General features: G+C 74.3%; 102 protein-coding genes and 1 riboswitch (1 of these 103 cut by a window edge). Of the genes, 64 read left to right on the forward strand and 38 right to left on the reverse strand.

The annotated features are described in order from the left end of the window. Positions 1-38 precede the first annotated feature (38 nt). Both ACIBPC_RS05285 and ACIBPC_RS05290 read right to left on the reverse strand, forming a co-directional pair. Positions 39-1562, reverse strand: coding sequence for a leucyl aminopeptidase (locus ACIBPC_RS05285; RefSeq protein WP_398841417.1), 1524 nt, complete (start codon positions 1560-1562; stop codon positions 39-41). Between the two features lie 108 nt (positions 1563-1670). Then, positions 1671-2516 carry an adenosylcobinamide-GDP ribazoletransferase gene (locus ACIBPC_RS05290; RefSeq protein WP_362963426.1) on the reverse strand — a complete coding sequence of 282 codons (846 nt, stop codon included), beginning with the start codon at positions 2514-2516 and terminating at the stop codon, positions 1671-1673. Between the two features lie 33 nt (positions 2517-2549). On the opposite strand from ACIBPC_RS05290, the gene ACIBPC_RS05295 reads away from it, so the two are divergent. Then, positions 2550-3332, forward strand: a complete 783-nt coding sequence (locus tag ACIBPC_RS05295) for a hypothetical protein (RefSeq protein WP_398841419.1) — start codon at positions 2550-2552, stop codon at positions 3330-3332. Between the two features lie 1351 nt (positions 3333-4683). Continuing rightward, positions 4684-5679, forward strand: a complete 996-nt coding sequence (locus ACIBPC_RS05300) for a hypothetical protein (protein WP_398841777.1) — start codon at positions 4684-4686, stop codon at positions 5677-5679. Between the two features lie 542 nt (positions 5680-6221). Here the strand turns inward: ACIBPC_RS05300 and ACIBPC_RS05305 are convergent. Together ACIBPC_RS05305 and ACIBPC_RS05310 are read right to left on the reverse strand one after the other, a co-directional pair. Continuing rightward, positions 6222-7346, reverse strand: a complete 1125-nt coding sequence (locus ACIBPC_RS05305) for a nicotinate-nucleotide--dimethylbenzimidazole phosphoribosyltransferase (protein WP_398841420.1) — start codon at positions 7344-7346, stop codon at positions 6222-6224. A 60-nt stretch (positions 7347-7406) separates the two neighbouring features. Further along, positions 7407-8588: a bifunctional adenosylcobinamide kinase/adenosylcobinamide-phosphate guanylyltransferase gene (locus ACIBPC_RS05310; RefSeq protein WP_398841421.1), complete on the reverse strand. Its 1182-nt coding sequence runs from the start codon at positions 8586-8588 to the stop codon at positions 7407-7409. A 147-nt stretch (positions 8589-8735) separates the two neighbouring features. Between ACIBPC_RS05310 and ACIBPC_RS05315 the strand changes: the two genes are divergently transcribed. Continuing rightward, positions 8736-8948: a hypothetical protein gene (locus ACIBPC_RS05315; protein ID WP_362963418.1), complete on the forward strand. Its 213-nt coding sequence runs from the start codon at positions 8736-8738 to the stop codon at positions 8946-8948. A gap of 28 nt (positions 8949-8976) precedes the next feature. Here the strand turns inward: ACIBPC_RS05315 and ACIBPC_RS05320 are convergent, their stop codons facing one another. After that, positions 8977-10098: a S1C family serine protease gene (locus ACIBPC_RS05320; protein WP_398841422.1), complete on the reverse strand. Its 1122-nt coding sequence runs from the start codon at positions 10096-10098 to the stop codon at positions 8977-8979. A gap of 129 nt (positions 10099-10227) precedes the next feature. Beyond that, positions 10228-10824: a DUF3043 domain-containing protein gene (locus tag ACIBPC_RS05325; RefSeq protein WP_362963414.1), complete on the reverse strand. Its 597-nt coding sequence runs from the start codon at positions 10822-10824 to the stop codon at positions 10228-10230. 279 nt (positions 10825-11103) lie between these two features. Between ACIBPC_RS05325 and ACIBPC_RS05330 the strand changes: the two genes are divergently transcribed. The 4 genes from ACIBPC_RS05330 (at position 11104) to ACIBPC_RS05345 (ending at position 14312) form a co-directional block, all read left to right on the forward strand. Next, positions 11104-11898, forward strand: coding sequence for a PspA/IM30 family protein (locus ACIBPC_RS05330; RefSeq protein ID WP_362963412.1), 795 nt, complete (start codon positions 11104-11106; stop codon positions 11896-11898). Positions 11899-11975: 77 nt separating this feature from the next. Next, entirely contained in the window at positions 11976-12254 is a 279-nt protein-coding gene (locus ACIBPC_RS05335; RefSeq protein WP_362963410.1) for a hypothetical protein, read from the forward strand. A 10-nt stretch (positions 12255-12264) separates the two neighbouring features. After that, complete coding sequence (locus tag ACIBPC_RS05340) at positions 12265-13644, forward strand: sensor histidine kinase (RefSeq protein WP_398841424.1); 1380 nt, start codon at positions 12265-12267, stop codon at positions 13642-13644. Further along, on the forward strand, positions 13641-14312 hold the full coding sequence (locus tag ACIBPC_RS05345) for a response regulator (RefSeq protein ID WP_398841426.1): 672 nt from the start codon (positions 13641-13643) through the stop codon (positions 14310-14312). Before ACIBPC_RS05340 ends, ACIBPC_RS05345 begins: the two co-directional genes overlap by 4 nt. Positions 14313-14333: 21 nt before the next feature. Here the strand turns inward: ACIBPC_RS05345 and ACIBPC_RS05350 are convergent, their stop codons facing one another. From ACIBPC_RS05350 to nadA, 3 genes are all read right to left on the reverse strand, one after another. Continuing rightward, the gene (locus ACIBPC_RS05350) at positions 14334-15320 is read right to left on the reverse strand and encodes an alpha/beta fold hydrolase (protein ID WP_398841427.1); all 987 of its coding nucleotides are present in this window, start codon (positions 15318-15320) and stop codon (positions 14334-14336) included. Positions 15321-15413: 93 nt separating this feature from the next. Beyond that, positions 15414-16271 carry a GNAT family N-acetyltransferase gene (locus tag ACIBPC_RS05355; protein ID WP_398841428.1) on the reverse strand — a complete coding sequence of 286 codons (858 nt, stop codon included), beginning with the start codon at positions 16269-16271 and terminating at the stop codon, positions 15414-15416. Positions 16272-16327: 56 nt separating this feature from the next. Then, positions 16328-17518 carry a quinolinate synthase NadA gene (gene nadA, locus ACIBPC_RS05360; protein WP_362963400.1) on the reverse strand — a complete coding sequence of 397 codons (1191 nt, stop codon included), beginning with the start codon at positions 17516-17518 and terminating at the stop codon, positions 16328-16330. A 287-nt stretch (positions 17519-17805) separates the two neighbouring features. Here nadA and ACIBPC_RS05365 point away from each other — a divergent pair, with 287 nt between their 5' ends. Further along, positions 17806-18159 carry an iron-sulfur cluster assembly accessory protein gene (locus ACIBPC_RS05365; protein ID WP_362963398.1) on the forward strand — a complete coding sequence of 118 codons (354 nt, stop codon included), beginning with the start codon at positions 17806-17808 and terminating at the stop codon, positions 18157-18159. 94 nt (positions 18160-18253) lie between these two features. Here ACIBPC_RS05365 and ACIBPC_RS05370 read toward each other — a convergent pair whose 3' ends face one another. Then, entirely contained in the window at positions 18254-19843 is a 1590-nt protein-coding gene (locus ACIBPC_RS05370; protein ID WP_398841430.1) for a hypothetical protein, read from the reverse strand. A 129-nt stretch (positions 19844-19972) separates the two neighbouring features. Here ACIBPC_RS05370 and ACIBPC_RS05375 point away from each other — a divergent pair, with 129 nt between their 5' ends. Beyond that, complete coding sequence (locus ACIBPC_RS05375; RefSeq protein WP_362963394.1) at positions 19973-20950, forward strand: carbohydrate kinase family protein; 978 nt, start codon at positions 19973-19975, stop codon at positions 20948-20950. A gap of 20 nt (positions 20951-20970) precedes the next feature. Here ACIBPC_RS05375 and ACIBPC_RS05380 read toward each other — a convergent pair whose 3' ends face one another. Continuing rightward, positions 20971-22374: a cysteine desulfurase/sulfurtransferase TusA family protein gene (locus tag ACIBPC_RS05380; RefSeq protein ID WP_398841432.1), complete on the reverse strand. Its 1404-nt coding sequence runs from the start codon at positions 22372-22374 to the stop codon at positions 20971-20973. A 383-nt stretch (positions 22375-22757) separates the two neighbouring features. Between ACIBPC_RS05380 and coxB the strand changes: the two genes are divergently transcribed. The 4 genes from coxB to ACIBPC_RS05400 all read left to right on the forward strand — a co-directional run bounded on the left by coxB (position 22758) and on the right by ACIBPC_RS05400 (position 27315). After that, positions 22758-23726, forward strand: coding sequence for a cytochrome c oxidase subunit II (gene coxB / locus ACIBPC_RS05385; protein ID WP_398841433.1), 969 nt, complete (start codon positions 22758-22760; stop codon positions 23724-23726). Further along, positions 23723-25450 (forward strand): cytochrome c oxidase subunit I, encoded by a 1728-nt coding sequence (gene ctaD, locus ACIBPC_RS05390; RefSeq protein ID WP_398841435.1) that lies wholly within the window; start codon positions 23723-23725, stop codon positions 25448-25450. Before coxB ends, ctaD begins: the two co-directional genes overlap by 4 nt. Next, on the forward strand, positions 25447-25845 hold the full coding sequence (locus ACIBPC_RS05395; RefSeq protein ID WP_398841437.1) for a cytochrome c oxidase subunit 4: 399 nt from the start codon (positions 25447-25449) through the stop codon (positions 25843-25845). The genes ctaD and ACIBPC_RS05395 overlap by 4 nt, the downstream gene beginning before the upstream one ends. Positions 25846-26001: 156 nt before the next feature. Continuing rightward, on the forward strand, positions 26002-27315 hold the full coding sequence (locus tag ACIBPC_RS05400; protein WP_398841439.1) for an Ig-like domain-containing protein: 1314 nt from the start codon (positions 26002-26004) through the stop codon (positions 27313-27315). A gap of 133 nt (positions 27316-27448) precedes the next feature. Here the strand turns inward: ACIBPC_RS05400 and ACIBPC_RS05405 are convergent, their stop codons facing one another. Continuing rightward, on the reverse strand, positions 27449-27853 hold the full coding sequence (locus tag ACIBPC_RS05405) for a hypothetical protein (RefSeq protein WP_362963365.1): 405 nt from the start codon (positions 27851-27853) through the stop codon (positions 27449-27451). Positions 27854-27953: 100 nt separating this feature from the next. On the opposite strand from ACIBPC_RS05405, the gene ACIBPC_RS05410 reads away from it, so the two are divergent. The 5 genes from ACIBPC_RS05410 (at position 27954) to trpD (ending at position 33409) form a co-directional block, all read left to right on the forward strand. After that, positions 27954-28574: a heme-copper oxidase subunit III gene (locus tag ACIBPC_RS05410; protein WP_362963383.1), complete on the forward strand. Its 621-nt coding sequence runs from the start codon at positions 27954-27956 to the stop codon at positions 28572-28574. A gap of 84 nt (positions 28575-28658) precedes the next feature. Next, complete coding sequence (locus ACIBPC_RS05415) at positions 28659-29468, forward strand: cytochrome c (RefSeq protein WP_362963363.1); 810 nt, start codon at positions 28659-28661, stop codon at positions 29466-29468. Then, positions 29465-30532 (forward strand): Rieske 2Fe-2S domain-containing protein, encoded by a 1068-nt coding sequence (locus tag ACIBPC_RS05420; RefSeq protein WP_398841440.1) that lies wholly within the window; start codon positions 29465-29467, stop codon positions 30530-30532. Before ACIBPC_RS05415 ends, ACIBPC_RS05420 begins: the two co-directional genes overlap by 4 nt. Beyond that, complete coding sequence (locus ACIBPC_RS05425) at positions 30529-32184, forward strand: cytochrome bc complex cytochrome b subunit (protein ID WP_398841442.1); 1656 nt, start codon at positions 30529-30531, stop codon at positions 32182-32184. Before ACIBPC_RS05420 ends, ACIBPC_RS05425 begins: the two co-directional genes overlap by 4 nt. Positions 32185-32344: 160 nt before the next feature. Further along, positions 32345-33409 carry an anthranilate phosphoribosyltransferase gene (gene trpD, locus ACIBPC_RS05430; protein ID WP_398841444.1) on the forward strand — a complete coding sequence of 355 codons (1065 nt, stop codon included), beginning with the start codon at positions 32345-32347 and terminating at the stop codon, positions 33407-33409. Between the two features lie 265 nt (positions 33410-33674). On the opposite strand, the gene ACIBPC_RS05435 is transcribed toward trpD, so the two are convergent. Beyond that, positions 33675-33956, reverse strand: a complete 282-nt coding sequence (locus ACIBPC_RS05435) for an Lrp/AsnC family transcriptional regulator (RefSeq protein WP_398841446.1) — start codon at positions 33954-33956, stop codon at positions 33675-33677. A 199-nt stretch (positions 33957-34155) separates the two neighbouring features. Between ACIBPC_RS05435 and ACIBPC_RS05440 the strand changes: the two genes are divergently transcribed. The 3 genes from ACIBPC_RS05440 to ACIBPC_RS05450 all read left to right on the forward strand — a co-directional run bounded on the left by ACIBPC_RS05440 (position 34156) and on the right by ACIBPC_RS05450 (position 38481). Further along, on the forward strand, positions 34156-35553 hold the full coding sequence (locus ACIBPC_RS05440) for an NYN domain-containing protein (RefSeq protein WP_398841448.1): 1398 nt from the start codon (positions 34156-34158) through the stop codon (positions 35551-35553). Between the two features lie 523 nt (positions 35554-36076). Continuing rightward, positions 36077-37126: an NlpC/P60 family protein gene (locus tag ACIBPC_RS05445; RefSeq protein ID WP_362963351.1), complete on the forward strand. Its 1050-nt coding sequence runs from the start codon at positions 36077-36079 to the stop codon at positions 37124-37126. A 293-nt stretch (positions 37127-37419) separates the two neighbouring features. Further along, positions 37420-38481 carry an NlpC/P60 family protein gene (locus ACIBPC_RS05450; protein ID WP_398841450.1) on the forward strand — a complete coding sequence of 354 codons (1062 nt, stop codon included), beginning with the start codon at positions 37420-37422 and terminating at the stop codon, positions 38479-38481. Positions 38482-39140: 659 nt separating this feature from the next. Here ACIBPC_RS05450 and ACIBPC_RS05455 read toward each other — a convergent pair. After that, positions 39141-40451 (reverse strand): nucleotidyl transferase AbiEii/AbiGii toxin family protein, encoded by a 1311-nt coding sequence (locus ACIBPC_RS05455; RefSeq protein WP_398841452.1) that lies wholly within the window; start codon positions 40449-40451, stop codon positions 39141-39143. After that, complete coding sequence (locus ACIBPC_RS05460; protein ID WP_398841454.1) at positions 40448-41128, reverse strand: hypothetical protein; 681 nt, start codon at positions 41126-41128, stop codon at positions 40448-40450. Before ACIBPC_RS05460 ends, ACIBPC_RS05455 begins: the two co-directional genes overlap by 4 nt. Positions 41129-41213: 85 nt before the next feature. On the opposite strand from ACIBPC_RS05460, the gene ACIBPC_RS05465 reads away from it, so the two are divergent. The 6 genes from ACIBPC_RS05465 to ACIBPC_RS05490 all read left to right on the forward strand — a co-directional run bounded on the left by ACIBPC_RS05465 (position 41214) and on the right by ACIBPC_RS05490 (position 46505). Continuing rightward, positions 41214-42377: a glycosyltransferase family 4 protein gene (locus tag ACIBPC_RS05465; protein WP_362963343.1), complete on the forward strand. Its 1164-nt coding sequence runs from the start codon at positions 41214-41216 to the stop codon at positions 42375-42377. A gap of 69 nt (positions 42378-42446) precedes the next feature. After that, positions 42447-42896, forward strand: coding sequence for an SRPBCC family protein (locus tag ACIBPC_RS05470; protein ID WP_362963341.1), 450 nt, complete (start codon positions 42447-42449; stop codon positions 42894-42896). Further along, positions 42893-44110, forward strand: a complete 1218-nt coding sequence (locus tag ACIBPC_RS05475; RefSeq protein ID WP_398841457.1) for an ArsA-related P-loop ATPase — start codon at positions 42893-42895, stop codon at positions 44108-44110. The genes ACIBPC_RS05470 and ACIBPC_RS05475 overlap by 4 nt, the downstream gene beginning before the upstream one ends. Positions 44111-44173: 63 nt before the next feature. Further along, positions 44174-44749, forward strand: coding sequence for a DUF5304 family protein (locus ACIBPC_RS05480; RefSeq protein WP_398841459.1), 576 nt, complete (start codon positions 44174-44176; stop codon positions 44747-44749). Positions 44750-44845: 96 nt separating this feature from the next. Beyond that, a complete protein-coding gene (locus ACIBPC_RS05485; protein WP_362963335.1) occupies positions 44846-45787 on the forward strand; it encodes an ROK family glucokinase in 942 nt (313 codons plus the stop codon). Positions 45788-45803: 16 nt separating this feature from the next. Continuing rightward, positions 45804-46505, forward strand: a complete 702-nt coding sequence (locus ACIBPC_RS05490) for an endonuclease/exonuclease/phosphatase family protein (RefSeq protein ID WP_362963333.1) — start codon at positions 45804-45806, stop codon at positions 46503-46505. A gap of 19 nt (positions 46506-46524) precedes the next feature. Here ACIBPC_RS05490 and ACIBPC_RS05495 read toward each other — a convergent pair whose 3' ends face one another. Beyond that, positions 46525-47007, reverse strand: coding sequence for a hypothetical protein (locus ACIBPC_RS05495; protein ID WP_362963331.1), 483 nt, complete (start codon positions 47005-47007; stop codon positions 46525-46527). After that, the gene (locus ACIBPC_RS05500) at positions 46994-47785 is read right to left on the reverse strand and encodes an alpha/beta fold hydrolase (RefSeq protein ID WP_362963329.1); all 792 of its coding nucleotides are present in this window, start codon (positions 47783-47785) and stop codon (positions 46994-46996) included. The genes ACIBPC_RS05495 and ACIBPC_RS05500 overlap by 14 nt, the downstream gene beginning before the upstream one ends. A gap of 106 nt (positions 47786-47891) precedes the next feature. Here ACIBPC_RS05500 and ACIBPC_RS05505 point away from each other — a divergent pair, with 106 nt between their 5' ends. Then, positions 47892-48743 (forward strand): lysophospholipid acyltransferase family protein, encoded by an 852-nt coding sequence (locus tag ACIBPC_RS05505; RefSeq protein WP_362963327.1) that lies wholly within the window; start codon positions 47892-47894, stop codon positions 48741-48743. Positions 48744-49472: 729 nt separating this feature from the next. Here ACIBPC_RS05505 and ACIBPC_RS05510 read toward each other — a convergent pair. Then, a complete protein-coding gene (locus ACIBPC_RS05510) occupies positions 49473-51440 on the reverse strand; it encodes an anthranilate synthase family protein (protein ID WP_362963325.1) in 1968 nt (655 codons plus the stop codon). Positions 51441-51686: 246 nt separating this feature from the next. Between ACIBPC_RS05510 and ACIBPC_RS05515 the strand changes: the two genes are divergently transcribed. Continuing rightward, positions 51687-53042 (forward strand): class II 3-deoxy-7-phosphoheptulonate synthase, encoded by a 1356-nt coding sequence (locus ACIBPC_RS05515; RefSeq protein WP_398841463.1) that lies wholly within the window; start codon positions 51687-51689, stop codon positions 53040-53042. 135 nt (positions 53043-53177) lie between these two features. Continuing rightward, positions 53178-53432, forward strand: coding sequence for a bacterioferritin-associated ferredoxin (locus ACIBPC_RS05520; protein WP_398841465.1), 255 nt, complete (start codon positions 53178-53180; stop codon positions 53430-53432). Positions 53433-53436: 4 nt separating this feature from the next. Here ACIBPC_RS05520 and bfr read toward each other — a convergent pair whose 3' ends face one another. Then, the gene (gene bfr / locus ACIBPC_RS05525) at positions 53437-53991 is read right to left on the reverse strand and encodes a bacterioferritin (protein ID WP_362963319.1); all 555 of its coding nucleotides are present in this window, start codon (positions 53989-53991) and stop codon (positions 53437-53439) included. A gap of 163 nt (positions 53992-54154) precedes the next feature. On the opposite strand from bfr, the gene ACIBPC_RS05530 reads away from it, so the two are divergent. Continuing rightward, positions 54155-54793, forward strand: a complete 639-nt coding sequence (locus tag ACIBPC_RS05530; protein WP_362963317.1) for a sulfite oxidase-like oxidoreductase — start codon at positions 54155-54157, stop codon at positions 54791-54793. Here ACIBPC_RS05530 and ACIBPC_RS05535 read toward each other — a convergent pair. The 7 genes from ACIBPC_RS05535 to thiO all read right to left on the reverse strand — a co-directional run bounded on the left by ACIBPC_RS05535 (position 54757) and on the right by thiO (position 62576). Beyond that, positions 54757-55707 carry a deoxyribonuclease IV gene (locus ACIBPC_RS05535; RefSeq protein WP_398841779.1) on the reverse strand — a complete coding sequence of 317 codons (951 nt, stop codon included), beginning with the start codon at positions 55705-55707 and terminating at the stop codon, positions 54757-54759. The two genes, ACIBPC_RS05530 and ACIBPC_RS05535, sit on opposite strands and share 37 nt — an antisense overlap. 138 nt (positions 55708-55845) lie before the next feature. After that, positions 55846-56700, reverse strand: a complete 855-nt coding sequence (locus tag ACIBPC_RS05540; protein WP_398841468.1) for a transglycosylase SLT domain-containing protein — start codon at positions 56698-56700, stop codon at positions 55846-55848. Positions 56701-57138: 438 nt separating this feature from the next. After that, the gene (gene pknB / locus ACIBPC_RS05545) at positions 57139-59034 is read right to left on the reverse strand and encodes a Stk1 family PASTA domain-containing Ser/Thr kinase (protein WP_398841470.1); all 1896 of its coding nucleotides are present in this window, start codon (positions 59032-59034) and stop codon (positions 57139-57141) included. A gap of 94 nt (positions 59035-59128) precedes the next feature. Further along, a complete protein-coding gene (locus ACIBPC_RS05550; protein WP_398841472.1) occupies positions 59129-60268 on the reverse strand; it encodes a hypothetical protein in 1140 nt (379 codons plus the stop codon). Between the two features lie 73 nt (positions 60269-60341). Beyond that, a complete protein-coding gene (locus ACIBPC_RS05555; RefSeq protein ID WP_398841474.1) occupies positions 60342-61178 on the reverse strand; it encodes a thiazole synthase in 837 nt (278 codons plus the stop codon). A gap of 4 nt (positions 61179-61182) precedes the next feature. Then, positions 61183-61410 (reverse strand): sulfur carrier protein ThiS, encoded by a 228-nt coding sequence (thiS, locus tag ACIBPC_RS05560; protein WP_362963307.1) that lies wholly within the window; start codon positions 61408-61410, stop codon positions 61183-61185. Continuing rightward, the gene (gene thiO, locus ACIBPC_RS05565; protein WP_398841476.1) at positions 61407-62576 is read right to left on the reverse strand and encodes a glycine oxidase ThiO; all 1170 of its coding nucleotides are present in this window, start codon (positions 62574-62576) and stop codon (positions 61407-61409) included. The genes thiS and thiO overlap by 4 nt, the downstream gene beginning before the upstream one ends. Then, positions 62567-62678, reverse strand: a riboswitch (TPP riboswitch). (Overlaps the previous gene by 10 nt.) Positions 62679-62910: 232 nt before the next feature. On the opposite strand from thiO, the gene ACIBPC_RS05570 reads away from it, so the two are divergent. The 3 genes from ACIBPC_RS05570 to ACIBPC_RS05580 all read left to right on the forward strand — a co-directional run bounded on the left by ACIBPC_RS05570 (position 62911) and on the right by ACIBPC_RS05580 (position 65973). Then, positions 62911-63816, forward strand: coding sequence for a DUF1996 domain-containing protein (locus ACIBPC_RS05570; RefSeq protein ID WP_398841478.1), 906 nt, complete (start codon positions 62911-62913; stop codon positions 63814-63816). Between the two features lie 44 nt (positions 63817-63860). Then, complete coding sequence (locus tag ACIBPC_RS05575) at positions 63861-64478, forward strand: DUF305 domain-containing protein (RefSeq protein WP_398841480.1); 618 nt, start codon at positions 63861-63863, stop codon at positions 64476-64478. 160 nt (positions 64479-64638) lie between these two features. After that, positions 64639-65973, forward strand: a complete 1335-nt coding sequence (locus ACIBPC_RS05580) for a family 16 glycosylhydrolase (RefSeq protein ID WP_398841482.1) — start codon at positions 64639-64641, stop codon at positions 65971-65973. A gap of 82 nt (positions 65974-66055) precedes the next feature. On the opposite strand, the gene ACIBPC_RS05585 is transcribed toward ACIBPC_RS05580, so the two are convergent. Continuing rightward, a complete protein-coding gene (locus tag ACIBPC_RS05585; RefSeq protein WP_398841484.1) occupies positions 66056-67153 on the reverse strand; it encodes a LacI family DNA-binding transcriptional regulator in 1098 nt (365 codons plus the stop codon). A gap of 59 nt (positions 67154-67212) precedes the next feature. Here ACIBPC_RS05585 and ACIBPC_RS05590 point away from each other — a divergent pair, with 59 nt between their 5' ends. The 5 genes from ACIBPC_RS05590 (at position 67213) to ACIBPC_RS05610 (ending at position 71701) form a co-directional block, all read left to right on the forward strand. Beyond that, positions 67213-68424 carry an NAD(P)/FAD-dependent oxidoreductase gene (locus ACIBPC_RS05590; RefSeq protein ID WP_398841486.1) on the forward strand — a complete coding sequence of 404 codons (1212 nt, stop codon included), beginning with the start codon at positions 67213-67215 and terminating at the stop codon, positions 68422-68424. Positions 68425-68506: 82 nt separating this feature from the next. Next, positions 68507-68872, forward strand: coding sequence for an Rv2175c family DNA-binding protein (locus tag ACIBPC_RS05595; RefSeq protein WP_362963294.1), 366 nt, complete (start codon positions 68507-68509; stop codon positions 68870-68872). A 91-nt stretch (positions 68873-68963) separates the two neighbouring features. Then, the gene (thiE, locus tag ACIBPC_RS05600; RefSeq protein WP_398841487.1) at positions 68964-69596 is read left to right on the forward strand and encodes a thiamine phosphate synthase; all 633 of its coding nucleotides are present in this window, start codon (positions 68964-68966) and stop codon (positions 69594-69596) included. A gap of 132 nt (positions 69597-69728) precedes the next feature. Next, positions 69729-70655, forward strand: a complete 927-nt coding sequence (metF, locus tag ACIBPC_RS05605; protein WP_362963290.1) for a methylenetetrahydrofolate reductase [NAD(P)H] — start codon at positions 69729-69731, stop codon at positions 70653-70655. A gap of 23 nt (positions 70656-70678) precedes the next feature. After that, the gene (locus ACIBPC_RS05610) at positions 70679-71701 is read left to right on the forward strand and encodes a hypothetical protein (RefSeq protein WP_398841488.1); all 1023 of its coding nucleotides are present in this window, start codon (positions 70679-70681) and stop codon (positions 71699-71701) included. Between the two features lie 16 nt (positions 71702-71717). Here the strand turns inward: ACIBPC_RS05610 and ACIBPC_RS05615 are convergent, their stop codons facing one another. Both ACIBPC_RS05615 and ACIBPC_RS05620 read right to left on the reverse strand, forming a co-directional pair. Next, positions 71718-73154: a phytoene desaturase family protein gene (locus ACIBPC_RS05615; RefSeq protein ID WP_398841490.1), complete on the reverse strand. Its 1437-nt coding sequence runs from the start codon at positions 73152-73154 to the stop codon at positions 71718-71720. Positions 73155-73365: 211 nt separating this feature from the next. Further along, positions 73366-73977, reverse strand: a complete 612-nt coding sequence (locus ACIBPC_RS05620) for a TetR/AcrR family transcriptional regulator (RefSeq protein ID WP_362963283.1) — start codon at positions 73975-73977, stop codon at positions 73366-73368. A 129-nt stretch (positions 73978-74106) separates the two neighbouring features. On the opposite strand from ACIBPC_RS05620, the gene ACIBPC_RS05625 reads away from it, so the two are divergent. The 3 genes from ACIBPC_RS05625 to ACIBPC_RS05635 all read left to right on the forward strand — a co-directional run bounded on the left by ACIBPC_RS05625 (position 74107) and on the right by ACIBPC_RS05635 (position 76145). Next, positions 74107-74652 (forward strand): SAV_6107 family HEPN domain-containing protein, encoded by a 546-nt coding sequence (locus ACIBPC_RS05625; protein WP_398841491.1) that lies wholly within the window; start codon positions 74107-74109, stop codon positions 74650-74652. 67 nt (positions 74653-74719) lie between these two features. Next, positions 74720-75535: a methyltransferase gene (locus ACIBPC_RS05630; protein ID WP_398841493.1), complete on the forward strand. Its 816-nt coding sequence runs from the start codon at positions 74720-74722 to the stop codon at positions 75533-75535. A 208-nt stretch (positions 75536-75743) separates the two neighbouring features. After that, complete coding sequence (locus ACIBPC_RS05635; protein WP_398841494.1) at positions 75744-76145, forward strand: DUF3040 domain-containing protein; 402 nt, start codon at positions 75744-75746, stop codon at positions 76143-76145. A 1040-nt stretch (positions 76146-77185) separates the two neighbouring features. Here ACIBPC_RS05635 and ACIBPC_RS05640 read toward each other — a convergent pair. The 4 genes from ACIBPC_RS05640 to ACIBPC_RS05655 form a co-directional block, all read right to left on the reverse strand. Further along, positions 77186-79579 (reverse strand): DUF3488 and DUF4129 domain-containing transglutaminase family protein, encoded by a 2394-nt coding sequence (locus ACIBPC_RS05640; protein ID WP_398841496.1) that lies wholly within the window; start codon positions 79577-79579, stop codon positions 77186-77188. A gap of 16 nt (positions 79580-79595) precedes the next feature. After that, positions 79596-80897, reverse strand: a complete 1302-nt coding sequence (locus ACIBPC_RS05645; RefSeq protein ID WP_398841497.1) for a DUF58 domain-containing protein — start codon at positions 80895-80897, stop codon at positions 79596-79598. Further along, positions 80897-81892, reverse strand: coding sequence for a MoxR family ATPase (locus ACIBPC_RS05650; RefSeq protein WP_362963269.1), 996 nt, complete (start codon positions 81890-81892; stop codon positions 80897-80899). The genes ACIBPC_RS05645 and ACIBPC_RS05650 overlap by 1 nt, the downstream gene beginning before the upstream one ends. Positions 81893-82028: 136 nt before the next feature. Then, on the reverse strand, positions 82029-82544 hold the full coding sequence (locus ACIBPC_RS05655) for a carbonic anhydrase (RefSeq protein WP_362963267.1): 516 nt from the start codon (positions 82542-82544) through the stop codon (positions 82029-82031). A 275-nt stretch (positions 82545-82819) separates the two neighbouring features. Between ACIBPC_RS05655 and rsmH the strand changes: the two genes are divergently transcribed. The 16 genes from rsmH to ACIBPC_RS05735 all read left to right on the forward strand — a co-directional run bounded on the left by rsmH (position 82820) and on the right by ACIBPC_RS05735 (position 101059). After that, positions 82820-83794, forward strand: coding sequence for a 16S rRNA (cytosine(1402)-N(4))-methyltransferase RsmH (rsmH, locus tag ACIBPC_RS05660; RefSeq protein ID WP_398841499.1), 975 nt, complete (start codon positions 82820-82822; stop codon positions 83792-83794). 1 nt (position 83795) lies between these two features. After that, positions 83796-84497 carry a septum formation initiator family protein gene (locus ACIBPC_RS05665; RefSeq protein WP_398841500.1) on the forward strand — a complete coding sequence of 234 codons (702 nt, stop codon included), beginning with the start codon at positions 83796-83798 and terminating at the stop codon, positions 84495-84497. Continuing rightward, positions 84494-86365, forward strand: coding sequence for a penicillin-binding protein 2 (locus ACIBPC_RS05670; RefSeq protein ID WP_362963260.1), 1872 nt, complete (start codon positions 84494-84496; stop codon positions 86363-86365). The genes ACIBPC_RS05665 and ACIBPC_RS05670 overlap by 4 nt, the downstream gene beginning before the upstream one ends. A gap of 74 nt (positions 86366-86439) precedes the next feature. Then, entirely contained in the window at positions 86440-88161 is a 1722-nt protein-coding gene (locus ACIBPC_RS05675) for a UDP-N-acetylmuramoyl-L-alanyl-D-glutamate--2,6-diaminopimelate ligase (RefSeq protein ID WP_398841501.1), read from the forward strand. Next, on the forward strand, positions 88158-89594 hold the full coding sequence (gene murF / locus ACIBPC_RS05680; protein WP_398841505.1) for a UDP-N-acetylmuramoyl-tripeptide--D-alanyl-D-alanine ligase: 1437 nt from the start codon (positions 88158-88160) through the stop codon (positions 89592-89594). Before ACIBPC_RS05675 ends, murF begins: the two co-directional genes overlap by 4 nt. Further along, the gene (gene mraY / locus ACIBPC_RS05685) at positions 89591-90655 is read left to right on the forward strand and encodes a phospho-N-acetylmuramoyl-pentapeptide-transferase (protein ID WP_362963253.1); all 1065 of its coding nucleotides are present in this window, start codon (positions 89591-89593) and stop codon (positions 90653-90655) included. The genes murF and mraY overlap by 4 nt, the downstream gene beginning before the upstream one ends. Beyond that, entirely contained in the window at positions 90652-92091 is a 1440-nt protein-coding gene (gene murD / locus ACIBPC_RS05690) for a UDP-N-acetylmuramoyl-L-alanine--D-glutamate ligase (RefSeq protein ID WP_398841507.1), read from the forward strand. Before mraY ends, murD begins: the two co-directional genes overlap by 4 nt. Positions 92092-92139: 48 nt before the next feature. Continuing rightward, positions 92140-93486, forward strand: a complete 1347-nt coding sequence (gene ftsW / locus ACIBPC_RS05695) for a putative lipid II flippase FtsW (RefSeq protein WP_362963249.1) — start codon at positions 92140-92142, stop codon at positions 93484-93486. 7 nt (positions 93487-93493) lie between these two features. Beyond that, positions 93494-94585, forward strand: coding sequence for an undecaprenyldiphospho-muramoylpentapeptide beta-N-acetylglucosaminyltransferase (gene murG, locus ACIBPC_RS05700; RefSeq protein WP_362963247.1), 1092 nt, complete (start codon positions 93494-93496; stop codon positions 94583-94585). Between the two features lie 84 nt (positions 94586-94669). Then, entirely contained in the window at positions 94670-95470 is an 801-nt protein-coding gene (locus tag ACIBPC_RS05705) for a cell division protein FtsQ/DivIB (RefSeq protein WP_398841508.1), read from the forward strand. A 306-nt stretch (positions 95471-95776) separates the two neighbouring features. Next, positions 95777-97012 (forward strand): cell division protein FtsZ, encoded by a 1236-nt coding sequence (gene ftsZ, locus ACIBPC_RS05710; protein ID WP_362963243.1) that lies wholly within the window; start codon positions 95777-95779, stop codon positions 97010-97012. 86 nt (positions 97013-97098) lie between these two features. Next, positions 97099-97833, forward strand: a complete 735-nt coding sequence (gene pgeF / locus ACIBPC_RS05715; protein ID WP_398841510.1) for a peptidoglycan editing factor PgeF — start codon at positions 97099-97101, stop codon at positions 97831-97833. A gap of 47 nt (positions 97834-97880) precedes the next feature. Beyond that, entirely contained in the window at positions 97881-98588 is a 708-nt protein-coding gene (locus ACIBPC_RS05720) for a YggS family pyridoxal phosphate-dependent enzyme (RefSeq protein ID WP_398841780.1), read from the forward strand. A gap of 123 nt (positions 98589-98711) precedes the next feature. Then, the gene (locus ACIBPC_RS05725) at positions 98712-99335 is read left to right on the forward strand and encodes a cell division protein SepF (RefSeq protein WP_362963239.1); all 624 of its coding nucleotides are present in this window, start codon (positions 98712-98714) and stop codon (positions 99333-99335) included. A gap of 71 nt (positions 99336-99406) precedes the next feature. After that, on the forward strand, positions 99407-99691 hold the full coding sequence (locus tag ACIBPC_RS05730) for a YggT family protein (RefSeq protein WP_362963237.1): 285 nt from the start codon (positions 99407-99409) through the stop codon (positions 99689-99691). Between the two features lie 48 nt (positions 99692-99739). Beyond that, complete coding sequence (locus ACIBPC_RS05735; RefSeq protein WP_398841513.1) at positions 99740-101059, forward strand: DivIVA domain-containing protein; 1320 nt, start codon at positions 99740-99742, stop codon at positions 101057-101059. A gap of 136 nt (positions 101060-101195) precedes the next feature. On the opposite strand, the gene ileS is transcribed toward ACIBPC_RS05735, so the two are convergent. Continuing rightward, positions 101196-104342, reverse strand: a complete 3147-nt coding sequence (ileS, locus tag ACIBPC_RS05740) for an isoleucine--tRNA ligase (protein ID WP_398841515.1) — start codon at positions 104340-104342, stop codon at positions 101196-101198. A 497-nt stretch (positions 104343-104839) separates the two neighbouring features. On the opposite strand from ileS, the gene ACIBPC_RS05745 reads away from it, so the two are divergent. The 4 genes from ACIBPC_RS05745 to ACIBPC_RS05760 are packed head-to-tail and all read left to right on the forward strand — an operon-like array spanning position 104840 to position 108543. Further along, positions 104840-105295, forward strand: a complete 456-nt coding sequence (locus ACIBPC_RS05745; protein WP_398841517.1) for a TraR/DksA family transcriptional regulator — start codon at positions 104840-104842, stop codon at positions 105293-105295. 42 nt (positions 105296-105337) lie between these two features. After that, on the forward strand, positions 105338-105970 hold the full coding sequence (gene lspA / locus ACIBPC_RS05750; protein ID WP_362963229.1) for a signal peptidase II: 633 nt from the start codon (positions 105338-105340) through the stop codon (positions 105968-105970). A gap of 25 nt (positions 105971-105995) precedes the next feature. Continuing rightward, entirely contained in the window at positions 105996-106946 is a 951-nt protein-coding gene (locus tag ACIBPC_RS05755; protein ID WP_362963227.1) for an RluA family pseudouridine synthase, read from the forward strand. A 4-nt stretch (positions 106947-106950) separates the two neighbouring features. Then, a complete protein-coding gene (locus ACIBPC_RS05760; protein WP_362963225.1) occupies positions 106951-108543 on the forward strand; it encodes a Na+/H+ antiporter in 1593 nt (530 codons plus the stop codon). A gap of 9 nt (positions 108544-108552) precedes the next feature. Here the strand turns inward: ACIBPC_RS05760 and ACIBPC_RS05765 are convergent, their stop codons facing one another. Next, the gene (locus ACIBPC_RS05765) at positions 108553-109119 is read right to left on the reverse strand and encodes a nitroreductase family protein (protein ID WP_398841519.1); all 567 of its coding nucleotides are present in this window, start codon (positions 109117-109119) and stop codon (positions 108553-108555) included. Positions 109120-109167: 48 nt separating this feature from the next. After that, positions 109168-110298: a mechanosensitive ion channel domain-containing protein gene (locus tag ACIBPC_RS05770; RefSeq protein ID WP_362963221.1), complete on the reverse strand. Its 1131-nt coding sequence runs from the start codon at positions 110296-110298 to the stop codon at positions 109168-109170. Between the two features lie 113 nt (positions 110299-110411). Between ACIBPC_RS05770 and ACIBPC_RS05775 the strand changes: the two genes are divergently transcribed. Continuing rightward, complete coding sequence (locus ACIBPC_RS05775; protein ID WP_398841521.1) at positions 110412-110987, forward strand: dienelactone hydrolase family protein; 576 nt, start codon at positions 110412-110414, stop codon at positions 110985-110987. Between the two features lie 31 nt (positions 110988-111018). Here ACIBPC_RS05775 and ACIBPC_RS05780 read toward each other — a convergent pair whose 3' ends face one another. Both ACIBPC_RS05780 and ACIBPC_RS05785 read right to left on the reverse strand, forming a co-directional pair. Further along, complete coding sequence (locus ACIBPC_RS05780; RefSeq protein WP_398841522.1) at positions 111019-111681, reverse strand: response regulator; 663 nt, start codon at positions 111679-111681, stop codon at positions 111019-111021. Next, positions 111678-112919 (reverse strand): sensor histidine kinase, encoded by a 1242-nt coding sequence (locus ACIBPC_RS05785; RefSeq protein WP_398841523.1) that lies wholly within the window; start codon positions 112917-112919, stop codon positions 111678-111680. Before ACIBPC_RS05785 ends, ACIBPC_RS05780 begins: the two co-directional genes overlap by 4 nt. 133 nt (positions 112920-113052) lie before the next feature. On the opposite strand from ACIBPC_RS05785, the gene ACIBPC_RS05790 reads away from it, so the two are divergent. Beyond that, positions 113053-113737 carry the 5' portion of an ABC transporter ATP-binding protein gene (locus ACIBPC_RS05790; RefSeq protein ID WP_398841524.1) on the forward strand. 224 nt of this gene lie beyond the right edge of the window, so only the first 685 of its 909 coding nucleotides appear in the window; it begins with the start codon at positions 113053-113055; its stop codon lies beyond the right edge, outside the window.

Below are 113737 nucleotides of genomic sequence, written 5' to 3' on the forward strand. Positions count from 1 at the left end.
CCCGGTACCGGGGTACCGGGGGCGGCGTCCCGCGGCGGTCAGCCGCTCAGCTCGCCGTTCGCCGCGCGCTCGGCCAGCCGGACGAGGGTGCGCACCGACACGCCCGTGCCGCCCTTCGCGGTGTAGCCGAACGGGCCGCCGTCGTTGAAGGCGGGCCCCGCGATGTCCAGGTGCGCCCAGCGGACGCCCTCCGCCACGAACTCGTTCAGGAACACCCCGGCCGTCAGCCCGCCGCCCATCCGCTCGCCCACGTTCTTCAGATCGGCGAGCGGCGACTTCAGGCTCTCGCCCAGCTCGGCGGGCAGCGGCATCGGCCAGGACTGCTCACCCGCCTGCTCCGCCGTCTCGTGCAGCAGCGTGCGGAACGCGTCGTCGTTCGCCATCACGCCGAAGATCCGCTTGCCGAGCGCCAGCACCATCGCGCCGGTCAGCGTCGCCACGTCCACCACGGCGTCGGGGGACTCCTCGCAGGCGCGCGCCAGGGCGTCGGCCAGGACGAGGCGGCCCTCCGCGTCGGTGTTGAGGACCTCGACGGTGGTGCCGTCGTACGTGGTCAGGACGTCGCCGGGGCGCAGCGAGGAGCCCGACGGCATGTTCTCGGCGAGCGCGAGCCAGCCCGTCACGTTCACCGGCAGGCCGAGGCGCGCGGCGGCGATCACGGCGGAGAAGACGGCGGCGGCGCCGCTCATGTCGCACTTCATCGTCTCGTTCGCGCCGACCGGCTTCAGGGACAGGCCGCCCGAGTCGTAGGTGATGCCCTTGCCGACCAGGGCGAGCGTCGCGGCGGCGGCCGGGCTCGTCCAGGCGACGCGCACCAGCCGGGGCGGCGACGCCGAGCCCATGCCGACGCCGAGGATGCCGCCGTAGCCCCCGGCGGTCAGCTCCTCCTCGTCGAGCACCTCCACCTCGACGCCGTACTCGGGCGCGGCGGTCGCGACGAGGTCGGCGAAGTCGGCGGGGGTCAGCGCGTTGGCGGGGGTGTTGATCAGGTCGCGCGTGCGGGCGACCTCCTCGGCGACGACGAGGGCGCGCTCGGCCGCCGCCGCGTGGGCCGCGTCCGCCGCGCCCGGGTCGAGGACGGTGATCCGGGCGAGCGGCGGGGTGCCCTCGTGGCCGCGGCCGCGGAAGGCGGTGAAGGTGTACGTGCCCAGCAGCGCGCCCTCGGTGACGGCCGCCACCGCCGCGTCGTCGGCCAGGGGCAGCGCCAGGACGGCGTGCTCCGAGCCCGCCAGGGCGCGGGTGGCGGCACCGGCGGCGCGGCGCAGGGTCTCGGGCGCGTACCCGGTCCCGTCCGCCGGGGCCTCGCCGAGGCCGACGGCGACCACGAGGGGCGCGGGCAGCCCCTCGGGGGTGGGCAGCTTGGTGATCTCCTCCGTGTCGCCCTTGGCGCCCACGGTGGCGAGCGCCGCCGCCAGGCCGCCGCCGAACGCCTCGTCCACGGCCGCGGCCGCCGCGGGCCCCGGCGCGGGGACCGGGCCGGACTCACCCCGGGCGATGCCGACGACCACCGCGTCCGCGGGGACGGAGGTGGCGGAGAGGTTGCTGAGGGTCAGTTCAGTCACGTGAGGTGGTTCCGTTTCCTTCGGGGCGTCGTCGTCGGCGCGGTCACCGCCCGGCCGCCGGGCGGGCGCGTCGGGCAGAAGACTACGCCGGACGGGCCAGGACCCGGCTCAGGGCGCGGTCACGGTCCAGACCAGCAGCGCGGCCGTTCCCGCCGTCTCGGCGCACGCCCCGAGCACGTCGCCCGTCAACCCGCCGAAGCGGCGCGCGCAGTGACGGAGCAGCAGCTCCGCCGCCGCCAGCGCGACCAGGACGGACAGCAGCCCGCCCAGCGCGCCCACCGCCGGCCGGTCCCAGGCGAGGGCACCGGCGACGGCCGACGCGAACGCCACCGCGCCCGCGACGGCGAGCGCCGCCCCGGTCGGCACGGTCCGCGCGACCGTCGCGCCCATCCCGTCAGGCCGCGCGGCGGGCGGCGCGTCCGCCCGGCAGGCCCAGGTCAGCGCGGCGCGCGAGACGACCGCCGCGCACACGACGGCGGTGAGCGCGCGCGGCCGCCCGTGCCCGTACAGCTCGGCGACCGCCGCCACTTGGGCCAGCACCGTCAGCAGGAGGACCAGCACGCCGAACGGGCCGATGTCGGAACGTTTCATCACCCGCAGCGCCTCGGCGGCGGGGCGGCGGCTGCCGAGCCCGTCCGCCGTGTCGGCCAGCCCGTCGAGGTGCAGGCCGCGGCTGAGCGCCGCCCCCAGCGCCACGGCGAGGACGGCCGTCAGCAGCGCACCGGCCTCCAGTTCGAGGAGCAGCCAGGACAGCAGGCAGACGACGAGGCCGGTGACGAGACCGGCGAGCGGCGCGCACAGCATCCCGCCGCGCGCGGTCGGCCGGTCCCAGCGCTCCGGCGGCCGTACGGGCAGCACGGTGAGCGTCCCGAAGGCGAAGCGGAGGGCGCTGCGTGCGTCCGTCCTGGTGGCCGGGGGAGGCCCGGCGGGGGGCGGGGGCGGCGTGGCGTTCATCGCACCGGAGGGTAGCGGCACAGGCTGAAGGCCATGGACGGGGTAGTGGACTGGTGGCAGCGCAACATCGTGGACGCGGGGAAGCTCCCGCTGCTCCTCGCCCTGGTCGCGTTCGTCGTGACCTTCCTGGTGACGCGCTGTGTGACGCGTCTGATCCGCGCGGGCAAGGGGCCGTTCCACGACCTGTCGGCGGGCGGGAAGCACCTGCACCACGTGGTGCCCGGTGTGATCCTCATGTGCGTCGGCGGCTTCGGGGGCGTCGCGGCGTCCGGCCGGGGGTGGGTCGCGGCGGTGACGGCGATCGTCTTCGGGATCGGGGCGGGCCTGGTGATGGACGAGTTCGCGCTGATCCTCTACATGCAGGACGTGTACTGGACCGAGCAGGGCCAGAAGAGCGTCGAGGCGTTCGTGCTGACGGGGGCCCTGTGCACGGTCCTGCTGTGCGGCTTCCTGCCGTTCGGCGTGGCCGGGGCGGGCCCTGAGACGTGGCTCGACCGGCGGAGCCTGATCGTGACGCTGCTGGTCAACTTCCTGCTGGCGCTGATCGCGCTGCTGAAGGGGAAGTACAGGACCACCGTCTTCGGCATCCTCGTCCCGCTGGTGGCGCTGGTCGGCGCGGTGCGGCTCGCGCGGCCCGACTCGTTCTGGGCGCGGCGCGTCTACCCGCACTTCCCGCGTACGGCGGAGCGGGCGCGCCGCCGGGCGGAGAAGCACTCGCGCCGCTGGGGACGCCTCGAACAGCGCGTGGACGACCTGCTCGCCGGCACCCCGACCCCGCAGGGCGGCGGCAAGGGGGACGGGGCCGGGGACGGGTAGCGCGGCGTCTTCCGGGGGCGGTGGCGGCCGTTGTCAGTGGCGCACGGCATGATGCGGAGCGCGTGACGGCTCGTCCAGCAGGGGTTTCCGGGCCGTCCTCGGCCCGGAGAAGGTGAGTGCTGTGCGCAGGCCCGTCGCAGGCGAGGTGCAGGTCCACGACCGTCGGATCTATGTCGTGAGCGGTCCGGACGCCGCGAGACCGGACCTGCGCGAGGCGTTCGCGGGCCAGGACGCGGGTCTGTGCGGGGTCGCGGTCCCAGGAGCCGTCCTCCTGTACACCGGCCGGTACTCGGGCGACGTCCCCCTCGTCGTGGAGGTCCACGACGAGGCCCCCGGACTCGACGAGGACTGGGAGGACGTGGTGGAGGCCTCCTTCCGCCCCGCGTCCGACCGCACGCGCCTGGTCCGCTGGGACGGCGGGGAGGCGTGGGACCTGGGGCTGATACGGACCGACTACCGGGTCAGATGGTGCGCCCGGGGGATGGACGACGCGGTGGAGCTGCCCGCCGGAACCGCCGGAAAGCTCCCGGTGGACGGCTACCTCCTCCAGTTCTGGCCCGCCCCGCCCGCCCCGGCCCGCGTGGTCCGCCAGACGTCGGACACCGCCGACGACATGCACGGCTACGCGCGCGCGACGCCGCGCACGCCCGCGCAGCAGGCCGAGGCCGCGCGCCGGACCCGCGAACTGTTCGCACGGGCGGCCGAGGAGCGTGCCGCACGGGCGGCCGAGGCGCGGCGACTGCACTACGAGGAGTGGGAGTGGGGCGGACGGCTGCCGAGCGATCGGCTGCGCGACGCCTCCGGGAGCAACGTCCTCGGTCTGCTCCGCTTCGACAGCGAGCTGGTGCACGCCCTCGATGTCGCGGGGCCCGGGGTCCAGCGCGCCGTGGCACTGCTGGCCGCGCGGCGGGCCTGCGAGACAGCGGGCCTGACCGGCCTGCCCTGGGTCGCCCACGCGCTCGCCGAACTGGCCGAGGGACGCCCGCTGCCGCCGCCGTTCGACGACACCGCCCGCATGTGGGCGACCCTGCGCTCCGACCCCCATGTGCCGGACACGTCGGTGCGCGGGGCGACCCAGCCGGAGCGGCCGCCGTACGTCCCGCCCCCGTCTGCGGACACCGGACGCACGTACGTCGAGGTCGTCCACATGGCCGTCCCGGCGCACACCCCGGGACTGATATCGCAGCCGCACTTCGCCCTTCCCGCCGTCCTCGCCGCCGCCGACCCCGCCCCGCTCGTCGCGGCGATCGACGCGGTGTGGCACGCGCTGAACACCTTCGGCGAGCACTATCCGCGGTTCCTCGGCGAGATCAGGTCGGTGTGCGCCGAACGGGCGGGGAGCATCGCCGCCCTGCTCCGCGTCCGCACCACGCCGCCGCGCCCGGCCGACGTGACCGCGATCGTCCCGCGGCTGGCACCGCTGGCACGCACCGCGACCCGGCTGCACCCCCGCCCCGGAAAGCCGTCACCCCACGACAGCTCCGTCGGCGGCTCCCTGCTGTGGCCGGCGGACGAGCCGTGGCCGCACTGCGCCGGCCCGCACAAGTGGGACGGGGTGAACGACCCCGTCACGCCGGAGGGCGAACGGCAGTGGCGGCTCCACCGGGCGGCGGCCGGCGAGAAGGCCGACGCGCCGTGGCCCGAGGGCCCGGTCCCCCTGCTGCCCGTGGCCCAGCTGTACGTTCGCGACGTCCCCCTCCTGCGCCCGCCGGGGCAGGCCGCGGCCGATGTACTCCAGGTGCTGTGGTGCCCCTTCGACCACCCGGCGGAGCCCAGGACCGCGCTGTTCTGGCGGTCCGCAGCCGAGGTCGCCGACGTCCTCGACGCGCCGCCGGAACCGCCCGTGATCCAGTTCTCCGGCTATCTGCCGGAGCCGTGCCTGCTGGCGCCCGAGGAGGTCACCGAGTACCCCCACCTCATGGAGCTGGACCGGGAGTTGCAGAGGCAGCTGGAGGACCGCAAGAGGTGGCAGGCGGCCGGTGTCGTACCGGACAGCTCCGAGGCGCCCTACGAGAAGGACTTCTACCGCGAGTCCTACCGCGGCGGGCTGTCCCTCGCCCCCGGCTGGAAGGCCGGTGGCTGGACCCGCTGGGGCCTCACCGATCCCATGCCCCGTTTCTGCTCCACGTGCGGCACCGGGATGGACCCGCTGCTGACCATCTCCTCGTCGGAAGGGGACGCCGACGAGGAGAGCTGGATTCCCGCCGAGGAGCGTGCCCGCGCCCTGACCGCCATCGGCTCCGAGCTCACGAACCCGACCATGCTCAGCCTCGCCAGGGGCTACGACCTGCAGCTGTACGCCTGCCCGGCATCCCCGGACCATCCGCACCTCCAGCTGGTCCAGTGAGCGGCCCCGCCGTAACCGGCGGGACCGTCGCCGGTGGACGATGCCGCTGCCGCCACGGACACGGCGGCCTCGCACGGGCCCGCTGACCCACTGCCCGCCCGGTGCCGCGCCGACCGGGGCCGCCCGATCGCCCCGGTTCCGGGGGCGGGGCCTGCCGGAAGCCGCGACGTGTGCGGCGTGCCCCCGGTGGACGGCCGCCCTGCCGTGCCGGGCCGGGGCGAAGGTCCGCTGGGCGGCGCCGGTCGCTCGCTGCCGGGTTGCCGGTGGCCGGGGGCCATGTGCCCGATGAGTCGGCCCACGAGGGGTGGTCGCTCCGACGGACCCCGGGCCGGACGGTCGCCCGGCGCCGGTCGCTCTCGGCTGCGGACGCGGCCGCGATGCACCGGGTCATGACCCGCACGGGGACGCGGCACGCTGCAACCGCGCTCGCGCCCCCCGGGAGTGCCGCTGCGGCGTCTGCGTTCCAGTGGGCCGTGCGGCGGGAGTGGTGGTGCCCTGGCCGGGGCGTGTGCCGCTCCGGGCCGCCTCGCGGGGAGCGGGGGTCAGGTCGCGTCGGAGATGACGGCCGGTTCCGGTTCGTCGCCGGGCCCTGACGCCGCCGTGTCGGGCGCGGGCTCGGGCCGTTCGGGCAGTTCGGCGGCCAGCGCCGCCGCGGCCCGTACGAGCGGCAGCGCCAGCAGCGCCCCGGTCGCCTCGCCGACCGTCACGCCGTGGTCGAGCAGCGGGTCCATCGCCATCCGGTCCAGCGCCTTCGCCTGCCCCGGCTCGCCGCTCGCCTGGCCGGACAGCCACCAGTCCGGCGCGCGGAACGCGACCCGCTGCCCGACCAGCGCGCAGGCGGTCGCCACCACGCCGTCCAGCACCACCGGCGTGCGCCGCACCGCGCACTGGAGCAGGAAGCCCGTCATCGCCGTCAGGTCGGCGCCGCCGACCGCCGCGAGCAGCTGGAGCTGGTCGCCGAGCACCGGCCTCGCCCGCCGCAGCCCGTCCCTGATCGCCGCGCACTTGCGCATCCACGCCAGGTCGTCGATCGGCACGCCGCCCCGGCCGGTCACCACCGACGCGTCGGTGCCGCACAGCGCGCCGATCAGCACGGCGGCCGCCGTCGTCCCGCCGACCGACAGGTCGCCGAGGACCAGCAGGTCCGTGCCCGCGTCCGCCTCCTCGTCGGCGATCGCCATCCCGGCGCGGAAGGCCCGTTCCGCCTCCTCGGCGGTGAGGGCGTCCTCGACGTCGAGACGGCCGGAGCCGCGCCGCACCCGGTGGGCGGTCACCTCGGCGGGCAGCTCGTCCGGCGGACAGTCGAGCGCCATGTCGACCACGCGCACCGGCACCTCGGCCTGCCGCGCGAGGACGGCCCCGGGGCTCGTGCCGTCGAGCAGCGCGCGCACCAGCGCCACCGCCTCGCCGGGACGCCGCGCCGAGACACCGAGCGAGGCGACACCGTGGTCCCCGGCGAAGACGACGGCCTTCGGCCGCTCCACCGGCGTCACCGGCACCCGTCCCTGCGCGGCGGCCAGCCAGGCGCCGACCTGGTCAAGACGCCCGAGCGTCCCCGGCGCGAGGCCGGTACGGGCCCGCCGCTCCTCGGCCGACCTGCGGAGGCGTGCGCTCGGCCGCTCGATGAGGTCGCCGAAGTCGTCCAGATTGAGACCGCCGTCACTCATGCGCACGAGACTACCGCCCGCGCACAGGCCGGAACGCGCTGCCCGCCGCACCCCGCCCGGTCAGCCGCGCAGCGGCAGGACGGTGCCCGCGACGGCCAGCAGCACGTGCTCGCACTCGGCGGCCACCGCCGCGTTCAGCCTGCCCAGTTCGTCGCGGAACAGGCGCCCGGCGCGCGTCGCCGGGACGACGCCCGAGCCCACCTCGTTGCTGACCAGGACGACCGTCCTGCGCGTCGCGCGCACGGCGGCGGCGAGCGCGGACGTGCGCTCCGCCAGCCCGCGCGGCGGCCCGTCCCAGGCGCCCGCCGCGTCCATGGCGTCCGTCAGCCACAGCGCCAGGCAGTCGATCAGCAGCGGCGGCCCGTCGGCGTCCGCGAGCAACGGCACGAGGTCGCAGGTCTCGGCGGTCGTCCAGGACGCCGGGCGGCGCTCCCGGTGGGCGGCGACCCGGGCCGTCCACTCCGGGTCGTCCGCGCGCCGCCCGCCCGTCGCCACATAGGTGACGCCGGGGAACGCGGCCAGCCGCCGCTCCGCCTCCGCCGACTTCCCCGACCGCGCCCCGCCGAGCACCAGCGTGCGGCGCGGCAGGTCCGGCACGTGCCGGAAGTCGCCGACCGTCACCGTCGTGCCGTCGGGGACGGCGCGCGTGCCCGCCGCCGCGAGCCGCCGGTGCAGCTCGGCGCCGGGCGGCACGCCGTGGCCGATGTGCACGGCGACCAGGTCCGTCGTCAGCGCGGTGGCACCGGCGGCCCGCAGCCCGGCCAGCGCGTCGGGGCGGCCCGTCACGTCGAGGAGGCACAGGTCGTACGGCGGCCCGTCGCCGTTCCCCGCGGGCGCCGCGCCGGGCGGCAGGTACAGCAGCCGCCCGCCGTCCGGGCCGGTGACGGCGTACCCGGTGCCCGGCACGTCCACCGCCACCGCGCGCACCCGGTGGCCGGTGAGCAGGGCCAGCTCCCGCCCGTCCGGCAGCCGCACCGGCGGGGGGAGCCCCGGCGGCGGCTCGGGGAGCGGGCCGCTGTGCGGGTGGGACAGCAGCACCTGCCGTACGCCGCCGAGCGACGTCCCGGCGCGCGCGGCGGACAGGGCGGTGCCCGGCGTGAGGTCGAGCAGCAGCACGCCGTCGATCAGCAGCGCGGTCGCGGTGCGCGCCTCAGGGCCGAGGGCGCGGGCGCAGGCGGCGCAGGGGCAGCCGGGGGACGGCAGGCCGGCGGGCGCGCCGGTGCCGAGCAGGGTGACCTCCATGGCGTCGATCCTCTCCGGCCGCCCCCGGGGGCCCGCGCGGGGCGTGCCTCCTGGCCGGGGGCGCGGGCGCGCGCGGTGGTGCGCCACGGGGCGTGCCGTGATTTAGTCTGCGGGCAGGTAGTCGCGGCAGGGGAGCAGGAGGCGGACATGGCGTGGGAGTGGCGCTTCGAGCGGGCGGACGGCACCGCGGTCGAACCCCCGCAGGACCCCGGCGACTTCGGCACCCAGGGTGACGCCGAGTCGTGGATCGGCGAGAGCTGGCCCGAGCTGATCGAGGCCGGGGTGGACCAGGTGACGCTGCTCGACGAGGGCAACAGGATCTACGGTCCGATGGACCTGCACGGCGCCGCCGACGAGTGATCCCGCGCCCGGCGGCCGGGACGGCACGTCATGCCTCGCCGAGGGTGACGCGGCCGTCGCGCCGGTCGCCGTCCCGCACATAGGTCAGCTTCACCCGGTCGTCCGGCCGCTGGGCGGCGAGCGCCTCGGCGAGCGACACGACGTCGGTGACGTCCTCCCCGCCGACCCGGACGATCACGTCGCCGGGCCGCAGCCCGGCCCGGTCGGCGGGGCCGTCGTCCGTCACGTCCACGATGGCGGCGCCCGCGGGCTCGAAGCCGTCACCCAGGACGGTGCGGACGGTCACGCCGAGCGCGGCGCGGCCCGAGTCCACCACCCGCCCGTGCTCGATCATCTGGTCGGCGAGGAACGTGACGGTGGACGCCGGGATGGCGAAGCCGATGCCGGGGGCCTGCCCGCCGCTGAGCCCCGGGTCGCGTGCGGCGAGGGTCGGGATGCCGATGACCTGTCCGGAGAGGTTGACGAGCGCGCCGCCGCTGTTCCCCGGGTTGATGGCCGCCGAGGTCTGCACCATGTTGCCCAGCGTCGCCTGGCCCTCGCCCTCGCTGACGGAGCGGCCGACCGCCGAGACGATGCCCTGCGTCACGCTGGACGACAGCCCCAGCGGATTGCCCATCGCCAGCACGATCTGGCCCACCCGCACCTTCCGCGAGTCGCCGAACGTCGCGGGCCGCAGCCGGTCCGGCTTCTCGGTCAGCTCGATGACGGCGAGGTCCTGCTGCGGGTAGGCCGTGACGAGCCGGGCGGGGACCGGCTGCTGCCGGGTGGCGAGCAGGACCTCGAACTCCTCGCCCTCGCCGACGACATGCGCGTTCGTCACGATGTGGCCGTCGTCGTCGTACACCACACCCGAGCCGAGGCCGTCCTCGGTGGTGATCTGCACGACCGACGGCAGCACCTCGCCGACCACGTCCTCGTACGCGTTCTGCAGCTCGCCCGAACGGGTCGGCTCGGGCGGTTCCGCCGCGGCCTGCCCGGCGCCGGTCCCCTCGGGGGCGGCGGTGCCGGCGATGCAGCCGGACGCCCCGGCGAGCAGCGCCGCCGCGCACAGGACGGCGGCTCCCAGCCGGGCCGGGGACGCCGGGGTCAGCGCCGACGACACCGACGACGCCGACGACAACGAGGTCTGCCAAGTCTGCGACTGCGACATAAGCCGCATTCTGTCCGCTGGGGCGCCGCGCGCCGGGTAGTGGCGCGCCGGGCCCCGCCGCCGCGGGAACGACCCGCACGGGTGACGCCGCCCCGCCCGCCGTCGTGGACGGCGCCGGGGCGTGGCGCGTCAGCGGCGCGGTGCCTCGCCGCGCTTGATCTGCGGGCGCGGCAGCCGCATGCGCCGCATCTGCATCGAGCGCATCAGCGCGTACGGCCCCGAGCCGCGGGTGGTCTCGCCCGGGAACCGCGTCCGCAGCTCCTTCTTGAGCCGGCGCGTCAGGAGGATCGAGTCCAGGACGATCGCCACGATCACGACGAGCCACAGCAGCAGCGCGATGTTCCTGGCCTGGAGCGACGGCAGCATGCTCAGGACGAGGATCAGCACCGCGATCGGCAGGAAGTACTCGGCGATGTGCCACTTCGTGTCCACGAAGTCGCGGGTGAAGCGCCGCACCGGGCCCCGGTCGCGGACCGGGAGGTGCCGCTCGTCGCCCGAGAGCAGCGCCTCGCGCTGCTTCGTCATCGCGACGCGCCGCTGCTCCCGCGCGCGCTTGGCGGCCTCCTTGCGGTTCGCCGGCGTCTTGGCGGTGGCGCGGCGCAGCGCCTCGGCCTCGCTGCGCTTGGGCGTGGGCCGCCCCTTGGGCGCCTGCGGGTTGCGCAGCTGCTCGTCCTCGGAGGAGGCGGGGGCGCTGGTGGAATCTTCTTTCGAACGGCTTCGGAACACACCCCCAGCCTACGGGCTGCCGCCGGACTCCCTCCGGGCGAGACGGGCACGAATCCGCAACACCCGTCCCCCGCGACCCCGTCCCCCCATGCGGCCGGGGTCCCGGGTACTCCCCAGGCGGGAGACGCCGGCGCCCCTGATCGTCCTGTGGGAGGAAGCGGTCCGGCGCCGGGCCGTGCGCTAATGGACGGGTGCCCCGTAGGGTAGTAGGGGATCACAGGATGGGTCACAGGTTCGAGCCCGGTATGAAGGGGGCGCGCGAAGTCCATGAGCGGTGTCATGAAGCGGATGGGAATGATCTTCCGCGCGAAGGCCAACAAGGCCCTGGACCGGGCCGAGGACCCGCGCGAGACCCTCGACTACTCGTACCAGAAGCAGCTGGAGCTGCTCCAGAAGGTGCGGCGCGGGGTCGCCGACGTGGCCACGTCGCGCAAGCGCCTGGAACTCCAGATCAACCAGCTGAACAACCAGTCGGACAAGCTCGGCGAGCAGGGCAAGAAGGCGCTCGCCCTCGGCCGTGAGGACCTCGCGCGCGAGGCGCTGACCCGGCGTTCCGGCCTCCAGCAGCAGATCTCCGACCTGCAGCAGCAGCACGAGACGCTCCAGACGGAGGAGAACAAGCTCACCCTCGCGGCCCAGCGGCTCCAGGCGAAGGTGGACGCGTTCCGCACCCGCAAGGAGACGATCAAGGCCACCTACACCGCCGCGCAGGCCCAGACCCGCATCGGTGAGGCGTTCTCCGGCATCTCCGAGGAGATGGGCGACGTCGGCATGGCCATCCAGCGGGCCGAGGACAAGACGGCCGAGCTGCAGGCGCGCTCCGGCGCCATCGACGAGCTGCTGGCCTCCGGCGCGCTGGACGACCCGACCGGCACCACCAAGGACGACCTGACCGCGGAGCTGGACCGGATCGCGGGGAACTCGGACGTAGAGTTCGAGCTGGAGCGCATGAAGGCCGAACTGGCCGGCGGCAGCTCGTCCGGGCGGCAGGCCATCGAGGGCGGCGGCGCGGCGGGCACGCAGCAGCAGGGCCAGGGCGCCCAGCAGGAGTCCCCGAAGTTCGACAAGCAGTGACGTCCCGCACGCGGTGACGCCGGACGGCGGCGCCAGGCGATGACGGAACCAACGACGCCCGGGAGTGGTGGAGCGACATGATCGTACGGATCATGGGGGAGGGGCAGGTGCGGCTCGACGACAGCCACCTGCCCGTACTGAACAAGCTCGACGACGAGCTGCTCGCCGAGGTGGAGAGCGGCGACGCCGAGGCCTTCAGGGGCACGCTCGACGCGCTCCTCGGGGCCGTCCGTGAGCTGGGCACCCCGCTCCCCGACGACTCGCTGGAGCCGTCCGAGCTGATCCTGCCCGCCGCCGAGGCGTCGATCGACGAGGTGCGCGCCATGCTCACCGACGACGGACTCATCCCGGACTGACCCGGCCGCCGTGAATCCCGAGCAAGGCATCCGCGTCGGCCAGTGGGTACGCCGTCACCCGCTGGCGACCGACGCGATCTTCGCGGCCTTCGTGCTCGTCGGGATTCTGTGCGCCGCCGTGACGGTCTACGGGCATCCGGCGGGCACCGGTTTCGGCAAGCGGCACCTGGCCGGGCACACCGTCCTCATCTCGGTCGCCGCCTGCGCCGTGCTGGTGGCGCGCCGCCGCTACCCGATCTGCGTCCTGGCCACGGTCAGCGGCCTCGTCATCACGGAACTGGTCCTCGGCAGCGTCACCTACGAGCCCGAGCAGCGCAGCTCCTCACTGGTGATCGCCGTCGTCATCGCGCTGTTCACCGTCGCCCTGCGCACGGACCGCAACACCACGCGCCGCGCCGCCGTCACCACCGTCGCCGTCCTGACGCCGGTCGCCATGGTCTTCGGCACGCGGCCCTGGTACTCGTCCGACAACCTCGGCGTCTTCGCCTGGACCGCGCTCGCCGCCGTCACCGGCGAGGCCGCCCGCAGCCGCCGCGCCATGTTCGAGGCGATCAGGGAACGGGCCGAGCGCGCCGAGCGCACCCGCGAGGAGGAGGCGCGCCGCCGCGTCGCCGAGGAGCGCATGCGGATCGCCCGCGAGCTGCACGACGTCGTCGCGCACCACATCGCGCTCGTCAACGTCCAGGCGGGCGTCGCCTCGCACGTGATGGACTCCCGCCCCGACCAGGCCAAGGAGGCGCTCGCCCACATCAGGGACGCCAGCCGCCGCGCCCTGGGCGAGCTGCAGAGCACCGTCGGCCTGCTGCGGCAGCAGGACGAGCCGATCGCCCCGACCGAGCCGGCGCGCGGCCTCGCGGGCCTCGACGACCTGGTGGACGGCTTCCGCAAAGCGGGCATGACCGTGTCGGTGCACGCACCCGCCGCCGCCGGGCCGCTCCCCTCGGCCGTGGACCTGACGGCCTACCGCGTCGTCCAGGAGGCGCTGACCAACGTGCACAAGCACGCGGGCCCGGCGGCCAGCGCGTGGGTGCGCATCGTCCGCACCGGCGTCCCGGCCAGCCCCGAGCTGACCGTCACCGTGGACGACGACGGGCCGCGCCCGGCCCCCGCCCAGCAGCGGGGCGCCTCCCGCGCGTACGGCAGCGGGCACGGCCTCACCGGCATGCGCGAACGTGCCGCCGCCCTGAGCGGCACCTGCGAGGCCGCGCCGCGCGACGACCACGGCTTCCGCGTCCGCGTGACGCTGCCGCTGGTCGCGCCGCGCCCGGCCGGGGCGGACGTGGCCGCCGCAGAAGACGCCCACCCCGACGGGCGGCAGGGCAGGACGGCGAAGTCGTGCGGGTCCGTGACGGCGCACGCCGGTTCGCACCGCTCGCGGCGGTCCGCGTGATCCGTGTCGTACTCGCGGACGACCAGGCGCTGCTGCGCAGCGCGTTCCGCGTGCTGGTGGACTCCGACCCGGGGATGACCGTCACGGGTGAGGCGGCCGAGGGCGCCGAGGCGCTGCGGGTCATCCGCGAGGCGGGCGCCGACGTCGTCCTGATGGACATCCGCATGCCCGGCATGGACGGCCTCGCCGCCACCCGCGCCATCGGCGAGGACCCGGCGCTCGCCGGGGTGAAGGTCGTCATCCTCACCACCTTCGAGTCGGACGACTACGTGGTGGAGGCCCTGCGCGCGGGCGCCTCCGGCTTCCTCGGCAAGGGCGCCGAGCCCGCCGACCTGCTGCACGCCATCCGGCTGGCGGCGGCGGGCGAGTCGCTGCTCTCCCCGGCCGCCACGCGCGGCCTGATCGCCCGCTTCCTCTCCTCGGACGGGACGGCCGAGGACGCGCTCGACCCCTCGGTCCTCGACGTCCTCACGGCGCGGGAGCGCGAGGTCCTCGTGGAGGTGGCCGGGGGCCTGTCGAACGACGAGATAGCCCAGCGGTTCAGCGTCAGCCCGCTCACCGTCAAGACGCACATCAACCGGCTGCTGACCAAGCTGTCCGCCCGCGACCGCGCCCAGCTCGTCGTGACGGCGTACGAGACCGGCCTCGTCCGCCCGCGCGGCGGCTGACCCCGCCCGTTCCGTTCCCGCTCAGGCGGCGGGCAGGGCGGCCAGCCAGGACGTCAGCAGGCGGCCGACCTCGCCGGGGCGCTCCTGCTGGACCCAGTGGCCGCAGCCCTCCAGCAGGTGCGAGGACACGAGGCCCGGCAGCGTCACGGGGAAGGCGTCGATCGCGTCCGCGAGCCACATCGTCGACGCGTCGCGGGTGCCGCCGATGAACAGGGACGGCTGCGTGATCGGCGCGCCGTCCCAGGGGGCGAGGTCCTCCCAGTCGCGGTCCATGTTCCGGTAGCGCGCCAGCGCCCCGCGCAGGCCGGTGCGCTCGAACTCCCCGGCGTAGACGTCGAGATCGTCCTCGCTCAGCCACGCGGGCAGCCGTCCGGCCGGGAACCGGTCGCGCAGCGTCCCGCCCGGGGACACGAAGTGCGGGTCGGGGGCGTCGGCGGCGGGCATCGAGTCGGCGGAGAGCGCCGCGTAGAAGCCGGCGAGCCAGCCGCGCACGTCCGGCTCGATCTCGGCCTCGGCGCGGCCCGGCTCCTGGAAGTACGACACGTAGAACTCGTCGCCGCCGTTCCCGGCCATCGCGGCGAACGCCTCGCTCGGGCGCGGCCCGCCGCGCGGCGCGTACGGCACGCTCAGCATGCCGACCGCCCGGAACACGTCGGGCCGCAGGAGGGCGGCGTGGGCGGCGATGCCCGCGCCCCAGTCGTGGCCGACCGCCACGGCGGTCCGCTCGCCCAGGGCGTGGACGACGGCGGTGGCGTCCTCCACCAGCTCGGCCATGCGGTACGCGGCGTCGCCGGCCGGACGGGAGGAACGCCCGTACCCCCGCACGTCCACCGCCACGGCGCGGTACCCGGCGGCGGCCAGGACGGGCAGCTGGTGCCGCCAGGAGTACCAGGACTCCGGGAAACCGTGCAGCAGCAGCACCAGTGGCCCGCTTCCCTGCTCGGCCAGGTGGACGCGGCCCGCCGGGGACGGGACCAGGCGGTGGATCGGCTGCGCGTGCTGCGGCATCGGCGCTCCCAGGGGTGTCGGACGGCTCGGCACGATCCTGCGCGACCACCGCCGCGCCCGCCCAGGAACCTTGCCGGTCCGGCAAGCTGCCCCTCAGAGGAAGGCCGCCGAGGGGATGTACGGGCGGGGCGGGCGCATGCCGCGCAGGCACAGGAAGCCACCGGTGTGCAGGGAGAGCCCGGCCGCCAGGCCCACGTCCACGGCCCACTCCTGCTCGGCCGTCAGCCGGGGGATGGTTGCGGTGGCGCCCGGCGGGAGGCTGTGCAGCGCGGACGCCAGCAGCCGCACGGCGATGCGCCGCGACGTCGCCGCCAGCAGCTCGACGCCGCCCTCGCCGTCCAGGTAGCAGTAGCCGCTGCCCGCCAGGTCGTCCGCGACCACGACGCGGCAGTGCCGCAGCAGTTCCTCGTGGTCGGGGCCGTGGGCGCTGCCGCGCAGCCGCCGGTCCACCGAGTCCATCAGGTCGCGGTGCACCGCGCCGCCCTCGATCGCGGGGCCGTCGGGGACCGTCAGCCGCGACGCGTCCACCGGCCCGGTCATCCGCATCAGCGGGTGCAGCGCGAACCCGGCGCGGCGGAAGACCCGTACGGCGATGGGGTGCGTCCCGGCGCAGACCATGCCGCGCAGGGCGCCCCGGGCGTACGCCATGCTGCGGCGCAGCAGTTCGCTGCCGACGCCCTTCTCGCGCGCCTCGGGGACGACCGCGAGCAGCGTCAGGCTCCAGAGCGTGTCGCGGCGCCCGGCGAGCGCGGCGCCGACCGGGCGGCCCGCCGCGTCCTCGGCGAGCCAGCAGCCCTCCGGGTCGGTGGCGGCGAAGTGCCGGGTGACGCGCTGGTGCCACGCCGTCCTGGCGGCCGGCCAGGCCGCGCCGCCGTCCTCCCCGGCCGCCGCCGCCACGGCGCGTACGGCATCGGCGTCCTCGCGGGTGTCCCGGACACGGCGCAGCAGCATGGGCCGATCCTGCCCGCCGGACGGCGTGTCCGCCACACCGTCCGGCGGCCCGCGTGTCACGGCAGGGCGAGCATGCGCTCCAGTGCGAGCTTGGCGTAGTGCTCGGTCTCGGCGTCCACCTGGATGCGGCCCACGACCTTGCCGTCCGCGAGGGATTCCAGGGCCCAGACGAGGTGGGGGAGGTCGATGCGGTTCATGGTGGAGCAGAAGCAGACGGTGCGGTCGAGGAAGACGACTTCCTTGCCCTCGGGGGCGAAACGGTTCGCCAGGCGGCGGACGAGGTTCAGCTCCGTCCCGATGGCCCAGCGGCTGCCGGGGGGCGCCGCCTCCAGCGCGGCGATGATGTGCTCGGTGGAGCCCACCCGGTCGGCGGCGGCCACGACCTCGTGCCGGCACTCCGGGTGCACCATCACCGTCACGCCCGGGACACGCTCGCGCACCTCGTTCACCGATTCGAGGGAGAAGCGGCCGTGCACCGAGCAGTGGCCGCGCCACAGGATCATGCGGGCGCGGCGCAGCGCGTCGGGGGTGAGGCCGCCGTTCGGCTTGTGCGGGTTCCACACGACGCAGTCGTCGAGCGACATGCCCAGGTCGCGGACGGCGGTGTTGCGGCCGAGGTGCTGGTCGGGGAGGAAGAGGACCTTGCCCTCGCCGTCGGCGCGCTGCGCGAAGGCCCACTCCAGGGCGCGCTTCGCGTTGGAGGACGTGCAGACCGTCCCGCCGTGGCGGCCGGTGAACGCCTTGATGTCGGCCGAGGAGTTCATGTACGTGACGGGCACGGTCGCGTCCGCGACGCCCGCCTCGGTCAGCGCGTCCCACGCGTCGGCGACCTGCTCGGCGCTCGCCATGTCGGCCATCGAGCAGCCGGCCGCGAGGTCGGGCAGGACGACCTGCTGCGCGTCGGAGGTGAGGATGTCGGCGGACTCGGCCATGAAGTGCACGCCGCAGAAGACGATGTACTCCGCCTGCGGGCGGGCCGCCGCGTCACGGGCCAGCTTGAACGAGTCGCCCGTCACGTCGGCGAACTGGATCACCTCGTCGCGCTGGTAGTGGTGACCGAGCACGAACACGCGCTCACCGAGCCGTTCCTTCGCGGCGCGGGCGCGTTCCACCAGGTCGGGGTCGGAGGCCGCCGGGAGGTCGCCCGGACAGTCCACGCCGCGCTCGCTCGCCGGGTCGGCCCCCCGGCCGAGGAGCAGCAGCGCCAGGGGAGAGGGCTTGACGTCCAGGCTCTGGGCGGTGGTCACGGCACCCACCCTTCTTTCTCGTGGTCGTGGCGGTGGGCGGGCCGGAGAGTCAGCCGCCCTTTTCGTCGTACTGACACAATGGATGATAACCCTCTTCGCGTCAGTCTGACGATGCCGATTGCGTCACTCGCCTCCCGCCGCCCTGCCCGGCCGCCGCCCGGTGTGCGAGCATGAAGGGAGAAGAGACGTCCGCAAGCCCAGCAACGGGCGGTGGGAATAAATCCGGAAGGACCGCTGTTCCGGTCCGCTGCCAGTGCATTCCGAACGAGTACCCGGGAGAGACGCAGATGTCCGTTACGGAAAAGGCCGCCGTGAGCGACGGCATCATCCTTTCCGACGCGGCCGTGGACAAGGTCAGGGGCCTCCTTGACCAGGAGGGGCGCGACGACCTCGCGCTCCGTGTCGCGGTCCAGCCCGGAGGGTGCTCCGGCCTGCGCTACCAGCTGTTCTTCGACGAGCGGTCCCTCGACGGCGACGTCGTGAAGGACTACGACGGCGTCAAGGTCGTCACCGACCGCATGAGCGCCCCCTACCTCGGCGGCGCGTCCATCGACTTCGTGGACACCATCGAGAAGCAGGGCTTCACGATCGACAACCCCAACGCCACCGGCTCCTGCGCCTGCGGCGACTCCTTCAGCTGAGCACGTCCGGCTGGACGACCGAGGCGGCGGCCCCCCCCAGGGACCGCCGCCTCCGTCATGCCCGGACCACCCGGGCGGTGACCACCCCACGCGCTCACCGCACGGGCAGCTCCGAGCCGTCCTCGGCCAGCACGGGACGGTCGCCCACCGGCGCGTCCAGCGCGACCTCGACCGTCTGCTCCTCGGCGACCAGGATGCAGTTCTCCCCGGTGGGCCGCCCCTCCGCCTCGACGCCGAGCGTCACGCCGTCCGCGGACTCCTCGGCCACGCCCGCGTACTCGTCGCACACCCCGCCCCAGAAGCGCAGGGTCAGCGTGCGGTCGCCCTCGTCGTAGGGCGCCACCGACATGCCCGTCTCAGGCGCCTCCTCGCCGCTCCCCGGATCGGCCGGGGCCTCGCCGGGGCTGCTGTCCGAGCTGTCGCCGCTGTCCGAGCCGTTCCCGCTGTCCGAGCTGTCGGCCTCGTCACCCGCGCCGTTCCCGTCCACCGGCGCGTACTCGTACGCCACCGCCGGCTGCTGCGCGGGATACGGGTCGCCCGCCGCCACGTCCGCCGGACGGAACAGCCACGACGGCACGAGCACCGGCTCCTCGTCCGAGTAGTGCAGCGCGAGACCGAACTCCGCCGTCACCGGCAGCGGTTCACCCGGCACCTCGGGGCCCTCGGGCGCGCACGGCAGCACGGCGATCTCGCCGCCGCCCCCGCCCGTCTCCGCGCCGGGCACCGCCTCCGGGTCCGGCAGCGCGGTCTCCACCGGCGCGCAGGGCTCGATCCCCCAGGCGGCACCGTCCTCGGGCAGCGCCGCGTTCCACTCGTCCAGCGCCTCCTCGGCGCCGACCGCCGCCCGCTCCTCGGCCGCGACCGGCGTGGCCAGCGAGCCGTACGCCGCCACGACCGCGCCGCCCGCCGCGACGTGCGCCGTCGTCTCCATGCCGCTCACCGGCAGGCCGTCCACCAGCGGGACCACCTGGACGAGCCGCACGTCACCGGCCGTCCGCGAGGCGTCCACCCGCGCGTCCTCCGCGTCCGCGAGCCCCAGCGCCGCCAGCAGCGGGGCGACCGCCTCCCTGGCCTCGTCCTCGTCCGGCACACCGCCCGACGGCAGCTGCTCGGTCAGGTCACGCTCGACGGGCGTGTCCGGGGACGCCGCGCTCACGCCGCCGCCGTAGCTCCAGCCGCCCGGCGCCGCCTGCTGGACGGTCAGCGTCCCGCCGTCCGCGTCCGGGCCGCTCGCCGTCCACGCCCCGGCGCTCTCCCGCAGCGGGCCCTCGACGCCCAGCGCGGCGGCGAGCCCGGCGGCGGACTCCTCGGGGACGTCCGCCTCGAAGCGGTGCACGGTCGCCCGGTCGGGGCCGTCGGGCAGCGGACCGTCCGCCGTCAGCTCCAGCGGCATGAGCGCGATGTCCGGCGCGGGCGCCGCCTCCGACGCGCCGGCGGTCCAGGCGCCCGTCCCGTCGAGCAGCAGCGCCGGGGTCCCGTCCTCGGCGAGCAGGCCGCCGCCTGGCTCGGCCTCGCCCGCCGTGCCCACGGCGAGATAGGCCCCGCCCGCGACCGCCGCGGTGGCCACGGCCACCCCGGCCGCCACGATCCACCGGCGGCGCCCGGCGCGCCCGCCCGCCTCGGACGCCGTCTCCTTCTGGGGCACAGGGGCCTCCTGGGACCCGGGTGTCTCGTCCTCAGCCACGGCCATCGCTCCTCGTGCTCTCGGAAGTACCGCTCCACGTACGCCGATTGGACGGCACGCGACCGTGATCGGTTCCCTGCCGGTAGCCTGGGGGCTTTCCGCCGCCGTCTCCCAGGGAGCCAAGCCGCCGTGCGAATCGCCGTTTCGGGCTCGATCGCCCACGACCATCTGATGACGTTCCCCGGCCGGTTCGTCGATCAGCTCGTCGGGGACCAGCTGCACACCGTCTCCCTCTCCTTCCTCGTCGACTCCCTCGACGTGCGGCGCGGCGGCGTCGGCGCGAACATCTGCTACGGCATGGGCCAGCTCGGCGCCGCGCCCATCCTGGTCGGCGCGGCGGGCCAGGACTTCGACGAGTACCGCGCCTGGCTCGACCGGCACGGCGTGGACACCGGCTCCGTCCGCATCTCCGAACTCCTGCACACCGCCAGGTTCGTCTGCACCACCGACGCCGACCACAACCAGATCGGCTCCTTCTACACCGGCGCCATGAGCGAGGCCCGGCTCATCGAACTCCAGACCGTCGCCGACCGCACCGGCCCCCTGGACCTCGTCCACATCGGCGCGGACGACCCCGAGGCGATGCTGCGCCACTCCGAGGAGTGCCGTACGCGCGGCATCCCGTTCGCCGCCGACTTCTCCCAGCAGCTCGCCCGCATGGAGGGCGAGGAGATCCGGAGTCTCACCGAGGGCGCCGCGTACCTCTTCCACAACGAGTACGAGAAGGCGCTCATCGAGACCAAGACCGGCTGGAGCGCCGACGACGTCCTCGCCCGCGTCGGCACCCGCGTCACCACCCTGGGCGCGCGCGGCGTCCGCATCGAGCGCGCCGGGCAGCCGCCCATCGAGGTCGGCTGTGCCGAGGAGCGGGTGAAGGCGGACCCGACCGGCGTCGGCGACGGCTTCCGCGCGGGCTTCCTCGCGGGCCTGGTCTGGGGCGTCTCGCTCGAACGCGCCGCGCAGGTCGGCTGCATGGTCGCCACGCTGGTCATCGAGACCGTCGGCACGCAGGAGTACACGCTGGCGCGCGACGCCTTCATGGAGCGGTTCACCAAGGCGTACGGCGACGACGCCGCCGCCGAGGTGCGCGCCCACCTGGCCGTCTGAGCCGCGCGCGGCGCCCCGGCTCAGCCGTCGCGCCGCACCCGGTAGGCCGTCCCGGGCCCGGCGGGGTTGGGCCGCTCGTCCACGAAGGTGTGACCCCGCATGGCGCACCACGCGGGGATGTCCAGGCGCGCCGCCGGGTCGTCGGCCAGGACGGTGACGGTGCCGCCCACCGGGACGCGGCCGATCTCGCGGGCCAGGTCGATCACGGGCAGGGGGCAGAGCTTCCCGAGGGCGTCCAGCGTGAGCGACCCCGGCCCGTTCCCCTCACCGTCCCCGCCCGGCACCGCGTCCGGCGGCGCCAGCGCGGCCCGTACCCCGGCCACCGCGTCCGGCAGCACGGCGAGGAAGCGCGCCACTTCCTCCTCCGCCGTCCCCGGCGGCAGGGACACCCGCACGTTGCCCTCCGACAGCACGCCCATCGCCACGAGGACATGGCTGGGCGTCAGCGTGCTCGACGTGCACGAGGAGCCGGACGACACGGAGAAGCCCGCGCGGTCCAGCGCGTGCAGCAGGGCCTCGCCGTCCGCGTAGAGGCAGGAGAACGTGACGATGTGCGGCAGCCGGTGCACCGGGTCGCCCACCACCGCCACGTCGGGGACCAGGCGCGGCACCTCGTCCCTGATCCGGTCCACGAGCGCCGCGAGCCGCGCCCCCTCGGCCGCCGCCTCCGCCCGCACCGCGCGCAGCGACGCCGCCGCCGCGACGATCGCCGGGATGTTCTCGAAGCCGGGCGCACGCCCCGACTCCCGCTCGTCCACCGGCGCGCGCGGCGCGAAACGCGCCCCTTTGCGCACCACGAGCAACCCCACGCCGCCGGGCCCGCCCCACTTGTGCGCGCTCGCCGCGAGCAGCGACCAGTCCCCGGCCGGCTTCTCCCAGCCCAGCGACTGCGCCGCGTCCACCAGCAGCGGCACACCGCGCGCCCGGCACACGTCCGCCACCTCCGCTACCGGCTGCCGCGTCCCCACCTCGTGGTTGGCGCTCTGCACGCACACCAGCGCCGCGCCGGGACCCTCGTCGAGCGCCTCGGCGACCGCGTCCGGCGCGACCCGTCCCGCGCGGTCCACCCCGATCTCCCGTACGACACCGCCCGCGTCCGCGTGCGCCTGCGCCGCATGCAGTACGGCCGAATGTTCGACCGCGGAGACGAGCAGCCGCCGGCTCACCCGCGCGCGGCCCGCCAGCGCGCCCGCGACACCGGTGTGCAGCGCGCGCGTTCCCGAAGGGGTGAACACCAGCTCGTCCGGGCGGCACCCGACCTCCTCCGCCGCCGTCTCCCGCGCGGCGTCGAGCAGCAGCCTGGCCCTGCGGCCCTCGCGGTGCAGGCGGCCGGGATCGGCCCAGCCGTCGTCCAGCGCGGCGAGGTAGGCCTCCCGCGCGATCCGGTGCGGCGGCAGCGAGGAGGCGGCGTCGAAATAGGGCACGTCAGGAACGCTAACCCCTGACGCGACGCCCCCCGCCGCCGCCCGCCGCCATGCGCGGCCCCTTCCGGCGCGCAGGCCGTGTCGTCCGGATCCTGTCGGATCGGCCCGCGTCGTCGGACGCCGTGCACCGCACGGCGCCGGATCGCCACGCGTACCGGGCGTACTCGGGTGATTCGGCAACGCGGCGAGGTGCGGTGGCCGGCGGCGCGGGCCCGGCAGGATCCGGACGACACGGCCTAGCGCACCCTCCCCGCGTGGCGCCAGGAAGCGTCCAGTAGGGTTTGCTCCGCATAAACATCCAAACCCCTGCCCGTGTCAGGGCCGGCCCCCGCTCCGTGCGAAGGCAGCCCGGACCATGGGCGAGACTCCCGGGAAGGCGCTACGTGAGTCCCAACGGCTCCGACCGCTCGTCGCGGCGCCCGATGCGGCGGAGGATTCTGCCGCAGGCGCTCCTTGCGGGCCTGGTCCTGGCAACCGCCACAGGTTGCACATCCGAGGACTTCCCCCGCCTCGGCATGCCCACCCCCGTGACGGAGGAGGCGCCGCGCATCCTGTCCCTCTGGCAGGGTTCATGGGCCGCCGCGCTCGCCACGGGCGTGCTGGTCTGGGGCTTGATCCTGTGGAGCGTGTTCTTCCACCGCCGTTCGCGGACCAAGGTCGAAGTCCCTCCGCAGAACCGGTACAACCTCCCCATCGAGGCGCTGTACACGCTCGTCCCGCTGATCATCGTCTCGGTGCTGTTCTACTTCACCGCGCGCGACCAGACGGAACTGCTGAAGACCTCCGACAACCCGCCGAACGTGGTGAACGTCGTCGGTTACCAGTGGAGCTGGGGGTTCAACTACATCCAGCCCGTCGGTGTCAGCGACGAGTACGCCGAGGACGCCCCCGAGCTGGAGTCCATCCCGGACCGGTACAAGGAGAGCTTCCCGGAGAACGCGGACGGCGTGTTCGAGGCCGGCACCCCGGCCGACCACGACCCGGAGACCGGCGACCCGGGCCCGACCCTGGTCCTGCCGGTGGACGAGCCGACCCAGTTCATCATCACCTCACGGGACGTCAACCACTCCTTCTGGGTGCTGCCGTTCCTGATGAAGATGGACGCCATCCCGGGCCACACCAACAGGTTCGAGGTCACCCCGACCCGTGAGGGCACCTTCCGGGGCAAGTGCGCCGAACTGTGCGGTGTCGACCATTCCAGCATGCTCTTCAACGTCAGGGTCGTCTCCCGCGAGGAGTACGACGACTACCTCCAGAGCCTGGCGGACGAGGGACAGACCGGCTACCTGCCGGCCGGTATCGAGCAGACCGATGCGGCCCGCAACGCCGAGACCAACGAGGGGCGATCGTGAGTATCCTCGAAGAACGGCAGGCGGCCGACACCGTGGCGGCGCCGCCACCGGCCGCGCGGCCGAAGAAGCCCGGCGCCACCGTGATCAAGTGGCTGACGACCACCGACCACAAGACGATCGGGTCGATGTACCTGATCACCTCGTTCGCCTTCTTCATCTTCGGCGGCATCATGGCGCTCGTCATGCGCGCCGAGCTGGCCAGGCCGGGCATGCAGCTGGTCTCGAAGGAGCAGTTCAACCAGCTCTTCACCATGCACGGCACGGTGATGCTGCTGATGTTCGCGACACCGCTGTTCTCCGGCTTCGCGAACTGGATCATGCCGCTGCAGATCGGCGCGCCCGACGTGGCGTTCCCGCGGCTGAACATGTTCGCGTACTGGCTGTACCTCTTCGGCAGCCTGCTCGCCGTCGGCGGCTTCCTGACCCCCCAGGGCGCGGCCGGGTTCGGCTGGTTCGCCTACTCGCCGCTGTCCGACGCGATCAGATCGCCAGGACTCGGGTCCGACATGTGGATCATGGGCCTGGCGTTCTCCGGCTTCGGCACCATCCTGGGCTCGGTCAACTTCATCACCACCATCATCTGCATGCGCGCCCCCGGCATGACGATGTTCCGGATGCCGATCTTCACCTGGAACGTCCTGCTGACCGGTGTGCTCGTCCTGCTCGCCTTCCCGGTGCTGGCCGCCGCGCTCTTCGCCCTGGAGGCCGACAGGACCTTCGGGGCCCATATCTTCGACGCGGCCAACGGCGGCGCGATCCTGTGGCAACACCTCTTCTGGTTCTTCGGCCATCCAGAGGTGTACATCATCGCCCTGCCGTTCTTCGGCATCATCTCCGAAGTCATCCCGGTGTTCAGCCGCAAGCCGATCTTCGGCTACATCGGCCTGGTCGCCGCGACCATCACCATCGCCGGCCTCTCGGTGACGGTGTGGGCCCACCACATGTACGTGACGGGCGCGGTGCTGCTGCCGTTCTTCTCCTTCATGACATTCCTCATCGCGGTACCGACCGGTGTGAAGTTCTTCAACTGGATCGGCACGATGTGGAAGGGATCACTGAGTTTCGAGACACCGATGCTCTGGTCCATCGGATTCCTGATCACCTTCCTCTTCGGTGGTCTGACCGGTGTCATCCTGGCCTCTCCGCCGCTCGACTTCGCCGTCTCCGACAGCTATTTCGTGGTGGCCCACTTCCACTACGTGGTATTCGGCACGGTCGTGTTCGCGATGTTCGCCGGATTCCATTTCTGGTGGCCCAAGTGGACCGGCAAGATGCTGGACGAACGGCTCGGCAAGATCACGTTCTGGACGCTGTTCATCGGCTTCCACGGCACGTTCCTCGTCCAGCACTGGCTGGGCGCCGAGGGCATGCCGCGCCGGTACGCGGACTACCTCGCGGCGGACGGCTTCACCGCGCTGAACACGATCTCCACCATCAGCTCGTTCCTGCTCGGCCTGTCGATGCTGCCGTTCTTCTACAACATCTGGAAGACCTGGAAGTACGGCGAGCCGGTCAACACCGACGACCCGTGGGGCTACGGCCGTTCGCTGGAGTGGGCGACCTCGTCGCCCCCGCCGCGGCACAACTTCATCACCCTGCCCAAGATCCGCTCCGAGTCGCCCGCCTTCGACCTGCACCACCCCGAGGTCTCGGCGCTCGACTCGCTGGAGAACGACGCCAGGCACGAGCTGGAGGCCATCACCGGCAAGGAGGCCGGCCAGTGAGAATCCAGGGACACCTCTTCAGCTGGCTCGCGGTCTTCATGCTGGCCGTGGCGGTCGTCTACGGCGTGTGGTCCAAGGAGCCGGTCGGCACCACCGGCCTCTTCCTGGCCTTCGCGCTGAGCGCCATGATCGGCTTCTACCTGGTCTTCACCGCCCGCCGGGTGGACGCCGGAGCCCAGGACAACAAGGAGGCCGACGTCGCGGACGACGCCGGCGAGGTCGGCTTCTTCAGCCCGCACAGCTGGGCGCCGCTGGCCCTGGCCGCCGGCGGTCTGTTCGCCTTCATGTCCCCGGTCTTCGGCTGGTGGCTGCTCTACTTCACCGCGCCGCTGCTCCTCGTGGGCCTGTGGCTGTGGGTCTACGAGTACTACCGGGGCGAGAACCAGAACCAGTGACGGCGGCCTGACGGCCCCACGACACCCGGACGGGTGGTCCGCGCACATACCGCGCGGGCCACCCGTTCCGCGTTCCGCCACCCCGCCGCGCACCCGCCCCACCCGTATGCAGTCACTCAGCGTGCCCCCTCGGGTGAGCGTCCTTACGGTGTGGTCATGAGTCAGAAAACTCGGATACAGCTCGGCTGCGCCCTCATACTGGCCCCGCTGATGGCCGGGCTCACCGCGTGCGGTGGCGGCGCGAAGCCCCTGGCCGGCGAGGCGTACGACGCCGCCGGACAGCTCTCCTTCGGCACCGCCGGGAAACGCGACGGTGCCGAGGTCGATCCCGACGCCCCCCTGGACATCACCGCCAAGGGCTCGGGCTCGCGGATCACCGACGTGGTCGCCACCGACGGCGACGGCCGCACGCTCACCGGCGAACTCACCGCCGACGGCCGGGGCTGGCGCAGCACCACGCCCCTGGCCGCCGGTGCCGAGTACACCGTCAAGGTGAGCACGGAGAACGGCAGCGGCTCACCCGGCCGCGGCGTCCACACGTTCCGCACCCGCGAGTCGGACGCGCAGCGCCTCGACGTCACGTTCGGCCCCGACGCGGGCACCTACGGCGTCGGGCAGCCGCTCACCGCCACGCTCAGCGAGGCCGTCAGCGACCCGGCCGAGCGCGCCGTCGTGGAGGCCGCCCTGACCGTCACCTCCGAGCCCGCCGTCGAGGGCTCCTGGCACTGGGTGGAGGACAAGGAACTGCACTACAGACCCCAGGAGTACTGGCCGTCCAACGCCACCGTCACCGTCACCTCGCGGCTCGACGGCCTGCCGATACGGAAGAACCTGCGCGGCGGCGAGGGCAAGCGGCTCAAGCTGACGACGGGCGACCGCGTGGAGGCCGTCGCCGACATCAGCTCGCACCACATGACGGTCTCCGTCAACGGCGAGGAGGTGAAGACCGTCCCCATCACCACGGGCAAGGAGGGCTTCGCCACCCGCAACGGCAAGAAGGTCGTCCTCGGCCGCGAGCAGTACGTCCGGATGACCGGCACCAGCATCGGCATCCCGGCGGGCTCCGCCGACTCGTACGACCTGCCGGTCTACTGGGCCGCACGGCTGACGTGGAGCGGCGAGTACGTGCACGGCGCGCCCTGGTCGGTCGGCTCGCAGGGCTCGGCCAACGTCAGCCACGGCTGCACCGGCCTGAGCACCGAGAACGCCCAGTGGTTCTACGAACTCGTCAAGCCGGGCGACATCGTCGAGCACGTCAACGGCTTCGGCGAGGACATGGCGCCGTTCGGCAACGGCTTCGGCGACTGGAACCTCAGCTGGGACGAGTGGCTGGCCGGCAGCGCCCTCCAGGACGCGGCGGACGGCGGCGAGAAGCGCGAGAAGGGGGCCAAGAGCACCACGACGGAGCGGCGCGACGCGGAGAGCGGCAACGGCAAGCCCGCCGAGAGCCGCCTGAGCCCCGCCGTCTGAGCCCGTCCCCCTCCCCGTCCCGGACTCCACGCACCCGCACCCACGGACGGACCGGTGCCCGCGGCACCGGCCCCGTCAGCGGCGCCCGAGGGCGCCGCTGAGTGCTGTGCGGGACGAGGCGCCGGCGCGCCCGTCAGACGCGGGCGGCGGGCAGGGCCGTACGGAGCAGCGACGTCAGCCCGGCGGCGAGATCCACGGGGTCGATCGGGTGAGGCACGGCCGCCTCCGCGCGGCTCCAGGTGGCCAGCCAGGCATCCTGCGGGCGGCCGATCAGCAGCAGCACCGGCGGGCACGCGAAGATCTCGTCCTTGATCTGCCTGCACACGCCCATGCCTCCGGCGGGCGCCGTCTCGCCGTCCAGGACGCACAGGTCGATGCCGCCCTTCTCCAGTTCCGTCAGCACGGCCGGGAGCGTGGCGCACTCGACGTACTCGATCTCCGGAAGGTCGGCGGCCGGACGGCGGCCCGCCGCGAGCCGCACCTGCTCGCGGGTGTTCACGTCGTCGCTGTACACCAGCACCGTGGCGGTGCGTCCCATCGTTCCTCCGCGGGTCGCGTGGGTTCCGTTGCGCGGATGCTACTCCGTGGACACACCGAACCCCACCCCCGAGACAGACGCCGGAACGGCGACCGACATAATGACGGGCGTGGCGACAGCAACAGCAGTAGAAACAGGGCACGCGACCCCCTCGGTCAACCGACCGAACGTCACCAGCGTCGGAACGGTCATCTGGCTGAGTTCCGAGCTGATGTTCTTCGCGGCCCTCTTCGCGATGTACTTCACCCTGCGGTCGGTGATGGGGGCTGACTTCTGGAGCGAGAAGGCGGATGCGCTGAACATCCCGTTCTCGCTGGGGAACACCACGATCCTGGTGCTCTCCTCCCTGACCTGCCAGCTGGGCGTGTTCGCGGCGGAACGCGGCGACGTCAAGAAGCTCCGCGGCTGGTTCGTGATCACTTTCGTCATGGGCGCGATCTTCATCGGCGGCCAGGTGACGGAGTACACCGAGCTGGTGAAGCACGAGGGCATCTCGATCTCCTCCGACCCCTACGGCTCGGCGTTCTACCTCACCACCGGGTTCCACGGCCTGCACGTCCTCGGCGGCCTGATCGCGTTCCTCCTCGTCCTCGGCAGGACCTACGCGGCCCGGCGGTTCACGCACGAACAGGCCACCACGGCGATCGTCGTGTCGTACTACTGGCACTTCGTGGACGTCGTGTGGATCGGCCTCTTCGCCACCATCTACCTGATCCAGTAGGCGTCGGTCGCCGTTGCCTCACCGCACGTCCGCATGCCCGACCCATCAGCACCGACGCAGAAGATCCTGATACCGGGGTAATCCGTGAAAAAGCTCTCCGCACGACGGCGCCATCCGCTGGCGGCGCTCGTCGTCCTCCTCCTCGCGCTGGCGGCCACAGGGGGGCTGTACGCCGCGTTCGCTCCCGCGGGTGAGGCGCAGGCCGACAACTCGGCCCAGTCCCTTGCCATCGAGGAGGGCAAGCAGCTGTACGACGTCGGCTGCTCCAGCTGCCACGGCAGCAACGGGCAGGGCAGCAGCGACGGCCCGTCCCTGGTGGGCGTCGGCGCGGCGGCCGTCGACTTCCAGGTCGCCACCGGCCGCATGCCGCTCCAGCAGCCGGGCCCGCAGGCCGCGGTCAAGCCGGGCGTGTACACGCAGGCCGAGATCGACCAGCTCGCCGCCTACATCGCCTCCCTCGGCCCGGGCCCCGCCGTCCCCGAGGCCTCCGCGTACGACCCCGCCGACGGTGACGTGGCACGCGGCGGCGAGCTCTTCCGCTCGAACTGCTCGCAGTGCCACAACTTCACCGGCGAGGGCGGTGCGCTGACGCACGGCAAGGAAGCACCCAACCTCCACAACGTGGAACCCCGCCACATCTACGAGGCCATGCTCACCGGCCCGCAGAACATGCCCTCCTTCCCGAACACCACGCTCACCGAGCAGGACAAGCGGGACATCATCGCCTGGCTCGACGAGGTCAACACCTCGGACTCCCCGCAGCCCGGCGGCTTCTCGCTCGGTGGCTACGGCCCGGTCGGTGAGGGTCTGTTCGCCTGGACGATCGGCATCGGCGCCCTCATCGCCGTGGCCGTCTGGATCGGCGCCCGGAGCACGAAGGCCAGGAAGTCATGAGTAGCCACGACGAACCCGAATCGCAGCACGGCGCCGAGGACGAGAACCTCCCGGAGCACCGGAAGGACGGCGCGCTGACCCCGGCGGACGACCCGTTCGCCGACCCCGGCCTCCCGGCGCACGAGTACCGCAGGCAGGACATCGACGAGCGGGCCGCCAAGCGGTCCGAGCGCACGGTCGCCCTCCTGTTCACGGTCTCGATCCTGGCGACGATCGGCTTCATCGCCGCGTACGTCGCCATCCCGATCGACCGGATCGTGTACATCTGGCCGGTCGGCCACGTCAGCGGGCTGAACTTCGCCCTCGGCCTGACTCTCGGCCTCGCCCTCTTCTGCATCGGCGCGGGCGCCGTCCACTGGGCGCGCACCCTGATGGGCGACGAGGAGCTGGTCGACGAGCGCCACCCGATCGAGGCAACGCCCGAGGTCCGCGCGGAGGTCTTCGCGGAGTTCCGCAAGGGCGCCGCCGAGTCGCAGTTCGGCCGCCGCAAGCTGGTCCGCAACACGATGCTCGGCGCGGTCGCCGTCGTCCCGCTGGCCGGCGTGGTGCTGCTGCGCGACCTCGGCCCGCTGCCGCACGACAAGCTGCGGCACACCAAGTGGAAGAAGGGCTCGCTGATCATCAACGAGTCCACCCTGCAGCCGCTGCGTCCCGAGGACATCACCGTCGGCTCGCTCACCCAGGCGATGCCCGAGGGGATGAGCCCGCACGACGAGGACTTCCACGTGGAGATCGCGAAGGCCGCGGTCATGCTGGTCCGCCTCCAGCCCGACGACATCAAGGACAGGAAGTCGGCGGACTGGGGTCACGAGGGCATCCTGTGCTACTCGAAGATCTGCACGCACATCGGCTGCCCGGCGACGCTGTACGAGCAGCAGACCCACCACGCGCTGTGCCCCTGTCACCAGTCCACGTTCGACCTCTCGGACGGCGCCCGGGTCCTCTTCGGCCCGGCAGGCCACCCGCTGCCGCAGCTGCGTATCACTGTGAACGACGACGGGTACCTCGAAGCGCTCGGCGACTTCGACGAGCCCACCGGCCCGAGTTTCTGGGAGCGCGGATGAGTACGGCGACGGACGCCCCGAAGACGGCGGACGCGCCGCGGCGGGGGACCAAGGCACCCGCGGGCGAACGCGTCGCGGACTGGGCCGACGGCAGGCTGGGCATCTACAGCCTCGCCAAGGCCAACATGCGGAAGATCTTCCCCGACCACTGGTCGTTCCTGCTGGGCGAGATCTGCCTCTACAGCTTCATCATCATCATCCTGACCGGCGTGTACCTGACGCTCTTCTTCGTGCCGAGCATGGCCGAGGTCGAGTACCACGGCCCGTTCAAGCCGATGCAGGGCATCATGATGACGGAGGCGTACGCCTCCGCCCTGGACATCAACTTCGAGGTCCGCGGCGGCCTGCTGGTCCGGCAGATCCACCACTGGGCCGCGCTGATCTTCGTGGTGGGCATCTTCTGCCACATGTTCCGCGTGTTCTTCACCGGCGCGTTCCGCAAGCCGCGTGAGATCAACTGGCTCTTCGGCTTCCTGCTGCTGGTCCTGGCGGTCTTCACCGGTCTGACCGGCTACTCGCTGCCCGACGACGCGCTGTCCGGCATCGGCATCCGGTTCATGGAGGGCGCCATCCTGGCGGTGCCGATCGTGGGCACCTACCTCCAGATGTTCATCTTCGGCGGGGAGTTCCCGGGGCACGACATCATCCCCAGGTTCTTCATCGCGCACGTCCTGCTGCTGCCCGGCATCATGCTGGGCCTGGTGGTCGCGCACCTGATCCTGATCGTGTACCACAAGCACACGCACTACGCCGGGCCCGGCAGGACCAACGAGAACGTGGTCGGCCCGCCGCTGCTGCCCGTGTACATCGCCAAGGCCGGCGGCTTCTTCTTCCTGGTCTTCGGCGTCATCGCGGCCATCGCGGCGACCGTCACGATCAACCCGATCTGGGTGATGGGCCCCTACCGGCCGGACCAGGTGTCCACGGACGCCCAGCCGGACTGGTACCTAGGCTTCTCCGAGGGCCTGGTGCGCATGATGCCGGGCCTGGAGTGGGTGCTGCCAGGCGGCTACACGCTGAACTTCGGCCTGCTCGTGCCGCTGGCGGTCTTCCCCGGCCTGCTGGTCGCGATCGGCGCGTACCCGTTCTTCGAGGCCTGGGTCAACCGCGACCCGCGCGAGCACCACATCGCGCAGCGGCCGCGCAACGCCCCGACCCGCACCGCCTTCGGCATGGCGTGGCTCACCGCCTTCGGCGTGACCATGCTGGCCGGTGGCAACGACGTGTGGGCCGTGAACTTCAACCTGTCGATCAACGCGATCACGTGGTTCTGCCGCATCGGCTTCTTCGTGCTGCCGCCGATCGCGTTCGTCGTCACGCGCCGGATCTGCCTCGGACTCCAGCGCCGCGACCGCGACAAGGTGCTGCACGGGCGGGAGACCGGCATCATCAAGCGGCTGCCGCACGGCGAGTTCATCGAGGTGCACGAGCCGCTGCCGCAGGACAAGCTGTACACGCTCACCGCGCACGACCAGCTCAAGCCGTACGAGATCGGTCCCGAGACCGACGAGAACGGCGTGCGGCGCAAGGTCGGTCCGCTGGAGCGGGCGCGGGCCCGCGTCAGCCGCGGCTACTACGGGGACCACGGGCAGATCCCCAAGCCGACGCGCGAGGAGTACAAGGAGATCACAAGCGGTCACGAACACCACTGACCGCCCGCTCCATCCCGTTCGCCGCCGCGGCCCCCACCTCTCCGGGTGGGGGCCGCGGCGCTCGGCTAGGCTCGGCACGGCCCCGGGCCGCGCACGCCCGGCGAGCCGCAGAAGCAGTCCGGCCGAAGAAGCCGGCCTACCCGAGCCAGGAGTGATTCCCATGAGCGCTGTGATCCCCGCCGGAGGCGACCACGCGGCGGCGCGCACCTGGCCGGACGTGCTGAGCACCCTCGTCGCCGGGCGTGACCTGACCACCGCCGAGGCCGCCTGGGCGATGAACGGCATCATGGCGGGCGAGGCGACCGACGCGCAGATCGCCGGGTTCGCCGTCGCCCTGCGCGCCAAGGGCGAGACGGTGGACGAGATCGCCGGTCTCGTCCGCGCCATGTACGAGCACGCCAACCTGATCGAGGTGCCAGGCCCGACCGTGGACATCGTGGGCACCGGCGGCGACCGGGCCCGTACGGTCAACATCTCCACCATGGCGTCGGTCGTCGTGGCCGGTACGGGCGCCCGCGTCGTCAAGCACGGCAACCGGGCGGCGTCCAGCGCCAGCGGTGCGTCCGACGTACTGGGGCAGCTCGGCGTCAACCTGGACCTGACGCCCGCGCGGGTCGCCGAGGTGGCGGTCGAGGCGGGCATCACCTTCTGCTTCGCCGTCAAGTTCCACCCGGCGCTGCGGCACGTGGCGGTGGCGCGGGGCGAGCTGGGCATCGCGACCCCGTTCAACTTCCTCGGCCCGCTGACCAATCCGGCCCGGGTCACCGCGCAGGCGACGGGCGTCGCGGACGCGCGGATGGCGCCGATCCTGGCGGGCGTGCTCGCCGAGCGCGGCAGTTCCGCGCTGGTCTTCCGGGGTGACGACGGGCTGGACGAGCTGACGGTGACGGCCACGTCCACCGTCTGGGTCGTCCGGGACGGGAAGGTGCGGGAGCAGTCGTTCGACCCGCGCAGCGTGGGCATCGACCTGGTGCCGGTGGAGGCGCTGCGGGGCGGGGACGCGGCGTTCAACGCGGATGTCGCGCGCCGGGTGCTCGGCGGCGAGACGGGCCCGGTGCGGGACGCCGTCCTGCTGAACGCCGCCGCCGCGCTGACCGCCCTGAACCCGCGGGACGTCCCGCTGGAGGAGCAGCTCGCCGAGGGCATCGCGCGCGCGGCGGAGTCGATCGACAGCGGCGCGGCCATGGCGACGCTGGAGCGCTGGGTCGCGGCCACCACCGCCTGACGCGGCGGCATACAGAAAACCGCGGTGCCCCGTCACCCGGCCTCTCGGACCGGGTGACGGGGCACCTGCGGACTCGTCCGTCCCTTCCGGAGACGGAACCTAGGGCGCGTCTTCCGGGTCTTGTCGGGTCAGGCCGCGTTGTCGGATGCGGTGCATCGCAAGGCGGAGCATCGCAGCTCGTACTCGGTCGTACTCGCGCGATGCGACAACGCAGCGAGGTGCCGTAGCCGGCAGCGCGGCCCCGGGAAGATCCGGAAGACGCGCCCTAGGCGTCGAGGCCGATCGCGAAGGCGGCCTCCAGGTCGTGCTGCGAATAGGTGCGGAAGGCGATGTGCGTCTCGGTGGCGACGACACCGGGGACCTTGCTGATGCGCCCCGGGATGACCTCGGCCAGCTCCTCGTGGCTGCGCACGCGCACCATGGCGATCAGGTCGTGCGGCCCCGTCACGGAGTAGACCTCGCTGACGCCGTCGAGCGAGGCGATCCGCTCCGCGACCTCGGGGACGCGGTCCACACTGGTCTTGATCAGCACGATCGAAGTGATCACGGATGGGTCCCTTCCGGCGGTGGTCCTGCTCTGCGGGTGCGGCGCGCGGGAGCGCGGGTCCCGGCGGTGCGGCGGGTGGCCGGACGGCGCGCCGGGCGCGGTGACGCAGGCTTCACCTTAGCCCGCCGCGGCAGACGTGGCCGCTACCAGGCCGTAGGGTGAACGGGGACGACAGACAGGCTGACGGACGGTGTGCGCGGTGACGGAACCGACAGAGGGGGCGCGGGGTGGGGAGGGTGACGAACGGCCCGGGGCGGCAGGCGTGTCCGCCGGACCGGCCGAGCCGGCCGAGACTCTGGACCGCCCGCTGCCCGAACGTGTCAGGCACCGTGTCATCGCGCTCGCTGCCGAGGCGTTCGGCGGGCTGACACCGGCCGAGCTGCCGGGCACCCTGCGGCAGTACGCGCGGTTCACGCCGTCGCGGCGCGTGCGGTTCGGCGGCAACGCGATGGCCGCCGCCCTGGAGAGCGACGCCGTCTTCCGCGCGCGGGTCGGGGCGCGGCTGTCCCAGACCGCCCCCGAGCTGGCCGAGGCCGTCGAGCACGGCACCCCGCCGCCCGCGGCCGACCCGGTCGAGGTGGCGGCCGTCGCGTTCGTCCTGCGGCCCGCCGGGTGGGCGAAGCTGGTCGCCGCCGCGGGCGAGGAGGCGCAGCGCGCGCAGGAGGAACGCGTCGGGCAGGAGCGCGAGCGCGAACTGGCGCGGCTGCGCGAGGAGCTGGCCCAGGCGCGCACCGCCGCCCGTACGGACGGGGAGCGGCTGCGGACCGAACTGGAGGCCGCGCGCAAGGAGACGGACGCCGTGCACCGCAAGCTGCGCAGCGCGCAGAGCGACGTGCGGCGCGGCGAGGCGGCGCTGCGGAAACTGCGGGCCGAGCTGGAGGACGTCAGGGCGGAGGCGGCGACGGCCCGCGCCGCGTCCGACAGCGAGGCGCGGCGGCTGCGGGCGCGGCTGGCCGAGGCGGAGTCGGCGCTGGAGTCGAGCCGCAAGGCGGTCCGCGAGGGGCGCGGCATCGAGGACATGCGGCTGCGGCTGCTGCTCGACACGGTTTTGGACGCCACGCAGGGGCTGCGGCGTGAACTGGCGCTGCCGCCCACCCGGCTGAAACCGGCGCAGACCGTCGAGGCCGTGGAGCCGGGCGACCCGAATCCGCAGGACATCGCCCACCGGGCGCTGGCCGCCGACGACCCGGCGCTGCTCGACCAGCTCCTCGCGCTGCCGCAGGCGCACCTGGTCGTGGACGGCTACAACGTCACCAAGTCCGGCTATCCGACGATGCCGTTGGAGAAGCAGCGCCTGCGGCTGATGGGCGGGCTCGCGGTGCTCGCCGCGCAGACGGGTGCCGAGATGACCTGCGTCTTCGACGGCGCCGAGCTGGCCGCGCCGGTGCTGCTCACGCCGCCGCGCGGGGTGCGGGTGCTGTTCAGCAAGCCGGGGGAGACGGCGGACGAGCTGATCAGGCGGCTGGTGCGCGCCGAGCCGCCGGGCAGGCCGGTGGTGGTCGTCTCGTCCGACCGCGAGGTGGCGGACGGGGTGGCCAGGTCGGGGGCGCGGCCGGTCGCCTCGGTGCTGTTGCTGAAGCGGCTCGCCAGGACCTGACGGCGGCCCTTCCCCTTCTTCTGTCCGGGGCGGGCGCCCGTCCGCCGGCCGGAGCGCGCACGGGCGGCCGCGCGCCCGCGGACGCTGCCGGACGCCGGGACGCCGCCCGGCCGTGGCGGTGTCAACTGGGCGGTGCCGCCGGGCGGGTCCCGCCGCGCGCCGCCGATTCCCGCCGCCGTACGGCGCGTTCGCGTGCCCGCGCGCACGCGCGTGGGCGATCCGTCCCGTTCGGCCGGTTCGGGCTGTTCGAACGATTGGCGCCGGAGAGGGGCGGTTTCCGGCCCCTGATCACCCACGGAGCGTGGGGAATTGGACGCGGGCCGTGCTCGTCGGGTAAAAACTGGCCACGGGGATTTGAACCTGGTAAACCCCTGTCGCTAGGGTCAGGCGTCGAACCTTCGCGCGGTAGATCGTCCATCCGGGGCGGCTGCGAAGGAACCGCCGAATCCGCGGCTCGCCGCGGGCCGGGGTGTTCTCGTCCCCCACACCCGGCAGGCGGCTGAGGAAGAAGGAGCTCGCCCCAGTGGCGTCCCACCGTCGTCCCAAGCAGCCGAGCCGAGCCCGCGTCACCTTCTTCGGCGCCGCCGCCACCGCTGCAGCCACCGTCGGCATCACCGCGACCTCCGCCCAGGCCGCCCCGCAGCCCACCATCGACGAGGTCCAGGCCGAGGTCGACAGCCTCTACGAGGAGGCCGAGGCCGTCACCGAGGAGTACAACGGCGCCAAGGAGCGCGAGGAGGAGCTGGAGGCGGCCGTCGAGGACCTCCAGGACTCCGCCGCCCGCGGCCAGGACGAGCTGAACGAGCTGCGCAGCAGCCTCGGTTCCATCGCCGCCGCCCAGTACCGCAACGGCGGGCTCGACCCGTCCGTGCAGCTGTTCCTCTCCTCCGACCCGGACGCGTACCTCAGCCGGGCGTCCACGCTCGACCAGGTCAGCGGCCGCCAGGCCGAGACGCTCCAGCTCATCGAGGGCAAGCAGCGCGTCCTGGACCAGCAGCGCGCCGAGGCCGCCGACGCGCTGGCCGAGCTGGAGTCCCTGCGCTCCGAGCTGGGCGACCAGAAGGAGACCATCCAGGGCAAGCTCAGCGAGGCCCAGGCGCTCCTCAACCAGCTCAGCGAGGAGCAGCGCGCCGAGATCGCCGCCCAGGAGGCCGCCGAACGCGACGCCGCCGAACGTGCCTCCCGCGCCGAGCCCCGCGGCGACATCACGCCCGTCGAGGGCTCGGGCTACGCGGTGGCCGCGCTCAACTACGCGATCGGCAAGCTGGGCTCCCCGTACGTCTTCGGCGCCTCAGGCCCCGGTTCGTTCGACTGCTCGGGCCTCACCAGCTGGGCCTACGCGCAGGCCGGCGTCGCGCTGCCGCGCACGTCGCAGTCCCAGGCCGGGGCGGGCACCCGCCTCGGGGCCAGCGAACTCGCCCCCGGCGACCTGGTGTTCTTCTACGGCGACCTCCACCACGTCGGCCTGTACGCGGGCAACGGCCAGGTCGTCCACGCGCCGCGTCCCGGGCAGAGCGTCGAGTACATCGGCCTCAACGTGATGCCGTTCCAGTTCGGCGTGCGCGTCGCCTGACCCGCCGCGGCGGGCGGCCCGCGCCGGGTTACCCCGCCGGGCGTCCTCCCACACCTCCCGAGCCGGGCGCGTGACGCGGCCCGGCTCGGCCATGCGGGTGGTGGGGGCGTGGAACGGTGTCCCAAGCGCCCCCCGCGTGACCTGCGGGAGCGCCGTCCGGGGCGGACGCGCGCTGTGTCGCGCGGACGCCGACTCGCGTGTCCGCAGGGCTACATTCTGCTCCGCTTTGGTCCCCACCGAAGGGAGCGCGGCCCGCAGTGGTCTCCCACCGACGTCACCCGCACGCCCGCACCATGCTCGCAGCACGGGTCACCGCGCTGTCCGCCGCCGCGACCGCGGCGGCCGCCATCACGGCGGGGCCCGTCCTCGCCGTCCCGGCCAGGCCGCCGTCCGACAGCGCGTCGGCCGCCCGTGCCGTGGACCGCCTGTTCGCCGAGGCCGAGCGCGCCGTCGACGCGTACAACGGCGCGGCCGAGCGGGTCGACGATCTCGAAACCGAGCTGGAGCGCAGCCGCGACCGCGTCGCACGCGGACAGCAGGAGGTCAACGACCTGCGCCGCGTCCTCGGCACCGCCGCGGCGGCGCACTACCGCGTCGGCGGCCTCGACCCGACGCTGACGCTGATGCTCTCCGACGACCCCGAGTCGTACCTGGAGCGCGCCGGCGCCTTCCAGCGCGCCAGCGACCGGCGCACGGGCGAGCTGCGCGACCTGTTCGCCGCCCTGCGCACGCTGGACCGCGAACGCGCGGAGGCGGACGACCGGCTCGCCGAACTCGACGCCCAGAAGCAGGCGTTGGAGGAGCGCAAGGAAGCGGTCCAGCGCCGCCTCGACGAGGCGCGCGCCGAGTACGAGCGGCTGACCGCCCGCGAGCGTGCCGAGCGCGAGGAGCGCGCGCAGCGGGAGGAACGCCCCGACCGCGCCTCGCGCACCGCGCGCGACCGCCGCAGCGCCCCCGCCCCCGTGCCCGCCGCCACGCCGGGTGAGGCCGCCGCCGCGCCCGCCGCGTCCGGCCGGGCCGCCACGGCGGTGGCCGCCGCCGTCGGGGCCGTGGGCCTGCCGTACGGGTGGGGGCAGGCGGGCCCGTCCGCCTTCGACTGCTCCGGGCTCGTCCAGTGGGCCTGGGCGCGCGCCGGTGTCGCCCTGCCGCGGACGTCCCAGGCCCAGGCGGGCGCCGGGCGGCGCGTGTCCCTCGCCGCGGCGCAGCCGGGCGACATCGTGGTCTACCGCTCGGACGCCAGCCATGTCGCCCTGTACGTCGGCGGCGGCCAGGTCGTCCACGCGCCCTACCCCGGCGCGAACGTGCGCTACGACCCGGTGGGCATGATGTCGGTCAGCGGCGTGGTGCGGCCCTGACACGGCCCCGTGGCCGCCTCCGGCACACGCGCCCGCCACGACGGCCGGATCCCGCCCGCGGCATGTCGGCGTCCAGGCCGCTCGCCGACAGGTGGCGGCAGCGCTCGTCGCCCCTGGCCGCGGTGACGGCGCGGGACGCGTCAACGGGACGACAGATTGGGGGCGGTTCACAGTGCTGTGCCGCAGGTGAGCCGTCCCGGCGTGGACACCCGGGGCGTACCGGCGCCCTGGCCGCTCGCCGACAGGTGGCGGCAGCGCTCGTCGCCCCTGGCCGCGGTGACGGCGCGGGACGCGTCAACGGGACGACGGGCGGGGGGCGGTTCACGGTGCTGTGCGGCAGGCGAGTCGTCCTGGCGTGGACGCCCGGGGCGTGCCGGGGTTCTGGCCGCTCGCCGACAGGTGGCCGTGGCGTGGCTTCCGGCCCCTGCCGGTGGCGGCAGCGCTCGTCGCCCCTGGCTGTGGTGACGGCGTGGGACGTGTCAACGGGACGACGGGTGGGGGGCGGTTCACGGTGCTGTGCGGCAGGTGAGCCGTCCCGGCGTGGACGCCCGGGGTGGCGGTGGCGGTGCGGGAGGTGCCTCGGGTACGCGGGGACGCGGGCGGTCCGTCGCCCTGTGTCCGGCGGGCCCGAGGTCCGGCGCCAGGTGGCGTGCCCCCGGTCAGGCGAGCTGTGACAGCACGGCCGGCCAGGACGACGGGCGTTCCCGCCAGTAGCGCCAGCCGTCGTCGGCCGTGACCACCGTGCGCAGCGCGTCCTCGGCGCTCAGCGTCTCCGGGCCGTGGATCTCGCGCAGGACCACGACGGCCGCCACCACGCCCTCCATGCCGCCGTCGCCCACCAGACCGCCGAGCGCGGACGCCGGATCGCCGGGCGCCCGCGCGCGGACGGCCCGCACCAGCGGCTCCAGCCAGCGCGCCCACCGGTCGTGGCCGGACTCGCCCGGCCGCTCGGCCTCCGCGAGGAGCGGCCCGAGCGCGCGCGTGAGCCGGGCGGCGCAGTCGGGGGCACGCGCCGCGAGCCCCGGGTGGTCGGCGGCGAAGTGCCGCCAGCCCTCCTGGTCGCCCAGGCACTCCGTCCACCACGCCCCGGCCGGGCGCAGCCCCTCGCCCCCTGCGGTGACGAACGCGTCCCGCACCGGCCCGTACTCCGGGGGCGCCGCCTCGGCGAGCAGCGCCGCGTCGTAGAGGTCCTTGCCCTGCGGGTACGCGTCGGTGACGAGCCACAGCAGCTTCCAGGCCAGCGACAGCGCCGGGGTCACCCCGAGCACGGTGGCGCCGGGGCCGTCGCCGAGCGGGCGCAGCGCGGTGGGGACGGCGGGTTCGGGCAGCCGTTCCCCGAAGACGACGTCGAGCTGCACCGTGCCGCCCGCCGTGCCGGGCGCGCTCCAGGGCAGCAGCATCCGGCGGCCGGGCACCCGTTCGTACGTCCAGATGTCCTCGGTGACGCGCCCCTCCGCGTCGATCGCCACCCCGCCGTGCGCGCGGGCGGCCGCCTCGGCGTCCCGGGCGAGGCCGTCGAACAGCCCGGCGGTCTCCGGGCCGTCCATCGCCCAGGCCGCGGGTGTCACGACGAGGTCGAGGTCGCCGGGGTCGCGCGCCGCCTCGCCGAACCAGGTGGCCATCAGCACGCTGCCGCGCAGCACCAGGTGACCGGCCCACCGGCCGCCCGCGATGCCCGCGAGTGTCACGTCGAGCGCCGTGCGGCGGGCGGCGTGCCAGGCGCGGCGCGCGCGGTCGTCCTCGCCGAAGGCGGGCTCACCGGCGCGGTAGGCGTTCCCGAACTGCTTGAGCGCCGGGTCGAAGACGGCCGGCTGCCGCAGGCCGTCCGGGGCGGGCAGCAGTGTCCGCGGCAGGCCGAGGCGCTGCCTCGCCTCCTCGCCGGGGGCCACATGGGGGATGTCCGGTTTTCCGGTGCCGAGCCCGAGCCAGGCGCGGTACGGGTCGGGGCTCTCGGGGTCCTGCGGATTCACGGGGCGTCCTCCTCGGTGATCCAGCCGTCGTCCAGGGCGAGATTGCTGTCGTGCACCACGTACTCGCGCTCCACCTCGGTGATCCGGTGGGCGGCGGGCGGCGCGGCCAGGGCGTCGAGCAGGGCGGCCAGGCGCCGTTCGGCGGTGGCGCGGCCCACGCCGGCGCAGCGCTGGGTGACGAACCGCTCCTGGCGGCCGTCGGCGCGGACGCGGCGCGCGTTCCACGACAGGTGGGCGCCGTGCGCGGTGGCGAGGCGTTCGAGCGCCGTCCGGTCGTGGCGCGGCGGGAGCAGCAGCTTCACGTGGTGCTCGAAGTAGCGTGCCGGGTCGCCCGCGCCCGCCGCCGTGTCGTCCTGCGGCACCCCGTCGGCCCAGGGGGCCGTCTCGACCTTTGTCCTGACGACGGGACACCCGGCCGCCGCCAGCCCGGCGGCCGCCCGGTCCGTCTCCGGCATGCGGGCACCGGCCGCGCCCGACCCCGTGAGGGTGATCATCGGCTGCGACCTGCTCACGCCGCGTGCCAGCTCGATGTGGACGAAACCGAGACCGCGCCGCGCCGCCCAGGCCGCCAGTTCCCCGACGCCGGACGCCGGGCAGGCCACCGTCAGATGGGCCTCCCACGCACCCCGTACCGGTGGGGTCCCCGACACGCCGCTTCCGAACGGCTGTTCGCGCATGACGGCACTCTCCCAGTCCGCGCGCGCCCGCGGCCACCGGGGTACGGGGGAGCCCGCCGCCCGCGGCTCGGTATCGTCTCGTCCGATGCGTAAGACGCTGATCGTCACGAACGACTTCCCGCCACGGCCAGGAGGCATCCAGGCCTTCCTGCACAGCATGGCCACCCGGCTCGACCCCGACCGCGTCGTGGTCTACGCCTCGACCTGGAAGCGGGACGCGGAAGGCCGCGCGGCCACCGCCGCGTTCGACGCCGAGCAGCCGTTCACGGTCGTCCGCGACCGCACCACCATGCTGCTGCCGACCCCCGCCGCCACCCGGCGCGCCACCGCGCTGCTGCGCGAACACGGCTGCACCGCCGTCTGGTTCGGCGCCGCCGCGCCGCTCGGCCTGATGGCGCCCGCGCTGCGCGCCGCGGGCGCCCGCCGCATCGTCGCCACCACCCACGGCCACGAGGCGGGCTGGGCCCAGCTGCCCGGCGCCCGGCGGCTCCTGCGCCGCATCGGCGACGCCACCGACACGATCACGTACCTCGGCGACTACACCCGCTCCCGCATCGCGCCCGCGCTCAGCGCGCAGGCCGCCGCGCGCATGGTCCAACTGCCGCCCGGCGTGGACGAGAAGACCTTCCACCCGGACGCGGGCGGCGCCGCCGTACGGGCCGCGCTCGGCCTCACCGACAGGCCCGTCGTCGTCTGCGTCTCCCGGCTGGTGCCGCGCAAGGGCCAGGACACCCTGATCCGCGCCCTGCCCCGCGTGCTCGCCGCCGAGCCCGCCACGGCGCTGCTGATCGTCGGCGGCGGCCCCTACCGCGCGGACCTGGAGAAGCTGGCGGAACGGCTCGGCGTCGCCGCGTCCGTCGTCTTCACCGGCGAGGTCCCTTGGTCCGAGCTGCCCGCCCACTTCGGCGCGGGCGACGTCTTCGCCATGCCCTGCCGCACGCGGCGCGGCGGCCTCGACGTCGAGGGCCTCGGCATCGTCTACCTGGAGGCGTCCGCCAGCGGCCTGCCGGTCGTCGCGGGCGACTCGGGCGGCGCGCCCGACGCCGTGCTGGACGGCGAGACCGGCTGGGTCGTGCGCGGCGGGGAGCGCACCGCGCCCGACGAGACCGCCGACCGGCTGCTCGCCCTCCTCGGCGACCCGGAGCTGCGCGCCGGGATGGCGGCCCGCGGCCGGGCCTGGATCGAGGAGCGGTGGCGCTGGGACCTCCTCGTGGAACGGCTGCGCGCCCTGCTCGACGGGCCGTCCTGACGGGCGGGCCCCGCGGGCGCGGTAGCCTTCGCCGTAACGGCACGGGAGTAACCCCAAGGAGCGAGGGCGATGGCCGAACACACCAGGTCGAGCACCACCGTCGAGGCCACCCCGGCCGAAGTGATGGCGGTGATCGCCGACTTCGGCCGCTACCCGGACTGGACGGGTGAGGTGAAGGAGGCCGAGGTCCTGGCCACCGACACCGGGGGCCGCGCCGAGGAGGTGCGCCTGCTCCTCGACGCCGGGGCGATCAAGGACGAGCACACCCTCCGCTACACGTGGCACGGCGAGCAGGAGGTGAGCTGGTCGCTGGTGAAGTCGAAGATGCTGCGCGCGCTGGACGGCTCCTACCGGCTCGCGCCCGTCGCCGGCGGCAAGCACACCGAGGTCACGTACCAGCTGACCGTGGACGTCAAGATCCCCATGCTCGGCAGCATCAAGCGCAAGGCAGAGAAGGTCATCATCGACCGGGCGCTCGAAGGGCTGAAGAAGCGCGTGGAGAGCCTGCCCGGGTCATGACGCCGGGGCCCCGCGTCCTGTTCGTCACCGGGCCCGGCGGCGACGGGACCAGCACCGTCGCCGCCGCGACCGCCCACGCCGCCGCCCGCGCGGGCACGGCCACGCTGCTGCTGTCCGCCGAGGCGCCCGCCCGGCTCGCGGCGCTGCTGGGGGCGGCGCCGCCCGTCTGGCCCGCCGTCGCGCGGGACGGCGCCCGGCCTGCCGCGGCGCGGATCGACCCGGCCGCCGACTTCCGCGCCGCCGTCCTCGCGGGGCAGCGGCGCGCCCGCCCGTTCCTCGACGCCCTCGGCGCGGGCGACCTGGACGACGACGAGCTGACGGAACTGCCGGGCGCTCGCGACCTGGCGCTCCTGCACGCCGTCCGCAGGGCCTGCGAGAGCGACGGCGGCGCGGAGTACGCACTGGTCGTCGTGGACCTGCCGCCCTACGCCGACGCCATCCGGCTCCTCGCCCTGCCCGAGCAGCTCCGCCGCTACCTCCGCCGCCTCCTGCCCCGCGAACGGCGGACCGCCCGCGCGCTGCGGCCGTTCCTCGCCCAGCTCGTCGGGCTGCCGATGCCCGCCGACGGCATCTACGACACCGCCGACCGCTGGGACACGGCGCTCGACGCCCTCGAACGCGTCGTCACCGGCCCCGGGGCCGCCGTACGGCTCGTCCTCGACCCGTCGCCCCGCTCACGCGCCGCCCTGCACGCGGCCCGCGCCGGTCTCGGGCTGCACGGCCTGGCGCTCGACGCCGTCGTCGCCAACCGCATGCTCCCCGCCGGGTCGCCCGACCCACGCTGGGCGGAGCGCGCCGCGCGGCAGCGCGCCCTGACCGACGGGCTCGGCCTGCCCGTGCCCCTCGTGGAACTGCCGCTGCTCGACGGCGAGCCAGGACCCGCCGACCTCGCCGCCGGCCCCGTGCCGCCGCCGTACGCCGAGCCCGCGCGCCCCGCGCCCGTGCTGGAGGACCGGCTCGCGGACGACGGGCTGCTGGTCTGGCGGCTGCCGCTGCCCGGCGCGCTCCGCGAGGACGTCGGCCTCGTACGGCGCGGGGACGAACTCCTCGTCACCACCGGCCCGTTCCGCCGCGCCCTGCCCCTGCCCTCCGCGCTGCGCCGCTGCACCGTCGCGGGCGCCGCGCTCGACCCGCCGGGGGAGCTGGCCGTGCGCTTCGCCCCCGACCCCGCCCGCTGGCCCGCGCCACGGCCCGCCGGGGACGCGCGGGGCTGAGCGGCGCCACCGGCCCGGCGCGGAGTACCGTCGAAGGGGAAGGTGACGCGCCAGGAGGCCCCCATGAGTGACAGCACGCCCGGCCGGGAGCACGAGACGCCCCACGATCCCGGGGACCCGGACGCCGACGCGTGGGCCACCGCCGCCGAGGAGGACCTCGCGGAGGAACGGGCCCGCCGCCGCGCGCGGTACGGCGCCCCGCCGCCTGGCAGCGCGGCCGACGAACTGCGCCGGCTCGCCGACGCCGTGACCGACCGCCTCGCCGGGCTCGGCCTCGGCATCGCGACCGGCCCGCTGGCCGCGCAGGCGCGCGCCGCCGTGGAGCCGCTGATCGAGCGCAACGCCGAGGCGTTCCAGCACCTGGCCAACGCCGGGCAGGAGTTGCTCGCCGCCTACCGGGCCGCCGCGCTCTCCCAGGAACAGCGCTGGACACGCGCGGGCGACCGGCCCCACGAGCAGCCCCGCGAACAGGCGGACGACCGGCCCGTGAGCGGCGACGCGGGGGAGGGCGGCGAGCGCGAGAGGGACGGCGCAACCGGCGAAACACGTGAAAGCCATGAAGCCCGTGAAAGCCGCGAAAGCCGCGAAGACGGTGAGGACGGCGATCCGGGCGGCCCCCAGCGCATCGACCTCGACTGACGCCGCCCCGGCAAGGCCCCGTTGAGGGGGGTGCGGCCGACCCCGCTCCGGTACCGTGGTCGAAGCTGGCATTCTCTGACATCACTTGAGGGACATATGGGACTGACCATCGGTGTCGACATCGGCGGCACGAAGATCGCGGCCGGCGTCGTGGACGAAGACGGCACGATCCTCGACACCAGCAAGGTGGCCACTCCGCCGACTCCCGAAGGCGTCGTGGATGCCATCGCCGACGTGGTCAAGGCGGTCGGCAAGGGCACCTCGGTGGACGCCGTGGGCATCGGCGCGGCCGGTTACGTGGACGACAAGCGCGCCACCGTCCTGTTCGCCCCGAACATCTACTGGCGGCACGAGGCGCTCAAGGACAAGGTCGAGCAGCGCGTCAGCCTCCCGGTCGTGGTGGAGAACGACGCGAACGCCGCCGCCTGGGGCGAGTACCGCTTCGGCGCCGGGGCCGACCACGAGGACGTCATCTGCGTGACCCTCGGCACCGGCATCGGCGGCGGGATCATCATCGGCGGGCGCCTCTACCGGGGCCGCTTCGGCGTGGCGGGCGAGTTCGGCCACATCCGCGTCGTGCCCGACGGCCTGCTGTGCGGCTGCGGCAGCCAGGGCTGCTGGGAGCAGTACGCGTCCGGGCGCGCCCTCGTCCGGTACGCGCAGCAGCGCGCCACCGCCACGCCCGAGTCCGCCGAGATCCTCCTCGCCCAGGGCGACGGCACCCCCGAGGGCATCGAGGGCCGCCACGTCAGCGCCGCCGCGCGCCAGGGCGACCCGGTGGCCGTCGACTCGTTCCGCGAGCTGGCGCGCTGGGCCGGCGCCGGACTCGCCGACCTGGCCTCCCTGTTCGACCCCGCCGCGTTCATCGTGGGCGGCGGCGTCTCGGACGAGGGCGACCTGGTGCTCGACCCGATCCGCAAGTCGTTCCGCCGCTGGCTGGTCGGCGGCCGGTTCAGGCCGCACGCGCAGGTGCTCGCCGCGCAGCTCGGCGGCCGGGCCGGACTCGTGGGGGCCGCCGACCTCGCCCGCCAGGGCTGACCGGCACCGCCGCCGCATGCCCGCGGACGTCACGCTGCTCAGCTACAACGTCCGCTCCCTCCGCGACGACACGGGGGCGCTGGCCCGGGTGATCCGCGCCTGCGCTCCCGACGTCGTCTGCGTCCAGGAGGCCCCGCGCTTCGCGGGCTGGCGCGCCCGCGCGGCGCGGCTGGCGCGGGCGGCGGGGCTCTTCCACGTCACGGGCGGCGCGCCCTCGTGCGGGACGATGCTGCTGTGCGCGCCCGGCATGGCCGTCGAGTGGGCGGGGGACAGCACCCTGCCGCGCACCCCGGGACTGCACCGGCGCGGCCTCGCGGCGGCGGTCCTGCGCACGGCGGACGGCACCCGGCTCGGCGTGGTCTCCTGCCACCTCGGCCTGCGCGCGGCCGAACGGCGCGCCCACGTTCCCCTGATCCTCGGCCGGCTCACGGCGCTCGGCACCCCGTACGCGGTGCTCGCGGGGGATCTCAACGAACGGCCGGACGGCCCGGCGTCCCGGCTGCTGCGCGGCGGCGGACTGCGGGACGCGTGGTCCGCCGCGCCCGAGGGCGGGGAGGACACCTTTCCCGCGCGCGCCCCCGACCGTCGCATCGACGCGGTGCTGACGACGCCCGCCGTGCGGGTCTCCGGCTGCGGGGTCCCGGCCGGCCCTGACCCCGGCGACCTGCGGCGGGCGACCGATCACCTGCCCGTACGGGCACGGCTGCGGCTGCCCTGACGGCTGCGCGGAGGGGTGCTCAGACGACGGCGCCGTTGCCCGGCTCGGTCCAGTCGTCGTCGTGCCCGTCGCGCAGACGGGTCACGAGCGTGGCGAAGCCCCCCAGGAAACCGCCGACCCCCAGCGTGACGATCCACCACGTCATCTGCTGCTGGAGCAGCACCGTGGCCAGCAGCAGCAGTGGTCCGCCGATCACCGCGATCCACGCCAGCTTCGTGGACAGCGCCGCGTCCGGCAGCGGCGGCGGCTCGGGCGGGACGAAGTGGTCGTCCTCCTCGTCGTCCGCCGCCTCCCAGTCGCGCGGCCCCGACGGCGCGGGCGCCGACTCGCCGCTCGACAGCACGCGGTCGACGGTGTCGGTCAGGTCGATCTCGGCCGCCTTCGGCCACACGCCCGGCGGGTCCGCCGGTTCCTCGCCGTACCCGGCGACGATCTGCGCCCAGGCGGCTTCCTCGTCGATCGGGTCACGGCCGTCGCCGCGCTCCTGGTCACGTTCCGTCACGGGCTGTCTTCCTTGTCGCGAGCCGGGTGATGAAGGCGTCCGTCACCTGAAAGATACGCTCCGCATCGTGGTCCAGGGTCGCCACGTGATGGCTGTCCGCCAGCACGTGCTCGGCCGTGTCCACCGACGACACCGACTCCAGTACGCGGGCCGCGTCCGACGCCGGTACCACATGGTCCACCCGGCTGCGCAGGAGGCACAACGGCTGTGTCACCTGCGGCAGTTCGGCGCGGACCAGCGACATCAGGGCACGCAGGGAGTGCGCCGCGTGCAGCGGCACCCGGTCGTACCCCGACTCCGCGACCCCCGGCCGCGCGATGTCCGAGATGACCCCCCGCGTGCTCGGCACGAGATGCCGCAGCACGGGCAGCGCGAGGCCCTGCGCGCGCGGAAATGTGATCGCGGGGTTCACCAGGACGAGTCCGCTGACGGCGTTCCCGTGCCGCGCGGCCAGGCGCAGCGCCAGCGCGCCGCCCATGGAAAGACCCCCGACGAACACGTGCTCGCACCGGGCGCGCAGGCGCGCCAGTTCGCGGTCCACGGTCGCGTACCAGTCCTGCCAACCGGTGACCTGCATGTCCTGCCAGCGGGTACCGTGTCCCGGCAGCAGCGGCAGCGACACGGTCACGCCCCGCGCGGCCAGGTGCTCCGCCCAGGGGCGCAGGGACTGCGGGGTGCCGGTGAAGCCGTGGCAGAGCAGCATGCCGCTCGCCTCCGGCCCGTCGAAGTCCCCTGCCGGTGAGAAGAAGAAGGGCTCAGCCCCGGGAAGAAGCCGCACGCGTTCCACCCTACGCGGGCTCTTCGCGGGGGCGCCACGGGCGTGTACGACCGCTAGGGTCGGGCACCGGTTAACCACAGGAGGTCACACGGTGCTGTACGGGGCGATGAAGCACTCTCTCGGGGCGAGTCTCAAGCTCGTCTTCCGGCCATGGGTCGAGGGCGCCGAGCATGTGCCCGCCGAGGGCCCGGCGATCCTGGCGAGCAACCACCTGTCGTTCTCCGACTCCTTCTTCCTCCCGGCGATGCTCGACCGCAAGGTCACCTTCATCGCGAAGGCCGAGTACTTCACCTCGCCCGGGGTGAAGGGACGGCTGACGGCGGCGTTCTTCAAGGGCGTCGGCCAGCTGCCGGTGGACCGCGAGGGCGGCCGCAGCGCCTCCGAGGCGGCCATACGCAGCGGCATCGCCGTCATCGAGCGGGGCGAGCTGTTCGGCATCTACCCCGAGGGGACCCGTTCGCCCGACGGACGGCTCTACCGGGGCAAGCCGGGCGGCCTGGCCCGGGTGGCGCTGGCCACCGGGGCGCCGGTGATCCCCGTCGCGATGATCGACACGGAGAAGATCCAGCCGCCGGGGAAGGTCGTCCCCAAGCTGATGCGCCCCGGCATCAGGATCGGCGCGCCGCTGGATTTCAGCCGCTACCAGGGCATGGAGAACGACCGCTTCATCCTGCGCTCGGTGACCGACGAGGTCATGTACGCGATCATGAAACTGTCCGGGCAGGAGTACGTCGACGTCTACGCCAACGCGGCCAAGCGCGCCATCGCCGAGGAGGAGGCGGCGGCGCGGGCGAGCGCGCAGGAGCGCATCAAGGAGCGGCTGGCCGGGATGACGCGCGCCAAGGGCGGCGGCGGCACGGACGACGCGCCGGAGGCCACCGGCGGCGAGACCCCCGACACCCCCGACACTCCCGATACCCCCGACAGCCCCGGCCCGTCGGACCGCCCCGGAACCTGAGCGCGCGACGCCCCGGGCGTCGCCGCGGCACGGCCCGTCACCGGACGGCTCGCCGGGGGGCCGCCGGTGAGGGCTCCGGGCAGGTCCGGCGTGGAGGGGCACGGAAGGGACGCGGCGGGTCCGTCATCGGGCGATCCGCTCCGACCTCGGGCGGTGCCGACGAAGCACGCCCCGGCCTCGCCCGGTTCTTCCCGTACGACTGACTGGTCGCGGTCCCGACAGAGGGGCACCACGTGGGCGCGCCCGCGCGGTACGGGAGCGGGACCTGTCATCGGGCAGTCCGTGCGGTGCCCCACGCGCCGCCCGGGACGCACGCCGGGCTCGGCTTCTCGCGCAACTGTTCGCGCATGTCGCCCCGGGGGCCGCCCACCCGGGCGCGCGGGCCAAGTGCCCGCCCGGGGCTCCGCAGGTGAAGGCCGTAGGGGACGGTCCCGCGTCGGTCGGTAGAGGCGTGGACGCGGTGGGGCTGTCCTCGGGCGGCCCGCCCGAATCCCGTGCCGCGAAGCTTGTCTCCGGCCTCTGCCGCCCTTCCGAGTCGCCCGGCCGATCCCTCGGGTGACCCTCCGGGCGCGGGCGGCCCGTTGGTGACTCCGGAGAGGACGCCTCTTGAGCGCGTCGGCCCGTACCCCGCCCCGGCTCTTCACCGTGCGGGTCGCCCTGGAGTCCCCGGCCGCTCGGCCGGGGCACGGCAGTCCGTCGCCGCACCCCGGCCGAGCGCGCCGGGTCCTGTCAGCTCGTCACCGCGCCGCCCGGTGTGGGGGCGGTGGTGGGGGCCAGGAGGTCCGCGACGACGGCGGGGCCGTCGAGCGTCAGCACCGACTCGGGGTGGAACTGGACGCTCCGGAAGCCGGGCCCCCGCAGCGCGTGCACCTCGCCCGTCGCCGCGTCGCGGCTCACCTCCACGCCCCGCCCGGCCAGCTCCGCCGCCGCCGCGTCGTCGCAGCGCGCGGAGTAGGAGTTGTAGAAGCCGACCGTCTCGCGGCGCCCGAACAGGTCGACGCTCTCCTGCGCCCCCTGGAACGGCCGGTCCTTCCGTACCAGCGGCAGCCCCAGGTGCGCGGCGATCAGCTCGTGCCCGAGGCAGACGCCGACGACCGGCTGCCGGTGCCCCGCCAGCAGGTCGCCGGTGAGCGCGCGCAGCGCCCGCATGCGCGGGTCGGCGAGGTCCTCGGGGTCGCCGGGCCCCGGGCCGAGGACGACGGGCCCCTGATGGGTGAGGACGCGTTCCCGCAGCCCGGGGGAGTCGTGCCGGACGACCGTGACCCGCGGCCCGGCCGAGCGCAGCAGGTGGGCGAGCATCGAGGTGAACGTGTCCTCCGCGTCGATCACCAGCACCCGGCCGCGCGGCGTGACGTCCCCCTGCGGCGTCCGCATCCGCAGCCAGAACGGCGCGAGGTCCGCCCGCCGCGACGCCAGCGCCGCGCGTACCCGCTCGTCGTCGGCCAGCGCGGGACGCGGGCCCGGCGCGTCCGGCTCGGGCGCGGGCGGGACGACGCCGAGGGCGGACAGCACGGCCGCCGCCTTCGCGTGCGTCTCGGCGACCTCGCCCGCCGGGTCCGAGTCGCGCACCAGCGTGGCGCCGACCGGGACGCGCAGCCGCCCGTCGGCCGCCCTGATGTCGGCCGTCCTGATGAGGATGGGGGAGTCGAGGGTCCGCGCGCCGCCCGCGTCGGTGCCGAGCAGCGCCAGGGCCCCGGCGTAGTAGCCGCGGCCGCCGCGCTCGTGCCGGGCGATGACGCGGCACGCGTTCTCCACCGGGCTGCCGGTCACCGTGGCGGCGAACATCGTCTCGCGCAGCACGTCCCGCACGTCCAGCGTGCTGCGCCCGCGCAACTCGTACTCGGTGTGCGCCAGGTGCGCCATCTCGCGCAGCCGCGGGCCGACGACGACGCCGCCCTGGTCGCCCACGGCGCACATCATCTTCAGCTCCTCGTCCACCACCATGGACAGCTCCTCGCGCTCCTTCGGGTCGGCGAGGAAGTCCAGCAGCCCTTCGACGCTCGGCCCGCCGGCCGGGTAGCGGTAGGTGCCGCTGATGGGGTTCATGACGACGGTGCCGCCGTTCATCCGGACGTGCACCTCGGGGCTGGCGCCCACTAGGACGCGCTGCCCGGTGTGGACGACGTACGTCCAGTACGCGCCGCGTTCGGCCGCCAGCATGCGGCGGAAGAGGGCCAGCGCGTCGGCGCGGCCGAAGCCGGGGATGTGGCCGGTGAAGGTGCGGCGGATGACGAAGTTCGCGCCCTGCCCGGCGCCGATCTCGTCGCGCACGACGTCGGCGACGGTCCGGGCGTACGCGTCGTCCGGCACGTCGAACGCGCCGCCGCGCACCGTCACCTCGTGCCCGGGCAGCGCGGCGGTCAGCTCGCCGAGCGGCAGGAGGCGCACCCGGTCGGCCAGCAGGACGGACAGGGGGGTGGCGTCGTCGGTCGCGCGGAAGCCGCGTTCGGCGATCTGCCGGAACGGCACGAGCGCGAGCGCCGTCCCGTGCTCCGGAAGCTCGGCGAGGCGCGCGGCCTCGGTCACGCGCCCGGTCAGCACCTCCACGACGTCCGTGTCGTGGCCTGGCGTGCGGCGGCGCAGGAGGGCGAACGGGGCGTGGCCGGCGAGGAGTTCGGCTACCACGTCGGCGGCGCTGCCGGTGTGCGGGGCGGGCTGCGTACCGGGTTCTTCACGAGGGGGCGTGCCGGGGGTCATGGGGGTCCCTTCCTGGATGCGGGGGAGAGGGACCGGCCCCGGAAACGACGGAGGCCGCCCCTCGGGCGGCCTTCGCGTCGTGTGGTTCAGGATCGCGCGAACGGAGTGGCCGCCTCGGGGAGGCGCCACCACCAGTCCTGGAGTCGCTGCGCGAACATGCCCGGGAGCGTACACCACAAGTGGCCCTCGTCTCACTACCCGAGAACACCCGGATCCGCGCGGACGACACCCCGTAATCTTGGAGCCGTGACCGTGAACGCTGACACCAGCACCAGCAGCTCCGCTCCCGCCAGCTGGCGGGACCTGCCCGCGGCGCAGCAGCCCGACTACCCCGACGCCGAGGCTCTGCGCGCTGTGACCGCCGACCTCCAGGGGTATCCGCCGCTCGTCTTCGCGGGCGAGTGCGACCAGCTGCGGGAGCGCATGGCGTCGGTGGCCCGCGGCGAGGCGTTCCTGCTCCAGGGCGGCGACTGCGCGGAGGCGTTCGACCAGGTCGGCGCGGACCAGATCAGGGCGAAGCTGAAGACGCTGCTCCAGATGAGCGCGGTCCTCACCTACGCGGCGGCGGTGCCGGTCGTGAAGGTCGGCCGCATCGCGGGGCAGTACTCCAAGCCCCGCTCGAAGCCGACCGAGACCCGCGACGGCGTGACCCTGCCGACGTACCGGGGCGACTCGGTGAACGGCGCCGAGTTCACCGAAGAGGCCCGCGTCCCCGACCCGGAGCGGCTGCGCCGGATGTACCACGCGTCCGCCTCGACGCTGAACCTCGTGCGCGGCTTCACCACCGGCGGCTACGCGGACCTGCGGCAGGTCCACGCGTGGAACCAGGACTTCGTCCGCAACTCGGCCTCCGGGCAGCGCTACGAGGCGCTCGCCCGCGAGATCGACAACGCGCTGAACTTCATGAAGGCCTGCGGCGCCGACCCGGCCGAGTTCCACTCCGTCGAGTTCTACGCCTCGCACGAGGCGCTGCTGCTCGACTACGAGGCGGCGCTGACCCGCGTGGACTCGCGCAGCGGCAAGCTGTACGACGTCTCGGGCCACATGGTCTGGATCGGCGAGCGCACCCGGCAGCTCGACGGCGCGCACATCGCGTACGCGGCCACCATCCGCAACCCCATCGGCGTCAAGCTCGGCCCGACCACCACGGCGGACGAGGCGCTCGCCCTGATCGACCGCCTCGACCCGGAGCGCGAGCCCGGCAGGCTGACCTTCATCACGCGCATGGGCGCCGACCGTATCCGGGACGCGCTCCCCGCGCTGGTCGAGGGCGTCACGGCGGCCGGGGCGCAGCCCGCGTGGGTCTGCGACCCGATGCACGGCAACACGTTCGAGGCCGCGTCGGGGCACAAGACGCGGCGCTTCGACGACGTGCTGGACGAGGTCAAGGGCTTCTTCGAGGTCCACAAGGCGCTGGGCACGCACCCGGGCGGCATCCACGTCGAGCTGACCGGCGACGACGTGACCGAGTGCGTCGGCGGCGGCGACGAGATCTTCGTCGACGACCTGCACCAGCGGTACGAGACGGCCTGCGACCCGCGGCTGAACCGCAGCCAGTCGCTGGACCTGGCGTTCCTCGTCGCCGAGATGTACCGCGCGTAGGCGTCGCGCGGAGCCGTACGGCGGAGCCCCGGGGCGTGGCGGGTGCCACACCCCGGGGCTCTGTCGTGCCCGGCCAGCGGGAAGTAAGGTAAGGCTTACCTGATTCTTCGGCGGTTCGGAAAGGTGGCGGCGCGCGTGTACGTCTGCTCGTGCTTCGGGGTCACCGAGGCGGATGTGCGGGAGCACGCCGCCGCCGGCGCCTGCACGCCCCGCCAGATCGCCACCCGCTGCGGCGCCGGGACGGACTGCGGCTCCTGCGTGCGCCGCATCCAGGGCCTGCTGGGCCGCGGCGCCTGCCCGCGCCGCGAGGCGGCGGCGGACGCCCGGACCACAGCCGCCACAGCTGCCACAGCCGCTCCCGCGCCCGCGCTCGCCGAGGCGCCCGCGTAACGCGTCAGCCCCTGCCGTACCCGCCATGGTGGCCGTCGCCGCTCCCGTGGTGCTCCCCGTGCCCGTCGTGTCCGTCGCCGTCCTGGCCCGGCTGGCGGATCTGCTGCGCCAGGTACAGCTGCTCGCCGAGCCGCTCCAGCAGTTCGAGCTGCGTGTCCAGGTAGTCGATGTGGTGTTCCTCGTCCCGCAGGATGTCCTCGAAGATCTTGCACGACGTGATGTCGTGCTTCGCGCGCATGACCTCGGCGCCCCGGCGCAGGCGGTCGATCGCCTCCACCTCGACCTGCCGGTCGGCGCGGAACATCTCGGTCACCGTCTGGCCCACCCGCACATGGAAGAGCCGCTGGTAGTTGGGCAGCCCCTCCAGGAAGATGATGCGGTCGGTGAGGATCTCGGCGTGCCGCATCTCGTCGAACGACTCGGCGCGCGTGTAGGCCGCCAGCTTGGTCCAGCCGAAGTTCTCCTGCATCTTGGCGTGCAGGAAGTACTGGTTGATCGCGGTCAGCTCGGCGGTGAGCTGTTCGTTCAGGAACTCGATGACCTCGGGGTCGCCCTGCATGCGGCGTGCTCCTTCCGGGGCGTGGGCGGGGTTCGTGCGCGCATCGTGGCATCACCGGGACGTTCCGTCCAGTAAGTGAACCCTTACCGTAAACATCCCTTTTGTCGCCCGATGGCGGGGGTGGCGGTACGGCGGGCTGTCCGAGGTCTGTCACCATGGAGGCATGGGTCAGCCGGACAGCCGTGTGGGGGAGGTGCCCGAGCGGCCCGAGGAGGGGCTCCCACCCGGGCAGCGGGTCCAGCGCGGATGGCCGGTGACGCACTACGGGCCCGTCCCGCGCTTCCGTCCGGAGCGCTGGGAGTTCCGCGTCTTCGGCGCGACGGCCGACGGCGACAAGCACTGCTGGTCGCACGACGAGTTCTCCGCCCTCCCGTACGAGACGGTGGTCGGCGATCTGCACTGCGTCACCAAGTTCAGCATGCTCGGTTCCGAATGGGGCGGGGTCACGGCCGCGACCGTGCTCGGTCTGGCGCCGCCCGCCCCCGGCGTCACCCATGTGATGGTGTGGGCCGAGTACGGCTACAGCGCCAACCTCCGCCTGTCCGACTTCACCGCCCCGCACACCCTTTTCGCCACCCACCGCGACGGGGAACTGCTCACGGCCGAGCACGGCTTCCCGCTGCGGCTCGTCGTCCCGCACCTCTACGCGTGGAAGGGCCCCAAGTGGGTCCGCGGCGTCGAGTACATGACCGCCGACCGGCGCGGCTTCTGGGAGGAGCGCGGCTACCACAACGTCGGCGACCCCTGGAAGGAGCAGCGCTACTCCTACCAGGAGGAGCCGGGCGACGGCCCCGAGCCCTGAGCCGTGTCTCCTGAGGAGAGCGTCCGCCCGCGGCCCAGCTCCTTCAGCAGCGCGACGTCCGCCGCGTGCCCCTCCTCGCCGCCCGGCGTCTCCACGACGAACGGGACGCCCTCCGTCGCCGGGTGCCGCAGCAGCTCCGCGAACGGCTCGGGTCCGATGCGGCCCGCCCCCACGTTCCTGTGCCGGTCCTTGCGCGCCCCGCTCACGTCCAGCGAGTCGTTCGCGTGCACCAGGCGCAGCCGCCCCGGGCCCGCCGCGCGCACCAGCTCGTCCAGCATCGCCGCCACGCCGCCCGGCGCCGTCAGGTCGTGGCCCGCCGCGAAGGCGTGGCAGATGTCGAGGCAGACCCCGAGCCTGGGGTGGCGGTCCAGCGCCTCGGCGTACGGGCCGAGGTCGGCCATCAGGGAGCAGACGGACGCGCCCTGCCCGGCGGTCGGCTCCAGCAGCAGCCAGGGGTCGTCGTCGTGGGTCAGCTCCTCCAGCAGCGGCAGCAGGAGGCGGCGCACCTGCGCCAGCGCGACGTCACGGGCGCGCCCGCCGGTGGCCGAGCCCGTGTGGACCACGACGCCCTCCGCGCCGATCGCGCGCGCCCGGCGCAGCGAGTGCCGCAGGGAGGCGACGGAGCGCTCGGCGGTCAGCGGGTCGTGCGCCGCCGGGTTGATGAGGTACGGCGCGTGGACGTACGCCCGGAGCCCCTGCGCCGCGCAGCCCTCGCGGAACGCCTCGTCCTCGGCGGGCCTGCCGGGCGGCGTCGCCCAGCCGCGCGGATTGGCGACGAACACCTGCACCGCCTCCGCGCCGATCGCGCGGGCGTACGGAAGGCCCGTTTTCGCGAGGCCGCCCGCGACCGGGATGTGACCGCCCGTCGGATTGCGGACGGGGACGCCCGCCGCCCCGTCGCGCGTCGGGGATATCGGCGGCGGGGCGGCGGGCGAGGGGCGTGCGGGACGGTTCACGGGTCCAGCATGCCAGGGCGCGGAGCGGACCCTTTCCCAGGGGAGGGTCTTTCATGGGAAAAGACCGCGGGGAGAAGACGGAAAGGATCGCGGAAATCAGTACGGGCCGTTGACGTTGTCGATCGAACCGTAGCGGTGGTACGCGTAGTTGGCCGCCGCGGTGATGTTCGCGACCGGGTCGTAGATGTCCAGCGGGGTGCCGGACACGTGGTACGTGTCGAACGTCGGCTGGATCACCTGGAGCAGGCCGATGGACGGCGTGCCGTTGATGGCGTTGATGTCCCAGAGATTTATGGCGTTCGGATTGCCGCTGGACTCGCGCATGATGTTCCGGTAGAGCCCGTCGTAGGAGCCGGGGATTCCCTCGCGGGCCATGATGGCGAGCGATTCACGGATCCAGCCGTCGAGCGTGTCCGGGTAGACCTCGGCGGCCGGGGCGGCGGCGGGGGCCGGGGCCGCGGGGGCGGCGGCAGGCGCGGGTTCGGCCGCGGGCTTGGCGGGCTTCGCGTCGGTGGTCTCCGCCGGGGGCGCGGCGGGCTCGGACTCCTCGGCGGCGGGCCGCTCCTCGGCGCGCTCGCGCACCGGCTCGCGGTCGTCCGCCCGGTCGGCGCGTTCGCGCCGCCGCTCGGCGCGGTCCGCGCGCTCCTGTTCCGCCTGGCGGGCGGCCTCCTCGGACGCCTTCTTCTCGGCGTGCTGACGGCGCCCGGCGGCCTCGGCGCTGAGCAGCAGGTCGTTGCGGTCGCCCGCGCTGCGCTGCACGGCGGTGCCCTCGGCGGCGTCCGGCGCGGCGCCGAGCCCGGCCACCTCGTCCGCCTTCACGGCCCAGTGGACGGGGCGGCCGTCCTGCGCGCGTACCGCCGCCGTCTCCGCGTCGGCCGACGTGGGGACGGCGATCAGCGCCATGGCGGCCACGCCCGCCGTGGTGAGGGCGGCGGTCGCGGTTCTCTGCATACGGGTCATGCGGGGACGGGGGCGGATGTGAGCGGGCATTCGGGGTCCTCTGTTCCTCGCGTGGATGGCGATGGACCTTGTTAACAGCCCTTAAAAACCAAATGCAATGACCCTATGTACTAGAAGTCTTAGTGCGCGGCGCGCCGGGGAATCACCCGATCGGCCGGTGAACAACGGGATTCCGGCACCCGTTCGAGCACTAAGTACTTTCGTATGTGATCCAGCTCCTATGACCGGCGTCACAGGCTTTTCCGGGGCCGTCCGTGTTCCGGTGCCGGGATTACGCGGGATGGCCGAAAAGGGCGGGAGAAGCCGGATCGGGACCACGGCGGCATTCACCGAGGATTCCCAGGGACGGAAGTCCCGTGACGCGCCGGGACGAAAGGCCCGGAAAAACACGGGACTTCGGTCCCGGCGCACGGCCGGGCGTGCGGGCGCCTACCGCACCCAGACGGTGATGGTCGAGCCGCGCGGCGCGGCCTCGCCGTGCACCGACTGGTTGAAGACCGTCCCGGTGAAGAAGAGCTGGTTCACGTTCACCCGGAACCCGGCGTCCTCCAGCGTGTCGCGCGCCTCGCCGACCTCCATGCCGCGCACGTCGGGCACGTCCACCATCTCCGGGCCCTTGGACAGCACGAGCGTCACGGTGTCGCCCTCCGCCGCCTCGTCGTCGCCGGGCGGGGACTGGCCCGCCACGTCGCCCGCGTCCTCGTCCGACCAGGTGGCGTCCGGATCGACGTCCACGTCGAACCCGGCGTCCTCCAGCGTCTCGCGCGCCTCGTCCTCCGCCATCCCGATGACCCGGGGCACGGTGACGGGGCGCCCGCGGCTGACCACCAGGTCCACGGGGGAGTCGGGGCGGCGCTCACGGCCCGCGGGCGGGTCGGTGCCGAGCACGGCGTCCCGCTCGACGTCGTCGGAGAACTCCCGCCGCACCTCGCCCTCCGTCAGCCCGGCCTCGCCGAGCTGACGCCGCGCGTCGTCCAGCGGGACGCCGCGCAGGTCGGGCACGACCGCGACCTCGGGGCCCTGCGAGACGGTGACGTGCACGGTGCTGTTGCGGCGGACGCGCTCGCCCCGTTCCGGATCGGTGGAGATGACATGGCCCTCCTCCACCGTCTCGGAGAAGCCCCGCTCCAGATCCACCCGCAGCCCGGCATCCTCCAGCGTCGCCACGGCCTCCTCCTGCGCCACCCCGTAGACCCCCGGAGTCCGCAGGAACTGGCCCGAGTTGACGTACCACACGCCCGTGCCGAGCAGGACGAGCAGGACCGCCGCGACGATCACCGACACGCGGCCGCGCCGTGACAGCCGGCGCCACGGGCCGCCGGGCGGCGGCGGGTCGAACAGCTCGGTGCGGTCCGTCCCGTCACCGCCACCCGCACCGGCCGGGCGCGGCACGATCCGCGTGCTGTCCTCGGGGCCCGCCGCCGCGCCGTCCGGCTCCGGCTCGCGGTGCCCCGGCGGGACGGCGTCCAACTGCGCGTCGGACAGCGCCGCGCGCGCCATCCGCACCAGGACCAGCAGCGCCGCCGCGTCCGCCGGGCGGGCCAGCGGGTCGCGCGCGGCGGCCGTGGCGACCAGCCCGTCGAGCCCCTCGGCCAGCCCGGGGACGCGCTCGGACGGCGGGGGCACGTCCTCGTGCACGTGGGCGTACAGCACGCGGGCGGGGGAGTCGCCGGTGTGGGGCTTGGCGCCGGTCAGCGCCTCGTACAGCAGGACGCCGCACGCGTACACGTCGGACCGCGCGGTCACCGCGCCGCCCTCGATCTGCTCCGGCGCCAGGTAGGACGCCGTGCCGAGCAGCCCCTCCGTGGTGGCGGACGTGTGCGCGTCCACGCCCCTGACCAGCCCGAAGTCCGCCACCTTGACGCGGCCGTCGTCGCCGATCAGCACGTTCTCCGGCTTCATGTCCCGGTGGACGAGGCCCGCGACGTGCGCGGCGGCGAGGCCCGCGAGCATCGGCTCGACGATGTCGAGCGCCGCGCGGGGCTGGAGCGCGCCGTGCCCGCGCAGGACGTCCCGCAGCGTGCACCCGGCGACGTACTCCATGGCCAGGAAGACGTACGCGCCGTCCCTGCCCTGGTCCAGGACGCCGACGACATTGGGGTGGTCGAGCCGCGCGACGGCCTTGGCCTCGCGGATGAACCGCTCGACGAACGCGGCGTCCGCCGCGAGGGACGGATGCATCACCTTCAGCGCGAGGACGCGGTCGAGCCGGGTGTCGAACCCCCGGTAGACCGTGGCCATGCCACCCGCCGCGATCCGCTCGTCCACCCGGTAGCGGGCGTCGAGGAGCTGTCCGATCAGCGGGTCGTGAAGTGTGGTGTCCACGACGCCCCAGTCTACGAGCCGCCCGAACGGCCCCCGCCCGTCACCGCGTACACGGGGCCGTACCGGAACGGAACGGTGACGAACCGCGCGGCCGTCACTCCCCGAGGGTCAGCCCCAGCGCCGTTCGCGCGTCCCACTCCTCGTCGATGCCGATCCGGTCGTACGCCGCCACCACCGCCGCCTCGAACGCCTCCTGGCTGTCCGCCGCCGCCGCGTCGTCCCAGGCGGACGCCCCGGCCTCCCGCGCCGCGACCAGCGCCTCGACGGCGGGCGCCGCCGGGGCCGACCACTCGGAGGCGGCGAGCGCCGCACCGTCCGCCACCACCGCCTCGCCCATCTCCCGGGCCCACGCGCGCTGGGCGGACAGGCCGTCCCCGGGGACCGGCTGGTCCCAGATCTCCGCCTCCAGCGGGCCGGTCGCGTCCAGATAGGCCAGCTGCTCGGCGTCGAAGTCCGCGCGGTCGCCCCGCAGCGGGGCGGTCAGCATGTCGCCGGTGCCGAGCTCCAGGGTGCACAGCACGTCCTCCCGCCCGCCGGACGTGACCCGGTCCGTGTAGAAGAACAGGGCGGCGTCGAGCGGCACTTCCCAGAAGTCCACGACGTAGGGGCCGACGAGCGGCAGGCACGCGCCGACCGTCTCGGTGTCGCTCCGTCCGCCGTCCACGGGCACCGCGACCGTGCCGACGACCTCGGCCATGTGCGGGACGTCGCAGGCGCGGCGGGTCACCTCCAGGTCGACGTCGCCGGTCTCCCCGGCGGGCAGCGACGCGTCGAAGCAGTCACCCGCGACCAGGTCGTCCAGCAGCACCGTCTCGCCCGTGCCGCGGGCCGTCACCCCGTCGCGCGAGGGCCGGTCGAACGCCGCCGCCGGTATCGCCACCGCGAGCACGGCGATCAGCCCGCCGGTCACGGCGATCGCCGCGACCGCCTGCCCCCGCCCGGTCCTGTCGCCCCGCTCGCCCCTGACCAGCGCCAGGACACCGAGCAGCAGGCCGAGCGGGAACGCCGGCAGGCTCAGGCAGAGGGCGATCAGCCCCAGGTCCGTGCCCCGCCGTACCGGCGGCTGCCATCCGTACGCGAAGGAGGGGGCGGCCGGGAAGGGAGCGGAAGGAGAGGAAGGAGGGGAGGGGAGAGGAGGAGGGAAGTAAGGGGAAGGGGGCGCGGCGCCGGGAGCGCCGGTGACCGGCGGCGCGGGTCTGTCGGGGTCGGACGGCGGAGGCGGAGCAGTGGACATACGGGTCCCCCCAGGGAGCGATGCGCGGTGCACCCGGCACATCACTCTCGGCCAGGTGCACCGGATCGTATATCTAGGAGGAGAACGCCGGACGCTCGGGATCGAGCGCGGCCATCCCGTCCACCGGCGAGGAGGCGTACGCGAAGTGCCGCCTGGGGATACGGCCCGCCAGCCGGGCCAGTCTGCCCGCCTCCACCGCGTGCCGCATCGCCCGCGCCATCGCCACCGGGCGCTGCGCCCGGGTGACCGCCGACGCGAGCATCACGCCCGCGCAGCCCAGTTCCATGGCGAGGGCCGCGTCGGAAGCCGTGCCCGCGCCCGCGTCGAGGATCACCGGGACGCGGGCGCGCTCCGTGATCAGCGCGAAGTTGTGCGGGTTGCGGATGCCGAGCCCCGAGCCGATGGGGGAGCCGAGCGGCATGACGGCCGCGCAGCCGATCTCCTCCAGCTGACGGGCGACGACCGGGTCGTCGTTCGTGTAGGGCAGGACGGTGAAGCCGTCGTCCACCAGGGTCTCGGCGGCCTCCAGGGTCGCCACCGGGTCGGGCAGCAGCGTCCGTTCGTCCGCGATGACCTCCAGCTTCACCAGGTCGGTGCCCAGCGCCTCGCGCGCAAGACGCGCCGTCAGCACGGCCTCGCCCGCCGTGAAGCACCCTGCCGTGTTCGGCAGCGGGGGGATGCCGAGGTCGCGCAGCACGGAGAGGACCGAGCCGCGCGTGTTCGGGTCGAGGCGGCGCATCGCGACGGTCGTCAGCCCCGTGCCCGAGGCGGCGAGCGCGTCGCGCAGGACGGTGAGGCTCGGCGCGCCGCCCGTGCCCATGATCAGCCGGGACTCCAGCCGCAGCGGGCCGAGGACCAGCGGCTCGTCCGGTGTCGCGCCGGGTGTCGTGTCCGGGGTGGGGTCGGACATGGGGTCAGCCTCCCTGTACGGCGGTCAGTACCTCGATCCGGTCGCCGTCCGCCAGGGCCGTGACCGGCCACCGGCCGCGCGGGACCACGGCCTCGTTGACGGCGGCGGCGATGCCGGACGGCGCCCGGCTCAGCTCGCCGACGACGGCGGCGAGCGTCGTGCCGGGGGCGTACGCGCGTGCCTCCCCGTTCACCCACAGCGTGATGCCGCCGGTGGCCTCGCGGCCGGTCATACGGGTACCTCCCGGTGGTCGTGGTCGAAGCGCCGCGCGCCGAACGGGCGGGCCTCGGCGGGCAGTTCGCCGGTGGTGAGCGCTTCGGCGAGGGCGTCGCCCGTGACCGGCGCGAGCAGCACGCCGTTGCGGCCGTGGCCGGTCGCCAGGTGCAGTCCGGGCAGGGCGGTCGGGCCGAGGAGCGGGGCGTTGTCCGGGCTCACGGGCCGCAGCCCGGCGCGTGCCTCGGCCAGCGGCAGCTCGGTCAGTCCCGGCAGCAGCTCGTGCGCGTCGCGCAGCAGCCCGTAGACCCCGCCCGCCGTCACCTCCGTGTCCATGCCGCGCTCCTCGACCGTCGCGCCGAGCACCAGCTCGCCGCTGCGGCGCGGCACCAGGTACACCTGCTCGCCGCGCACGACCGCGCGGACCGTCCGCGACAGGAACGGCTGCCGCGTGTCCGGCATGCGCAGCCGCAGGACCTGCCCCTTCACCGGCCGCACCGGCACCGCCACCTCGGGCGGCAGCCCCGCCAGATCGCCGCTGCGGCAGCCGCCCGCCAGGACCGTCCGCTCGGCCGCGAGCCGCGTGCCGTCGGCGAGGACGACGCCGGTGGCGCGGTCGCCCGAGACGGTGAGCCGGGCGGCGTCCGAGCGGTGCAGCGCCACCCCGGCCCGTTCGCACGCCGTCAGCAGCGCCGCCACGAGCAGGCGCGGATCGGCCTGGTGGTCGCCGTCCACGCGCACGCCGCCGCGTACGCCGGGCGCGAGCATCGGTTCGAGGCGGCGGCACTCGCGGCCCGTCAGCCACTGCGTGTCCAGGCCGCAGCGCTCCTGGAGGAGCCGCAGCTCCCGCAACTGGGCGCGGTCGTCGGCGTCGAGCGCCACCTGGAGCGTGCCGCGGGCGCGGTGGCCGACGTCCGCGCCCGCCGCGTCCACCAGTTCGGCGGCGAAGGCGGGCCAGCGGGCGGCCGAGGCGAGGTTGAGGTCGAGCAGCGCCTCCTCGCCGTGGTGCAGCTCGGTGACGGCCGCGAGCATCCCGGCCGCGACCAGCGCCGCCCCGCCGCCCGGCCGCGCGTCCGCGACGGCGGTCCGCAGGCCGCGCCCCGCCGCCCGCCAGGCCGTCACCAGCCCGATGACGCCGCCGCCGACGACCACCGCGTCGTACGCCGTGGGTGCGCGCGTGTCCACGCGACTCCTCCCTTCGCCGGAATGACCCGGATCAGGTTCGTACGGTCGGAGGCCGCCCGCCTCCCTCTCAGCCCGGTGCGCCGGACTCCCGTGGGTGTTTACGCTCGGCCGCCAGCGTAGTACGCCGGGGCCGCGCGCGGCGGGCGGGGGACGGGCCCCGGGGCGGTCCCGGCGGCGTCCCGGCCCCATGTCCGGGAAATGACAGGCGAGTTCCGGGAATGTGCGGGACTCCTTGACGCTCTCTTGGGGCGCTCTTAGTGTCCGGCCTCAGAGAGCGCTCTCTGACGGCCGCGCGCCCAGCGCGGAAGTCACCCCCCACTCGTAAGGAGAGCCCGTGAACCTGACCCAAGTCCGGCGCCCGCCATGGCAGGCGTTCCTGGCCGTCCTCGCCGTGGCGGCCGTGGTCGCCTCGCAGCTGTTCACCGGATCGACGGGCCGCGCGGCCCAGAACGAGCAGTCGCAGGCGGCCGTCGGACCGAACGTCGTCCGCGTCGCCGAGTTCGTGGCCGAGTGCGAGTTCAGCCACCGGCGCCCCGACGACCCGATCATCTTCCCCGGCCTGCCGGGCGCGTCCCACTCGCACAGCTTCTTCGGGAGCACCGTGACGGACGCGTACACGAACCTGAGCGACCTCCTGGCCTCGGACAGCACCTGTGACCCGGCCATCGACCTGTCCTCCTACTGGGTGCCGACGCTGTTCGTCAACAACCAGCCGGTGGAGCCGCAGAGCGCGACGTTCTACTACCTCGGCGAGGGCGTCAACGACCAGACGATCGCCCGCACCCAGGCGCTGCCGCAGGGTCTGAAGATCGTGGCGGGCAACGCCACGGCCACCAGCCCCGTCGGCACCATCGCGCGCTGGTCGTGTCTGCACGCGGGGCACGTCAACCCGTCCCAGAACTTCGTCAACTGCCCCGCCGGCACGGCGCTGGAGTCGTACCTCGACTTCCCGCAGTGCTGGAACGGCCGTGACCTGGACTCCCCCGACCACAAGAGCCACATGGCCTACCCCGTGGGCGGCACCTGCCCCTCCACGCACCCGGTGGCCGTGCCCAAGCTCCGTCAGGTACTGCGCTACCCCGTGAACGGTGACCCGTCCGGCTTCCGCCTGGCATCAGGACCCGGATACACGATGCACGGAGACTTCTTCAACGCCTGGCCGACCGCGGAGATGGAACGGCGCGTGCGTGACTGCATCCGCCCGATCATCAAGTGCGGCGCGAACGGCTCTCCGTCCTGACCCGTCCGACCTGATCGTCCGACCACCGGAACCGGAGGCACCCCATGACGACCGCCGCCACAGCCCGTGTCCTGGCCGGCACCCTGCTGGCCGCCGTGCTCCTCGCGGGCTGCGGCGGCGGTTCGGACGGGGGTGACGGCGCCCCGGCGACGGAGCCCGCCACCGCCCCGCCCGCCTCCGCGTCGCCCAGCGCGACCGTGGCCGACGAGGACCGCGTCCTCAACTTCACGGACCTGGCCTGGGTCCAGCTGATGATCCCGCTGACCGACCAGGTGCGCCCGGTGCTCGACCTGGTGACGGAACGCGCCGCCGACCCGGCGTTCGGCGAGTTCGCGGCCGGGCTGGCCGCCGCGGGCGAGGAGGACCTCGCCACGCTGCACGGCCTCCTCGAAGCGGACGGCGTGCCGTACACGAACCCGCACGCCGGGCACAACATGCCGGGCATGGTGACCGAGGACGAACTCGCCGCCCTGGAGGCGACGGACGGCGAGGCGTTCGAGGAGCAGGCCCGCGCGCTCGTCAGGGAGTTCCTCGAACAGACCGTCACCGTCGCGGACGGCGAGCAGGACGCCGGGGAGGCCCCCGAGGCCGTCGCGCTCGCCGCCGACCTCGACGCGTCCGCCACCGCACTCCTCGACGAACTGACCGCGCTCGGCGGCTGACCGGGCCCCACCCCGCCCCGCCACGCGCCCCCCGCCCCCACAACTCCCCACATCCCCCCACCCCCACAAGCCTGTCCGCCCGCGGCCCCTCGTCGTGGCCGCCCGAACCCCACCACCCCCACTACCCCCACATCCCCCCACGGGAAGGAACAGCACCACCATGCACCTCATCCCCCCACGCACCGGACGGCGCCGAGGCCGCGTCGCCGGAGCGCTGACCGCCGCCTTCGCGTCGGTCGTGAGCCTCGTCGCCCTGGCGGGCCCCTCCTCGGCGGCCGCCGACGAGGTCCTGCTGTCGTACAACAAGCCCGCCCAGGCCTCCACGTCACAGAACGACGGGAGCTGCTGGGAGTGCACCCCGGCGCGCGCGTTCGACTACGACCCCGCCAGCCGCTGGGCCACCTCCGCCGAGACCGGCTGGACCGACCCCGGCTGGATCTCCGTGGACCTCGGCGCCAGCGCCGACATCAGCCGCGTCGTCCTCCAGTGGGACCCGGCGTACGCCCGCTCGTACCAGATCCAGGTGTCCGACGACAACGCCACCTGGACGACGATCCACGAGACGGCGAACGGCACCGGCTTCAAGGAGGACATCGCCGTCAGCGGCACCGGCCGCTACGTCCGGATGTACGGCACGCAGCGCTCCGGCCCGTACGGCTACTCCCTCTGGGAGTTCCAGGTCTACGGCACCGGCGGCGCGCCCGAGGCGCCCCCGGTCCCGCCGGACCCGGCCGACCCGCCCACCCTGGTGTGGAGCGACGAGTTCGAGGGCGCGGCCGGGAGCATCCCCGACCAGACCAAGTGGAGCGCCGACCCCGGCAACGGGCGCAACAACGAGCTGCAGATCTACACGGACAACCGCAACACGCTCCTGGACGGCAACGGCAACCTCGTCATCGAGTCGCGCCGCGAGGAGACCCCCGGTTCGTCCTGCCCCGCCGACCCGCTGAGCGGCAGCACCACCTGCCAGTACACGTCGGGCCGCATCAACACCTACAGCAAGTTCGACTTCACCTACGGCCGGGTCGAGGCCCGCATCCAGACCGCCACCACGCGCGGCATGTGGCCCGCGTTCTGGATGCTCGGCTCGGACTTCTACGACGAGGGCCGTCCGTGGCCGTACACCGGTGAGATCGACATCATGGAGCACATAGGCTCCGAGCCCAACACCGTCCACTCCACCCTGCACGCCCCGGCGTACAACGGCGGGAACGGCTACGGCTCGTCGTACGAACTGCCCACGCCCGCGGGCGCCGGCTTCCACGTCTACGCCGTGGAGTGGGACAGCCAGGGCATGGTCTTCACGGTGGACGACCAGGTGATCCACACCGTGGACCGCGAGGAGCTGGAGACGACGGTCGGGCCCTGGGTCTTCGACCACGACTTCTTCATCATCCTGAACACGGCCGTCGGCGGCGACTGGCCGGGACCGCCGGACGGTTCGACCGTCTTCCCGCAGCGCATGCTGGTGGACTACGTCCGCGTGTACCAGTGACCCATCCCGCCCCCGTCCCGCCCGGCTCCCCCCGGGCGGGGCGGGGGCGGCGCCGTGTGGTGCCAGGCGGGGTGAGGCGGCGTCAGGCGCTGCCGCGCACCACCAGGGCGGGACGGAACAGGACGGACGACGAGGGCCGTTCGGGCGCCGCGCCGTCACCCGCGTCATCCCCGTCGCCGCTTCCCCCGGCGATCTGCCGCAGCAGCAGCCGCGCCATCTCGGCGGCCATCTCCTCCACGGGCTGCCGCACCGTCGTCAGCGGCGGATCGGACGCCAGCGCCGAACTGCTGTCGTCGAAGCCGACCACCGCGACGTCCTCCGGCACCCGCTTCCCCAGCCGGTGCAGCATCGTCACCGCGCCCAGCGCCATCAGGTCGGACGCGACGAACACCCCGTCGAGATCCGGCCGCCGCGCCAGCAGCGCCCGTATCCCGTCACCGCCGCTCGCCTGCGTGAAGTCCCCCTCGGCGACGGCCACATCACGCAGCCCCCGCTCCTCAAGGGCCGTGCGGAAGCCCGCCAGCCGCTCCTGCGCCACCGGCATGTCCTGCGGCCCGGCGATCGTCCCCAGCCGCCGCCTGCCGATCGACGTCAGATGGTCCGCCGCGAGCCGCGCCCCCGCCACCTGGTCGGAGTCCACATAGGTCAGCGACGCCGTGGCCGCCGCCTGCGGGCGCCCCGCCAGCACGGCGGGCAGCGTCGTCCCCGCGAGCAGCCCCGGCAGCGGATCGGCCGCGTGCGACGAGATCAGCACCACGCCGTCCACGTGCCCCTGCTGGAGGTAGCCGAGCAGCTGCGCGCGCGACGCCTCGTCGTCCGCCAGCATCAGCACCACCTGCACGCCGCGCGGGCGCAGCACGTCGAGCAGCCCGCCCGCCACCCGGCCGAAGTACGGGTCGGTGAAGATGCGCCCGATGAACGGGCCCGTCACGTCGCGCTGTTCCTGCTCCGAGACGACGAGCGCCACCGAGTCCGTGCGCCGCGTCACCAGCGAACGGGCCGCGCGGTTGGGCACGTAGCGCGTCTGCGTGATGGCCTCCTCGACCAGCTTGCGCAGCCGGGGATCGACGGTCGCCTCACCGTTGATCACGCGGGAGACGGTCGCCCGGGACACCCCCGCGGCGCGCGCCACGTGTTCCAGCGTCACGGGTCGGGGCTGCGAGCGGTGGTCCGTCGTCACACCGCCCTTTATACCCTCGTCGTTGTGACGCCGGGCGGCGCCCTCGTAGGGTGGAGCGCGTGACGAAGCGCAGCGCCGTGATCGCCGGCGCGGGACTGGCCGGGGTGCAGACCGCCGTCGAACTGCGCGGACAGGGCTGGGACGGCGCCGTCACCCTCGTCGGCGCCGAGCCCCACGCGCCGTACGACCGCCCGCCGCTGTCCAAGGCCGTACTGCTCGGCACCGCCGACGGCGCGCCCCTCGACGTGGACCTCGCCGCGCTCGGCGTCGACGTCCACCTGGGCCGCACCGCCACCGCGCTGCGCCCGGACGACCGCGTGCTCGACACCGACGCGGGACCGCTGGAGTACGACGAACTGGTCATCGCCACCGGCGCCGACGCCGTCACCCTGCCCGGCACCACCGGCGTCCCCGGCGTGCACGTCCTGCGCACCCTGGACGACGCCCGCGCCCTGCGGCCCGTCCTGGAGGCCGGGGGCAGCGTCGTCGCGGTCGGCGCGGGCTGGATCGGCGCCGAGGCCGCCACCGCCGCCGCCAGGGCGGGCAGCCCCGTCACCGTCGTCGAGGCCGCGCCGCACGTCCTGGCCGGGGCGCTGCCGCCCGAGGTCACCGCGCCGATGCGCGCCTGGTACGAGGAGGCGGGCGTCACGCTCCTCACCGGCACGCCCGTGACCGGCGTGCGCGGCGGCGAGGTCGAGCTGGCGGACGGCACGGTCCTCGGCGCCGACGCCGTCCTCGTCGGCGTCGGCTCGCGGCCCGCCACCGGCTGGCTGCGCGGCTCCGGCGTCCCGCTCGCCGCCGACGGCTCGGTCGCCGCCGACGCCGCCCTGCGCGCCGGGGTCCCCGGCGTCCACGCGGTCGGCGACTGCGCGTCCTTCCCGTCCGCGCGCTACGGGCGGCGGCTGCTGGTCCACCACTGGGACAACGCGCTGAACGGCGCCCGCACCGCCGCCGCCGACATCCTCGGCCTGCCGGACGCGGTCTACGACCCGGTGCCGTACTTCTGGTCCGAGCAGTTCGACCGCTACGTGCAGTACGCCGGACGGCACGACCCCGCCGACACCCTCGTCCGGCGCGGCGACCCGGCGGCGGGCGACCGCGCCTGGTCCGTCCTGTGGCTGCGCGCGGACGGCACGCCCACCGCCGTCCTGGCCGTAGACCGGCCCCGGGACCTGGCCCAGGGCCGCCGCCTGATCGCCCGCGGCACGCGCCTCGACCCGCCGCGCGCCGCCGATCCGGGGCTCGCGCTGAACAAGGCCACCGCGGACTGACGCCCCCGCCGGACGCCCGTCCTTCCCCCGGGGGAGGGCTCCCCGCTGACGACTGTCGGCGGGAGATGGCACGCTGGGGGGCGTGACCGAGATTGATGCGAAGACCGACGCTCTCGTCCCCGCCTGGCTCACCCTGCCCGACATCGCCGAACAGCTCGACGTCGAGGTGACCCGTGTGCGCCAGCTGGTCAAGGAAGGCCAGCTGATCGCCGTGCGCAGGGGCGAGAACCGTGTCCTCCAGGTACCCGCCGACTTCATCGACGGCGACAAGATCGCGAAGGGGCTGGCCGGAACGCTCACCCTGCTCCGTGACGACGGCTTCACGGACGAGGAGATGCTGGAGTGGCTGTTCACGCCCGACGACACCCTGCCCGGGACCCCCGCGCAGGCGCTGCGCGAGAATCGCGGGACGGAGGTGAAGCGCCGGGCCCAGGCGCTCGCCGTGTGACCCGCCCGTAGAACCCGTCCACCGGTGGGGCGGACCGCGCCCGGCGGCCCGCCCCACCGGCAGCCCGTACCACTGAAAGAAAGCCTTCCGCATGCTCGCCGACGCCCGGCTCTACCTGTGCACCGACGCCAGAAAGCGGCAGGGCGACCTGCCGGAGTTCCTCGACGCCGTCCTGGGCGGCGGCGTGGACATCGTGCAGCTGCGGGACAAGGGCATGGAGGCCGCCGAGGAGCTGGAGCACCTGGCGGTGTTCGCCGACGCGTGCCGCCGCCACGGGAAGCTCCTCGCCGTCAACGACCGGGCCGACGTCGCGCACGCCGCGGGCTCCGACGTGCTCCACCTCGGCCAGGGCGACCTGCCGGTCCCGGCCGCCCGCGCCCTCCTCGGCGACCGGGTGCTGATAGGCCGCTCCACCCACACCCCCGGCCAGGTGGACGCCGCACTGGCCGCCCCCGGCACCGACTACTTCTGCACGGGCCCCTGCTGGCCGACGCCCACCAAGCCGGGCCGCCCGGCCGCCGGACTGTCCCTCGTCCGCCACGCGGCGGCGCGGCGGCCCGCCCTGCCCTGGTTCGCCATCGGCGGCATCGGCGCGGACAACCTGGGCGAGGTCCTCGACGCCGGGGCGCGCCGGGTCGTCGTCGTCCGGGCCCTCACCGAGGCGGACGACCCCGGGGCCGCCGCCGCCGCACTGGCCGCGCGGCTGCGCGAACACCCGCTGTGACGCGCGCCACGCCGCCCCACGTCAGCTCCCGGTCAGGGCTCCGCCAGGCCGCCGTCAGGACTTCTCCAGGCCGCTGTCCGGTCGGCGGACAGCGGCGGACGCGGCGGCACGGTGATCGGTAGCCTGGCCGATATGGCCCTTGGTATGCCCAGCAGGTCGCTGGACCGCGCGCAGACCGTGCGCGACCTGATCGCCGCGGGGACGCGTTCGTACTCGTTCGAGTTCACCCCGCCCCGCACGGAGCAGGGCGAGCGGACGCTGTGGAACGCGATCCGCCGCGTCGAGGCGGTCGCGCCGACGTTCGTCTCCGTGACCTACGGCGCGGGCGGCTCGTCACGCGAGCGCACGGTCCGCGCCACCGAGCGCATCGCCACCGAGACCACCCTGACGCCCGTCGCCCACCTCACCGCCGTGAACCACTCGATCGGCGAGCTGCGCAACATCGTCGGCCAGTACGCGGCGGGCGGCATCCGCAACATGCTCGCGCTGCGCGGCGACCCGCCCGGCGACCCGATGGGGGAGTGGACGCAGCATCCAGAGGGCGTCCGGTACGCGGCGGAACTCGTCCGCCTCATCAAGGAGTCGGGCGACTTCTGCGTGGGCGTCGCCGCCTTCCCCGAGATGCACCCGAGGTCCACGGACTGGGACACCGATGTCCGGCACTTCGTCGACAAGTGCCGCGCGGGCGCCGACTTCGCGCTCACCCAGATGTTCTTCTACCCCGAGGACTACCTGCGGCTGCGCGACCGGGTGTCCGCCGCCGGCTGCGAGACGCCGATCATCCCGGAGATCATGCCGATCGCCAACGTGCGGCAGATCGAGCGGTTCAAGCAGCTCAGCAACGCCGCGTTCCCCCCTGAGTTGGAAAGACGCATCCTCGCCGTCAAAGACGATCCGTTGGCTGTACGCTCGGTCGGGATCGATTTCGCCACGGAGTTGTGCGCGCGGCTGATGGACGAGGACATCCCCGGACTGCACTTCGTCACGCTCAACACGACGCTCCACTCCACGGCGACGCTGGACGTCTACAAGAACCTCGGGCTGCACCGGCGGACCTGAGGCCCTGCTGAGAAGGGGCGTACATGGCCTGGGCGGTCCTCTACATCGCGTTCGGAGTGGTGGCGCTCTGGCTGCTCGGCGAGGTCCTCCTCCAGTACAAGGCGCGGCTGCGGTGGCGGCTGCTGGCGTTCTGCGGCTTCCTGCTCGTCGTCATCGGCGTGATGATCCCCTCGGTCCCCGTCATCGCCCTGGGCACCGTCGCGTTCGCGTCGGGCCAGACGTTCGTCACCCTGTCCTTCCGGCGCGGCTTCTCCACCGGCTGGGCCCTCGGCGGCAAGCCGGGCACCAGCAGGCGGCGCCGCGCGGTGCAGGCCCTGGCGCCCGTGCCCGACGGGGAGGCGGGTGACGGCGGCGACGACGACGCCATGACGCCCCCGGCCCGGCCGGACGACACCCCGGTGGACGGCGTGCCGCAGGCGCACGACGACACCCAGGCCGCCCGCGGCGGCCAGGACACGCACGACGGCTACGACGCCTACGACAACCTCGACAGCACCCAGGTGCACGCCCGCGTCCCCTCCGGCGACGACGAGCACGCGCACGCGGCGCCGGGCGAGGAGATATACGCCGCCACCGCCGACATGCCCTACGGCGACCCCTACCTCGGCGGCTACGCGCCCGAGCCCGCCGCCTACGGCGAGGCCCCCAGCACGGTCTACGCCGTCCACGACACCGGCGAGAACTACGCGGCCTACCAGGACCCGTACCTCGACGCGACGAGCGGCTATCAGCAGGGCGGCGGCCAGCCCTACACCGGCGGCTACCCGGGCCACGGCGGCTACGGCGACGACGGCGGCCCCTCGTCGGGCCAGTGGCCGGCCGCCGGGCAGTACCACCAGGAGACGCCGCCCGGCGGGGTGTGGGTCCCGCAGCAGCGCGACACCGCCCAGGAGCAGGGCGCGAACGGATACGGCTACCCGCCCGCGCAGCAGGACGGCTACCCCTCCGGCGACCCGTACGACCCCTCGGGCCAGGCGTACTACCCGCCGTACCCGGAGTACTCCGAGTATCCGGGGTACTCGGACAACGACCAGCAGCGCTACTGACCGCCGCCGGTACGGCTCACGTCGAGCCGTGCCACTCCGGGCCCTCCACGATCAGCCCCGCCGCCATCGCCCCCGACATCCCCGCGTGCGCCAGCCCGCCGCCCGGGTGGGCGAGCCCGCCGACCCGGTACGCGCCGGGCAGCCGCCCGGTGTTCGGCGCGGCCAGGAAGGCGCCGTCCGCGCCCGCGAGCGCCGGTCCCGGGACGAGCCCGCCGGGCACCCCCGTGTCCCGTTCGACGTCCGCCGGGGTGTGCGCGTGCCGCCACAGCAGCCGCGCGCGCAGCCCGAGCCCGGCGTCGTCGGCGGCGGCGAGCAGCCGTTCGGCGAACGCGTCGGCCGCCCCCGGCGCGGTCCAGTCCGCCCGCCCCGGGCCCGTGCCCTGCGGCGGGGCGGGCGCGGAGAGCGTCACGGCCTCGTGCGCGCCGTCCGGGCGCGACGCGGGATCGTCCGGCCGCAGGACGCGCACGGTGGGGCCGGCGGGCCCGCCGGGGGCGGGGTGCAGCAGCGTGCGGTGCGGCGCGTCGGCGGGGCGCGCGCCGCGCAGCGCGAGGAACAGCGTGAACCGGCTGGTCCCCTCCCGCGGCACGCCCCCGAGCCCCGGCGCGCCCCACACCACCGCGTCCGCCTCCACGACGCCGCCGTCCGCCAGTTCCACGCCGCCCGCGCGCCCGTCGCGCGCCAGCACCCGCGCCGCGCCCGTACCGAAGCGGAACTCCACCCGCCGCTCCTCGCAGCGCTCCCGCACCGCGTCGGCCAGCGCCCGCATCCCGCCCTCCGGGTACCAGAGGCCGAACGTCTGCTCCAGATAGGCCAGCACGGCCGCGCTCGCGGGCACGCGCGCCGGGTCGCACCCGTACTCCCGCACCGTGCCCGTCAGCACGGCGGCGAGCCGCGGGTCGCGCAGCCCCTCGTCCGCGAGGGCGGCCAGCGTCGGCGGGGTCCGGCGCCGCAGCAGGCCGCGCGGCCGCGCGGGGAACGGGTCCTGGCCGAGCACCGCCGTCGGCTCACCGGCCAGCAGCGGCTCCTCCACCAGCGGGCGGCGCGTCGCCTCCCACGTGCTCCTGGCGCGGCCGAGCAGGTCGGCCCAGCGCTCGCCCGCCCCGGCGCCCAGCGCGCCGTCCAGCGCCTGCACGGCGCCGCCGCGCGCCGCCGGGACCCGTACCACCGTGCCGTCCGCGAAGCGGTGCTCGGCCAGCGGATCGATCCGCGCGATACCGACGCACTCGGCGAGTTCGCGCCGCCCCGTCTTCACGAACAGGTCCCGCCACACGGCGGGCAGGTGCAGCAACCCGGGGCCCGTGTCGAACGCGAAACCGTCGCGTTCCCACCGCCCCACCGCGCCGCCGTGCGTCCCGCTCCGCTCCACCACCGTCACCCGGTGGCCCGCGACGGCCAGCCTGGCGGCGGCGGCCATGGCGCCCATACCGGCGCCGACCACCACGATCCGTGCCATGGCCAGGACATTACCGGTCGTCCGCCCGACTCATGATCCGGCCCGGCGGGGGGAAGGAACGGGGGGACGGCACGGGGACGCGGAAGGACGCGTCCGCAAAGCCGTGCGGCACGGACGGGGGAGCGACGGGGGACGGACGAGGGAGGCCGTGGGCCGTACCGCCGACACGGGGCGGCGGTACGGGCCACGGCACGCGCCGGGGCGCGGCTCCTCAGCCGGCCACGGTGAGCCGGCCGCGCAGCGGCGCCGCCAGCGCCTCGTGCACCTCGTCCAGCGAACGCCCCGGGTGGAACGTCCGCCAGTCCAGGCCGCCCGTCACCACCAGCCCCACCAGCGACCCGGCCGTCAGCTCCACGTCCAGCGACTCCCGCAGCTCACCCGCCTTCACGCCCTCCTGGAGCACGTCGGCCACGACGCCGAGCACCTCGCGCCTGGCCTCCACGAGCGTCGGGTACCACGGTCTGCCGGTCCGCCACAGCTCGGCGACGAGGAGCCGCGTGAAGTCCGTGCGGCCCGCGATCGAGGCGAGACCGGCGCGCGCCATGGCGGCCAGCGCGTCCATCGCGCCGCCGCCGCGCGACCGCTCGGCGTCCGCCGCCTCGCGCAGCGCCGCGGTGAGCGGGCCCGTGCCGTTGCGCAGCAGCTGCTCGAACAGCTCGGTCTTCCCGCCGAAGTTGTAGTAGACGGTCCCCTTCGCGACCCCGGCCCGCTCGGCGATCTGCTCGACCGTCGTGGACGCGAAGCCCTGCTCGGCGATCAGCCCGACCGCCGCGTCGTAGAGCCGCTGCCGTGTGGCACCGCGTCGGTTGCTGGTGCGTGTCATGGCCCGATTCTCCACCTCCGCGCACCCCCGTTTGCACCTGCTCAGAGGCTTCTCCGGACGGATTGTCAGACCCATACGTCACCATGTCGGCAGATGGACCGTTGAGTGACGACTGACTGGAGGCTCGTCATGACCGGACTCCCGATCGACGTGCACGCCGTACCGCGGAAGGCACCCGTGCCGGCCGCGGCGCATGACCTGCTCGCCCAGGCCGAGCGCCGTCTCGACGAGGCGTCCGTCCTGACCGACCCGGGGGAGGCGTACGTCGCCGCCCATCTCGCCGCGCTGCGGGCCGCCGCCGCCCTCGTCGCCGTCCGGGGCCGCCCGGGGTCCACGGAGCGCGCCCGCCGCCGCATCCGCAGCGTGTGGGAGGTGCTCCCGGAGATAGCGCCCGAGCTGGCGGAGTGGAGCGTCCTGTTCGCGGCGAGCGCGGACCGGCGGGCCAGGATCGACGCCGGCATCAAGGACGTGGCCGACCGGCAGGAAGCGGACGACCTGCGCCGCGCGGCGGGCTTCTTCGTCCGGCTCGTGGACGAGGCGCTGTTCCCCGGCGCGCGGGCCCGCACCGTGCGGCTCCCGCTCGCCAGGGACGCCGCGGACGGCGGCCGGGCCGGGGGCGCGGCGGGGCGTGACCCCGGCGGCAGGGACGGCGCGGCGGGTTCCGCCGCCCAGTAGGGTGGTGCAGCCCCCGCACGTCGCGGCCGGAGAACAGGTGCCGCACCGCAGCAAGGAGCCGTCCGCAATGCCGCCAGAGCCGAGTGTCCGTGACACGCAGGGACCGGTGGCACCGGGCCCGCACACCGCGCTGCGCACCGGCGTCGTCTGGGAGGCACTGCGCCAGGCACTCGCCGACCTGGCGGCCCGCACCGGCCGCGAGACGCTCGACGTGCTCGACACCGGGGGCGGCAGCGGCAGCTTCGCCGTGCCGGTGGCCGGTCTCGGGCACCGCGTCACCGTCGTGGACCCCAGCCCCGACGCGCTGTTCGCGCTGGAGCGGCGTGCCGCCGAGAAGGGCGTCGCCGAGCGCGTGCGCGGCGTCCAGGGCGACACCCAGGACCTCCATGAGGTCGTGGGCCATGTGACGTTCGACATGGTCCTGTGCCACGGCGTACTGGAGTACCTCGACGATCCGGCCGCCGGGCTGCGCGCCGTGGCGCGCGCCCTCCGCCCCGGGGACGGCGTGCTCAGCCTGCTCGTGGCCGGTGTGGGCGGCGCCGTGCTGTCCCGTGCGCTGGCCGGGCGGTTCACCGAGGCCCGCCGCGCCCTGGGCGACCCGGCGGGCCGCTGGGGCGACGCCGACCCCGTGCCGCACCGCTTCACCGTGCCCCAACTCGCCGCGCTGGCCGAGGAGGTGGGCCTCACGGTCCAGGCCACCCAGGGGGTCCGGGTGTTCGCCGACCTCGTGCCCGGCGCCCTGGTGGACACCGAGCCGGACGCGCTCCAGCAGCTCGCGCGGCTGGAGGCCGAGGCGGCGGCCCTCCCCGCCTTCCAGGCCATCGCGGGCCAGCTCCACCTGCTCGCCGCCACCGGCGGCTCCGGACTACGGGGAGAACTCTAGGCCGCACTCCTCGTATCATCGGGAAGAGCCACCCGGCATGACCCGGCGACGGCAGGGGAATGAGATGTCCACCGCCCCGCAGGGTCCGGGAGGCAAGCTGTTGTGGGCGAAACTGGCGTACAGGGGTGGGTTTCACAGGGAGACATCCCTGCCTATCCTTGAAGGGTCGGATCGGGTCGCCACCGCGACCGACGAGTAGGAGGACTCCGTGCCGCTCTCGGACCACGAGCAGCGCATGCTCGAACAAATGGAGCGAGCGCTGTACGCCGAAGATCCCAAATTCGCGACAACGCTTGAGGGTAACGAGCTGCGCACGTTCACCCGCCGACGGGTCTACCAGGCGATCGCCGGATTCGTCGTGGGCATCGGCCTGCTCATGGGAGGCATGGTCGCGCAGCAGGTGTGGCTCAGCGTGGTCGGTTTCCTGATCATGCTCGGCTGTGCCGTCGTCGCCGTCACCGGGTGGCGCAGGACACCGCAGACATCCGCCGCCACCCCGCAGGGCGGCGGCGCGGGTGGCCGGCAGACGGGCCGGCAGAAGCAGCGCCGGTCCATGATGAACCGGATCGAGGACCGCTGGCAGCGCCGCCGCGACGAGCGCGAGAGCTGACAGCGGCAGCCGGTCCCCACGGCTTGTCCGACCGCAGGGCCGCCCCCGCCCAGGGCGCGGCCCTGCGGCATGCCCGGGACCGGAACGGTCCCGCCCACCTCTCCCCGCCGCGGCCTGCCGGGTCTCGGTGCGTGACTGAGCAGTTGCGACCACAGGCCGTCAGCACGCCATGACCGCCAAGGCGGCCCACTCGTGGCCCGGCGGGTCCCGGCCCATGGCGGAACGGCTCGCGTTCCCGCCCGTCAGCGAGCGTTGACCGGCGGGGCCGCTCTTCCTTCGGGGCTCCTCGGCCGGGGCGGCGCGGGGGAGCCGCACCGGAGCGTCCTCCCGCCCGGGAGGCTGCCCGTGGCTGAGCGAGCCCGGGCCACCGGCCGTCAGCGAGCGGGGCCGCCCGCGGCCGGTACCGGAGCCTTCCTGCCCGGCACGGCCGCCCACTCGTGGCCCGGCGGGTCCCGGCCGGTGGTGGAACGGCTCGGGTCACCGGCCGTCAGCGAGCGTGACCGCCGGGGCTGCTTTCCAGCGTCGCCCCTGCCGGGTGAGGCTGTCCGCGCGTGGCCTGGCGGGTCTCTGCCCGTCGCCGAACGGTTCAGGGCACCGGCTGTCGGCGAGCGTTGACCGGCGGGGCCGCTCGTCCTGTGGCGCTTCCGGCGCGCCGGTACGGCGGGGAGTGGCGAAGCGGACCGGCCGGACCTTCCTCCGGCTGGGACGGGGGAGTGGCCTGGTGACCACAGGCCGTCAGCGAGGGTTGACCGGGGTCGCCCTTCCGGGGGTGCGGTGTCGCGGGGATCCCTGACCCAGGAGGGAAACGGCGGGCTGCCCCCTGCGCGGCGCCTCAGAGCCTCCCGCACTCAGAGCCGCTCCCCCTGTCGGTCTGCCGGGCCGGTCGGGCGCCAGAGGGGCGAGGAGGCCCGCTGCTGTACCCGGCGGCATGGTCCGTGCGGGGACCGGTTCCGGCTGTCCGTGGCGCGGTGCGCGGGGCCGGGGGGTACCGGCCTCGCCCGGCTCGGCGGTTCCGCCCCCGGGGCGAGGCCGCGTCCGCCTCAGGCTTCGTGCCTGCCCAGGCGGGGCACCAGCCGCCGCAGCGCCGACCGCAGACGGTGAGCGAACGCCGCACGCCGTGCGGACCACCGGTGAATCACCCGAATGGCGGAACGCGGCAGAACCGCCGCCCGCAGCCGCCCCCACCACCCGGTCGAGGCCCGCAGCCCCCCGCGCGCCGTCCGCACGTCCTCCACGAGCCGCCCGGCCCGGCCGCGCTCCGCCTCCGGCGCGTACAGCTCGCGCTCGACCGCGTCGGCCAGCCGGTGGACCGCCGCCGCGGACTCCCCGCCGAGGGACGCGACGCGCACGATCCGCTCCGCCGCCGCGCGCGGCGTCTCCGAGGCGGCCGGGGTGATGCCGAAGTCCCAGGCGCTGTCGCCCAGTTCCTGCCACGCGCCCAGCGGCCCGCCGTCCGCGCCCAGCCGGCGCCGCCGCGCCCGGCGCCGCCACAGCAGCGGACTCACCGCCACGGCCACCAGCACGAGCCCCGCGCCGATCCACAGCGCGGGCCCGGCCGCCGGGGCCGCCTCGTCCTGCGCGCTCTCCGGCGTACGCGGCTGGTCCGTCCGGCAGGCGCCCAGCGACGAGCCGGGCGCGCAGTCCGCCGGGACGCTCGGCGAGGGCGACGGCACGGCCTCCGCCGTCTCCTCCTCGGCCGGCTCCCGCTCCTCGCGCTCCCCGGCGTCGGGCCGCTCGGTCTCCGGCCGGGTGTACGCGGGGCTGCTGCCCTGGCCCGGCGTCGGCTCGAAGCGGACCCAGCCGACGCCCTCGAAGTACAACTCCGGCCAGGCGTGCGCGTTGTGGACCCCCACCTCGTACACGTCGTCCGGCAGCCGGGTGCCCGGCGTGAAGCCCACCGCGACCTGCGCCGGGATGCCCAGCGTGCGTGCCATCGTCGCCATTGTGAAGGCGAAGTGGACGCAGAAGCCCTCCCGGTCGCGCAGGAACGTCAGGATCGAGTCGGAGCTGCTGCCCGACGTGACGGAGGTGTCGTACCGGAAACCGCCCGCCTGGGTGAACCAGTCCTGGAGCGCGACGGCGCGCGCCAGGTCGTCGCGCGCCCCGCCGGTCACCTCGGCGGCCATCGCGGCGACCTCCGGCGGCAGGCTGCGCGGGAGACGCGTGTAGTACTCGCGCAGCTCCGTGGGCGCGGCCGGGGCCGAGGACAGCTGCTCGGCGGTCGGCTCCACCAGCAGGTGGTCCACCGAGTACGCGAGTCCCCGCGTCGTCAGCTCCGCGTCGGCCGACATCAGGGTCTGCGAGCCCTTGTCGAAGTTCCAGTCGCCCTCGGCCTCGATCGCCTGGGCCGGGTAGGGCACGGGCAGCGACGACTGGACGTACGTGTCGGTCGCCGTGATCTCCGTGGCCACCCGCGTCACCGCGATCTCGGAGCCGAGCCCCGGCACCACCCACGGCGGGTCGGGCGGCGTCTCCTCGCGCCAGCCGGAGGACGTCCACTGCGTGCCGTCGAACTGGTCGAGCGCCATCAGCCGCAGGTACATCCCGGACGGGTCGGGGCTCGTCGTCCGGTAGTACAGGACCGGGCTGTCCTGCGGCTGGTTGAGCTGGTCCTGGAGTGCCACCACCGGGTTGAGCGACGTCGAGGCCGACCGCCCGCTCCCGCCCCCGCCGCTCCCGCCGCGCGACGTGTCGAGCAGCCCGGTCCCGAGCGACGGCAGCAGCGCCGGCACCGCCACGGCCACCCCGAGCGTCAGCGCGCCGATGCGGCGGCCCGCGCGCACACGGGGCGCCGCGCCGGGGCGGCGGTCGTACGGCGTCCCGGAGCGCGCGCCGCCCGGCGCGCCGAAGACACGCCCCCACCGCGCCACGCGGTCCCTGCTCTCGGCCAGCAGCAGCACGAGGTAACCGGCCGCCGCGACGAGGAAGTACGGCCAGCCCGAGTCGTCCCCGCCGACCCCGGCCGCCACCGAGTAGAGCGCGAGCAGCGGCAGCCCGGCGGACGCGGCGCCGCGCACCGTCACCGCGAGCACGTCCACCATCAGCCCGATGAGCAGCACGCCGCCGAAGACCATCAGCCGGATGCCGTCCGTCGCCGGGGCGGGCGCGGTGTAGCGGCCGATGTCGTCCGCCCCGGCGGTCAGCAGCCTGCCCAGCTCGCCGAAGGCCTCCGGGCCCGGGAGGAAGCCGCCCAGGGCGTACGCGGACGCCGAGACCACCGTCAGCGCCACCACCGAGACGGCCAGCTGCACGGCGACCGTGACCGGGGCGGGGGCGCGCAGCTGGCGCGTGGCGACCCCGAAGGCCGTCTGCCCCGCGAGGAGGATGGCGGCCTGGGCGTACCAGTCCGTGCCGTCGACCAGCGGCAGCAGCGCGGCGGCCGCCGCCATCGTCGCGCACCACGAGGCGAACGCCATCCGCACCCTGTTGTCCATCAGCGGTCTCCCCCGGTCATCCGTGCCGTTCCCCCGCCTGCCCCGCCTGTTCGGCCGCCGCCTGCTGCCACACCTGCCCCAGCGGTACGCCCGGCGGGAGCGGCAGCGCCGTCCAGCCCGCCCCCCGCAGGGCCGCGACCTGCGCCGCCTCCGCCTCGGGGGCCCGCTGCCCGGCGATCACGAACACCACCGCCGCCCCCCGGCCGGGCCGCAGCCGCGCGAACGCGGCGCACTGCCCGTCGTCCAGCGCGCCCGTGAACGCGACCACGAGCCCGCCGCCCGCCGACCGCAGCACCGACTCGACCGCCTCGGGCGGCCGTTCGTCCTCCGGCTCCGCCCCGGCGAGCACGTCCATCACCAGGCCGATCCGCTCCGCCGGTTCCCGCACCTCGGTGCCAGGACCGGGCACGAGCTGCCCCGCGCCGGTCAGCAGCCGCGTCTCGTACCCCTGGTCGGCCAGGTGCCGCACCACCGACGCGGCGCCCGACACGGCCCGTTCGAACGCGGTGTCGGGCCCGGCGCCCAGGTACGCGGTCCGCCGCGTGTCCAGCAGCACGGTGCACTGCGCGCGCCGCGGCTGCTCCTCGCGGCGCACCATCAGCGCGCCCCGGTGCGCCGTCGAACGCCAGTGGACGCGCCGCAGGTCGTCGCCGTGCCGGTAGTCGCGCGGGATGATGTCGTCGTCGCCCACCGCCACGAGCCCGCGCCGCACCCCGTCGCCCGCGCCGTCCGCGTTCCCGCCGAGCCTGACGTACGGCAGCGGCTCGACGTGCGGCAGCACCGTCATCGTGTCCGACGCGCCGAACGAGCGGCTCAGCTCCGCCATCCCGAACGGGTCCGTGAGCCGCAGCTCCAGCGGCCCCAGCGGGTAGCGCCCGCGCACTTCGGAACGCACCCGGTACGTCACCTCGCGCCGCCCGCCCGGCTCGATCCTGTCCAGCACGAAGCGGGGCCGCGGCCCGAGCACGTACGGCACCCGGTCCTGGAGCAGCAGCAGGCCGCTGGGCAGCCGCCCCACGTTCTCGACACGCAGGTGCACCCGCGCCTCGCCGCCGGCGGCGACCCGGTCGGGCGTGAGCCTGCGGGCCGTCACGACGCGGCTGCGCGTGCGGTGCAGCACCAGCACGCACAGCACCGGCAGCGCCGCCAGCAGGACGCCGACGCGCAGCAGGTCGGGCTGCCCCAGCGCGTAGGAGCACAGCGCGGCGGCCAGGCCCGCGGCGACGAACGACCGGCCGCGCGTCGTCAGTCCGCCGAACGCGGCGCGCAGCGTCCCCCGTTCGTCCACGCCCGCCTCTGCTGCCACGGGCGCGGCCATCAGTAACCCCGCGTCTGCGGCTGCGCCGCGTAGGAGTCCGGCACGGGGGTGCGGCGCAGGATGTCGTAGACGATGTCCGTCGTGCTCTGCCGGTTCAGCTGCGCCTGCGCGGTGGGCAGCAGACGGTGCGCCAGGACGGGCACGGCGAGCTGCTGCACGTCGTCCGGCAGCACGAAGCCGCGCCCGGCGAGCGCCGCCGCCGCCTTCGCGGCCCGCAGCAGGTGCAGCGTCGCGCGCGGGGAGGCGCCGAGCCGCAGCTCGGGGTGCGCGCGGGTGGCCGCGGCGAGATCGACGGTGTAGCGCCGCACGGCGTCCGAGACGTGCACGCCGCGCACCACGTCGATCAGCCGCGTGACGTCCTGCGCGTGCGCGGCGGGCTTGAGCGCGTCGAGCGGCGACGCGCCGCCGTGCGACGCCAGCATCCGCAGCTCGGCGTCCTGGGCCGGGTAGCCGACGGACACGCGCGCCATGAAGCGGTCCCGCTGCGCCTCGGGCAGCGGGTAGGTGCCCTCCATCTCCACCGGGTTCTGGGTGGCGATGACCATGAACGGCTCGGGCAGCTCGTACGTGCGCCCGTCGGCCGTGACCTGCCGCTCCTCCATGGCCTCCAGGAGGGCGGACTGCGTCTTGGGCGAGGCGCGGTTGATCTCGTCGCCGATGACGATCTGCGCGAAGACGGCGCCCGGCCTGAACTCGAACTCGCCGCGCGCCTGGTCGTAGATGCTGACGCCCGTGATGTCCGACGGCAGCAGGTCGGGCGTGAACTGGATGCGCTGCATCGAACAGTCGATCGACCGCGCCAGCGCCTTGGCGAGCATCGTCTTGCCGACGCCCGGCACGTCCTCCAGCAGGAGGTGCCCCCCCGCGAGCAGTACCGTCACCGACAGCCGTACGACGTCCGGCTTGCCCTCGATCACGCTCTCCACCGCGCGCCGCACCCGGTCCGCGGTGGCGCTCAGATCGCTGAGCCTGGTCTGCTCCTCATAGGTCGTCAAGCGGCCCTCCTCGGCCCATGAACCGTGCCCCGAGCCCGGCTCGGCGCATGCGTACGGGCCACCCCGGCCGCCCCGTGCCGCGTCGGCACCGGCCGGTCGCCGCCCCCCAGCATTCTTCACACAACGGCGACGGGCGTCACCGGGCGGCGTCCTCCGCGGGGTCGATCTCGCGGAGCAGACCGGTCGTCACGTCGAACACGAAGCCGCGTACGTCCTCAGTGTGGAGGAGGAAGGGGGAAGTGCGCACCCTGGCAAGCGACTGGCGGACGTCCTGGTCCAGGTCGGTGAAGGAGTCCACCGGCCACGCCGGACGCTGCCCGACCTCCAGCTCCAGCTCGGACCTGAACTCCTCCGTCAGGTCGAGCAGACCGCACTGCGTGTGGTGGATCAGCACGACCGATTGGGTGCCGAGCCGCCGCTGGCTGATCGTCAGCGACCTGATGACGTCGTCCGTGATGACACCGCCCGCGTTGCGGATCGTGTGGCAGTCGCCCAGTTCGAGGCCGAGGGCGGCGTGCAGGTCGAGCCGGGCGTCCATGCACGCCACGATCGCCGTGCGGCGCACCGGCCGCGGGCTGGGCAGGGGAGCCGTGAAGCCGTCGGCGTAGGTGCGGTTGGCTTCGACCAGCTCGTCTGTGACCGTGTGAGACATATCTGTGAAGGTAGTACGTGAGTCCGTGGCCCGTCTCCTCCGGAGAGGTGATGAGGGTCACAGGCCCGTTCCGAAACGCGGCACACGATCAACCTCAGTGATTGACCGCGGAAACAGGTGGGCTAGTGTGACGCGCACCGGGAGGCGTACGCCCGTCACCAGTCCCATCCTTCCCGACGGTGGCCCGCGGAGCCCGCCGCAGCACGTCCGCGGACTCCCGCCCGGCCCGGGGCGTCCCCGCCGTCACCTGTCTCTCCTCCCCGTTCGGAAGGCGCATGACGACCAGCAACGACCGGCCGCCGGAAGCCCGGCACCGCCCCGTCATGCTCCAGCGGTGCCTGGACCTGCTGGCCCCCGCGCTGCGCCGTCCCGACGCGGTCGCCGTCGACTGCACCCTCGGGCTCGGCGGCCACAGCGCCGCCCTCCTCGACACCTTCCCCGACGTCCGGCTCATCGCCCTGGACCGCGACCCGGAGGCCCTGCGCCTCGCCGGGCAGCGCCTCGCCCCGTACGGCGAACGGGCGACGCTCGTGCACGCCGTGTACGACCAGCTCCCCTCCGCTCTCGCCCGGTTGGGCGTCACCCGGGTGGCGGGTGTCCTCTTCGACCTTGGCGTGTCCTCCATGCAGCTCGACGAGGCGGACCGCGGTTTCGCGTACGCGCAGGACGCGCCGCTGGACATGCGCATGGACCAGACGACGGGCCCGAGCGCCGCCGACGTCCTCAACACCTATCCGCCCGGCGAGCTGGTCCGCGTCCTGCGCGCCTACGGCGAGGAGAAGTTCGCCCGCAAGATCGTCGAAGCGGTCGTCAGGGAACGGGCCCGCGAGCCCATCACCGGCAGCGCCCGGCTCGTCGCCCTCATCCGCGACGCCCTGCCGCAGGCCGCCAAGCGCACCGGCGGCAACCCCGCCAAGCGCACGTTCCAGGCCCTGCGCATCGAGGTCAACGGCGAGCTGTCCGTGCTCGAACGGGCGCTGCCCGCCGCCGTCGGCGCCCTCGCCGTCGGCGGCCGGATCGCCGTCCTGTCCTATCACTCCCTGGAGGACCGGCTCGTGAAACGGACGCTGAGCGAGGGCGCCGCCTCCACCGCGCCCGCGGGCCTGCCCGTCGTCCCGGAGCAGTACCAGCCCCGGCTGCGGCTCCTCACGCGCGGCGCCGAGCAGCCGTCCGCAGAGGAGCTGGCCGACAACAGCCGCGCCGCCCCGGCCCGCCTGCGAGCGGCCGAACGGGTCAGGGAGGCGGTCTGACATGGCGCGCCAGCGCCCGGCGGGCCCGGGACAGACCCGGCTGCTGCGGCTCGCCGGGATGGTGCCGCGCGGCTCGTCCTCGGCGGCCCGCACCCCGTTCGTCCTGCTCATCGTGCTGCTCCTCGGCGCGGGCATGCTCGGCCTGCTGCTGCTGAACGCGTCGCTGAACGAGGGCTCGTTCGAGCTGAGCGAGCTGCGCAGGGAGACGAAGGAGCTGACGGACGAGCAGCAGGAGCTGCAGGCCGAGGTGGACGGCTGGTCGGCGCCCGACGCCCTCGCCGAGCGCGCCCGCGAGATGGGCATGGTGCCCGGCGGACCGCCCGCCTTCCTGACCGGGGACGGCGACCTGCTCGGCGAGACCGACCCCACCCCCGCGCCGAGCCCCACCCCGACCGCCACGCCCACGGACGACGCGGCCGCGCCCGAGGAGCAGGACGAGCCGTCCGCGGACGCCGGGGCGGGCACGCCGACCGGGGACCCGGCCGGTTCGCCGCCCCCGCCCGGCGAGGACACCGTGACGGGCCGCGCCGCGCCCGGCAGCGCCGCCCCGGGTACGGCGCCGTCCGCCGACACGTCCGCCGCGGCCCCCGACACGCCCGAGGACGTCGCCCCCGACAGCCCCGCCAGCCCCGACAGCACCGAGAGCACCGACGCCCCAGCTCCCGGCGAACCGACTCCCGACGACGGAGGGCCGACCCCATGACCGCCCCCCGCCCCCCGCGCCCCCGCGGCCCCCGGCGCCCCGACAGCGGCCTGCGCCTGGGCAACCCGAGGCCGCGCCTGCGCCTCGTCGGCCTCGGCCTGACGCTGATCATGGTCGCGTTCTCGGTCCGCCTCTTCCAGGTGCAGGCGGTCGGCGCCTCCTCGTACGCGGGGCAGGCCGCCGTCAACCGCTACGTCGAGGAGACCCTGACCGCACGGCGCGGCGACATCACCGACCGGAACGGCACCGCGCTCGCCACCACCGTCGACGCCTACGACATCACCGCCGACCCGCTGCTCTTCTCCGAGGAGGAGACGGGCGTGCCCGACGCGCCCGAGCAGGCCGCCGCGCTCCTCGCCCCCATCCTCGACCGCGACCAGGGCGAACTGACGGAGCTGCTGAGCCAGGACGACATCCGCTACGCCCTGCTCGCCCACCAGCGGACCCCGCAGGTCTGGAACCAGATCAAGGACCTGCGCGCCAACCTCGCCGAGCAGCAGGACAAGGGCACGGGCACCCAGGTGCTCTCCGGCATCTTCGCCGTCGAGCACGCCAAGCGCGTCTACCCGAACGACCTCCTCGCCGCGCCCGTCCTCGGCTTCGTCAACAGCGAGGGCGTCGGCAGCGGCGGCCTGGAGGCCCAGCTCGACGACCAGCTCGCGGGCGAGGACGGCAGCCTCTTCTACGCACGCTCCGGCGGCCGCCGCGTCCCCACCGCCGGGGAGCGCGAGGAGCCGGCCGTCCCCGGCACCGACGTCGAGCTGACCATCGACCGCGACATCCAGTGGGCCGCCCAGCAGGCCATCAGCGAGCAGGTCGAGGCCAGCCAGGCGGACGGCGGCTACGTCGTCGTGCAGGACACCGCCACCGGCGAACTCCTCGCCCTCGCCAGCGCCCCCGGCTTCGACCCCAACAACGTGGGCGCCGCCGACCCGGCCAACCTCGGCAACGCCGCGCTGGAGGACGCCTTCGAACTCGGCTCCACCAGCAAGGTCATCACCATGGCCGCCGTCCTGGAGGAGGAGGCGGCCACCCCGGACACGCACGTCACGGTCCCCAACCGGCTGCCGCGCGCCGACCGCCAGTTCGGCGACCACGTGGAGCACGAGACCCTCTACCTCACCCTCGCCGGGGTCCTCGCCCACTCCAGCAACATCGGCACCATCCTCGCCGCCGAACAGCTGGGCGACACCCAGCCGGAGGCCAACCGGGTGCTCCACGACTACCTGAGCGCGTTCGGCTTCGGCCGCCCCACCGGGCTCGGCTTCCCGGGCGAGACCCCGGGCATCCTGGCCCCGCCCGAGGACTGGAACGCGTCCCAGCAGTACACGATCCCGTTCGGCCAGGGCCTGTCCGTGAACGCCGTCCAGGCCGCCTCCGTGTACTCCACGGTCGCCAACGGCGGCGAACGCGTCGCCCCCACCCTCGTCCGCGCCACGACCGACGCCGACGGCCGCCGCGAGCCCGTCCCCTCACCCGAACGGACCCGCGTCGTCAGCGAAGATACGGCGCACCAGCTCACCGAGATGCTGGAGACCGTCGTGGCCAGCCCGGACGGCACCGGACACGCCGCCCAGATCCCCGGCTACCGCGTCGCGGGCAAGACCGGCACGGCCAACCGCGTGGACCCGGAAACGGGCGTCTACCGGGGCTACACGGCGTCCTTCGCCGGGTTCGCCCCCGCCGACGATCCGCGTGTCACCGTCTACTGCGTCGTCCAGAATCCGACTGAGGGCGCCTACACGGGCAGCGAGGTCTGCGGGCCGATCTTCAACGAGGTCATGCGCTTCTCGCTGGCCGCGCTCCGGGTGCCCCCGACCGGCGAGACCTTCCCCGGCCTGCCCACCACCTTCGACCCGGACGAATGACCGAACGGACCACCCGGCGGACACCCCCGCGGAAGCGACCCGACGCAGCGACAGACGAGCGGAGCGACAGGCACGTGAGAACCATCACCGACGGGTCCACCCCCGTCAGCTCGTTTGGCTCCACGCCCGCCACGGCGGGTACGCTCACCGCCGTGCCCCACGCTGATCCACATCCGCCGGCGCTCCGCCCGCGGCACGTGCGGCCCGTGCCCCTCGCGGAGCTGGCCGCTCTCCTGGGCACGGACGCCCCGCAGACCCCGCAGGACGGCCCCCGGGACGGGACGCCCGGCCACGCGGTCACCGGCATCACCCACGACTCGCGCGCCGTCCTCCCCGGCGACCTGTACGCCGCGCTGCCCGGCGCCAGCTTCCACGGCGCCGACTTCGCGCACCAGGCCGCAGGACTCGGCGCCACGGCGATCCTCGCCGACCCGAGCGGTGCAGAACGGGCCGCCGCCACCGGCCTGCCCGTCCTGGTCGTCGCCGAGCCCCGCGCCCACCTCGGCGCGCTCGCCGCCGAGATCTACGGCCACCCGGGGCGCGACCTGCTCCAGATCGGCGTCACGGGCACCTCGGGCAAGACCACCACCAGCTACCTCGTCGAGGGCGCGCTCCAGCGCGCCGCCGCCGAGGCCGCCCGCGCCGACGGCACGCCCGCGCCCGCCCCCACCGGCCTCATCGGCACCGTCGAGACCCGCATCGGCGACGAGCGCGTCAAGTCCACCCGCACCACCCCCGAGGCCACCGACCTCCAGGCGCTCTTCGCCGTCATGCGCGAACGGGGCGCCCGCGCCGTCGCCATGGAGGTCTCCAGCCACGCGCTGGTCATGGGCCGGGTGGACGGCTGCGTCTTCGACGTCGGCGTCTTCCTCAACCTCTCGCCGGAACACCTGGACTACCACCGGGACATGGAGGACTACTTCCAGGCGAAGGCCCAGCTGTTCACCCGCGCGCGCTCCCGCCGCGGCGTGGTCAACCTCGACGACGCGTACGGCCGCCGCCTCGCCGCCGAGGCCGAGGTGCCCGTCACGACCTTCTCCGCCGAAGGCCACCCCGACGCCGACTGGCGCGCCGAGGACTCCGCCGTCGGCCCGCTCGGCTCCACCTTCACCGCCGTCGCCCCCGACGGCACCCGCATCGAGGCCGCCGCCCCGCTGCCCGGCGCGTTCAACGTCGCCAACAGCCTGGCCGCCATCGCCGCCTGCGCCGCCGCCGGGATCGACCCCGCGCTCGCCGCCGAGGGCATCGCCGCCGTCCCCGGCGTCCCCGGCCGCCTCGAACGCGTGGACGCCGGCCAGCCGTACCTCGCCGTGGTCGACTACGCGCACAAGACCGACGCCGTCGAGTCCGTCCTCCACGCCCTGCGCAAGGTCACGGAGGGCAGCATCCACGCCGTCCTCGGCTGCGGCGGCGACCGCGACCGCGGCAAACGCCCCGGCATGGGCGCGGCACTCGCCCGCCTCGCCGACACCGCCGTCCTGACCTCGGACAACCCCCGCTCCGAGGATCCCCTCGCGATCCTGGCCGCCATGCTGGCCGGCGCCGCCGAGGTCCCCGCCCACGAACGGGGCACCGTCCTCGTCGAGGAGGACCGCGCCGCCGCCATCGCCGCCGCCGTCGCCCGCGCGCGACCGGGCGACACGGTCCTGATCGCGGGCAAGGGGCACGAGGGCGGTCAGGACATCGCCGGAGTCATCCGGCCCTTCGACGACAGAGTGGAGCTGCGCGCCGCCATCGAGCGCGCCAGCTCGCATGCACCCCAGGAACCCGACGCCAGGCGAGGCCCGCTGAAGTGATCCCCCTTCCCGTAGCTGAGCTCATCGACGTCGTGCGGGGAGAGCCGCACGACATACCGGAGCCGCCACCCCGTATCACCGGGCCCGTGGTCATCGACTCCCGGCTCGTCGAGCCGGGGTCCCTCTTCGTGGCCCTCCCGGGCGAACGCGTGGACGGCCACGACTTCGCCGAACGGGCCGTCGCCGCGGGCGCGGCCGTCGTCCTGGCCGCGCGCCCGGTCGGCGTCCCCGCGGTCGTCGTGGACGATGTCGTCGGCGCGCTCAGCGCGCTGGCGCGGCACGTCGTCGCGAAGCTCGCGCCCACCGTCGTCGCCCTCACCGGCTCCGCGGGCAAGACGAGCACCAAGGACCTGATCGCCCAGCTGCTGCGCACCACGGGCCCCACGGTCTGGACGCCCGGCTCCTTCAACAACGAGATCGGCATGCCCCTCACCGCGCTGAGCACCGAGGAGTCCACCCGCTATCTCGTCCTGGAGATGGGCGCGCGCGGCATCGGCCACATCCGCGACCTCACGCGGCTCACCCCGCCGCGCATCGGCGCGGTGCTCAACGTCGGGTCCGCGCACATCGGCGAGTTCGGCGACAAGGAGACCATCGCGCGCGCCAAGGGCGAGCTGGTCGAGGCGCTGCCCCCGGCCGCCGAGGGCGGCGTCGCCGTGCTCAACGCGGACGACCCGCTCGTCCGCGCCATGGCGGACCGCACGCGGGCGCGCGTCGTCCTGTTCGGCGAGTCGGCGGACGCGGCGGTCCGCGCCGAGGACACGCGGCTGACCCCCGCGGGCACCCCGGCGTTCCGCCTGCGGACCCCCACCGGGTACGCCGACGTGACGATGCGGCTGTACGGTGAGCACCACGTGTCGAACGCGCTTGCCGCTGCGGCTGTTGCGCATGAGGTAGGCATGTCCGCGGAGGCGATCGCCGAAACACTGTCCGCCGCGGGCCCGTTGTCCCGGTGGCGCATGGAGGTCACCGAGCGGCCTGACGGCGTGACGGTCGTCAACGACGCCTACAACGCCAACCCCGAGTCGATGCGGGCCGCGCTGCGCACGCTCGCCGCGATGGGCGGGGCCGTGAAGGACAGGGGGGGCCGGACCTGGGCGGTGCTCGGCCCGATGGCCGAGCTGGGCGACGACGCGTTCGCCGAGCACGACGCGGTCGGGCGGCTCGCCGTCCGGCTCAACGTCAGCAAGCTCGTGTCCGTGGGCGGCCGTGAGGCCGCCTGGCTGGACATGGGCGCCAAGAACGAGGGTTCGTGGGGTGAGGAGTCGGTGCACGTGTCCGACGCTCGGGCAGCGGTCGAGCTGCTGCGCGCTGAGCTGAGGCCGGGGGACGTCGTCCTGGTGAAGGCGTCGCGGTCCGCGGCGCTGGAACAGGTGGCGCTCGGACTGCTGGACGACACCGGGACGACCGATGGCGAGGTCGCCGCCCGATGAGGCAGATCCTCTTCTCCGGTGCCATCGGACTCTTCCTGACCCTGGTCGGCACCCCGCTCCTGATCAAGCTGCTCGCCCGCAAGGGATACGGCCAGTACATCCGCGACGACGGCCCGCGCGACCACCACAGCAAGCGCGGCACCCCGACGATGGGCGGCATCGCCTTCATCCTCGCCACGCTCATCGCGTACGCCGTCACCAAGGTCGCCACCGGCGAACCGCCGTCGATCTCCGGCCTGCTCGTCCTCTTCCTGATGGCGGGCATGGGCCTCGTCGGCTTCCTCGACGACTACATCAAGATCGTCCGCCGCCGCAGCCTCGGCCTGCGGGCCGGGGCGAAGATGCTGGGCCAGTTCACCGTCGGCGTCGCCTTCGCGATCCTCTCGCTGAACTTCGCGGACTCCCGCGGCCTCACCCCCGCCTCGACCCACCTGTCGTTCACCCAGGACTTCTCCTGGTCGATCGGCCCGGTGCTGTTCGTCGTCTGGGCGCTGTTCATGATCCTGGCGATGTCGAACGGCGTGAACCTGACGGACGGTCTGGACGGCCTCGCCACCGGCGCGTCCGTCATGGTCTTCGGCGCCTACGTCTTCATCGGCGTCTGGCAGTACGGCCAGACCTGCTCCGAGTTCCTCACCGCGGGGGCGGCCTGCTACGAGGTACGGGACCCGCTCGACGCGGCCGTCGTCGCCGCCGCGCTGATGGGAGCGCTCTTCGGCTTCCTGTGGTGGAACACCTCACCGGCCAAGATCTTCATGGGCGACACCGGCTCGCTGGCCCTCGGCGGCGCGATCGCGGGCCTCGCCATCGTCTCCCGCACGCAGCTGCTGATGGCCGTCCTCGGCGGCCTGTTCGTCCTCATCACGATGTCGGTGGTCATCCAGGTCGGCTCCTTCCGCATGACCCGCCGCCGCGTCTTCAAGATGGCGCCGCTCCAGCACCACTTCGAGCTGAAGGGCTGGAGCGAGGTCCTGGTCGTGGTCCGCTTCTGGATCATCCAGGGCATGTGCGTCATCGTCGGTATCGGCATCTTCTACGGCACCTGGGTGGCGGACTGGTGAGCGAGTTCTCCGGACAGCGGATCACCGTGGCCGGCCTCGGCGTGAGCGGCGTGAGCGCCGCCCGCGCCCTGGCCGGGCTCGGCGCCCTCGTCACCGTCGTGGACGGCGGCGACGGGCCGCGGCAGCGCGCCCGCGCCGCCGAACTCGCCGCCGAGGGCATCGAGACGCGGCCCGGGGACGGCGACACCCTGCCCAAGGCGACCGACCTGGTCGTCACCTCGCCCGGCTGGCGGCCGGACAGCCCGCTGTTCGCCGCCGCCGCGGCGGCGGGCGTGGAAGTCGTCGGCGATGTGGAGATCGCCTGGCGGCTGCGCGGCCCGGACGCCGCGCCCTGGCTGGCCGTCACCGGCACCAACGGCAAGACCACCACCGTGCGCATGCTCGCCGCCATCCTCGGCGCGGCGGGCCTGCGCACGGCCGCCGTCGGCAACATCGGCACGCCCATCGTGGACGTCGTGCGCGCCGACCCGGCGTACGACGTGCTGGCCGTCGAGCTGTCCAGCTACCAGCTGCACTGGGCGCCCTCCGTCCGCGCGCACTCGGCCGCCGTCCTCAACCTGGCGCCCGACCACATCGACTGGCACGGCTCCATGGAGGCGTACGCGGCCGACAAGGGCAGGATCTACGAGGGCAACGCCGTCGCCTGCGTCTACAACGCCGCCGACCCCGCCACCGAGGCCCTGGTCCGCGCCGCCGACGTCACCGAGGGCTGCCGCGCCGTCGCCTTCACGCTGGGCACGCCGGACATCTCCCAACTGGGCGTCGTGGACGGCATCCTGGTGGACCGCGCGTTCCTCGACGACCGGCGCGAGCGCGCCCAGGAACTGGCGACCACCGACGACATCGACGCCGCCTCCTCCCAGCCGGCCGCGCCCCACAACATCGCCAACGCCCTGGCCGCCGCCGCCCTGGCGCGCGCCTACGGCGTCCCGCCCCGGGCCGTACGCGACGGCCTGCGCGCCTTCCGCCCCGACCCGCACCGCATCGAACACGTCGCGGACGTCGACGGCGTGGCCTGGGTGGACGACTCCAAGGCCACCAACACCCACGCCGCCGAGGCGTCCCTCGCGGCCTACCCCTCGGTCGTGTGGATCGCGGGCGGCCTCGCCAAGGGCGCCGCCTTCGACGACCTGGCCGCGGGCGCCGCGGGGCGCCTGCGCGGCGTCGTCCTGATCGGCGCCGACCGGCGCCTCATCGCGGACGCGCTCGCGCGACACGCCCCGGATGTGCCGGTCGTGGACCTCGACCGGACCGACACTGGGGCGATGGCGGCGGCGGTCCACGAGGCGGCACGGCTCGCCCGGCCGGGGGACACCGTCCTGATGGCCCCTGCCTGTGCCTCGATGGACATGTTCGCCAACTACAACGAGCGCGGCGACGCCTTCGCCGCGGCCGTCAGAACCCTGGCCGCCGGCCGGGGCGGGCACGAGGAGTAGCCCCCGGTGGCCGCGGACCGCCGGGGACGGGGCCGAGGAGGGGTCGAGATGACGCGAGCGCCACGACCGGCGGCGACCGATCCGGTACGGCGCGGACGCGCCGCCACACGCCCCCTCCCGCCCCCGCGCCCCGCGGCGCGCGCCTTCGGGCGCCCGGGGCCGCCCCGCAGCCCCAAGGCCCTCGACCGGCTGCGCCGCGCCTGGGACCGCCCCCTCACCGCGTACTACGTGGTGCTGGGCACGAGCCTGCTCATCACGTTCCTCGGCCTCGTGATGGTCTTCTCCGCCTCGCAGATCCAGGCGCTGCGCTACGACCTGCCCGCCACCCACTACTTCCGCAAGCAGCTGCTCGCCGCCGTGCTCGGCACGGTCCTGCTGCTCGTCGCCTCCCGCGTCCCCGTCCGCCTGCTGCGCGCCCTCACCTACCCCTTCCTCGCCTGCACGGTCGTGCTGCTGGTGCTCGTCCAGGTGCCGGGCATCGGCGTGCGGATCAACGGCAGCACCAACTGGATCGCCATCGGCGGCTCGTTCCAGATCCAGCCCAGTGAATTCGCCAAGCTGGCCCTGCTGCTGTGGGGCGGCGACCTGCTCGCCAGGAAGGGCGACAAGAACCTCCTCACGCAGTGGCGGCACCTGCTGGTCCCGCTCATCCCGGGCGCGCTGCTGGTCTGCGGCCTCGTGATGGTCGGCGGCGACATGGGCACGGTGGTCATCATCGTCGCCGTCGTCTTCGCCCTGCTGTGGCTCGCGGGCGCGCCCACCCGCCTGTTCGTCGGCGTCATCGGCACGGTCGCCGTCCTCGGCGCCCTCTTCATCGTCACGAGCGCGCACCGCATGGAACGGCTCGCCTGCCTCGGCGCCACCGATCCTGGACCGAACGACAACTGCTGGCAGGCCGTGCACGGCATCTACGCGCTGGCGTCCGGCGGCTGGTTCGGCTCGGGCCTCGGCGCGAGTGTGGAGAAATGGGGCGAACTGCCCGAGCCGCACACCGACTTCATCTTCGCCATCACCGGTGAGGAACTGGGCCTGATGGGGACGCTGTCGGTGCTCGGCCTCTTCGCGGCTCTAGGCTATGCGGGTATCCGCGTGGCAGGGCGCACGGACGACCCGTTCGTCAGGTATGCCGCGGGAGGGGTCACGGCGTGGCTCATGACCCAGACCGTGATCAACATCGGCGCGGTGCTGGGCCTGCTGCCCATCGCCGGTGTGCCGCTCCCGCTGTTCTCCTACGGCGGCTCGGCCCTGCTGCCCACCATGTTCGCCATCGGACTGCTGATCGCCTTCGCGCGCAGCGATCCGGCGGCCAGGGCGGCGATGGCCGCGCGGGGACCCCGGCTCAGAAGGAAGACGATGGGACGGCTCCGCAAGCGGGCGCCGTCCGGAGAGCGGTGAAATACCGGTGCATGTTGTTCTCGCCGGCGGGGGGACCGCCGGCCACATCGAGCCAGCGCTCGCCCTCGCGGACGCCCTGCGCAGGTACGACCCGACCGTGGGCATCACCGCCCTCGGCACGGAGCGCGGCCTTGAGACCCGGCTGGTGCCGGAGCGCGGCTACGAACTCGGCCTCATCCCGGCGGTCCCGCTGCCCCGCAAGCCGACGCCGGAGCTGTTCACCGTGCCCGGCAGGCTGCGCGGCACGGTGAAGGCGGCCGAGGAGATCATCGAACGCACCAAGGCCGACTGCGTGATCGGCTTCGGCGGATACGTCGCCCTGCCCGGCTACTTCGCCGCCCGCCGCCAGCGCGTCCCGATCGTGGTGCACGAGGCGAACGCCCGCCCCGGGCTCGCCAACAAGATCGGCGCCCGCTACACCCGCTTCGTCGCGGTCTCGACGCCGGACAGCAAGCTGCGGAACGCCCGTTACATCGGCATCCCGCTGCGCCGTTCCATCGCGACCCTCGACCGCGCCGCGATGCGCGACCAGGCCCGCGCCTACTTCGGCCTCGACCACAACCTGCCGACGCTGCTGGTCTCCGGCGGCTCCCAGGGCGCGCGGCGGCTGAACGAGGTGATCGCGAGCGCCGTCCCCGTCCTCCAGCGCTCCGGCGTGCAGGTCCTCCACGCGGTCGGCCCGAAGAACGAACTGCCGCAGGTGGACACGATGCCCGGGATGCCCCCTTACATCCCGCTATCGTATGTGGACCGCATGGACCTCGCGTACGCGGCGGCCGACATGATGCTCTGCCGCGCGGGCGCGATGACCGTCGCCGAACTGTCCGCCGTCGGGCTGCCGGCCGCCTATGTCCCGCTGCCGATCGGCAACGGCGAGCAGCGGCTCAACGCGCAGCCGGTCGTCCGGGCGGGCGGCGGCGTCCTCGTGGACGACGCGGAGCTGACGCCGGAGTGGGTGCGGGGCAACGTGCTCCCCGTCCTCACCGACCCGGCCAGGCTGCACGCGATGTCCAGGGCCGCCACGGAGTTCGGCCGCCGGGACGCCGACGACCTGCTCGTCGGGATGGTCCACGAGGCGATCGCCGCGCGCCGGGCCTGACCCCCGGCACACGGCGCGGCACGGGCAGCACGGCACAGGGCAGCAGGGCACAGGGCACAGCGCGCGAACGGGAGCTGAGGGAGCGTGGCCGGAACGACAACCGCCCAGCGGGGCGGGCAGAGCCGCACCGGCCCGCCCCCGGCCCCCGGCCGCCTGGCGCGCCTCCTGCGCCCCCGGGGCCGCCGCCTCCTCGTCCTGGCCCTCGTCCTCACCGCCGCGCTCGGCGGCTTCGGCACCTGGGCGCTGTACGGCTCCGGCTGGCTGCGCGTCGAGGACGTCGCCGTCGAGCGCGACGGGGGGCCAGGCGAGCTGACGGAGGCCCAGCTCCTCGAAGCCGCCGCCGTCCCGGTCGGCTCCCCGATGGCCTCGCTGGACACCGGCGCGGTCCGCGACCGGCTGCTCGCCGCGCTGCCCCGCCTGAAGTCGGCCGACGTCGAACGCTCCTGGCCGCACGGCGTCTCGCTGCGGGTCACCGAGCGCGAGGCGGCGCTGCTCCAGGCCACCGGCGACGGCTTCAGCGAGGTGGACGAGGACGGCGTCGCGTTCGCCGAGATCCCGGAGGCGCTCCCCGGCGTGCCGGTGCTCGAACTCGACCTGTCCGACAGCCCGTCGGCCCGCCGCTTCGGCGAGGAGCGGGTGCGCGGCGCGGCCGTCTCGGTCGTCCGCGCCCTGCCGGACGCGGTGCGCGAGGACCTGCGCCGGGTCCGCGCGACGTCGTACGACGCCATCACCCTCGAACTGTCCGGCGACCGGACCGTGCGGTGGGGCAGCGCCGAGCGGGCGGGGGAGAAGGCGGACGCCCTGACGGCGGTGCTGGAAGCGGCGCCCGACGCGGCCCACTTCGACGTGAGCGCCCCCAGCGTGCCCGCGGTGGCAGGGCCTTGACCGGATCGACCGGCTTGACCGGGTTGACGCCCCGTCACGTCGTCGCAGGTCGGGCCCCTGGTTGGTGCGCCCGCGCGTGATCACATAGGGTGAAAAGAAAAGCAGGAGGTCCGGCGTGTTCGTTGAACGCCCACCAGTTATCGACTTAGTGTCCGTTCCGAGGAATACAAGGAACGACAAGCACAGGTAACCCTAAACTGAAGCGTTAGGGTTCGGGGTGGCCCTTCCTCCGCCCCATCGGCATCCGTCGGCGCACTGCGGCTCACGCGGGCGGCGACACGTAACTCGAGGCGAGAGGCCTTCGACGTGGCAGCACCGCAGAACTACCTCGCAGTCATCAAGGTCGTCGGTATCGGCGGCGGTGGTGTCAACGCCATCAACCGGATGATCGAGGTCGGTCTCAAGGGCGTCGAGTTCATCGCGATCAACACCGATGCGCAGGCGCTGCTGATGAGCGACGCCGACGTCAAGCTCGATGTCGGGCGCGAACTCACCCGGGGACTCGGCGCGGGTGCCAACCCGGACGTCGGCCGCAAGGCCGCCGAGGACCACCGCGAGGAGATCGAGGAGGTCCTCAAGGGGGCCGACATGGTCTTCGTCACCGCGGGCGAGGGCGGCGGCACCGGCACCGGCGGCGCCCCCGTCGTGGCCAACATCGCCCGCTCCCTCGGTGCCCTCACCATCGGCGTGGTCACCCGCCCGTTCACCTTCGAGGGCCGCCGCCGCGCGAACCAGGCCGAGGACGGCATCGCCAGCCTGCGCGACGAGGTCGACACCCTCATCGTCATCCCGAACGACCGGCTGCTGTCCATCTCCGACCGCCAGGTGAGCGTGCTCGACGCGTTCAAGTCCGCGGACCAGGTGCTGCTCTCCGGTGTCCAGGGCATCACCGATCTGATCACCACACCGGGCCTGATCAACCTCGACTTCGCCGACGTCAAGTCCGTCATGTCGGAGGCCGGTTCCGCCCTGATGGGCATCGGCTCAGCCCGGGGCGACGACCGCGCGGTCGCCGCCGCCGAGATGGCGATCTCCTCGCCGCTGCTCGAAGCCTCCATCGACGGTGCCAGGGGCGTCCTGCTGTCCATCTCGGGCGGCTCCGACCTCGGCCTCTTCGAGATCAACGAGGCGGCCCAGCTCGTCAGCGAGGCCGCGCACCCCGAGGCGAACATCATCTTCGGCGCCGTCATCGACGACGCGCTCGGCGACGAGGTCAGGGTGACCGTGATCGCCGCCGGGTTCGACGGCGGCCAGCCCCCGTCCCGCAGCCGCGAGAAGACGCTCGGCGGCTACGGCGGCGGCAAGGACGACGCGAACACCTCCCTCGCCCAGGAGCGGCCCGCGCCCGAGCCCGAGCCGGAGCGCCCCGCGTTCGGCGGCCTCGGCTCGCTGCCCGGCCGCTCGGCGGGACCGCTCGGCGACCGCGACGGCGTGCCCGACGCCCCCGAGCCGGTGCGCGACCCGATCAGCCCGCAGGTCCCGCCGGCCCGGCCGTACGACGGCCAGGTCGAGGAGCTGGACGTGCCCGACTTCCTGAAGTGATCCGTCCGGCGGACCCGTCCGCCGGACGCGCACCCGCCGCACATCGAACAGCTGTACCGAGAAATGTTCTGGGTTGACGTACTGACGTGATAGGGAACCGCGAGTCGTCCGGCGGCGCCCACTTCGCCTTCACCGACAGGTGGGGCGGGGTGAGCGCCGCTCCGTACGCCATGCTCAATCTCGGCGGCGCCGTGGGGGACGAGCCCGCCGCCGTCCGTGCCAACCGGCGCCTCGCCGCCGGGGCACTGGGGCTCGACCCCGCCGCCGTCCGCTGGATGCACCAGGTCCACGGGAACGACGTCGCCCTCGCCGACGACCTGTCACCCGGTGGTGAACCGCCGCCCGCCGACGCGATGGTCACCGCCCGGGGTGGAACCGCCCTCGCCGTGCTGACGGCGGACTGCACCCCCGTCCTGCTGGCCGACCCCGTCGCCGGGGTGGCCGCCGCGGCGCACGCCGGGCGCCCGGGACTGCTCGCCGGAGTGGTGCCCGCCGCCGTCGCGGCGATGCGCGCGCTCGGCGCGGACCCCGGCCGGATCGTCGCCAGGACCGGCCCGACCGTCTGCGGGCGGTGCTACGAGGTGCCCGCCGCGATGCGCGACGAGGCCGAGCGGACCGTCCCCGGCTGCGGCGCCGTCAGCGCGACCGGCACACCCGCCATCGACATCCCCGCCGGAGTGCGCGCCCAGCTCGCGGAGAGCGGTGTCCGCGACATCGCGCTCTCCCCGGTCTGCACCCGCGAGTCGGCCGACCACTTCTCCTACCGCCGCGACCGGACCACCGGCCGCCAGGCCGGATACGTCTGGCTGGACGCCGCGTGACCGGCCCTCAGCGGCCCCCGGGCGCCGCGTCCGGCGAGGCCAGGCGGATCGAACTGACGACCGGACTCGCCCGGGTCGAGGAGCGCATCGCCCGGGCCTGCGCCGCCGCCGGCCGCGCCCGGGACGAGGTGACCCTCGTCGTCGTGAGCAAGACGTACCCCGCCGAGGACGTGCGCATCCTCGCGGAACTGGGCGTACGTCAGTTCGCCGAGAACCGCGACCAGGAGGCGGCGCCGAAGGCGGAAGCGTGCGCCGATCTGCCGCTGACCTGGCACTTCGTGGGGCAGTTGCAGACGAACAAGGTGCGCTCCGTCCTCGGCTACGCCGACTACGTGCACTCGGTGGACCGGGTGCGCCTCGCGTCCGCGCTGTCCGCCGAGGCCGTCCGGCGGGAGCGCGCGCCGCTGGAGTGCCTGATCCAGGTCGCCCTGGAGAAGGAGTCAGGACTCGGCGGCGGCCGGGGCGGCGTCGCGCCGGACGGCGTGGGCGAGTTGGCGGAGGCGCTGCTCGCCGCTCCCGGGGTGCGCCTGGCCGGGGTGATGACGGTCGCCCCGCTCGAAGGGGCGTACGCCGGATCTCCGGGCGCCGCGTTCGAACGGCTGGCGGAAATCTCAAGGGACCTGCGCTCGCTCGATCCTGCTGCCACCATGGTTTCCGCGGGTATGAGCGCGGATGTCGAGGAGGCGATCGCCGCCGGAGCGACACACGTGCGTGTAGGAAGCGCGGTACTCGGTGTCCGCCCCGCCCTCGGGTAACGTCGCCAGGCGAGGGGCCAGAGCCGAAAATATGGTCATTCCCGGAGAATTCGGGCAAGTTACGTGGATCTCCCCGGCCCCGGCGGACGGAGCCGATCCACCACAGAGCGGAGGACGCAGTCGATGGCTGGCGCGATGCGCAAGATGGCGGTCTACCTCGGCCTCGTGGAGGACGACGGCTACGACCGCCCGGGGTACGGCCCCGACGACGATTTCGAACCCGAGCCCGAACCCGACCGGGGGCAGCGCCGCCAGACGCTCGAACCCCCGCCCAGGGAACGGCCGGAGGAGCCGGTGCGGGTCGTCCACCCCCCGGCCCAGCGGGAGACGGAGCCCACGCCCGCTCCGGTCCTGGCGGAAAGCAGGCGGCCCGGGAGGATCGCTCCCGTGTCTTCCATCACATCAGAACGGCACAACGTGGAGAAGAACGCGCCGGTGATCATGCCCAAGGTCGTTTCCGAGCGGGAGCCCTACCGCATCACGACGCTCCACCCCAGGACCTACAACGAGGCCCGTACCATCGGGGAACACTTCCGTGAGGGCACCCCGGTGATCATGAACCTCACGGAGATGGACGACACGGACGCGAAGCGACTTGTCGACTTTGCCGCTGGTCTGGTCTTCGGTCTGCATGGGAGCATCGAGCGAGTGACACAGAAGGTGTTCCTGCTGTCGCCTGCTAACGTCGATGTAACGGCGGAGGACAAAGCCCGGATTGCCGAGGGTGGGTTCTTCAACCAGAGCTGAGGGAAGACAGCGGACCGAAGGGAGTCCCGGCCGGACGGCCGGGGCGGGAACAGGGGAGAGGGACAAGCGGGATGGGGATCGTTCAGCAGGTGATCCTGATTGTCTTGTACTGCCTGCTCGGACTGCTGCTGTTCCGGCTGGTGATGGACTACGTCTTCATGTTCGCGCGGTCCTGGAGTCCCGGCAAGGCGATGGTCGTGGTCCTCGAGGCCACCTACACTGTCACCGATCCGCCGCTGAAGACCCTGCGGAGGATCATCCCTCCCCTACGGTTCGGGGGTGTGGCGCTTGATCTGTCCTTCTTCGTACTGATGATCATCGTCTACATCCTGATCAACGTCGTGGCCGGGCTGTGAACGAGTGCGGCCTTGCCTATATCCGACGAAACACGCTGAGGTGAAGAGATGCCGTTGACCCCCGAGGACGTTCGGAACAAGCAGTTCACGACCGTCCGTCTGCGAGAAGGCTACGACGAGGACGAGGTCGACGCCTTCCTCGACGAGGTCGAGGCGGAGCTGACCCGGCTGCTCAGGGAGAACGAGGATCTGCGCGCCAAGCTGGCCGCCGCCACGCGTGCCGCCGCGCAGAACCAGCAGAACATGCGCAAGCCCGAACCGCAGGACCGGCAGGGAGGCCCGCCGGCCATATCGGGACCGCAGGGGATGCAGCAGCAACAGCAGCAGATGGGCGGCCCGCCCCAACTGCCCGCCGGTCCCGGCGGTCCCCAAGGGCATCCGGGCGGCCCCGGTCCGATGGGACAGGGCGGCCCGATGGGTCAGGGTGGTCCGATGGGCCAGCCCGGCCAGATGGGTCAGCCCGGCCAGATGGGCCAGGGCGGTCCCGGCGGCCCCGGTCCGATGGGACAGGGCGGCCCGATGGGCCCCGGCGGTCCCGGCCAGATGGGCCAGGGCGGCCCGATGGGCCCCGGCGGCCCGCAGGGGCACCCCGGTGCTCCGGTGCCGATGAACCAGGGCATGGCCCAGCACGGCGGCCCCGGCATGGGCATGGGCGGCCACGGCGGTCCCGGCATGCAACAGCACGGCGGCCCCATGGGCGGTCCCGGCCCGATGCAGCAGCAGGGCGGCAACGAGAGCGCGGCCCGCGTGCTGTCGCTCGCCCAGCAGACCGCGGACCAGGCGATCGCCGAGGCCCGTTCCGAGGCCAACAAGATCGTCGGCGAGGCCCGCAGCCGCGCCGAGGGCCTGGAGCGTGACGCACGCGCCAAGGCTGACGCGCTGGAGCGGGACGCGCAGGAGAAGCACCGCGTCGCGATGGGCTCCCTGGAGTCCGCACGCGCCACGCTGGAGCGCAAGGTCGAGGATTTGCGCGGCTTCGAGCGGGAGTACCGCACGCGCCTGAAGTCGTACCTGGAGAGCCAGCTCCGCCAGCTGGAGAGCCAGTCGGACGACTCGCTGGCGCCGCCGCGCACCCCCTCGTCCGCGCCGTCGCTTCCCCCGTCGCCGCCGTCCCTCGCGTCGGCCGGCGCCCCGAACGGCTCGTCCCTCGGGCACCAGACGATGGGCGGCAACCAGACGATGGGCGGCGGACACGGCCCCCACGGCGGGCACGCGCCCGCCCAGGGACCGTCGTACGGCGGCGGGCAGCAGCAGATGTCGCCCGCCATGACGCAGCCGATGGCCCCGGTGCGGCCGCAGGGTCCGCAGCCGGTGCAGCAGGCGCCGTCGCCGATGCGCGGCTTCCTGATCGACGAGGACGACAACTGACGGCCTGACACACGAGGCCTGACGGACAGAACAGTCAGAACAAAGGGGTGGGCCCCCGGACCGACGAGGTCCGGGGGCCCACCCCTTTCTGCGTCCCGCCGTGCGGGGCGCGCCCTCGGCGGGCGCGCCCCCGGGGTCAGCTCTTGCGCAGGCGGAACGTGATGCCGAGCGCGCTGTCGCCGAACTCCTCGCCGTAGCCCTCCCCTTCGGCGGCGGTCTCCTCGGCGAAGTCCGTGGCCAGCACCTCGGAGCACAGCAGCGCCTGGTGGTCGGCCAGGGCCCGGCGGACCTCCTCGTCGTCCGACGCCCAGCGCACCGCGATGCGGTCCGCGACGTCGAGGCCGCTGGTCTTGCGCGCCTCCTGGATGAGCCGGATGACATCGCGCGCGAGGCCCGCGCGGCGCAGCTCCGGCGTGATCTCCAGGTCGAGCGCCACGGTGGCGCCCGGGTCGGAGGCGACCGACCAGCCCTCGCGCGGCGTCTCGGTGATGATGACCTCCTCGGGGCTCAGCATCACCTCCTCGCCGTCCACGACGACCGAGGCCGTCCCGGCGCGCAGCGCCGCCGACAGCTCCGCCGCGTCGGCCGCCGCGATGGCCTGGGCGACCGGCTGCGTGCCCTTGCCGAACCGGCGGCCGAGCGCGCGGAAGTTGGCCTTCGCCGAGGTGTCCACCAGCGAGCCGCCGATCTCGGACAGCGCGGCCAGCTCCGACACGTTCAGCTCCTCGGCGATCTGCTCGCGCAGGTCGTCGCCGAGCAGTTCGAAGCCCTGCGCCGCGACCAGCGCGCGGGACAGCGGCTGGCGGGTCTTCACACCGGACTCCGCGCGGGTGGCGCGGCCCAATTCGACCAGGCGCCGCACCAGCAGCATGTCCTGGGACAGGTCGGCGTCGATCAGCGTCAGGTCCGCCTCCGGCCAGCTCGCGAGGTGCACGGAGTCGGGCGCGCCCGGGGTCACCGGCACGACCAGGTCCTGCCAGACCCGCTCGGTGATGAACGGGACCAGCGGCGCCATCAGCCGCGTCACGGTCTCCAGCACGTCGTGCAGCGTGCGCAGCGCCGCGCGGTCGCCCTGCCAGAAGCGGCGGCGCGAGCGGCGGACGTACCAGTTGGACAGGTCGTCGACGAAGGTGGAGATCAGCTTGCCCGTGCGCTGGGTGTCGAAGTTCTCCATGGCCGTCGTGACGGCGGCGGTCAGCGCGTTCAGCTCGCTCAGCAGCCAGCGGTCGAGCAGCGGCCGGTCGGCGGGCGCCGGGTCCTCCGCGCCGGGGGCCCACTCGGCGGTCCGCGCGTACAGGGCCTGGAAGGCGACGGTGTTCCAGTACGTGAGGAGCGTCTTGCGGACGACCTCCTGGATCGTGCCGTGACCGACCCGGCGGGCCGCCCAGGGGGAGCCGCCGGCCGCCATGAACCAGCGGACGGCGTCGGCGCCGTGCTGCTCCATCAGCGGGATGGGCTCCAGGATGTTGCCCAGGTGCTTGGACATCTTGCGGCCGTCCTCGGCGAGGATGTGGCCGAGGCAGACGACGTTCTCGTAGCTGGAGCGGTCGAAGACCAGGGTGCCGACGGCCATCAGCGTGTAGAACCAGCCGCGTGTCTGGTCGATGGCCTCGGCGATGTACTGCGCCGGGTACCGCTTCTCGAAGACCTCGCGGTTGCGGTGCGGGTAGCCCCACTGGGCGAACGGCATGGCGCCCGAGTCGTACCAGCCGTCGATGACCTCCTCGACGCGTGTCGCGGTCAGCGCGCAGCCCTCGGCTGGGCAGGTGAACACCACCTCGTCGATGAACGGGCGGTGCGGGTCGAGGCGCGACTGGTCGGTGCCGGACAGCTCGCTCAGCTCGGCCAGCGAGCCGACGCAGGTGAGGTGGTCCTCGGGGCAGCGCCAGATCGGCAGCGGGGTGCCCCAGTAGCGCTTGCGGGACAGGGCCCAGTCCACGTTGTTGGTGAGCCAGTCGCCGTAGCGGCCGTGCTTGACGGACTCGGGGTACCAGGTGGTCTTCTCGTTCTCCCTGACCAGGGCGTCCTTGATGCGGGTGGTGCGGATGTACCAGGACGGCTGTGCGTAGTAGAGCAGCGGGTTGTGGCAGCGCCAGCAGTGCGGGTAGCTGTGCTCGTAGGGCAGGTGGCGGAAGAGGAGGCCGCGGCCGGCCAGGTCGGCGACGAGCGCCTCGTCCGCCTTTTTGAAGAACTGCCCGCCGACCAGCGGGAGGCCCTCCTCGAACGTGCCGTCGGAGCGCACCGGGTTGACGACCGGCAGGCCGTAGCGGCGGCAGGTCAGGAGGTCGTCCTCGCCGAAGGCGGGGGACTGGTGGACGAGGCCGGTGCCGTCCTCGGTGGTGACGTAGTCGGCGGTCACGACGTAGTGCGCGTCGGCGCCGCCGAAGTCGACCAGCTCGAACGGGCGGCGGTAGCGCCAGCGTTCCATCTCGGCGCCGGTGAACGTCTCGCCGGTGGCGGTCCACTCCTCGCCCAGGGCCTTGCCCAGCAGCGGCTCGGCGACGACGAGGCGCTCGTCGCCCCGGGCGGCGACCGCGTACGTCACCTCCGGGTGCACGGCGACGGCGGTGTTGGACACGAGGGTCCAGGGCGTCGTCGTCCAGATCAGCAGCTCGGCGCGGTCGGCCAGCGGCCCGGACACGAGCGGCAGCCGCACGTAGACGGACGGGTCGACCACCGTCTCGTAGCCCTGCGCCAGCTCGTGGTCCGACAGTCCGGTCTCGCAGCGCGGGCACCAGGGCGCGACGCGGTGGTCCTGGCCGAGGAGGCCCTTGGCGAAGATCTCCTTCAGCGACCACCACACCGACTCGATGTACTGCGGGTCCATGGTGCGGTAGGCGTCGTCGAGGTCGACCCAGTAGCCCATGCGCGTCGTCAGCTCGGCGAACGCGTCGGTGTGGCGCGTCACGGAGGCGCGGCAGCGCGCGTTGAACTCGGCGATCCCGTACCGCTCGATGTCCTGCTTGCCGCTGAAGCCCAGCTCCTTCTCGACGGCCAGCTCGACGGGCAGGCCGTGGCAGTCCCAGCCGGCCTTGCGCGTCACGTGGTAGCCCCGCATCGTGCGGAAGCGCGGGAACACGTCCTTGAAGACGCGGGCCTCGATGTGGTGGGCGCCCGGCATGCCGTTGGCGGTCGGCGGGCCCTCGTAGAACACCCACTCGGGCCGCCCCTCGGACGCCTCCAGGGTGCGGGCGAAGGTCTTGTCCCGCTGCCACAGGTCGAGCACGCCGTGCTCCAGCTCTGGCAGGTCGACCTGGGCGGGTACGGGTCGGTACAGCGACATCGGATCGTCCTCCGGCGGACACACAGTGCGTTCTCCGACGGAGGGACGAGAGCCTCCGGCTCCCGCGGTACCACCCTCCTTGGCCCCCGGTGGTCACCGGCGGCCCCCTCATTGGGCCGCGACGCCGGTTCTACTCGCGCCGCCGCTCCGTGCGGGCACGGGTCGGCGGGCTTTCCTCCGGCGGCTCCGGGGTGATCTTCGCGTCGCGCACGCCCCCGGGCTCGCACCGTCCCCGGGTCGCTCCTGGCTGCCGGACGACGCTACTCGTCCCCATCCACGCCTTTCGCTGCCCCCAGTGTACGGGCCGCCGCCGCGGGACGACGACCGGTTACGCGGGGGCCGGGTGGGGCACAACGCAGGCAGACCGGCGCGCCCTCGTTGCCGCGCATCGGCGGGCCGATTTATCGTTCCGGTCACGATGCGCGAGCACGATCACACCATGTGACCGGCCGCTGTCCCCCGTGGCCGCCGAACAGCCGGAAAGACAGGAGCCGTAAGTGGCAGCGAAGAAGACCACGGCCGACGAGTCGGCCACCGCGGTGTCCACGGCCCGTGCCGGTGACCTGGCGGTCAGGACGGGCGAGGACCCGTGGACCGAGGAAGAGGTCGCCGCGGCCCGTTCCGCGCTGACCGCCGAGGCCGACCGGCTCGGCGCCGAGATCGCCGCCTCCGAGGCGGCGATCGCCGGCCTGATGCGCGACTCGGGCGACGGCGCGGGCGACGACCAGGCCGACACCGGGTCCAAGAACGTCACGCGCGAGCACGAGATGGCGCTCGCCTCCAACGCCCGCGAGATGCTGTACCAGACCGAGCGCGCGCTGCGGCGCCTTGAGGCCGGGACGTACGGCCTGTGCGAGACCTGCGGCAACGCCATCGGCAAGGCGCGCATGCAGGCGTTCCCCCGCGCCACGCTGTGCGTGGACTGCAAGCAGAAACAGGAACGGCGTCCCTGACGGCCTTCCGCTGATCGCACAGGAGTGTCGTACTCTCATCCCGTGAGCGAAGCGGAGCGGACCATCGAGACCCCCGACGATCCCCCGCCGGCGGAGGGACCGGACGGAGCGGACGCCGCCGGTGGGCCCGGCGGGTCCGGTGAGTCCACCGGCGCGGAGGCCGCCGTGGCCGGGGCGACCCCGGTCCGCGGCCCGCGCCGGGTGGCCGTCGTCGCCTGCGTCGCCGCCTTCGCCTACGCGCTCGACATCGCCACGAAGATCTGGGTGGTCACCAGCCTGGAGAACGAGCGCAGCATCGACGTCATCGGGGAGTGGATGCGCTTCCGCGCGGTCCGCAACGCCGGTGCCGCCTTCGGCCTCGGCTCCGCGTTCACCGTCGTCTTCACCTGCATCGCGGTGGCGGTGATCGTCGTCATCTTCCGGCTCGCGCGCCGCCTGTACAGCCTGCCGTGGGCCATCGCGCTCGGCCTGCTGCTCGGCGGCGCGCTCGGCAACCTGACCGACCGCCTGTTCCGCTCGCCCGGCGCCTTCGAGGGGCATGTGGTCGACTTCATCGCGGTCCAGCACTTCGCCGTGTTCAACCTGGCCGACTCCGCGATCGTCTGCGGCGGCATCCTGATCGTCCTGCTGTCCTTCCGCGGCATGGACCCGGACGGCACCGTGCACCGCGACTGACGGGACGTCCGGCATACTCGGTCAGGTGAGCACGCTTCCGGAGACGCCCGAGACCCGCACACTGCCCGTACCGGAGGGACTGGAGGGGGAGCGCGTCGACGCCGCGCTCTCCCGCATGCTGGGCTTCTCCCGCACCAAGGCCGCCGAACTCGCCGCCGCGGGGAAGGTCAGGCTCGACGGCGCCGAGGTGGGCAAGTCCGAACGCGTCACCGGCGGCGCCTGGATCGAGGTCGAGATGCCCCCGCCCGCCGTGCCCGTACGGGTGGTGGCCGAGCCGGTCGAGGGCCTGGAGATCGTCCACGACGACGCTGACCTCGTCGTGGTGGACAAGCCGGTCGGCGTCGCCGCCCACCCCAGCCCCGGGTGGACCGGCCCGACCGTCATCGGCGGGCTCGCGGCGGCCGGTTACCGCGTCGCCACCTCGGGCGCGGCCGAGCGGCAGGGCATCGTGCACCGGCTCGACGTCGGCACGTCGGGGCTGATGGTCGTCGCGAAGTCGGAGCGCGCGTACTCGCTGCTCAAGCAGCAGTTCCGCGAGCGGACCGTGGACAAGCGCTACCACGCCCTCGTCCAGGGGCACCCCGACCCGCTCAGCGGCACCATCGACGCCCCCGTGGGCCGCCACCCCCAGCACGACTACAAGTGGGCGGTCACCGCCGAGGGCAAGCCGGCCGTCACGCACTACGACCTCATCGAGGCGCTGCGCTCCGCCAGCCTCCTCGCCATCAAGCTGGAGACCGGCCGCACGCACCAGATCCGCGTGCACATGTCCGCGCACCGGCACCCGTGCGTCGGCGACCTCACCTACGGCGCCGACCCCACGCTCGCCAAGCGCCTGCGGCTGACCCGCCAGTGGCTGCACGCCAAGGAACTGGGCTTCGCCCACCCGGAGGACGGCAGCTGGGCCGCCTTCTCCAGCGACTATCCGGAGGACCTGCGGTCCGCGCTCGACGTGCTGCGCGCCGAGAGCGCCTAGGCACGTGGACCAGCTCTCCCTGCTCTTCGCCCTGCTCCTGGGGTCGCTGCTGACCGTGCCGCTCGGCGAGCGCCTCGCCCTGCCGTCGCCGGTGCTGATGACCCTCTTCGGCGGGCTGCTCGCGTTCGTGCCGCCCGTCCCGCAGGTCGAGATCGATCCGGACCTGATCCTCCCGCTGGTGCTGCCGCCCGTGCTGTACGCGGCCGTGCGCCGCACGTCCTGGCGGCAGTTCACGGCGAACCTGCGGCCGATCCTGCTGCTGGCGGTGGCGCTCGTCTTCGTGACGACCGCCGCTGTCGCCGGTGTCGCCCACGCCGTGGTGCCGGGGCTGCCGCTGGCCGCCGCGGTGGCGCTCGGCGCGCTCGTCGCGCCGCCCGACCCCATCGCCGCCACGGCCGTGGCCGGGCAGCTCGGGCTGCCGCGCCGGATGGTGTCGATCCTGGAGGGCGAGGGGCTGTTCAACGACGTCACGGCGATCACGCTGTACCACGTCGCGATCGGGGCGGTCGTCGCCGGTTCGTACTCCTTCCCCGCCGCGGGCACCGACCTCGTGCTCTCGGCGGTCGTCGCGATCGCCGTGGGCCTCGTCCTCGGCTGGCTGATCTCGCGGCTGCGGCCCGTGCTCGCCGATGTGACGCTGCGGGTCGGCTTCACGCTGCTGCTGCCGTTCGCCGCCTACGCGCTGGCCGAGGAGCTGCACGGCTCCGGCGTGCTCGCCGTGCTCGTGATGGGGCTCTTCCTCAGCGAGCAGGCGGACCCGGACGACGTCGCGGGCCGGCTGACCGGCGGCAGCTTCTGGGCCGTCGTGGACACGATGGTGACGGGCGTCGCGTTCGGGCTCATCGGGCTCGAACTGCACCGCGTCCTGGACACCACCCTGAGCCGCTGGGACGACCTGCTGCCCGCCGCGCTCGCCGTGCTCGGCGCGGTGATCGGCGTCCGGCTGCTGTGGCTGCTGCCCGCCGCGTGGATCACCCGCCGCCTGCACAAGGACTCCGACTCCGCCGAGGACGTGCCGCTGAGCTGGCAGGAGACGGTGGTGATGTGGTGGTCGGGGATGCGCGGGGTGGCCACGGTCGCGCTGGCGCTCGCCGTGCCGCTCAGCCTGGACGACGGGGGCGGCTTCCCGCAGCGCGACGCCATCATCTTCATCGCCTTCGTCGTCGTGCTGGTCACGCTCGTGCTCCAGGGCCTGACGCTGCCCTGGCTCGTCGGGCTGCTCGGCGTGCAGGCGGACGCCGACGTCGCCGACCGGCAGGAGCACGAGCTGGCCGTCCGCGCCGCCAAGGCCGCCAAGCGGCGGCTGCGGGAGCTGGGCGAGAGCGAGGACCTGGACGAGGACGTCTCGGAGGCGCTGCTGCGGCGCGCGTACGACATCGGGGTGCGGATCTCCCCGGCGCTCGCCGAACGCGACCTGCGCGAGCAGGCCGCCGAACGGGCCAGGCACATCCGCGAGATCGACGAGATGTACGCCGAACTCCTCGCCGCCGCGCGGCGCGAGGTCCTCGACGCGCGCAGCGAGACGGGCGCGGACCCGGGCGTCGTGGACCGCGCGCTGCGGGCGCTCGACCGCACGAGCCTGCCGCACGGGGAGTAGCTCACGCCGTCACGGCGGGGGTTCGGCCCAGGGCGCGGTGCGCAGATCGGCGACGCTGCGGCGTTCCCGCACGGCGGGCGGCCCTCCGGCGGCCCTGCCGACGGCGATCATGGCGACGACCGCCCAGCCGGGGCTGGGGCGCAGCTCGGCGGTGAGCCCGTCGAGGTCGAAGGCGCGGAACTGGTGCGCGGCCAGGCCGAGGGCCGCGGCCTGGAAGGTCAGGTGGGCGACGGCCTGGCCGAGGTCGTGGTCGGCGAACTCCGACCAGACGACGCCCGAGCCGCCGACCGTCCTGCGGGCGAGGGTGACGACGAGCAGGCCCGCGTCGGCCGCCCACCGTGCGGAGCTGGGGGCGAGGTGGGGCAGCAGCCGGGTGTGGTCCCGTTCGCCCGGTCTGGCCGCCAGGAAGCCCCAGGGCTGGGAGTTGCCCGCCGAGGGGGCCCAGCGGGCGGCCTCCAGGAGCAGGTGGAGGTCCTCGTCGGTGACGGCGGCCGAGGGGTCGAACGCGCGGGGGCTGAACCGGCCTGCCAGCAGGGGGTGGAGCCGCCGGGCGGCCGGGGCGGGGTCGTGGGGCACGCCCTGCCGCAACCACCTGCCGCGCCGCCGCATTCCCGGGGCGGCGGCTCAGTGCACGCGGCCGTTGTCCAGATTGTGCGAGCGGTGGCCGTCGCCGTCGTAGTGCCGGGTGTGCTGGTGCGGCATGCGGTGGTCCGGCGCGGGCGCGACGGCGGCGGGTGACGTCGCGACGCGGGGGAGCGCGTACGGGTGGTGGTCGCGCAGCCAGGCGATCAGTTCCTCGCGGACGGCGCAGCGCAGGTTCCAGGCGTCGTCGGAGTTCTTGGTGGACATGGCCGCGCGCAGCTGGATGGCGGACGGCGTGGTGTCCGTGACGACCAGGCCCCAGTGGCGGCCGTCCCACTCCTTGCGGCCGAGGAGGAACTCCTGGAGGTGCTTGCGCAGCTCGGGCACCGGCGTCGCGTGGTCCACGTAGAGGAAGACCGTGCCGGTCAGCTCGTTGCCGCCGCGCGACCAGTTCTCGTACGGCTTGCTGTTGAAGTACGAGACCGGCATCGTCAGCCGGCGGTCGTCCCAGATGCGGATGGTCAGGAAGGCGAGGGAGATCTCCTCCACCACGCCCCACTCGCCGTCCACGACGACCGAGTCGCCGATCTTCACCGAGTCGCCGAACGCGACCTGGAGGCCGGAGAAGAGGTTGCCCAGCATCGACTGGGCGGCCACACCGGCGATGATGCCGATCACACCGGCCGAGGCCAGCATCGAGGCGCCGAGGGCCCGCAGGCTCGGGAAGAGGAGCAGTATCGTCACGGCCGCCGCGACGACGGCGAGGACCGTGGTCACCACGCGGCGCAGCATCTGGAGCTGCGTGCGGAACTGGCGGACGCGGGCCTGGTCCTGGGTGCGCGCCTCGTAGCGGGCGAGCGAGTTCTCCGCGACGGCGCCCGCCATCCTTATGGTCAGCCAGGCGGCGGAGGCGATGGCGACCGTGGCCAGCAGGCTGTCCAGCACGTCGCCGCGGCGCACATGCAGGTCGAACGCCTCGTAGGCGATGCTCACCGAGGACGACGCCAGCAGTATCTGGAGCGGCACCCGGCAGCGGCGCATCAGTCCCCACAGCCGCGTGTCCGGGTGGCGGCGGTCGGCCGCGCACAGCGCGCGGTCGATGCCCCAGCCGACCACCAGGGTGAGTGCTAGGGTGCCGCCGATCACCAGAAGTGACCGCAACACATCGTCCATGGGGGTCCTCCAGCCTCCTGCGCGACTCCGGTCCTTCCGCCAGGCTAACGGGGTCGTGCGCCGCGGCGGAGGGTCCGTACGGACGCGTACCACGGGAAGGGCGTCTTCAGACCGTGACCGAAATCATCCTCTTCCATTCCGCCTGCGGGCCGCGGCCGGCCGTCGAGGAGGCCGCGGGGCGGCTGCGCGCCGCCGGGCACCGGGTGCATGTGCCCGACCTGTACGGCGGGCGGACGGCCCCGACGCTGGAGGAGGGGCTGGAGATCCGGGAGGAGATCGGGCGCGACGAGCTGCTGCGCCGGGCCGTCGCCGCCGCCGCGCCGTATTCGGACGCCGGGCTGGTGTACATGGGCTTCTCGATGGGGGGCTCACTGGCGCAGACCGTGGCGCTCGGGGACGAGCGCGCGCGGGGGCTCGTGCTGCTGCACGGGACGGCGGACATCGCCGAGGACGCGTCGGTGGACGACCTGCCGGTGCAGCTGCACGTCGCGGACCCGGACCCGTTCGAGACGCACGACTGGCTGACGGCCTGGTACCTGCGGATGCGGCGGGCGGGGGCGGACGTGGAGGTCTTCCGCTACCCGGGCGCGGGCCACCTGTACACCGACCCGGGGCTGCCGGACTGGGACGCCGGGGCGGCGGAGGAGACGTGGCGGCTGGTGGAGGCCTTCCTGTCCTTGGAGGAGTGAGCCTGGAGGAGTGAGGGGGGACGGGCGGGGTTCAGCGCTTGGGGGTGACGAGCCCGGCGTCGTAGGCGGTGATCACGAGCTGGACGCGGTCGCGGGCGTCCAGTTTGGACAGCAGCCGCGCCACGTGGGCCTTCGCCGTGGCGGCGCTGATGTGCAGCCGCGCGGCGATCTCCGCGTTGGACAGGCCGTGGGCCACCAGCGTCAGCACCTCGTGCTCCCGGCCGGTCACCCCCGGCAGGGCGCGGGGCGGCGCGGGCGGGCGGGGGCGTGCCGCGAACTCCTCGATCAACATGCGCGTGACGCCGGGCGCGAGCAGGGCGTCCCCGGCGGCGACGACGCGGACGGCGGCCAGGATGTCGTCCAGCGCCATGTCCTTGACGGCGAAGCCGCTCGCCCCGGCGCGCAGGGCGCCCAGGACGTTGCGGTCGTCGTCGAAGGTCGTCAGGACGAGGACCCGCGCGGTGCCGTCCGCGGTGATCCGGCGGGTGGCCTCGATGCCGTCCACGCCGGGCATGCGGAGGTCCATCAGCACCACGTCGGGCCGGTGTGCGGCGGCCAAGGCGACCGCCCCCGCGCCGTCCCCGGCCTCGGCCACCACGTCGAAGCCGGGCGTCTCGGACATCAGGACGCGCAGGCCCGTGCGGATGAGCGGCTGGTCGTCGGCCAGCACGACCCGGATGGCCCCGGCGGTCACGCGACGGCCGCCGGTACGGGCAGCCGGGCCGTCACCCGGAAGCCGCCGCCGGGGCGTGGCGCGGCGGCGAAGTCGCCCCCGAGGAGGGTGACGCGTTCGCGCATCCCGGTGATGCCGTAGCCGGGGGCGGGGGAGACGGCGGGGGTGGCCGGGCCGTCGTTCTCGACCAGCAGGGACAGGGCGGGGTCGCCGGGGGAGCCGTGGTCGAGGACGACGCGGCAGGAGGAACCGGGCGCGTGCCGCGCCACGTTGGTCAGCGCCTCCTGCACGATGCGGTAGGCGGCCAGGTCGACGTCGTGGGGCAGCGGGCGGGGCGTGCCGTGTTCGGTGACCTCCACGCGGACGCCCGCGCCGGAGGTGGCGGCGACGAGGCCGGGGAGCGCGGCGAGGCCGGGGGCCTGGCCGTCGCCGTCGTCGCGCCGCAGGGCGCCGAGGGTGCGGCGCAGTTCGGCGAGGGTCTGCCTGCCGGTGTCCTCGATGCTGGCGAGCGCGTCGCGCGCCGCGTCCGGGCGGCTGCCGATGACCCGCCGGCCCACGCCCGCCTGGATCGCCATGACGCCGACGCTGTGGGCGATCATGTCGTGCACCTCGCGGGCGATGCGCAGCCGTTCCGCCGTGACGGCGTCGGACGCCGTGCGGGCGCGGAGTGCCTCGGCGTGGGCGCGGCGTTCGGCGAGGGCGCGGCCCGCGACCAGCGCCGTCACCTGGAGGAGCAGGAGCAGCAGGGCCGTGCCGAGCAGCGGTCCCTGCGTGAGCGGGCCGGTGACGGGCTCCGCGGCGTTGGGCGGAACGCGGGACGGCGGGAACGGGTCCGGCGGAAAGCGGTCCGGCGTGACGGGCTGCCCCGGGCGCAGCAGCCAGGCGGTGGCCAGGTGCGCGGCGAGTGCCGTGGACGCGGCGGTGAAGGCCGCGCGGCGGGTGCGCGTGGCCGCGACGACGGCGACGGCCGCCGCGGACGCGATGACGGGTATGCAGGCCAGGGTCCAGGAGGGCGCCAGCGGCGCGGTGCAGAGCGTACCGGCCAGCAGGGCGTACAGCGCGGGCAGCGGATGGCGGCCCAGCAGCGGCACCACCAGCAGCGTGACGCAGCCGGTGAGGAGCAGGCGCAGGAGCGCGGAGTCGTCCGGGCCCGCGTTCATCGCGAGGAACAGCGCGACGGGGTATGCGACCGCGCCGCACCAGGGCAGCGCCGCCCGCACACGGGGCGTCGGCGGGGACGGCGGGTCGGGGGAGCGCATGGGGCCGATCGTAATGACCGGGTGGCGTCCGCACATTGGCCCGCGGGCGTACGCCCCTGGGCCACGCGGCCGGGGGACGGTGTGGCCCGTGGCCCGATGCGGGGGCGGGGCCTGGCCCGGAAGCCTGGTCGGCATGATCGAAGTCGAGGGGCTCACCAAGCGGTTCGGTGGGCGGACGGTGGTGGACGGGCTGACCTTCGCGGTGCGGCCCGGGCGGGTGACGGGCTTTCTCGGGCCGAACGGCGCGGGGAAGAGCACGACGCTGCGGATGGTGGTGGGGCTGTGCGCGCCGTCGTCCGGCGCCGCGCGGGTCGGGGGCGTGCCGTTCAGGGACCGCGCCAGGGGCCTGCGGAGCGTCGGCGCGCTGCTGGACGCGGGGGACGTGCACGGCGGGCGGTCGGGCCGGGCGCACCTGTGGGCGCTGGCGCGGGCGAACGGGCTGCCGCGCGGGCGGGTGGACGAGGTGCTGGTCGAGGTCGGGCTGGCGGACGCGGCCGGGCGCCGGGTCGGCGGCTGGTCGCTCGGCATGCGGCAGCGCCTCGGGATCGCCGTGGCCCTGCTCGGCGATCCGCCCGTGCTGGTCTTCGACGAGCCGCTGAACGGGCTCGACCCGGAGGGCGTGCGGTGGGTGCGCGGGCTGTTCCGGCGGCTGGCGGGCGAGGGGCGCACGGTGTTCGTGTCGAGCCACCTGATGAGCGAGATGGAGCACACGGCCGACGACCTGGTGGTCGTCGGGCGCGGCCGGCTGATCGCGGCGGAGAGCCTCGCGGCGTTCTCCGCGCGCGCCGGGGGCGGCGGCGTACGGGTGCGGGCGGACG

It is taken from the genome of Streptomyces sp. NPDC049879, assembly GCF_044461265.1.
GTDB lineage: Bacteria > Actinomycetota > Actinomycetes > Streptomycetales > Streptomycetaceae > Streptomyces.

Coding starts and splice junctions, on each gene's coding strand:
- ACIBPC_RS05290 (WP_362963426.1), bottom strand. CDS start 2,516: ATGAACGCCACGCCGCCCCCGCCCCCCGCCGGGCCTCCCCCGGCCACC.
- ACIBPC_RS05295 (WP_398841419.1), top strand. CDS start 2,550: ATGGACGGGGTAGTGGACTGGTGGCAGCGCAACATCGTGGACGCGGGG.
- ACIBPC_RS05305 (WP_398841420.1), bottom strand. CDS start 7,346: ATGAGTGACGGCGGTCTCAATCTGGACGACTTCGGCGACCTCATCGAG.
- ACIBPC_RS05310 (WP_398841421.1), bottom strand. CDS start 8,588: ATGGAGGTCACCCTGCTCGGCACCGGCGCGCCCGCCGGCCTGCCGTCC.
- ACIBPC_RS05315 (WP_362963418.1), top strand. CDS start 8,736: ATGGCGTGGGAGTGGCGCTTCGAGCGGGCGGACGGCACCGCGGTCGAA.
- ACIBPC_RS05320 (WP_398841422.1), bottom strand. CDS start 10,098: ATGTCGCAGTCGCAGACTTGGCAGACCTCGTTGTCGTCGGCGTCGTCG.
- ACIBPC_RS05330 (WP_362963412.1), top strand. CDS start 11,104: ATGAAGCGGATGGGAATGATCTTCCGCGCGAAGGCCAACAAGGCCCTG.
- ACIBPC_RS05335 (WP_362963410.1), top strand. CDS start 11,976: ATGATCGTACGGATCATGGGGGAGGGGCAGGTGCGGCTCGACGACAGC.
- ACIBPC_RS05350 (WP_398841427.1), bottom strand. CDS start 15,320: ATGCCGCAGCACGCGCAGCCGATCCACCGCCTGGTCCCGTCCCCGGCG.
- ACIBPC_RS05355 (WP_398841428.1), bottom strand. CDS start 16,271: ATGCTGCTGCGCCGTGTCCGGGACACCCGCGAGGACGCCGATGCCGTA.
- ACIBPC_RS05365 (WP_362963398.1), top strand. CDS start 17,806: ATGTCCGTTACGGAAAAGGCCGCCGTGAGCGACGGCATCATCCTTTCC.
- ACIBPC_RS05400 (WP_398841439.1), top strand. CDS start 26,002: ATGAGTCAGAAAACTCGGATACAGCTCGGCTGCGCCCTCATACTGGCC.
- ACIBPC_RS05405 (WP_362963365.1), bottom strand. CDS start 27,853: ATGGGACGCACCGCCACGGTGCTGGTGTACAGCGACGACGTGAACACC.
- ACIBPC_RS05410 (WP_362963383.1), top strand. CDS start 27,954: ATGACGGGCGTGGCGACAGCAACAGCAGTAGAAACAGGGCACGCGACC.
- ACIBPC_RS05420 (WP_398841440.1), top strand. CDS start 29,465: ATGAGTAGCCACGACGAACCCGAATCGCAGCACGGCGCCGAGGACGAG.
- ACIBPC_RS05425 (WP_398841442.1), top strand. CDS start 30,529: ATGAGTACGGCGACGGACGCCCCGAAGACGGCGGACGCGCCGCGGCGG.
- trpD (WP_398841444.1), top strand. CDS start 32,345: ATGAGCGCTGTGATCCCCGCCGGAGGCGACCACGCGGCGGCGCGCACC.
- ACIBPC_RS05450 (WP_398841450.1), top strand. CDS start 37,420: ATGCTCGCAGCACGGGTCACCGCGCTGTCCGCCGCCGCGACCGCGGCG.
- ACIBPC_RS05460 (WP_398841454.1), bottom strand. CDS start 41,128: ATGCGCGAACAGCCGTTCGGAAGCGGCGTGTCGGGGACCCCACCGGTA.
- ACIBPC_RS05465 (WP_362963343.1), top strand. CDS start 41,214: ATGCGTAAGACGCTGATCGTCACGAACGACTTCCCGCCACGGCCAGGA.
- ACIBPC_RS05470 (WP_362963341.1), top strand. CDS start 42,447: ATGGCCGAACACACCAGGTCGAGCACCACCGTCGAGGCCACCCCGGCC.
- ACIBPC_RS05475 (WP_398841457.1), top strand. CDS start 42,893: ATGACGCCGGGGCCCCGCGTCCTGTTCGTCACCGGGCCCGGCGGCGAC.
- ACIBPC_RS05480 (WP_398841459.1), top strand. CDS start 44,174: ATGAGTGACAGCACGCCCGGCCGGGAGCACGAGACGCCCCACGATCCC.
- ACIBPC_RS05485 (WP_362963335.1), top strand. CDS start 44,846: ATGGGACTGACCATCGGTGTCGACATCGGCGGCACGAAGATCGCGGCC.
- ACIBPC_RS05490 (WP_362963333.1), top strand. CDS start 45,804: ATGCCCGCGGACGTCACGCTGCTCAGCTACAACGTCCGCTCCCTCCGC.
- ACIBPC_RS05505 (WP_362963327.1), top strand. CDS start 47,892: ATGAAGCACTCTCTCGGGGCGAGTCTCAAGCTCGTCTTCCGGCCATGG.
- ACIBPC_RS05510 (WP_362963325.1), bottom strand. CDS start 51,440: ATGACCCCCGGCACGCCCCCTCGTGAAGAACCCGGTACGCAGCCCGCC.
- bfr (WP_362963319.1), bottom strand. CDS start 53,991: ATGCAGGGCGACCCCGAGGTCATCGAGTTCCTGAACGAACAGCTCACC.
- ACIBPC_RS05530 (WP_362963317.1), top strand. CDS start 54,155: ATGGGTCAGCCGGACAGCCGTGTGGGGGAGGTGCCCGAGCGGCCCGAG.
- ACIBPC_RS05540 (WP_398841468.1), bottom strand. CDS start 56,700: ATGCAGAGAACCGCGACCGCCGCCCTCACCACGGCGGGCGTGGCCGCC.
- ACIBPC_RS05550 (WP_398841472.1), bottom strand. CDS start 60,268: ATGTCCACTGCTCCGCCTCCGCCGTCCGACCCCGACAGACCCGCGCCG.
- ACIBPC_RS05555 (WP_398841474.1), bottom strand. CDS start 61,178: ATGTCCGACCCCACCCCGGACACGACACCCGGCGCGACACCGGACGAG.
- thiS (WP_362963307.1), bottom strand. CDS start 61,410: ATGACCGGCCGCGAGGCCACCGGCGGCATCACGCTGTGGGTGAACGGG.
- ACIBPC_RS05575 (WP_398841480.1), top strand. CDS start 63,861: ATGACGACCGCCGCCACAGCCCGTGTCCTGGCCGGCACCCTGCTGGCC.
- ACIBPC_RS05580 (WP_398841482.1), top strand. CDS start 64,639: ATGCACCTCATCCCCCCACGCACCGGACGGCGCCGAGGCCGCGTCGCC.
- thiE (WP_398841487.1), top strand. CDS start 68,964: ATGCTCGCCGACGCCCGGCTCTACCTGTGCACCGACGCCAGAAAGCGG.
- metF (WP_362963290.1), top strand. CDS start 69,729: ATGGCCCTTGGTATGCCCAGCAGGTCGCTGGACCGCGCGCAGACCGTG.
- ACIBPC_RS05610 (WP_398841488.1), top strand. CDS start 70,679: ATGGCCTGGGCGGTCCTCTACATCGCGTTCGGAGTGGTGGCGCTCTGG.
- ACIBPC_RS05615 (WP_398841490.1), bottom strand. CDS start 73,154: ATGGCACGGATCGTGGTGGTCGGCGCCGGTATGGGCGCCATGGCCGCC.
- ACIBPC_RS05620 (WP_362963283.1), bottom strand. CDS start 73,977: ATGACACGCACCAGCAACCGACGCGGTGCCACACGGCAGCGGCTCTAC.
- ACIBPC_RS05625 (WP_398841491.1), top strand. CDS start 74,107: ATGACCGGACTCCCGATCGACGTGCACGCCGTACCGCGGAAGGCACCC.
- ACIBPC_RS05630 (WP_398841493.1), top strand. CDS start 74,720: ATGCCGCCAGAGCCGAGTGTCCGTGACACGCAGGGACCGGTGGCACCG.
- ACIBPC_RS05640 (WP_398841496.1), bottom strand. CDS start 79,579: ATGGACAACAGGGTGCGGATGGCGTTCGCCTCGTGGTGCGCGACGATG.
- ACIBPC_RS05645 (WP_398841497.1), bottom strand. CDS start 80,897: ATGGCCGCGCCCGTGGCAGCAGAGGCGGGCGTGGACGAACGGGGGACG.
- ACIBPC_RS05655 (WP_362963267.1), bottom strand. CDS start 82,544: ATGTCTCACACGGTCACAGACGAGCTGGTCGAAGCCAACCGCACCTAC.
- rsmH (WP_398841499.1), top strand. CDS start 82,820: ATGACGACCAGCAACGACCGGCCGCCGGAAGCCCGGCACCGCCCCGTC.
- ACIBPC_RS05665 (WP_398841500.1), top strand. CDS start 83,796: ATGGCGCGCCAGCGCCCGGCGGGCCCGGGACAGACCCGGCTGCTGCGG.
- ACIBPC_RS05670 (WP_362963260.1), top strand. CDS start 84,494: ATGACCGCCCCCCGCCCCCCGCGCCCCCGCGGCCCCCGGCGCCCCGAC.
- mraY (WP_362963253.1), top strand. CDS start 89,591: ATGAGGCAGATCCTCTTCTCCGGTGCCATCGGACTCTTCCTGACCCTG.
- ftsW (WP_362963249.1), top strand. CDS start 92,140: ATGACGCGAGCGCCACGACCGGCGGCGACCGATCCGGTACGGCGCGGA.
- ACIBPC_RS05725 (WP_362963239.1), top strand. CDS start 98,712: ATGGCTGGCGCGATGCGCAAGATGGCGGTCTACCTCGGCCTCGTGGAG.
- ACIBPC_RS05730 (WP_362963237.1), top strand. CDS start 99,407: ATGGGGATCGTTCAGCAGGTGATCCTGATTGTCTTGTACTGCCTGCTC.
- ACIBPC_RS05735 (WP_398841513.1), top strand. CDS start 99,740: ATGCCGTTGACCCCCGAGGACGTTCGGAACAAGCAGTTCACGACCGTC.
- ileS (WP_398841515.1), bottom strand. CDS start 104,342: ATGTCGCTGTACCGACCCGTACCCGCCCAGGTCGACCTGCCAGAGCTG.
- ACIBPC_RS05770 (WP_362963221.1), bottom strand. CDS start 110,298: ATGGACGATGTGTTGCGGTCACTTCTGGTGATCGGCGGCACCCTAGCA.
- ACIBPC_RS05785 (WP_398841523.1), bottom strand. CDS start 112,919: ATGCGCTCCCCCGACCCGCCGTCCCCGCCGACGCCCCGTGTGCGGGCG.